This window comes from Streptomyces sp. NBC_00344, assembly GCF_036088315.1.
In the GTDB taxonomy this organism is placed as follows: domain Bacteria; phylum Actinomycetota; class Actinomycetes; order Streptomycetales; family Streptomycetaceae; genus Streptomyces.
In genome coordinates this window covers 4,352,844-4,463,941 of record NZ_CP107996.1, presented here as the reverse complement: position 1 = coordinate 4,463,941, position 111,098 = coordinate 4,352,844, and the positions used below count along the sequence as shown (strand labels likewise).

Annotated in this window: 112 protein-coding genes, 4 tRNA genes and 1 riboswitch (2 of these 117 cut by a window edge); of the genes, 58 read left to right on the top strand and 58 right to left on the bottom strand. The window is 69.3% G+C overall.

Annotated features, from left to right (window positions below):
* Together OHS16_RS20190 and OHS16_RS20185 are read left to right on the top strand one after the other, a co-directional pair.
* Positions 1–208: the final stretch of a bifunctional DNA primase/polymerase gene (locus tag OHS16_RS20190; RefSeq protein ID WP_328538617.1), read on the top strand. It extends 458 nt beyond the left edge of the window; only the last 208 of its 666 coding nucleotides appear in the window; the start codon falls outside the window, past its left edge; the stop codon is at positions 206–208.
* Positions 199–272 (top strand) — tRNA-Lys (locus OHS16_RS20185). Before OHS16_RS20190 ends, OHS16_RS20185 begins: the two co-directional genes overlap by 10 nt.
* A gap of 66 nt (positions 273–338) precedes the next feature.
* Here OHS16_RS20185 and OHS16_RS20180 read toward each other — a convergent pair.
* Entirely contained in the window at positions 339–1,589 is a 1,251-nt protein-coding gene (locus OHS16_RS20180) for a M6 family metalloprotease domain-containing protein (RefSeq protein ID WP_443042782.1), read from the bottom strand.
* A 347-nt stretch (positions 1,590–1,936) separates the two neighbouring features.
* Here OHS16_RS20180 and OHS16_RS20175 point away from each other — a divergent pair, with 347 nt between their 5' ends.
* Positions 1,937–3,745, top strand: a complete 1,809-nt coding sequence (locus OHS16_RS20175) for a putative bifunctional diguanylate cyclase/phosphodiesterase (RefSeq protein ID WP_328538615.1) — start codon at positions 1,937–1,939, stop codon at positions 3,743–3,745.
* 109 nt (positions 3,746–3,854) lie between these two features.
* Here OHS16_RS20175 and OHS16_RS20170 read toward each other — a convergent pair whose 3' ends face one another.
* The 5 genes from OHS16_RS20170 to OHS16_RS20150 all read right to left on the bottom strand — a co-directional run bounded on the left by OHS16_RS20170 (position 3,855) and on the right by OHS16_RS20150 (position 9,018).
* Positions 3,855–4,097, bottom strand: a complete 243-nt coding sequence (locus OHS16_RS20170) for a type II toxin-antitoxin system Phd/YefM family antitoxin (protein WP_328538614.1) — start codon at positions 4,095–4,097, stop codon at positions 3,855–3,857.
* Positions 4,098–4,269: 172 nt separating this feature from the next.
* On the bottom strand, positions 4,270–5,994 hold the full coding sequence (locus OHS16_RS20165; protein WP_328538613.1) for a glycosyl hydrolase family 18 protein: 1,725 nt from the start codon (positions 5,992–5,994) through the stop codon (positions 4,270–4,272).
* Between the two features lie 230 nt (positions 5,995–6,224).
* The gene (locus OHS16_RS20160) at positions 6,225–7,289 is read right to left on the bottom strand and encodes an LLM class flavin-dependent oxidoreductase (protein WP_328538612.1); all 1,065 of its coding nucleotides are present in this window, start codon (positions 7,287–7,289) and stop codon (positions 6,225–6,227) included.
* A gap of 200 nt (positions 7,290–7,489) precedes the next feature.
* Positions 7,490–8,209 carry a maleate cis-trans isomerase family protein gene (locus tag OHS16_RS20155; protein WP_328538611.1) on the bottom strand — a complete coding sequence of 240 codons (720 nt, stop codon included), beginning with the start codon at positions 8,207–8,209 and terminating at the stop codon, positions 7,490–7,492.
* Positions 8,206–9,018 (bottom strand): maleate cis-trans isomerase family protein, encoded by an 813-nt coding sequence (locus tag OHS16_RS20150; protein ID WP_328538610.1) that lies wholly within the window; start codon positions 9,016–9,018, stop codon positions 8,206–8,208. Before OHS16_RS20150 ends, OHS16_RS20155 begins: the two co-directional genes overlap by 4 nt.
* A gap of 166 nt (positions 9,019–9,184) precedes the next feature.
* Between OHS16_RS20150 and OHS16_RS20145 the strand changes: the two genes are divergently transcribed.
* Complete coding sequence (locus OHS16_RS20145) at positions 9,185–10,156, top strand: D-2-hydroxyacid dehydrogenase (protein ID WP_328538609.1); 972 nt, start codon at positions 9,185–9,187, stop codon at positions 10,154–10,156.
* A complete protein-coding gene (locus tag OHS16_RS20140; protein WP_328538608.1) occupies positions 10,149–11,552 on the top strand; it encodes an amidase in 1,404 nt (467 codons plus the stop codon). The genes OHS16_RS20145 and OHS16_RS20140 overlap by 8 nt, the downstream gene beginning before the upstream one ends.
* A gap of 124 nt (positions 11,553–11,676) precedes the next feature.
* Here OHS16_RS20140 and OHS16_RS20135 read toward each other — a convergent pair whose 3' ends face one another.
* Positions 11,677–12,177 (bottom strand): DUF3830 family protein, encoded by a 501-nt coding sequence (locus tag OHS16_RS20135; protein ID WP_328538607.1) that lies wholly within the window; start codon positions 12,175–12,177, stop codon positions 11,677–11,679.
* Positions 12,178–12,284: 107 nt separating this feature from the next.
* Here OHS16_RS20135 and ehuB point away from each other — a divergent pair, with 107 nt between their 5' ends.
* The 7 genes from ehuB to OHS16_RS20100 all read left to right on the top strand — a co-directional run bounded on the left by ehuB (position 12,285) and on the right by OHS16_RS20100 (position 18,055).
* Positions 12,285–13,196, top strand: coding sequence for an ectoine/hydroxyectoine ABC transporter substrate-binding protein EhuB (gene ehuB / locus OHS16_RS20130; RefSeq protein WP_443042654.1), 912 nt, complete (start codon positions 12,285–12,287; stop codon positions 13,194–13,196).
* Complete coding sequence (ehuC, locus tag OHS16_RS20125) at positions 13,193–13,864, top strand: ectoine/hydroxyectoine ABC transporter permease subunit EhuC (protein WP_328538605.1); 672 nt, start codon at positions 13,193–13,195, stop codon at positions 13,862–13,864. Before ehuB ends, ehuC begins: the two co-directional genes overlap by 4 nt.
* Positions 13,861–14,514 carry an ectoine/hydroxyectoine ABC transporter permease subunit EhuD gene (ehuD, locus tag OHS16_RS20120; protein WP_328538604.1) on the top strand — a complete coding sequence of 218 codons (654 nt, stop codon included), beginning with the start codon at positions 13,861–13,863 and terminating at the stop codon, positions 14,512–14,514. The genes ehuC and ehuD overlap by 4 nt, the downstream gene beginning before the upstream one ends.
* Positions 14,504–15,289 (top strand): amino acid ABC transporter ATP-binding protein, encoded by a 786-nt coding sequence (locus tag OHS16_RS20115; protein WP_328538603.1) that lies wholly within the window; start codon positions 14,504–14,506, stop codon positions 15,287–15,289. The genes ehuD and OHS16_RS20115 overlap by 11 nt, the downstream gene beginning before the upstream one ends.
* 165 nt (positions 15,290–15,454) lie before the next feature.
* Entirely contained in the window at positions 15,455–16,213 is a 759-nt protein-coding gene (locus OHS16_RS20110; protein ID WP_328538602.1) for an IclR family transcriptional regulator, read from the top strand.
* A 75-nt stretch (positions 16,214–16,288) separates the two neighbouring features.
* A tRNA-Lys gene (locus OHS16_RS20105) sits at positions 16,289–16,362 on the top strand.
* Positions 16,363–16,489: 127 nt separating this feature from the next.
* Positions 16,490–18,055 carry an MFS transporter gene (locus OHS16_RS20100; RefSeq protein ID WP_328538601.1) on the top strand — a complete coding sequence of 522 codons (1,566 nt, stop codon included), beginning with the start codon at positions 16,490–16,492 and terminating at the stop codon, positions 18,053–18,055.
* Here OHS16_RS20100 and OHS16_RS20095 read toward each other — a convergent pair.
* The 3 genes from OHS16_RS20095 to OHS16_RS20085 form a co-directional block, all read right to left on the bottom strand.
* Positions 18,028–18,627, bottom strand: a complete 600-nt coding sequence (locus OHS16_RS20095; protein WP_328538600.1) for a lytic polysaccharide monooxygenase auxiliary activity family 9 protein — start codon at positions 18,625–18,627, stop codon at positions 18,028–18,030. The genes OHS16_RS20100 and OHS16_RS20095 overlap by 28 nt on opposite strands.
* Positions 18,628–18,719: 92 nt before the next feature.
* Positions 18,720–19,928, bottom strand: coding sequence for an SPFH domain-containing protein (locus OHS16_RS20090; protein ID WP_328538599.1), 1,209 nt, complete (start codon positions 19,926–19,928; stop codon positions 18,720–18,722).
* Entirely contained in the window at positions 19,925–21,364 is a 1,440-nt protein-coding gene (locus OHS16_RS20085; RefSeq protein WP_328538598.1) for a peptidoglycan-binding protein, read from the bottom strand. Before OHS16_RS20085 ends, OHS16_RS20090 begins: the two co-directional genes overlap by 4 nt.
* Before the next feature lie 173 nt (positions 21,365–21,537).
* Here OHS16_RS20085 and OHS16_RS20080 point away from each other — a divergent pair.
* Positions 21,538–21,611 (top strand) — tRNA-Lys (locus OHS16_RS20080).
* 711 nt (positions 21,612–22,322) lie between these two features.
* Here OHS16_RS20080 and OHS16_RS20075 read toward each other — a convergent pair.
* The 5 genes from OHS16_RS20075 to OHS16_RS20055 all read right to left on the bottom strand — a co-directional run bounded on the left by OHS16_RS20075 (position 22,323) and on the right by OHS16_RS20055 (position 26,868).
* Positions 22,323–22,997: a class F sortase gene (locus tag OHS16_RS20075; RefSeq protein WP_328538597.1), complete on the bottom strand. Its 675-nt coding sequence runs from the start codon at positions 22,995–22,997 to the stop codon at positions 22,323–22,325.
* A 1-nt stretch (position 22,998) separates the two neighbouring features.
* Positions 22,999–23,526 (bottom strand): hypothetical protein, encoded by a 528-nt coding sequence (locus OHS16_RS20070; RefSeq protein WP_328538596.1) that lies wholly within the window; start codon positions 23,524–23,526, stop codon positions 22,999–23,001.
* Between the two features lie 107 nt (positions 23,527–23,633).
* Entirely contained in the window at positions 23,634–24,413 is a 780-nt protein-coding gene (locus OHS16_RS20065) for an HAD-IIA family hydrolase (RefSeq protein ID WP_328538595.1), read from the bottom strand.
* Positions 24,414–24,584: 171 nt separating this feature from the next.
* Positions 24,585–25,640, bottom strand: a complete 1,056-nt coding sequence (locus tag OHS16_RS20060) for a hypothetical protein (RefSeq protein WP_328538594.1) — start codon at positions 25,638–25,640, stop codon at positions 24,585–24,587.
* Between the two features lie 121 nt (positions 25,641–25,761).
* Positions 25,762–26,868: an ROK family transcriptional regulator gene (locus OHS16_RS20055; protein WP_328540919.1), complete on the bottom strand. Its 1,107-nt coding sequence runs from the start codon at positions 26,866–26,868 to the stop codon at positions 25,762–25,764.
* 143 nt (positions 26,869–27,011) lie between these two features.
* Between OHS16_RS20055 and OHS16_RS20050 the strand changes: the two genes are divergently transcribed.
* Positions 27,012–28,085 carry a Gfo/Idh/MocA family protein gene (locus OHS16_RS20050; RefSeq protein ID WP_328538593.1) on the top strand — a complete coding sequence of 358 codons (1,074 nt, stop codon included), beginning with the start codon at positions 27,012–27,014 and terminating at the stop codon, positions 28,083–28,085.
* Positions 28,082–28,567 (top strand): heme-degrading domain-containing protein, encoded by a 486-nt coding sequence (locus OHS16_RS20045; RefSeq protein WP_328538592.1) that lies wholly within the window; start codon positions 28,082–28,084, stop codon positions 28,565–28,567. Before OHS16_RS20050 ends, OHS16_RS20045 begins: the two co-directional genes overlap by 4 nt.
* Positions 28,568–28,859: 292 nt before the next feature.
* Here OHS16_RS20045 and OHS16_RS20040 read toward each other — a convergent pair whose 3' ends face one another.
* The 4 genes from OHS16_RS20040 to OHS16_RS20025 all read right to left on the bottom strand — a co-directional run bounded on the left by OHS16_RS20040 (position 28,860) and on the right by OHS16_RS20025 (position 31,628).
* Positions 28,860–29,717, bottom strand: coding sequence for a fumarylacetoacetate hydrolase family protein (locus OHS16_RS20040; protein ID WP_328538591.1), 858 nt, complete (start codon positions 29,715–29,717; stop codon positions 28,860–28,862).
* 136 nt (positions 29,718–29,853) lie between these two features.
* Positions 29,854–30,615 (bottom strand): YidC/Oxa1 family membrane protein insertase, encoded by a 762-nt coding sequence (locus OHS16_RS20035; RefSeq protein ID WP_328538590.1) that lies wholly within the window; start codon positions 30,613–30,615, stop codon positions 29,854–29,856.
* A 95-nt stretch (positions 30,616–30,710) separates the two neighbouring features.
* The gene (locus OHS16_RS20030) at positions 30,711–31,025 is read right to left on the bottom strand and encodes a DUF6412 domain-containing protein (RefSeq protein WP_328538589.1); all 315 of its coding nucleotides are present in this window, start codon (positions 31,023–31,025) and stop codon (positions 30,711–30,713) included.
* Between the two features lie 72 nt (positions 31,026–31,097).
* Positions 31,098–31,628 (bottom strand): winged helix-turn-helix transcriptional regulator, encoded by a 531-nt coding sequence (locus OHS16_RS20025; protein ID WP_328538588.1) that lies wholly within the window; start codon positions 31,626–31,628, stop codon positions 31,098–31,100.
* An 84-nt stretch (positions 31,629–31,712) separates the two neighbouring features.
* Here OHS16_RS20025 and OHS16_RS20020 point away from each other — a divergent pair, with 84 nt between their 5' ends.
* Entirely contained in the window at positions 31,713–33,176 is a 1,464-nt protein-coding gene (locus OHS16_RS20020) for an MFS transporter (RefSeq protein WP_328538587.1), read from the top strand.
* Here the strand turns inward: OHS16_RS20020 and OHS16_RS20015 are convergent.
* The gene (locus OHS16_RS20015) at positions 33,145–34,704 is read right to left on the bottom strand and encodes a sodium:solute symporter family protein (protein WP_328538586.1); all 1,560 of its coding nucleotides are present in this window, start codon (positions 34,702–34,704) and stop codon (positions 33,145–33,147) included. The genes OHS16_RS20020 and OHS16_RS20015 overlap by 32 nt on opposite strands.
* Positions 34,701–34,913 carry a DUF3311 domain-containing protein gene (locus OHS16_RS20010; protein WP_328538585.1) on the bottom strand — a complete coding sequence of 71 codons (213 nt, stop codon included), beginning with the start codon at positions 34,911–34,913 and terminating at the stop codon, positions 34,701–34,703. The genes OHS16_RS20015 and OHS16_RS20010 overlap by 4 nt, the downstream gene beginning before the upstream one ends.
* A gap of 165 nt (positions 34,914–35,078) precedes the next feature.
* Between OHS16_RS20010 and OHS16_RS20005 the strand changes: the two genes are divergently transcribed.
* The 5 genes from OHS16_RS20005 to OHS16_RS19985 all read left to right on the top strand — a co-directional run bounded on the left by OHS16_RS20005 (position 35,079) and on the right by OHS16_RS19985 (position 42,644).
* Entirely contained in the window at positions 35,079–36,074 is a 996-nt protein-coding gene (locus OHS16_RS20005; RefSeq protein ID WP_328538584.1) for an SEC-C domain-containing protein, read from the top strand.
* 179 nt (positions 36,075–36,253) lie between these two features.
* Positions 36,254–37,186, top strand: coding sequence for a hypothetical protein (locus OHS16_RS20000; RefSeq protein WP_328538583.1), 933 nt, complete (start codon positions 36,254–36,256; stop codon positions 37,184–37,186).
* A 120-nt stretch (positions 37,187–37,306) separates the two neighbouring features.
* Positions 37,307–37,867 carry a GNAT family N-acetyltransferase gene (locus OHS16_RS19995; protein ID WP_328538582.1) on the top strand — a complete coding sequence of 187 codons (561 nt, stop codon included), beginning with the start codon at positions 37,307–37,309 and terminating at the stop codon, positions 37,865–37,867.
* 221 nt (positions 37,868–38,088) lie between these two features.
* Complete coding sequence (locus OHS16_RS19990) at positions 38,089–39,642, top strand: ATP-binding protein (RefSeq protein ID WP_328538581.1); 1,554 nt, start codon at positions 38,089–38,091, stop codon at positions 39,640–39,642.
* Between the two features lie 89 nt (positions 39,643–39,731).
* The gene (locus tag OHS16_RS19985) at positions 39,732–42,644 is read left to right on the top strand and encodes a Z1 domain-containing protein (protein ID WP_328540918.1); all 2,913 of its coding nucleotides are present in this window, start codon (positions 39,732–39,734) and stop codon (positions 42,642–42,644) included.
* Between the two features lie 171 nt (positions 42,645–42,815).
* Here OHS16_RS19985 and OHS16_RS19980 read toward each other — a convergent pair whose 3' ends face one another.
* Entirely contained in the window at positions 42,816–43,760 is a 945-nt protein-coding gene (locus OHS16_RS19980) for a YDG/SRA domain-containing protein (RefSeq protein ID WP_328538580.1), read from the bottom strand.
* A 242-nt stretch (positions 43,761–44,002) separates the two neighbouring features.
* On the bottom strand, positions 44,003–44,629 hold the full coding sequence (locus OHS16_RS19975) for an ATP-binding protein (RefSeq protein WP_328538579.1): 627 nt from the start codon (positions 44,627–44,629) through the stop codon (positions 44,003–44,005).
* Between the two features lie 201 nt (positions 44,630–44,830).
* On the opposite strand from OHS16_RS19975, the gene OHS16_RS19970 reads away from it, so the two are divergent.
* Together OHS16_RS19970 and OHS16_RS19965 are read left to right on the top strand one after the other, a co-directional pair.
* Complete coding sequence (locus tag OHS16_RS19970) at positions 44,831–45,679, top strand: helix-turn-helix domain-containing protein (RefSeq protein WP_328538578.1); 849 nt, start codon at positions 44,831–44,833, stop codon at positions 45,677–45,679.
* Positions 45,676–45,876: a DUF397 domain-containing protein gene (locus tag OHS16_RS19965; RefSeq protein ID WP_328538577.1), complete on the top strand. Its 201-nt coding sequence runs from the start codon at positions 45,676–45,678 to the stop codon at positions 45,874–45,876. Before OHS16_RS19970 ends, OHS16_RS19965 begins: the two co-directional genes overlap by 4 nt.
* 31 nt (positions 45,877–45,907) lie before the next feature.
* Here OHS16_RS19965 and OHS16_RS19960 read toward each other — a convergent pair whose 3' ends face one another.
* On the bottom strand, positions 45,908–46,681 hold the full coding sequence (locus OHS16_RS19960; RefSeq protein WP_328538576.1) for a polysaccharide deacetylase family protein: 774 nt from the start codon (positions 46,679–46,681) through the stop codon (positions 45,908–45,910).
* A gap of 701 nt (positions 46,682–47,382) precedes the next feature.
* Between OHS16_RS19960 and OHS16_RS19955 the strand changes: the two genes are divergently transcribed.
* Positions 47,383–48,513: a metallophosphoesterase gene (locus OHS16_RS19955; protein ID WP_328540917.1), complete on the top strand. Its 1,131-nt coding sequence runs from the start codon at positions 47,383–47,385 to the stop codon at positions 48,511–48,513.
* A gap of 59 nt (positions 48,514–48,572) precedes the next feature.
* Here the strand turns inward: OHS16_RS19955 and OHS16_RS19950 are convergent, their stop codons facing one another.
* Positions 48,573–49,769, bottom strand: coding sequence for an abortive phage infection protein (locus tag OHS16_RS19950; protein ID WP_328538575.1), 1,197 nt, complete (start codon positions 49,767–49,769; stop codon positions 48,573–48,575).
* Between the two features lie 643 nt (positions 49,770–50,412).
* A complete protein-coding gene (locus OHS16_RS19945) occupies positions 50,413–51,222 on the bottom strand; it encodes a helix-turn-helix domain-containing protein (protein WP_328538574.1) in 810 nt (269 codons plus the stop codon).
* 156 nt (positions 51,223–51,378) lie between these two features.
* Here OHS16_RS19945 and OHS16_RS19940 point away from each other — a divergent pair, with 156 nt between their 5' ends.
* Entirely contained in the window at positions 51,379–52,590 is a 1,212-nt protein-coding gene (locus tag OHS16_RS19940) for an MFS transporter (RefSeq protein WP_328538573.1), read from the top strand.
* Positions 52,591–52,744: 154 nt separating this feature from the next.
* Here the strand turns inward: OHS16_RS19940 and OHS16_RS19935 are convergent, their stop codons facing one another.
* Positions 52,745–53,122 carry an SH3 domain-containing protein gene (locus OHS16_RS19935; RefSeq protein ID WP_328538572.1) on the bottom strand — a complete coding sequence of 126 codons (378 nt, stop codon included), beginning with the start codon at positions 53,120–53,122 and terminating at the stop codon, positions 52,745–52,747.
* Positions 53,123–53,889: 767 nt separating this feature from the next.
* On the opposite strand from OHS16_RS19935, the gene OHS16_RS19930 reads away from it, so the two are divergent.
* A complete protein-coding gene (locus OHS16_RS19930) occupies positions 53,890–54,216 on the top strand; it encodes a helix-turn-helix transcriptional regulator (RefSeq protein WP_328538571.1) in 327 nt (108 codons plus the stop codon).
* A gap of 89 nt (positions 54,217–54,305) precedes the next feature.
* Here OHS16_RS19930 and OHS16_RS19925 read toward each other — a convergent pair whose 3' ends face one another.
* Entirely contained in the window at positions 54,306–54,566 is a 261-nt protein-coding gene (locus OHS16_RS19925; protein ID WP_328538570.1) for a hypothetical protein, read from the bottom strand.
* Positions 54,567–54,896: 330 nt separating this feature from the next.
* Here OHS16_RS19925 and OHS16_RS19920 point away from each other — a divergent pair, with 330 nt between their 5' ends.
* Positions 54,897–56,072: a DUF3238 domain-containing protein gene (locus OHS16_RS19920; RefSeq protein ID WP_328538569.1), complete on the top strand. Its 1,176-nt coding sequence runs from the start codon at positions 54,897–54,899 to the stop codon at positions 56,070–56,072.
* A 251-nt stretch (positions 56,073–56,323) separates the two neighbouring features.
* On the opposite strand, the gene OHS16_RS19915 is transcribed toward OHS16_RS19920, so the two are convergent.
* Positions 56,324–56,803, bottom strand: a complete 480-nt coding sequence (locus tag OHS16_RS19915) for a hypothetical protein (protein WP_328538568.1) — start codon at positions 56,801–56,803, stop codon at positions 56,324–56,326.
* Positions 56,804–56,913: 110 nt separating this feature from the next.
* On the opposite strand from OHS16_RS19915, the gene OHS16_RS19910 reads away from it, so the two are divergent.
* The 4 genes from OHS16_RS19910 (at position 56,914) to allB (ending at position 61,398) form a co-directional block, all read left to right on the top strand.
* Positions 56,914–57,297, top strand: a complete 384-nt coding sequence (locus OHS16_RS19910) for a MerR family transcriptional regulator (protein ID WP_328538567.1) — start codon at positions 56,914–56,916, stop codon at positions 57,295–57,297.
* Positions 57,298–57,747: 450 nt separating this feature from the next.
* Entirely contained in the window at positions 57,748–59,229 is a 1,482-nt protein-coding gene (locus tag OHS16_RS19905; RefSeq protein ID WP_328538566.1) for an NCS1 family nucleobase:cation symporter-1, read from the top strand.
* A gap of 23 nt (positions 59,230–59,252) precedes the next feature.
* Entirely contained in the window at positions 59,253–59,978 is a 726-nt protein-coding gene (locus OHS16_RS19900) for an aspartate/glutamate racemase family protein (RefSeq protein ID WP_328538565.1), read from the top strand.
* Positions 59,979–60,057: 79 nt separating this feature from the next.
* Complete coding sequence (gene allB / locus OHS16_RS19895) at positions 60,058–61,398, top strand: allantoinase AllB (RefSeq protein ID WP_328538564.1); 1,341 nt, start codon at positions 60,058–60,060, stop codon at positions 61,396–61,398.
* Positions 61,399–61,487: 89 nt separating this feature from the next.
* On the opposite strand, the gene OHS16_RS19890 is transcribed toward allB, so the two are convergent.
* Positions 61,488–61,826, bottom strand: a complete 339-nt coding sequence (locus OHS16_RS19890; RefSeq protein ID WP_328538563.1) for a MerR family transcriptional regulator — start codon at positions 61,824–61,826, stop codon at positions 61,488–61,490.
* A gap of 1,135 nt (positions 61,827–62,961) precedes the next feature.
* Here OHS16_RS19890 and OHS16_RS19885 point away from each other — a divergent pair.
* On the top strand, positions 62,962–63,870 hold the full coding sequence (locus OHS16_RS19885; RefSeq protein WP_328538562.1) for a GH25 family lysozyme: 909 nt from the start codon (positions 62,962–62,964) through the stop codon (positions 63,868–63,870).
* A gap of 231 nt (positions 63,871–64,101) precedes the next feature.
* On the opposite strand, the gene OHS16_RS19880 is transcribed toward OHS16_RS19885, so the two are convergent.
* A complete protein-coding gene (locus tag OHS16_RS19880; RefSeq protein ID WP_328538561.1) occupies positions 64,102–64,686 on the bottom strand; it encodes a hypothetical protein in 585 nt (194 codons plus the stop codon).
* Between the two features lie 79 nt (positions 64,687–64,765).
* Positions 64,766–65,785 carry a hypothetical protein gene (locus OHS16_RS19875; protein WP_328538560.1) on the bottom strand — a complete coding sequence of 340 codons (1,020 nt, stop codon included), beginning with the start codon at positions 65,783–65,785 and terminating at the stop codon, positions 64,766–64,768.
* A 774-nt stretch (positions 65,786–66,559) separates the two neighbouring features.
* On the opposite strand from OHS16_RS19875, the gene OHS16_RS19870 reads away from it, so the two are divergent.
* The gene (locus tag OHS16_RS19870) at positions 66,560–66,781 is read left to right on the top strand and encodes a type A2 lantipeptide (RefSeq protein WP_328538559.1); all 222 of its coding nucleotides are present in this window, start codon (positions 66,560–66,562) and stop codon (positions 66,779–66,781) included.
* A 154-nt stretch (positions 66,782–66,935) separates the two neighbouring features.
* Here OHS16_RS19870 and OHS16_RS19865 read toward each other — a convergent pair whose 3' ends face one another.
* Positions 66,936–68,372 (bottom strand): MFS transporter, encoded by a 1,437-nt coding sequence (locus tag OHS16_RS19865; protein WP_328538558.1) that lies wholly within the window; start codon positions 68,370–68,372, stop codon positions 66,936–66,938.
* 182 nt (positions 68,373–68,554) lie between these two features.
* Complete coding sequence (locus OHS16_RS19860; protein ID WP_328538557.1) at positions 68,555–69,430, bottom strand: LysR substrate-binding domain-containing protein; 876 nt, start codon at positions 69,428–69,430, stop codon at positions 68,555–68,557.
* A 156-nt stretch (positions 69,431–69,586) separates the two neighbouring features.
* Here OHS16_RS19860 and kdgD point away from each other — a divergent pair, with 156 nt between their 5' ends.
* Positions 69,587–70,507 carry a 5-dehydro-4-deoxyglucarate dehydratase gene (gene kdgD / locus OHS16_RS19855; protein WP_328538556.1) on the top strand — a complete coding sequence of 307 codons (921 nt, stop codon included), beginning with the start codon at positions 69,587–69,589 and terminating at the stop codon, positions 70,505–70,507.
* Positions 70,508–70,655: 148 nt separating this feature from the next.
* The gene (locus OHS16_RS19850; RefSeq protein ID WP_328538555.1) at positions 70,656–71,852 is read left to right on the top strand and encodes an L-talarate/galactarate dehydratase; all 1,197 of its coding nucleotides are present in this window, start codon (positions 70,656–70,658) and stop codon (positions 71,850–71,852) included.
* Between the two features lie 115 nt (positions 71,853–71,967).
* Here OHS16_RS19850 and OHS16_RS19845 read toward each other — a convergent pair whose 3' ends face one another.
* Complete coding sequence (locus tag OHS16_RS19845) at positions 71,968–72,558, bottom strand: helix-turn-helix domain-containing protein (protein WP_328538554.1); 591 nt, start codon at positions 72,556–72,558, stop codon at positions 71,968–71,970.
* 47 nt (positions 72,559–72,605) lie between these two features.
* On the opposite strand from OHS16_RS19845, the gene OHS16_RS19840 reads away from it, so the two are divergent.
* Both OHS16_RS19840 and OHS16_RS19835 read left to right on the top strand, forming a co-directional pair.
* Positions 72,606–73,484 (top strand): class I SAM-dependent methyltransferase, encoded by an 879-nt coding sequence (locus OHS16_RS19840; RefSeq protein ID WP_328538553.1) that lies wholly within the window; start codon positions 72,606–72,608, stop codon positions 73,482–73,484.
* 104 nt (positions 73,485–73,588) lie between these two features.
* Positions 73,589–73,897: an ArsR/SmtB family transcription factor gene (locus OHS16_RS19835; RefSeq protein ID WP_328538552.1), complete on the top strand. Its 309-nt coding sequence runs from the start codon at positions 73,589–73,591 to the stop codon at positions 73,895–73,897.
* Positions 73,898–73,902: 5 nt separating this feature from the next.
* Here the strand turns inward: OHS16_RS19835 and OHS16_RS19830 are convergent, their stop codons facing one another.
* Positions 73,903–74,853: an SDR family NAD(P)-dependent oxidoreductase gene (locus OHS16_RS19830; protein ID WP_328538551.1), complete on the bottom strand. Its 951-nt coding sequence runs from the start codon at positions 74,851–74,853 to the stop codon at positions 73,903–73,905.
* Between the two features lie 479 nt (positions 74,854–75,332).
* Between OHS16_RS19830 and OHS16_RS19825 the strand changes: the two genes are divergently transcribed.
* From OHS16_RS19825 to OHS16_RS19790, 8 genes are all read left to right on the top strand, one after another.
* Positions 75,333–75,824 (top strand): DUF2975 domain-containing protein, encoded by a 492-nt coding sequence (locus tag OHS16_RS19825; RefSeq protein WP_328538550.1) that lies wholly within the window; start codon positions 75,333–75,335, stop codon positions 75,822–75,824.
* Complete coding sequence (locus tag OHS16_RS19820) at positions 75,824–76,045, top strand: helix-turn-helix domain-containing protein (RefSeq protein ID WP_328538549.1); 222 nt, start codon at positions 75,824–75,826, stop codon at positions 76,043–76,045. Before OHS16_RS19825 ends, OHS16_RS19820 begins: the two co-directional genes overlap by 1 nt.
* A gap of 359 nt (positions 76,046–76,404) precedes the next feature.
* Positions 76,405–76,593, top strand: coding sequence for a hypothetical protein (locus OHS16_RS19815; RefSeq protein WP_328538548.1), 189 nt, complete (start codon positions 76,405–76,407; stop codon positions 76,591–76,593).
* A 12-nt stretch (positions 76,594–76,605) separates the two neighbouring features.
* Entirely contained in the window at positions 76,606–77,340 is a 735-nt protein-coding gene (locus OHS16_RS19810; RefSeq protein ID WP_328538547.1) for a hypothetical protein, read from the top strand.
* Positions 77,337–78,362 (top strand): DUF6895 family protein, encoded by a 1,026-nt coding sequence (locus tag OHS16_RS19805; protein ID WP_328538546.1) that lies wholly within the window; start codon positions 77,337–77,339, stop codon positions 78,360–78,362. The genes OHS16_RS19810 and OHS16_RS19805 overlap by 4 nt, the downstream gene beginning before the upstream one ends.
* Positions 78,359–79,288 carry a DUF6895 family protein gene (locus OHS16_RS19800; RefSeq protein ID WP_328538545.1) on the top strand — a complete coding sequence of 310 codons (930 nt, stop codon included), beginning with the start codon at positions 78,359–78,361 and terminating at the stop codon, positions 79,286–79,288. Before OHS16_RS19805 ends, OHS16_RS19800 begins: the two co-directional genes overlap by 4 nt.
* Complete coding sequence (locus OHS16_RS19795) at positions 79,285–80,313, top strand: serine hydrolase domain-containing protein (protein WP_328538544.1); 1,029 nt, start codon at positions 79,285–79,287, stop codon at positions 80,311–80,313. The genes OHS16_RS19800 and OHS16_RS19795 overlap by 4 nt, the downstream gene beginning before the upstream one ends.
* 66 nt (positions 80,314–80,379) lie before the next feature.
* Positions 80,380–80,925: an NADPH-dependent FMN reductase gene (locus tag OHS16_RS19790; RefSeq protein WP_328538543.1), complete on the top strand. Its 546-nt coding sequence runs from the start codon at positions 80,380–80,382 to the stop codon at positions 80,923–80,925.
* Between the two features lie 79 nt (positions 80,926–81,004).
* On the opposite strand, the gene OHS16_RS19785 is transcribed toward OHS16_RS19790, so the two are convergent.
* Entirely contained in the window at positions 81,005–81,382 is a 378-nt protein-coding gene (locus tag OHS16_RS19785) for an ArsR/SmtB family transcription factor (RefSeq protein WP_328538542.1), read from the bottom strand.
* 136 nt (positions 81,383–81,518) lie between these two features.
* On the opposite strand from OHS16_RS19785, the gene OHS16_RS19780 reads away from it, so the two are divergent.
* From OHS16_RS19780 to OHS16_RS19770, 3 genes are all read left to right on the top strand, one after another.
* Positions 81,519–82,544, top strand: coding sequence for a cation diffusion facilitator family transporter (locus OHS16_RS19780; RefSeq protein ID WP_328538541.1), 1,026 nt, complete (start codon positions 81,519–81,521; stop codon positions 82,542–82,544).
* 298 nt (positions 82,545–82,842) lie between these two features.
* Positions 82,843–83,448, top strand: coding sequence for an RNA polymerase sigma factor (locus tag OHS16_RS19775; protein WP_328538540.1), 606 nt, complete (start codon positions 82,843–82,845; stop codon positions 83,446–83,448).
* Positions 83,445–84,536 carry a CU044_5270 family protein gene (locus tag OHS16_RS19770; RefSeq protein ID WP_328538539.1) on the top strand — a complete coding sequence of 364 codons (1,092 nt, stop codon included), beginning with the start codon at positions 83,445–83,447 and terminating at the stop codon, positions 84,534–84,536. Before OHS16_RS19775 ends, OHS16_RS19770 begins: the two co-directional genes overlap by 4 nt.
* A 151-nt stretch (positions 84,537–84,687) precedes the next feature.
* On the opposite strand, the gene OHS16_RS19765 is transcribed toward OHS16_RS19770, so the two are convergent.
* Positions 84,688–85,467: an SAM-dependent methyltransferase gene (locus OHS16_RS19765; RefSeq protein ID WP_328538538.1), complete on the bottom strand. Its 780-nt coding sequence runs from the start codon at positions 85,465–85,467 to the stop codon at positions 84,688–84,690.
* A gap of 412 nt (positions 85,468–85,879) precedes the next feature.
* On the opposite strand from OHS16_RS19765, the gene OHS16_RS19760 reads away from it, so the two are divergent.
* Entirely contained in the window at positions 85,880–86,188 is a 309-nt protein-coding gene (locus OHS16_RS19760; protein WP_328538537.1) for a hypothetical protein, read from the top strand.
* A 106-nt stretch (positions 86,189–86,294) separates the two neighbouring features.
* Here OHS16_RS19760 and OHS16_RS19755 read toward each other — a convergent pair whose 3' ends face one another.
* Entirely contained in the window at positions 86,295–87,617 is a 1,323-nt protein-coding gene (locus tag OHS16_RS19755) for a DUF445 domain-containing protein (protein WP_328538536.1), read from the bottom strand.
* A gap of 110 nt (positions 87,618–87,727) precedes the next feature.
* Between OHS16_RS19755 and OHS16_RS19750 the strand changes: the two genes are divergently transcribed.
* Positions 87,728–88,954 (top strand): SGNH/GDSL hydrolase family protein, encoded by a 1,227-nt coding sequence (locus tag OHS16_RS19750; protein ID WP_328538535.1) that lies wholly within the window; start codon positions 87,728–87,730, stop codon positions 88,952–88,954.
* 88 nt (positions 88,955–89,042) lie between these two features.
* Here OHS16_RS19750 and OHS16_RS19745 read toward each other — a convergent pair whose 3' ends face one another.
* The 4 genes from OHS16_RS19745 to OHS16_RS19730 form a co-directional block, all read right to left on the bottom strand.
* The gene (locus OHS16_RS19745; RefSeq protein WP_328538534.1) at positions 89,043–89,693 is read right to left on the bottom strand and encodes a DUF1707 SHOCT-like domain-containing protein; all 651 of its coding nucleotides are present in this window, start codon (positions 89,691–89,693) and stop codon (positions 89,043–89,045) included.
* A gap of 9 nt (positions 89,694–89,702) precedes the next feature.
* Positions 89,703–90,668: an ABC transporter ATP-binding protein gene (locus OHS16_RS19740; RefSeq protein ID WP_328538533.1), complete on the bottom strand. Its 966-nt coding sequence runs from the start codon at positions 90,666–90,668 to the stop codon at positions 89,703–89,705.
* Positions 90,669–90,830: 162 nt separating this feature from the next.
* A complete protein-coding gene (locus OHS16_RS19735; protein WP_328538532.1) occupies positions 90,831–91,634 on the bottom strand; it encodes an ABC transporter permease in 804 nt (267 codons plus the stop codon).
* Positions 91,627–92,427, bottom strand: a complete 801-nt coding sequence (locus OHS16_RS19730) for an ABC transporter permease (protein WP_328538531.1) — start codon at positions 92,425–92,427, stop codon at positions 91,627–91,629. The genes OHS16_RS19735 and OHS16_RS19730 overlap by 8 nt, the downstream gene beginning before the upstream one ends.
* 214 nt (positions 92,428–92,641) lie before the next feature.
* Here OHS16_RS19730 and OHS16_RS19725 point away from each other — a divergent pair, with 214 nt between their 5' ends.
* Entirely contained in the window at positions 92,642–94,972 is a 2,331-nt protein-coding gene (locus OHS16_RS19725) for a transglycosylase domain-containing protein (protein ID WP_443042652.1), read from the top strand.
* Positions 94,973–95,058: 86 nt separating this feature from the next.
* Here the strand turns inward: OHS16_RS19725 and OHS16_RS19720 are convergent, their stop codons facing one another.
* The 3 genes from OHS16_RS19720 to OHS16_RS19710 all read right to left on the bottom strand — a co-directional run bounded on the left by OHS16_RS19720 (position 95,059) and on the right by OHS16_RS19710 (position 96,227).
* On the bottom strand, positions 95,059–95,379 hold the full coding sequence (locus OHS16_RS19720; protein ID WP_328538529.1) for a DMT family transporter: 321 nt from the start codon (positions 95,377–95,379) through the stop codon (positions 95,059–95,061).
* A 32-nt stretch (positions 95,380–95,411) separates the two neighbouring features.
* Positions 95,412–95,489, bottom strand: a riboswitch (guanidine-III (ykkC-III) riboswitch).
* Between the two features lie 19 nt (positions 95,490–95,508).
* A complete protein-coding gene (locus OHS16_RS19715) occupies positions 95,509–95,844 on the bottom strand; it encodes a GroES family chaperonin (protein WP_328538528.1) in 336 nt (111 codons plus the stop codon).
* A gap of 44 nt (positions 95,845–95,888) precedes the next feature.
* A complete protein-coding gene (locus OHS16_RS19710) occupies positions 95,889–96,227 on the bottom strand; it encodes a DUF3618 domain-containing protein (protein ID WP_328538527.1) in 339 nt (112 codons plus the stop codon).
* Between the two features lie 138 nt (positions 96,228–96,365).
* On the opposite strand from OHS16_RS19710, the gene bcp reads away from it, so the two are divergent.
* From bcp to OHS16_RS19695, 3 genes are all read left to right on the top strand, one after another.
* Positions 96,366–96,833, top strand: coding sequence for a thioredoxin-dependent thiol peroxidase (gene bcp / locus OHS16_RS19705; RefSeq protein WP_328538526.1), 468 nt, complete (start codon positions 96,366–96,368; stop codon positions 96,831–96,833).
* Between the two features lie 215 nt (positions 96,834–97,048).
* Complete coding sequence (locus tag OHS16_RS19700; protein ID WP_328538525.1) at positions 97,049–98,545, top strand: MFS transporter; 1,497 nt, start codon at positions 97,049–97,051, stop codon at positions 98,543–98,545.
* A 71-nt stretch (positions 98,546–98,616) separates the two neighbouring features.
* Positions 98,617–98,689: transfer RNA gene (locus tag OHS16_RS19695), tRNA-Leu, on the top strand.
* A gap of 41 nt (positions 98,690–98,730) precedes the next feature.
* On the opposite strand, the gene rdgB is transcribed toward OHS16_RS19695, so the two are convergent.
* The 4 genes from rdgB to OHS16_RS19675 all read right to left on the bottom strand — a co-directional run bounded on the left by rdgB (position 98,731) and on the right by OHS16_RS19675 (position 101,041).
* The gene (gene rdgB, locus OHS16_RS19690; protein WP_328538524.1) at positions 98,731–99,333 is read right to left on the bottom strand and encodes an RdgB/HAM1 family non-canonical purine NTP pyrophosphatase; all 603 of its coding nucleotides are present in this window, start codon (positions 99,331–99,333) and stop codon (positions 98,731–98,733) included.
* 58 nt (positions 99,334–99,391) lie between these two features.
* Positions 99,392–99,775 carry a hypothetical protein gene (locus OHS16_RS19685; protein ID WP_328538523.1) on the bottom strand — a complete coding sequence of 128 codons (384 nt, stop codon included), beginning with the start codon at positions 99,773–99,775 and terminating at the stop codon, positions 99,392–99,394.
* Between the two features lie 141 nt (positions 99,776–99,916).
* Positions 99,917–100,642: a ribonuclease PH gene (rph, locus tag OHS16_RS19680; RefSeq protein ID WP_328538522.1), complete on the bottom strand. Its 726-nt coding sequence runs from the start codon at positions 100,640–100,642 to the stop codon at positions 99,917–99,919.
* 129 nt (positions 100,643–100,771) lie between these two features.
* A complete protein-coding gene (locus OHS16_RS19675) occupies positions 100,772–101,041 on the bottom strand; it encodes a PTS glucose/sucrose transporter subunit IIB (RefSeq protein WP_328540916.1) in 270 nt (89 codons plus the stop codon).
* Between the two features lie 181 nt (positions 101,042–101,222).
* Between OHS16_RS19675 and OHS16_RS19670 the strand changes: the two genes are divergently transcribed.
* Together OHS16_RS19670 and OHS16_RS19665 are read left to right on the top strand one after the other, a co-directional pair.
* Positions 101,223–102,485, top strand: a complete 1,263-nt coding sequence (locus OHS16_RS19670; RefSeq protein ID WP_328538521.1) for a PTS transporter subunit EIIC — start codon at positions 101,223–101,225, stop codon at positions 102,483–102,485.
* A 216-nt stretch (positions 102,486–102,701) separates the two neighbouring features.
* Positions 102,702–103,970 carry a PTS transporter subunit EIIC gene (locus OHS16_RS19665; protein WP_328538520.1) on the top strand — a complete coding sequence of 423 codons (1,269 nt, stop codon included), beginning with the start codon at positions 102,702–102,704 and terminating at the stop codon, positions 103,968–103,970.
* 77 nt (positions 103,971–104,047) lie between these two features.
* Here the strand turns inward: OHS16_RS19665 and OHS16_RS19660 are convergent, their stop codons facing one another.
* A complete protein-coding gene (locus OHS16_RS19660) occupies positions 104,048–104,800 on the bottom strand; it encodes an MBL fold metallo-hydrolase (RefSeq protein ID WP_328538519.1) in 753 nt (250 codons plus the stop codon).
* 174 nt (positions 104,801–104,974) lie between these two features.
* Between OHS16_RS19660 and OHS16_RS19655 the strand changes: the two genes are divergently transcribed.
* The gene (locus OHS16_RS19655) at positions 104,975–105,472 is read left to right on the top strand and encodes a type II toxin-antitoxin system PemK/MazF family toxin (RefSeq protein WP_328538518.1); all 498 of its coding nucleotides are present in this window, start codon (positions 104,975–104,977) and stop codon (positions 105,470–105,472) included.
* Between the two features lie 144 nt (positions 105,473–105,616).
* Here OHS16_RS19655 and OHS16_RS19650 read toward each other — a convergent pair whose 3' ends face one another.
* From OHS16_RS19650 to clpS, 7 genes are all read right to left on the bottom strand, one after another.
* Positions 105,617–106,567, bottom strand: a complete 951-nt coding sequence (locus OHS16_RS19650) for a PLP-dependent cysteine synthase family protein (protein ID WP_328538517.1) — start codon at positions 106,565–106,567, stop codon at positions 105,617–105,619.
* 8 nt (positions 106,568–106,575) lie between these two features.
* Positions 106,576–106,854 carry a MoaD/ThiS family protein gene (locus tag OHS16_RS19645; protein WP_328538516.1) on the bottom strand — a complete coding sequence of 93 codons (279 nt, stop codon included), beginning with the start codon at positions 106,852–106,854 and terminating at the stop codon, positions 106,576–106,578.
* Between the two features lie 92 nt (positions 106,855–106,946).
* A complete protein-coding gene (locus OHS16_RS19640) occupies positions 106,947–107,111 on the bottom strand; it encodes a putative leader peptide (protein ID WP_328538515.1) in 165 nt (54 codons plus the stop codon).
* A 70-nt stretch (positions 107,112–107,181) separates the two neighbouring features.
* Positions 107,182–107,598, bottom strand: coding sequence for a M67 family metallopeptidase (locus OHS16_RS19635; protein ID WP_328538514.1), 417 nt, complete (start codon positions 107,596–107,598; stop codon positions 107,182–107,184).
* A gap of 69 nt (positions 107,599–107,667) precedes the next feature.
* The gene (locus tag OHS16_RS19630; protein WP_328538513.1) at positions 107,668–109,095 is read right to left on the bottom strand and encodes an amino acid permease; all 1,428 of its coding nucleotides are present in this window, start codon (positions 109,093–109,095) and stop codon (positions 107,668–107,670) included.
* 355 nt (positions 109,096–109,450) lie between these two features.
* Positions 109,451–110,074: a DUF2017 domain-containing protein gene (locus OHS16_RS19625; protein WP_328538512.1), complete on the bottom strand. Its 624-nt coding sequence runs from the start codon at positions 110,072–110,074 to the stop codon at positions 109,451–109,453.
* Positions 110,074–110,379: an ATP-dependent Clp protease adapter ClpS gene (gene clpS, locus OHS16_RS19620; RefSeq protein ID WP_328538511.1), complete on the bottom strand. Its 306-nt coding sequence runs from the start codon at positions 110,377–110,379 to the stop codon at positions 110,074–110,076. The genes OHS16_RS19625 and clpS overlap by 1 nt, the downstream gene beginning before the upstream one ends.
* A 90-nt stretch (positions 110,380–110,469) precedes the next feature.
* Here clpS and OHS16_RS19615 point away from each other — a divergent pair, with 90 nt between their 5' ends.
* Positions 110,470–111,098: the 5' portion of a nicotinate phosphoribosyltransferase gene (locus tag OHS16_RS19615; RefSeq protein WP_328538510.1), read on the top strand. Its footprint extends 700 nt past the window's final position; only the first 629 of its 1,329 coding nucleotides appear in the window; the start codon lies at positions 110,470–110,472; the stop codon falls past the right edge of the window.

The following is a 111,098-nucleotide window of genomic DNA, read 5'->3' as shown; positions in this document are numbered from 1 at the left end:
ACCGTCGCCGACCAGCCGCGTTCCCCGCCCGGGGGCTCGCTGGCTGGTGGCTCCCGACACCCGGCACCCCTGGCTCCCCGGGCCCGAGGTGGTGCTCTGGGCATGCGTGCGGGCGGCCCGTTCGACCTGCTCACCATCGGTGCGCTTATCGATTTTTCCCCGCGCCGATCAGGATGCTAAGGTCTACGACGTCAGCAGGCGCCGCTAGCTCAGTTGGTTAGAGCAGCTGACTCTTAATCAGCGGGTCCGGGGTTCGAGTCCCTGGCGGCGCACAGACGGAAGAAGCCCCTCGCGCAAGCGGGGGGCTTCTTCGTTCGGCGGGTCCCACGGCGGCCCGGCTACATCCTCGGCGTGACCTCGATCGTCCAGGCTCCCGACGGCGTGCGGTCCGCGACCTCGACCCTCGTGCCGTTGCCCGGCACGGTGAACGTCTCCCCGACCTGAAGCGGCGCGTCGGCCAGCTGCGGGTAGACGGACTGACCCCAGCACGCCTCACTGTGCGGATGGGTGTCGAACACCTTGACCGGGCCACTTCCGGAGGCGGTCTCGCCCCTCACCTCGTAGATCAGCACCCCTTCGGTGCAGCTGGCCCGGTCGTTGCCCGCCGTGCTGCGGGCCTCGATCGCGAGCACGCGGTCCGCGCCGGTCCGTACCACCACCAGCCGGGTTCCCGTCACGTCCGTTCCCTCGGCGGGCATCTCCTCCACCGGGTCCAGGGTGTACATCCGGGGCTCTGTGCCCTGTACGCAGCCGATCTGGCGGCGGTCGAGCCAGCCCAGTTTCCACTTCAGCCAGCCGAACAGATCCGGGGAGAGCCCGAACTGGCTTCCCATGACGTCCCAGTCGCCGACATAGGTGTCCCAGTCGCCCTTGCCGTCCTCGGGGCGGTGATAGAGATCCGGCAGGTCGAAGACGTGCCCGGTCTCGTGTGCCAGCACGTTGTGGTCCGGCGGGTGCTGCTCGAAGCCGGTGACCACCCTTCGGATGGCCGTGCCGTCGGCGTGCAGCGGGCTGTCGAGGTTGACCACCTTGGTGGCATCGGAGTCGACACCCGGCGCATCCGGGTCGGCCAGCAGATAGACGACGTCGTACGTGCTGAAATCCACTTCCGGATCCGCCGCCGCCATCGCGTCCCGCAGATAGGCGCCGCGCTGCGAGGGGTCCCAGTCACGCTGTATGCCGTACGCGGTGGCCGGACGCGGCATCTGGATCCAGCGCCGCAGCGGGTGGGGGCGCAGCGTGAACTTTCCGTACGAGGCCCGCCGGTAGAACTCGGTCGTCGCCGGAAAGTAGTCGGCCGTCAGTTCCTGCGGTGTGGTGCGCGGCGATGAGCCGGGAAAGGACAAGAAGATCATGACCGCGTCGAGCGATCCGACCGGCTTGGTGTACGCGGAGTTCCAGCTGTCGAGACCGAGCGAGTGATGGGCATCGGTACGCGGCAGCACACAGGGTCCCGCGGTCCCCTCGGTGGCGACGGCCGGGCCTGCCACCAGCGAGGTGGCGGCCAGCGCGGTGAATGAGGTGAGCACAGCGGCGGCACGCCTCAGCCGCCGTCTGTCCACTCCCTCGGGTGGCTGCTTCCGCTGCACTTCGACCTCCGGGTTGGGGATGCGGGACACCCCACCCACCCTGTGTCGTTTTGTGCATGTTTGCCCTGTCGAGCTGCCCCAGCCGGGTGATCGGGCCGACACCCCGGCCCTTCACGGAAAGTCACAACCGATCACGTCGAAAAGATCCCGGACCACAGCCGTGCAGAAACGATCACCCTTGGCTGCCGGAGTGATCTCGGGCTGCGGCCAACGCTGGAACGGTCATCACTTCAACCTCTATGATCGGCACACTTTCCAGCGTGGATCGCGCCCTCGGCGTTCTTCCCCCGTCCGGCCTACGGCCGGACCCGTACTTGTCCAAGACGACTGCACTGCGGGAGCCAGCCGTGAGCGGAACCTCCGAAGGGCCGGGACCGGCGCCCGCTTCCGTCCGGCCGCCGGTCACGGAGCGTCAGACAGTCGGCCGGACCGCAGCCGAATTGCACGACTACCGGGCCGCCTTCAACACCGCACGGCTCGCGATGGCCGTCATCGACCGCGAGGGCCTGGTCGTCACGGCCAATGACGCCCTCGCCGGACTGCTGGGCGCCCCACCCGCGGGGCTGACCCGGCGGACCGCTGCCGATCTGGTGGATCTGACCGCGGACGCACGCACCTGGCACGCCTACCGCGAAGTGCTGGGCGGCCGCCGGGCAGGTTTCCGCTGCACCCGAAGGATCAAGCATCCCGACGGGCACTCGCTCTGGGCCGAGGTCAGCGTCACCCCCGTCCCCGACAGTTCCCAGGTGCTGCTCTCGGTCGCCGATGTCAGCGACCGGCGGGAGCTCCAGGCCAAGCTGCGCCATCTGCAGATGCACGACCCGGTGACCCGCCTTCCCAACCGCAGCCTGTTCTTCGAGCGGCTTTCCGCGGCGCTCGATCCGACGGCCCGCACCGTGCCGGGCACCGGCCGGATCGGCCTGTGCTATCTCGACCTCGACGGCTTCAAGGCGGTCAACGACACCCTGGGGCACGGCTTCGGGGACCGGCTGCTGTCGATCGTCGCCGCCCGACTCACCCACTGCGCGGACCGGGCCGGTTACGGGCGCAGCAGCGGCCATCTGGTGGCCAGGCTCGGCGGCGACGAATTCGCCCTGCTGGTCGAGGACTCCACCGGCACCGAACAGCTCGCCGACCTCGCAGGCTCGGTACTCGAAGCGCTCCGGGAACCCTTCGACCTGAGCGGCCACCGGTTGTCCATGTCCGCGTCGATCGGGGTGGTCGAGCGGCTGGTGGCCGGCACCAGCGCGACCGGTCTGATGCAAGCCGCGGACACCACGCTGTACTGGGCGAAGGCGGACGGCAAGGCCCGCTGGACCCTCTTCGACCCGGAGCGCAACGCGCACCGGATGACGCGTCAGGCCCTCTCGTCGACGCTGCGCCCCGCCGTCGAGAGCGGTGAGTTCATGCTGGAGTACCAGCCTCTGGTGGGCATGGCGGACGGAGCGCTCAAAGGCGTGGAGGCCCTGGTGCGCTGGGACCATCCGCAGTTCGGCCGGCTGACCCCGAATCGCTTCATCGGGCTGGCCGAGGAGGACGGTTCGATCGTCCAGCTCGGTGGCTGGGTCCTGCGTACGGCCTGCCGGCAGGCCAGGCAGTGGCAGCTCGACCACCCGGACCGGCCGCCGTTGTTCGTGAGCGTCAATGTCGCCGTCCGGCAGGTGTGGGACTCGGATCTGGTCGCCGAGGTGGCCGGGATCCTCGCCGAGACCGGTCTCGCGCCGGGGCTGCTGCAGCTGGAACTCACCGAGTCGGCGGTGATGGGCTCCGCGGGCCGTCCGCTTCAGGCGCTGCAGGCGCTCAGCGACATGGGGGTGCAGATCGCCATCGACGACTTCGGAACCGGCTACTCGAACCTTGCCTATCTCAGCCGGCTGCCCGTCTCCGTACTCAAGCTGGACGGTTCCTTCGTCCGCGGGTTCCGCTACGACGAGGGGACGCACCCCAATCCCGCCGACGAGATGATCGTCGAGGCACTGGTCCAGCTGGCCCACCGCCTGGGGCTCACCGTCACCGCGGAGTGTGTGGAGACGTCGGGACAGGCCGCCCGGCTGCGCCGGATCGGATGCGACACCGGGCAGGGCTACCTGTACTCCCGGGCGGTGCCGGCCGCGGACATCGGGGCGATGATCGGCCCCGTACCACTGCAGGGCTGAGAAGCGGGCGGCAGAGGCCGCCGCGCGGGGCACGCCGGTCATGACGCCGGCCGCGGTTCACCGCTGGGGCGTCACCGGGCGGGTCCTGAGCGCCTCATCGAGGCGTCGGTCAGAGTATGCCCAGGGAGTCGGCGATGTCGTCCGGCAGCTTGTCGAGGTCCTCGGGGACATGGACCTGTCCCTCCAACGGCTCACGACCGGTGTGCCCGGCCCCGGACGTCAGGGGTACCACCTTGGCCACCGGCTGCCCCGCCCTGCAGATCAGGACCTCGTCGCCGGCCGCCACCTGTTGCAGAATGCGCGACAGATGGGTCTTCGCCTCATGCACGTTGTACTGCCGGGCTGGTTCCACGGCGGCCTCTCGGGGACATCGTCTGCGTGGAGGGATGATCAGTGGAGCAAGCGTAGCGAGGGGGGCCGCGGGCCGCGAGCGTTGCGGGCCATCCGCCACGGGACCGGCGCGCGAAGCCGCCCCACCCGGGAAGGGATGTGGGGCGGCTTCGTCCTGTGGGGGCGCGTACGGGTCAGCAGGCGCCGAGGTCCTGCCAGACTCCCCAGTCGCCCGTGGTGCCGGGCTCCTCGCCCTGGGTCCACCACTTGGCGTTCCAGGTGTGGCCCTTGTACGAGACATGGGTGGAGCCGGTGTACACCGCGGCCCTGTCCCAGGCCGGCGCGGTGCAGCCGGCCGGCGGGGTGGTGGGAGGCGGCGTGGTCGGGGGCGGTGTGGTGGCCGGCGGCGTGGTGGGCGGGGTCGTCGCCGGCGGGGTGGTGGGCGGGGTCGTCGGGGAGGAGCCGACAGCGTCGACGATCTCGTTCAGCAGCGTCGTCCTGTCGTCCAGGCCGAGCAGGGAGTACATCATCGCTCCCGCGAGTCCCCTGCTGTGCGCGTAGTCGGCCCTGGCCTGGATCGCCTTCTGGTCGAGGCCAGTGAAGAACTCGCCGTCCTTGTAGAAGTAGGCGGCCTTCGCCTGGTCGTCCCAGAACGTGGTCGCCGGGTTGTCGACGATCCCGCTGAGCTCCTTGTAGTGCGCGATACCGGGCACCGCGCTGAGCGGGCGCGCCGCGGAGGCCCCGGTGGCTGGCTGTCCCAGGCCGTTCTTCGCACCGGCCGGGACGCCCTTCCAGCCGCGGTAGTAGAACTCGTACCCCAGCGTCAGCTTGCCGGCCGGGAAACCGCCCGCGATGCCGTACTGCGGTGACCCGTCGAGCCAGGCGTCGATGGCGTTGTCGATGGAGTACTTCTGGGTGCCGGGCGCGATGACGTCCGTCGGGTCGTCGGCCCCGGAGTACAGCGGGGACTGATGGTAGGCCGGCCCGTCGGCGTCCCAGGCACCGTGCATGTCGTACGTCATGATGTTGGCGTAGTCGAGGTACGCGCCGATCTTGTCGGTCTCGATGTTCTTGATCTTGTCCTGGCCGGCCGGGAGCGCGGCCGTGAGCAGATACTTCTTGCCGCCGTGCGCGGCGCCGAATGCGTCGAGCTGCTTGCGGAACTCGGCGAGCAGCAGCGTGTAGTTCTGCTTGTCGGCGGCCGAGTAGTGATTGCCGAGGTGGCCGCCGTCCGAGCCCGGGTACTCCCAGTCGATGTCGATCCCGTCGAAGATCCCGGCCGCGGTGCCCGCGCCGCCGTATCCGCCGTCGATCGGGAGGTCGCCCTGGATGTACTGCTTGATGCAGGAGGAGACGAGCTTCTGGCGGCTCGCGTCGGTCTTGGCCGCATCGGAGAAGTACTTGGAGTAACTCCACCCGCCGATCGAGATGTTGATCTTCAGCTTGGGGTACTTCGCCTTCAGTTCCCTGAACTGGTTGAAGACACCCACGATCGGCTGGTTCCAGGTGTCGGCCGTGCCGTCGACACTGTCCGCGGCGCTGAAGGACCGCTGGTAGTCGGCGTACGAATCTCCCGCACCGTCACCGGCGTTGGGGTTCGCGTCGTCGCCCGCCGCCTTGTTGGCCTCGAAGCAGCCGAGGTCGGTCGGGTGGATGTTGCCGAACGAGTAGTTGATGACGTCCAGCTTGCCCGCGATACCCCTGGTGTCCAGCTGCTTGGGGTAGAAGGCGTTGCCGTAGATGCTCCACTGGTCGTAGTACGCGATCTTCACCCCGCCCGTGGACACGGCGGCAGCGATCGGCCGGGCGGCGGACGCGGATGCCTGGCCGCCGGGGCCGAGGCCGGCCAGGGCGGCCAGCGCGCCCGCGGCGAGCGCCGCGGTCGACAGGGCCGCGATCAGGGGTCTACGGGTGCTCACGTGCTGCCTCCGGGAGGGTGAGCGGAACAGGTCGAGAGAAGAGATACGGCCACCGCGTCTACCGCGTCAATGGTCTGAACCAAACGAGGACTAGACCAATCGCCGCAGGAAACCGCTTGTCAGAGCCGGGGTCGGCACCAAGAAACCGCCCGCCACCATGGGTGACGAGCGGTTTAAGGTTCACTTGAACCTGGGAGCGACTGCCCGGCCGGAAGGGACCGGGGACCGCCTCACGGACCGACAGGCAGCCCGTACGCGTCCGCGATGAGCTCGTACGAACGCAAGCGCGCCTCCCCGCCATGCGCGTTGGCGGTGATCATCAACTCGTCGGCGCCGGTGCGCTTCTGGAGGTCGTCGAGGCCCGAACGGACCTCGTCCGCGGTGCCCATGATGATGTTGGCCAGCCAGCCGTCGACGAACTCCCGCTCCAGCGGGCTGAATTCGTACGCCTCCGCCTCCTCGGGCGTCGGTACGAGCCCCGGCCGCCCGGTACGCAGCCGGACCATCGAGAGCGCGCCGGTGAGCACCTGCCTGCGCGCTTCCTTCTCCTCATCGGCGGCCAGCGCACCGACACCGATCAGGGCGTAGGGGGCGTCCAGCACCGCGGAGGGCCGGAAGGACTCCCGGTAGAGGTCGAGGGCCGGAACGGTGTTCTGCGCCGAGAAGTGATGCGCGAAGGCGAACGGCAGCCCCAGTGTGCCGGCCAGCCGGGCGCTGAACCCGGACGACCCGAGCAGCCAGACGGGCGGGCGCCCCGCCGGTCCCTGGACCGGTCCCGGGACCGCGTGAATCCGGGCGTACGGATGGCCGTCGGGAAAGTCGTCGTCCAGGAACTTGGTCAACTCGGCCAGCTGCTGCGGGAATTCGTCGGCCCCTTCATGCAGCCGGTCGCTGCGGCGCAGGGCGGCCGCGGTGGCCCCGTCGGTGCCCGGAGCCCGCCCGAGCCCCAGGTCCACCCGGCCCGGCGCCATCGCCTCCAGCGTCCCGAACTGCTCCGCGATCACCAGTGGGGCGTGATTGGGCAGCATGACACCGCCCGAACCGAGCCTGATCCGGTCGGTGCGGGCGGCGAGATGGGCGAGCAGCACGGCCGGTGACGAGGAGGCGACCCCCGGCATCGAGTGATGCTCGGCCACCCAGTAACGGTGGAACCCACGGCGCTCGGCGAGCCGGGCGATGTCCACCCCGGTGCGGATGGCCTGGGTGGCGGTGCGGCCCTTGCCCACGGTCACCAGATCCAGCACGGAGAGGGGTACGGGGGCGGTTCCGGCCGCCTTGCCTCGGATGATGTCCACCGTGCGGTGCCTTCCTGCTGTTGGCCATGTACGCCCCGGGCAACAGGAGGGGGTCTCCGCTTATTCCCTGCATCATGCAGGCATGCTCCGCCGGGCCCGGGAACCGGCCGGCCGCGCGGCTCGGGAGTGGTCGCGGCTCGGGGGTGGCGCTCGGGGGAACAGAGGTCCGGGGGCGCGCCGCGCCCCCGGACCCCGTGCGCCTACTCCGGCCGGGCGAACAGCTTCCCGAGCTTCTCCGCCCACACCTTCCGCTCGGTCAGCCGCAGGCCCTCCCACACCGACACCTGGTTCGCGGTGAGCACCGGCTTCCCCAGCACCTGCTCCAGCTCCGGCAGATAGGCCGCCGTGTGCAGGGCCGTATCCGGCAGCAGCACCACCTCCGCCGACGGGTGGTCACCGGCGAGGGCCAGCTCCAGGACCTCGTCGCGGCCCCAGGTGCCGACCTCGGCAGCGGTGATGATCCCGCTGCCGCGGGTCGCGGTCACCTCGACACCCGCCGACTTCAGAAAACCGGCGAAATAGGCCGCCACGTCCTCCGGATAGGTCGCGGCGATGGCGACCCTGCTGACACCCAGGTGCTGCAACGCGTGCGCGAAGGCGAAGGACGTGCTGGAAGCCGGCATCCCGGCAGCCCGGGCCAGATTCCTGATCTGCTCCTGGGCTCCTTCCCAGCCGTATACGAAGCTGCCGCTGGTGCAGGCCCAGACCACCGCCTCGGCACCGGCGAGCCTGAGTTCTTCGACGCCGGCCGCGAGACGGTCGGCCTCGCCCATGCGGATCAGCGCATCCACCCGGTGGGCGTCCTCACCGATGTCCGTGTGGACGACGGGCAGTCTCACGTCGGAGGCGAAGAGCTGCTCGATTCGCTCGTAGTCGTCCTCCGCGGAATACCCCGGGTAAAGGAACCCGACCGCTGTCATGTCCAGCCTCCCTGCTCTTCGGGCGGATCTTCTGCCAGTGCGGTGGCGGGTTCCGGCATCGGGTCCGGTGCGGGCATCGAGTCGATCAGCAGCCGCTGGTACGGGCCGACCGCGTGCGCGCCGATCTGCCGCAGCGCCGCCCACATCGTGACCTGGTTCGCCGACAGGACCGGCATCCGCAGTTCGGCTTCGAGCTGCGGGATCACGTCGTACGTCGGGAGGTTGGTACAGCTGATGAAAAGCGCATCGGCCGCACCCACCACCGCCTGCCGGGCCATGTCCACCACATCGCGGTACGGGACTTTCCAGATGTGCCTGGTGAGGCCCAGAAAGGCCCGCCCGGTGACGGTTATCCCCGCTTCGCCGAGATATTCCTCCAGCGAGGACGTCACAGATTCAGTGTAGGGCGTGACCAGGGCGATCCGCCGTGCGCCGATCTCCTGGAACGCGGCCAGCAGAGCGCCCGACGTGGTGAGCGAAGGGATCTCGCCCGCCACCGTCATGGCTTCGCACATCGCGCGCTCACCGGCCAGGCCGCCGACGAAACTTCCGCTGGTGCACGCGTAGGCGACGACCTGCGGCGCCACCGCGCACAGCGCGCGGACCGCCTCGCCGAGGGTTTCGTGCTCACTGACGAGCCGGGCCAGGTCGAGCGAGACTTCGACCGGCACGAAGGGGGTACGCGTGAGATGGAGCGACACGTCGTCCGGGACCCAGCGCCAGAGCTCTCTGTCGAGAGCGAAGTCAAAAGGGGCAACGACACCAACACCGCGTTGTGGTTGTGGCCCGCCGAGAAAGGAGACGTCCATGAAGGGCCCCCGAATGACATGCGCAGACAAGCGTGCGCGAGGCGGCTGATGCTTCTGGTGTCGACGGTAGGGTCACCGAGCGAGCGCGGTCAATCAGTACATCTCAGACGTTGCAATCTGCTTACCCTGGGGACATCAGTACGCTCACGTCCGGAGGGCCGCGCGCATGTCCGAAGCATCTCCTGGAGCCCCTGAGATCACGCTCCTCGTCCTTGACGCCCAACCGCTTCCGCGCCTCGGCAGACTGACCGGGAAGGTGCGGGTCCTGCATGCGGACGAGCGCACGATCGGCGACCGACTCCCGCAGGCCGACGTGCTGTTGGTGTGGGACTTCCTCTCGGACGCGGTACGCAGGAGCTGGCCGGGCGACGGGCCTCGACCCCGCTGGGTGCATACGGCGAGCGCCGGTGTGGATCACCTGATGTGCCCGGAACTCGCGGCGTCGGACACCGTGGTGACCAACGCCCGGGGGATCTTCGACCAGCCGATCGCCGAGTACGTCGCCGGCCTTGTCCTCGCCTTCGCCAAGGATCTGCCCGGCACCCTGGAGCTCCAGCGCCAGCGGCGCTGGCGCCACCGCGAGACCGGGCGCCTCGCCGGTACCCGTGCGGTGGTCGTCGGCTCGGGTCCCATCGGCCGGGCGATCGGCTCCACACTGTCCTCGCTGGGTGTGGACACGGCTCTGGTGGGCCGGACCGCCCGCGGAGACGTGCACGGCCCGGATGAGCTGAACCAGTTGCTCGGCCGGGCCGATTGGGTGATCTGCGCGGCTCCCCTCACCGGGACCACCCGGGGCATGTTCGACGCGCGGGCCTTCGCCGCCATGCGGCCTTCGGCCCACTTCATCAATGTCGGCAGGGGAGCACTCGTCGTCGAGGACGATCTCTCCGACGCGCTGGGCAAACGCCGGCTCGCCGGGGCCGCTCTCGACGTGTTCGAGGAGGAGCCACTGCCTCCGGACAGCCCCCTGTGGGACGTCCCCGGCCTGATCATCTCCCCGCACATGAGCGGGGACACCATCGGCTGGCGCGACGATCTCGGCGAACAGTTCCTGGAGCTGTACGACATCTGGGCCAACGGAAATCCGCTGCCGAACGTGGTCGACAAGAAACGTGGGTACGTCCCCAGCCATGACTGAGCTCTGCGATCTGACCGCCTGCCAACTCCTCGCCGGCTACCGGAGCGGCGACTTCACCCCGGTCGACGCCGCCCGCGCCGTGCTGGACCGGATCGAGGTGGTGCAGCCCGGGGTGAACGCCTTCGTCCGGGTCGGCGCCGAAGAGGCCATGGCGCAGGCGGAGGCGTCCACCCGGCGATGGCGGTCGGGCGGGCCGCAGGGCCTGCTCGACGGGGTGCCGGTCACGGTCAAGGACATCCTGCTGATGCGCGGTGGCCCGACGTACCGCGGCTCGAAGAGCGTGAGCGGCGAAGGAGCCTGGGACGAGGATGCTCCGTCGGTCGCGCGGCTGCGGGAGCACGGTGCGGTCTTCGTCGGCAAGACCACCACACCGGAGTTCGGCTGGAAGGGCGTCACCGACTCGCCGCGCCACGGGGTGACCCGCAATCCGTACGACCTCACCCGGACGTCGGGCGGTTCGAGCGGGGGAAGCGCGGCGGCGGTGGCGCTCGGCGCCGGGCCGCTGAGCCTGGGGACGGACGGCGGGGGCTCGGTGCGCATCCCGGCCTCGTTCTGCGGGATCTTCGCCCTGAAGCCCACCTACGGGCGGGTCCCGCTCTATCCGGCGAGTGCCTTCGGGACGCTGGCCCATGTCGGTCCGATGACCCGGGACGCGGCGGACGCCGCTCTGATGATGGATGTCATCAGCGGCCCGGACCCCCGCGACTGGTCGCAGCTGGCCCGCTCGGCGGTGAGCCACCGTGACGGCCTCGGCGACGGCGTGAAGGGGCTGCGGATCGCCTTCTCCCCCACCCTGGGCGGCCAGGTCGCGGTCCGTCCCGCGGTGGCGGCCGCGGTACGCGACGCGGTGGGCCGGCTGGCGGAGCTCGGCGCCTACATCGAGGAGACGGAGCCGCCCCTCACCGATCCGGTCGCCGCCTTCCACACCCTGTGGTTCAGCGGGGCGGCCCGGGTGGCGGAACATCTCGGCCGCGAGCAGCGGGCGTTGCTCGATCCCGGGCTGCGGGAGATCGTCGAGGAGGGCGAGCGCTACTCGGCACTGGACTATCTGGCCGCCGTCGACGTCCGGATGGATCTGGGCCGCCGGATGGGTCTGTTCCACGAGCACTACGACCTGCTGGTGACGCCCACCATGCCGATCACCGCCTTCGGTGCGGGCGTCGAGTCCCCCCGGGGTTCCGGGCACCGCCGCTGGACGGGGTGGACCCCGTTCACCTACCCCTTCAACATGACCCAGCAGCCCGCGGCGACCGTCCCCTGCGGGACGGACGAGGACGGGCTGCCGATCGGGGTGCAGCTGGTGGCCGCACGGCATGCGGACGCGCTGGTACTACGGGCGGCGCACGCCCTGTACGAAGCGGGGGCGGGAGTGGGGCGGCCCGGTCTGCCGGGGTGACGGCCCCTGGCTGGTGCCCCCGTCAGGGCCGGCTGCGGTGCGGTCCCGAAGGGCCGGATGCGGTGCGGTCCGGACTGCCCGTGCGGCTGCGTCTGCCCGCAGCGGCGTTCCGGACCGCAGCCGGTCACGCCCGGCGGAAGCTCAGCGTCTCGCCCAGGGCGCCCGCGCGCCAGAGGTCCTGGCAGGCCTCGGCCATCCGGTCGAGGCCCTCCACCACCGAGCCCCACACGATCCCGGGCACCCATCCGGTGTCCCCGTTGATCAGCAGGTTGTTCCGCTCGTAGAACAGCGCCAGGTCGACCACGGTCGCCCGCCCCTGGATGTCCGCCCCGGCCTCGTAGCCGTACGAGTCCGTGCCGAGCACGGTCTCGGAGAAGGTGAAGTAGCAGAGGTCCCCGGGGATCGGCGTGACCGTCGGGTTCTCGAGCGGGGGTTCGGCCGGGGCGAAGCCCGGCATCAGGGCATAGATCTCGTTGCGGGCGTATTTCGCGTGATACACGTCCCCGCCCAGGGGCAGCGCGTCCCACACCGCGGCGCAGGTCACCGGCGCCTTGTCGTCGAGGAGCTTCGCGGTGCAGCTCACACCGCGCTTGTCGAGGGAAAGTTCCACGAATCGTTCGCTCATCCCTCCATGGTTTCCCCCACAGGCCCCTCCGGGTCAAGGCCGCCTCCCTGCGCGATGGGCTGAAATTGCCCCGCATACCTCGCTGGAAGCCGGGTAGCCGCGCGCCCATGGCTCCACCACCAGGGAACGACTCAGAAAGCACGACAAGACGGACCATTCTTCCCGTAAGGCGACGTTCGCTGTTGCTCGGCATGGCGGGACTGGGCACCGTGGGCGCGCTCGGGGCGACCGGTTGCAGCCGGATTCCGACCGGGGACACGCTCGCCAGACTGACGTCGCAGGGCACGGTGCGGCTCGGCATAGCGGGCGAGGTGCCGTACGGCTACGTCGACAAGAACGGCGACTTCACCGGCGAGGCGGTCGAACTCGCCAGGATCATCTTCAAGCGGCTCGGCATCGCCCACGTGCAGCCTGTCGCCACCGACTTCGGCTCCCTCATACCCGGGCTGAACTCCCAGCAGTTCGACGTCGTCTCGGCCGGGATGTACATCAACCACGACCGCTGCGAGCAGGTCATCTTCGCCGATCCCGAGTACCAGATGCTGGACGCCTTCATCGTCCGCAAGGGCAATCCGAAGAACCTCCACAACTACCAGGACTGTGTGAAGGCCAAGGCGAAGTTCGCCACCGGGTCCGCGTACGCCGAGATCGCCTACGCCGTGGACGCCGGTTACAAGGAGAAGGACATCGTCATTCTCCAGGACCAGGTGGCGGGGCTGAACGCCGTGGAGACCGGTCGCGTCGATGTCTTCGCCGGCACCGCGCTGACCGTCCGCGAGGTGGTGAAGAAGAGCCACCGGGCCGAGGCCACCGAGGCCTTCGCCACCACCGTCGACGGCAAGAAGAAGATCGACGGTGGCGGTTTCACCTTCCGCCGCACCGACACCTCGCTCCGTGACGCCTTCAACGTCGAGATCCACAAGATGAAGAAGAGCGGCGAACTGTTCCGGGTGCTCCACCGGTTCGGGTTCACCAAGGACGAGATGACCACACTGACGGCCAAGGAGCTGTGCGCATGACGCCGGGACTGTGGCAGCACTGGGTACTCCCAGGCATCTGGATAACCGTCCAGCTCACCGTGTACAGCGCCGTGCTGGCGGCCGTCGTGGCCTTCGGCATCGGCACCGCCCGTACGCACCACTCGCGCGTCGTGCGCTTCCTGGCCGGCTTCTACACCGAGGTCTTCCGCGGCACGTCCGCCCTGGTCCTGATGTTCTGGATCTTCTTCGTGCTGCCGAACCTGTTCGGCTGGGCCCTGGTCCCGATGTGGGCGGCCGTGCTCGCGCTGGGCCTGTCCTACGGTGCCTACGGCGCGGAGATCGTCCGCGGCGGCCTCCAGGCGGTGTCGCCCGCCCAGCGCGAGGCCGGCATCGCACTCAACTTCACCCCCTGGCAGCGACTGCGGCTGATCCTGCTGCCGCAGGCCGTACCGGAGATGATGCCGCCCTTCTCCAACCTGCTGGTCGAACTGCTCAAGGGCACCGCACTGGTCTCGCTGCTCGGTGTCGGGGATGTGTCGTTCGCCGCCTATCTGGTGCGGCTCGCCACCCAGGAGAGTTCCCAGATCTACTCCATCATCCTGGTCATCTACTTCGTCATCGCTTTCGTACTCACCCGCGGAATGCGGGCGCTGGAGCGTAAGACCCGGGCCAACCTCGGCCTCACGGCCACCGGAGGTGCCCGATGAACACGTGGGACTGGTCCGCTGTCTCGGACTTCATGCCGTACTTCTGGGACGGCCTGCTCGTCACCCTGCGGATCCTCGTGCTCGGCTCGGTGCTCTCCTTCGCGCTGGGCCTGGTCTGGGCGCTGGGGTACCGGACGACGACGCGCTTCGTGCGGTGGCCGGTGAACTTCATCACCGAGTTCATCCGCAACACCCCGCTGCTGGTGCAGCTGTTCTTCCTCTACTTCGTGCTTCCCGACTGGGGCATCCAGTTCTCCGCCATCACCACCGGCACCGTGGCGATCGGGCTGCACTACTCGACGTACACCGCCCAGGTGTACCGGGCCGGCATCGACGCCGTACCGGTCGGGCAGTGGGAGGCGGCCACCGCGCTGTCCCTGCCCGTCGGCCGTACCTGGACGGCGGTGATCCTGCCGCAGGCGGTCCGCCGCGTCCTGCCGGCCCTCGGCAACTACGTCATCGCCATGCTGAAGGACACCCCGCTGGTCGTCGCGATCAGCGTGCTCGATCTGCTCGGTGAGGCCCGCCAGCAGGGCGGACTGACCTTCCACAGCAACGAGACGATCACCGTCGTCGGTATCGCCTTCATCGTCATCGCCTATCCGGCATCTCTTCTTGTACGAGCCCTGGAGCGCCGCCTTGTCCGCTGACGCGATCCCCGCGAACCCCGAGACCCCTGTCACCGCAAGTGAGCTGATCCGCTTCGAGAACGTCACCAAGCGGTTCGGCGACAACACCGTCCTGGACAATCTGTGCTTCTCGGTGCAGCCGGGCAAGCACGTCACTCTGATCGGGCCCTCGGGGTCCGGCAAGACGACCATTCTCAGACTTCTGATGACCCTGCTCAAGCCCGACGAAGGCCTGATCACGGTCAACGGCGACAAGCTCTTCCCCTCCGATGGCGAGAAGCAGCTGCGCGAGGTCCGAAAGAACATCGGCATGGTCTTCCAGCAGTTCAACCTCTTCCCGAACATGTCGGTCCAGCGGAACATCACCGAGGCGCCGGTCCGGGTCCTGGGGATGTCCAAGGACGAGGCCGCCGAGCGTGCCAAGGGACTGCTCGACCTGGTGGGACTCGGGGACCGGGCGGACGCCAAGCCGAGTCAGCTCTCCGGCGGCCAGCAGCAGCGGGTGGCCATCGCGCGCGCGCTGGCGATGCGTCCGCAGGTCCTGCTGCTGGATGAAGTCACCTCCGCTCTCGACCCCGAGCTGGTCGCCGGTGTGCTCGATGTGCTGCGTGACATCGCGCGGTCCACCGACATCACCATGCTGTGCGTCACCCATGAGATGAATTTCGCCAGGGACATCTCCGACGACGTGCTGATGTTCGACTCGGGGAAGGTCATCGAGTCCGGCTCTCCGGAGAAAATCTTCAGCGAACCGGAGCACGAACGCACGCGCGAATTCCTCAGCGCGGTGCTCTGACCTCCGACTCCCGGATCAAATCGTGACTCCGGCATATGCCATGGTGGCGCGCTCCAGCGTAGTGGTGCGGTGCGCGCCACCCGGCTCCCCAACAGCCGCCCCATGGGCGGCTCCTGGCCGTTATCGTGGTGTACGAGCAAGCGGCCACTACCTGTAGGGGGAACCGTGGCGCTGAAGCCCGAGCCGACTGCGCCGTTCCATTCGGTGCAGTACGCACTGCGCGTGCTGGAGTCCGTCGCCGGGTGCGGAGGCGGTGTCACCGACACCGAGATCGCGCGCGACACCGGCCTCCCCACGGCCCATCTCTCCTCGCTGCTGCTGATGCTGCGCCGCGAGGGATATGTCGAGCAGATCGGTGACGGGGCCTATGTGATCGGCGACTCGCTCGTCGTCCTCGGCTCCGGCGCCCCCCGGAAGGCGGCGCTCGAGGCCAGGCTCCAGGACACCCTGAGCCGGCTGCGGGACTCGGTGGGGGCCGCCGTCTACATCAGCCGGTACATCGACGGCGAGGTCAGGATCACCCAGGTCGCCGACGGCCCGCTCACACCGGCCGTCCGGGAGTGGGTCGACTTCCGTTCGTCGGCCCATGCCAGCGCGGTGGGCAAGTGCCTGCTGACCCAGCTCGATCAGAACGGCCGTCGCGACCACCTCTCCCGCCACCGGATCGCCCGGCTCACCTCCAGGACCATCACCAACGAGCGGGTCCTCTTCTCCCGGCTGGACTCCCAGCCGGCCACGGTCCCGATGCTCGACCTCCAGGAGTACGCGGTCGGCACGGTCTGCGCCGCGGTGCCGATCACCGCGGGCTCCGCCGTCGGCTGTCTGGCGCTCTCCCTCCCGATCGAACACGCCCACCGGCTGCGCTCGGCGGCGGAGGCCCTGAACCGGCAGGCCGCGCCGCTCGCGCTCTCACTGACCCTCTGAACCTGGCCCGGAGGGCGGCTCCCGGATCCGGTTTGGAGCACCCCTTCGGACCAGGTATTCTTTCCGAGTCAGCACGCGCCGCTAGCTCAGTTGGTTAGAGCAGCTGACTCTTAATCAGCGGGTCCGGGGTTCGAGTCCCTGGCGGCGCACAGACGGAAGAAGCCCCTCGCGGAAGCGGGGGGCTTCTTCGTGTGCCCGGACGCCGGCACAGATGCCATACAACCGTTTTACACAAACGTACTAGACAAGCGTTTATGACGCTCGTACAGTTCTGCCATGACGAACTCGCCGAGTACGACAGCGCGCGCAGGCCGCAGGGAGTGGACCGCATTCGTCGTCCTTCTCCTGCCGCTCCTCCTGGTCTCGATGGACGTCTCCGTCCTCTTCTTCGCGATCCCGTCCATCAGCAGGGAACTCCACCCGAGCAGCACCCAGCAGCTGTGGATCTTCGACATCTACGCCTTCGCACTCGCCGGGCTGCTCATCACCATGGGTTCCCTGGGCGACCGGATCGGCCGCCGCAAGCTGCTGCTTTTCGGGGCCGCGGCCTTCGGCCTCGCATCGGTCGGGGCGGCGTACGCGCAGAGCGCCGGGATGCTGATCGCCGCGCGGGCGCTGCTGGGCATCGGCGGGGCGACGCTGATGCCTTCGACGATGGCGCTGATCCGCAACATGTTCACCGACGAGAAGCAGCGCACCAAGGCGATCGGCATCTGGTCGGGCGCCATGGCGGGCGGGATCGCGCTGGGCTCGGTGATGAGCGGCATCATGCTGGAGCACTTCTGGTGGGGCTCGGTCTTCCTGATCAATGTGCCCGCGATGCTTCTGCTGCTGGTCCTGGTGCCCGCGCTCGTACCGGAGTTCAAGGACCCCGACCCGGGCAGGTTCGACCTGCTGAGCGTGCCGCTGTCGATGGGCGCCGTTCTTCCGGTCGTCTACGGCCTCAAGGAGATCGCCGCGCACGGCTTCAGCGTCCCGATGGTGCTGTGCATCGCAGCCGGTGCGGTGGTCGGCCTGCTCTTCGTACGCCGCCAGCTCCGCCGCACCGACGCGATGATCAGCCGGGAACTCTTCCGGGGCCGGGGGTTCGGCGCCGGCATCGGGCTCAACGCGCTGGCCGCGTTCGCCATGATGGGCTCGGCCTACTTCACCACGCAGTATCTGCAGTCGGTGCTGGGCATGAGCACGATGAGGGCTGCACTCTGGTCGATGGCACCGTCCATCGCCGTGGGCATCGCCGCACCGGCCGCATCCGCGGTCGCCCAGAAGGTCGAGCGGTCGTATGTCGTCGCCGCCGGGTTCCTGATCGCCGCGAGCGGGTTCGTGCTGCTCGGCGTCACGGGGACGGACTCGCTGTGGATGCTGCTGGCCGGGGCGGCCGTCAGCAGCTGCGGCATCGTGACGGTGATGGCGCTTGTCGCCGATATGGCGCTGGCATCGGCGCCGGCGGCGAAGGCAGGATCGGCCGCGTCACTCCTGGAGACAGGACAGGAGTTCGGCGGGGCGCTGGGGATGGCGGTCCTCGGGTCGATCGGTGCGGCGGTGTACCGCCAGAACATGCCCGCATCCGCGCCGCCCGCGGCGCGCGAGACGCTGGGCCGGGCCACCGCGAGCGGGGACCCGGAACTGGTACGAGTGGCCCGGGAGGCGTTCGTGCAGGGGATGCACGGGGCGTCGGCCGGCGGGGCGGTGCTGCTGGTGCTGGGGGCCGTGCTCACCGTGGTGCTGCTCCGCCGGCGGGCCGCCGCTGCCGCACCGGCTCTGCTTCGAGCCCGTCCGGCAGCGGCGGCCGGCCGCACAGCGCCGCTCGACGATCAGAAGCTCACGTCCGAGCACGCATAGAACGCGTTGCCGGTGTCGGCGATGTTCCACACCGCGAGAATCACGTGGTGCCCGGTCTTCTGAGTGGGGATGGTGCCCTGCTGGGACACCGTTCCGGGGGGCTGCTGCCCGCCGTAGGGCACCGTCATGAAGGGCTGCGGCTCAAGGTCCGCCCGGGTGAGCGGCCTTGAGTCGTCCCAGCCGTTCTTGGTGATGAAGTACTCGAAGTCGGTCGTGGCGTGTCTCGCGGTGAACTGCCAGCGGAACGTGTACCCCTGACCGCCGGTGAGCCGTGTGGTGGGCCAGTTGCCGCCACCGGGGGCCTTGGCCCCGTCGAGCTGCGCGAAGTTGCTGTGGCCTGCCGAGCAGATCGAGCCGTCGGCGGGCCCGGCGCCGGGAAAGCCCTTGGGGCCCTCGACGCTCTGGGGTTCGTACTGGATGGCACCGCAGTTGGTGACGGTTGTGTTGGCGCAGAGTTTCTGGCGGCTGATGGGCTGGTCGGTGTACCCGTGACTGCTGGCGCTGCCGGTCGCGAGCAGGGAGACGCCCGCGACGGCAAGGCCGACCACGGCCGCGCTGAGTTTCTTACGCATGCTGCACTCCTCTGAACTTGGGGGAGTTCGGTGTGCCGAGCTGCGGTCTAGACCAAGTCCCAGAGTATGGATGGCAGTTGAGCGTGTCCATATCAAATGCACTTCGAGTAGAAGGCGATCGTCAGATCCTTGACGAGTGCGTTGCGCCCTTCGGTGTCGAGGTCGACGAGCCCCCGCGCGGTCAGCCGTGAAACGGTGTCCTCCACCGCGTCCACCACCGACGTCAGCACGCTGTCCCGGTGCGCGGCGTCGAGCGCCTCGATCCTCCGCCGCTGCACCGCACCTGCGGCCTCGTTCGTGTAGTCGATCCGGACCGGCTGCGCGGAGAACACCTCGATGCCCGCGGGGGCGGCCTCCGCCCTCAGTACCCGGGTGAGTGCTTCGCCGACCGTCTCCGCGTCCCGGAGCGACGGAGCATCCTGCTGAACGGCATCGGCCGGCAGCTGCGAGAACACCCGCACCACCGCGGCCTCCACCTGCTCGCCCAGATACACCTCGTGATCCGCCACGCCGTGCGATGCCTTCGCGGTGTCCCTGATCCGCCACACCACGAGCACCACCGCTCGCAGCGCGGTGCCATTCGCGTCCATGACCCGCATCGGCTCGCTGCGCCAGTGCCTCAGCCGTACGTCGACCGGGCGGCGCAGCAGCAGCGGGCTGGTCCACAGCAGGCCCGTCCGGCGCACGCTGCCGCGGTAGTCACCGGAGCGGGACAGCACCCAGGCCTGTCCGGCCCGGCCGCGGCCGAGCCCCAGGAAGGCGAACATCGCCAGCATCGCCAGGGCGGTAAGCGCCACCTCGGTCGCGGGGCCGATCCCTTCGAACGGATACGGGTGGAGCCCCAGCGCGAGAGCCAGCCGGTCCGGGATCAGGCCCGCCCGCCAGAAGAGCAGACCGAGCCCGGTGAGTGAGGTGGCTCCACCGAGCAGGGCGACCGCCCCGGGCAGCGAGATGCCGGGCCGTTCGGACAGCCGGGGATCGGCGGTCGGCGACGGCCGGTCGGAAAGCCCGAGCGGTACCGCCTTTCGGGGCTGCTGGGTCCTGCCGCCCGGCGAGCCGGCCACCGTGCCGAGGGCCGCGGCACCGGCCGGAAGAACGGCATCCTCCAAGGCGTCCGCTCCGCGGGCGGCCCGCGACACCGCCTCCGCGCCGTCCTCACGGAACAGCAGATGCACCGGGATCTCGATGGTGGTCTCGTTCCCGATGACCGCTGCCCTGCGGACCGGCAGCTGGTCCGCCGTGAGATCTCCCGGCGGAACCGCCGCCGCGGCCGCCGCCGGCACCGCTGTCGTATCCGTCATGCGAACAGTCGCCTCCACGTCTCAGGGCCCGGCATCCCGTCGGCCCTGACACCGGTCCAGCCCTGAGCGCGCTGGAATGCCTGGACGTTGCGCCGGACCGCCTCGTTCCACCGCTTGTCCGAGCCGATGGCGCCCGAGCCGTACCCCTTCTTCTGAAGCTGCTTCCTGAGCTGTTCCACGGAAGCGTCCAGGTGTCCCGACAAGAAGCCATTCGCTGCGGTATCCGCACGGACGGATGACGCACTCCCGCCGGTCCGCACGGCGGGGATGTTCTTGCCGGTGCCCGTCACCAGCAGCCTCCAGGTGACGGGGCCGGGCAGGCCGTCGGCCTTGGCACCGGTCCAGCCCTGGGCGCGCTGGAACGCCTGGGTGGCGAGCCGGTCGGCCTCGCCCCAGCTCGGACCCGGACCCTGTGCGTAGAAACGGCCGCCGCCCCGTGCCACCAGCATCTTCCCGAGCCGGGTGACATACGCGTTCTTCGCGCCCTTGCCGAAGTACTTCGCCCCGGGGTAGGCCGTGGACGATGCGGAGCCGCCGCTGCCGGTGGCCAGCCCGCGGTAGCGGTAGGCCACATAGCGGCTCGAATGGTTCCAGTAGCGGAACGGGGTGGAGCGGGCGCGGGCGTGCGGCGGGGTCTCCTCGTACGCCTTGTAGTAGGTGTGCGCGCTGTTCACCCAGCCGCCGAAGATGGTGACATGGGAGCCCTTGGTGGGGTTCGCGGGATTGTGGAACAACAGGATGTCCCCGCGCCGGATCTCGGACTTGGAGATCCGGACGCCGTACTGCGCAAGGCTCCCCGTCCACTCGCTGTGCCTGAGACCCCAGGCCATGGAGACATAGCCCGAGCAGTCCTGCCGGTACCCGTCCGCCCAGTGCCTGCTCGTGCTGTACGGGACGCCGGCCGCGATCCAGAGCTTGGCTCGGCTGATGATCGCGGACCTGGTGGTGGCGGGCAGGGACAGCGCGGGCGCCAGGGCGGTGCCCTGTTTGACCGACTGGGTCTCTGCCAAGTCGGCCGGCTGCTCCGTAACACCCGGGTCCCCCTCCGTGGCCCCCGCCTCCAGGTCGCCCGAGATCTCCGCCTCCGTGGCCCCCGCCCCGGTCGCCGACGGGTCGGCCTGCGCCGGCGGGTCGACCGGCGCCGGCAGCGTCGAAGCAGGCGGGTCGACCGGCGCCGGCAGCGTCGAAGCAGGTGGGTCGACCGGGGCCGGCAGCGTCGACGGAGCAGGCGGAATGGGGTCCGCGGCCGCGGCCGCTCCCCCGCCGAGCACTATTCCGGCAGCCGTGGCGAGGACGACCGCCCGGCGGGCGTGCGCCCCCAGGTGGCCGCCGTCCCGAGGCTGCGGGGAACGCGGCCCCGGGCTGCGCAGCTCGGCGCAGCCCGCGCAGCCGCAGTTGCTCGCAGGTTCGTACTCCTCGAAGACCGGAAGCGTCATCCGTGTGCCCTTCGCGTTGCTGAAGTTCTGCCGGCTATCTGCACGGTCGCCAGTTTTGCAACTGTCGGAGCAAATCGCATTTTGACGGATCAAAAGGGAGGAATACGAACATATGAACCGTCGGGCGTTCCTGAGCACCTCCGGCCGTCCGGTAAAGTTCTCCGGGTCAGCAGGCGCCGCTAGCTCAGTTGGTTAGAGCAGCTGACTCTTAATCAGCGGGTCCGGGGTTCGAGTCCCTGGCGGCGCACAGACGCAGGAAGCCCCTCATCCGACGGTGAGGGGCTTTCCTCGTAGCGCCCGCACCCTCGTGGGCCTCACCCCTCGTCCCACGGCGGGGCTTCGCCACGCGGGCGCCGGGGCCCGCGGCGGCCGTCCGGCACTCCCGTTCACGCCGGTCCCCGGGACTCCGCGCCACCACTGTTCCGCCGGGGGACGGTGACCGCGGCCAGCTCCGGGTGCCGCCCGGGGGATCGGGGCCTCCCCCGGGTGTCACTCGCCAGGTGCCCGACTCGCCTATGCCTTCAGGGAGTTGGGCGCAAACCGGGACAGCCGACTGCCGGGCGGCGTTGTGGAGCGGGCCATCACGGGAACCTCACGGTCCGATTTCCGATGCCGCACACGATGAACCCTGGGCCGGGCCCCGGTCGCCGCTCTACAGTGGATCCGCAGTGGAATCGCGGTCGCAGCCCCTGTCCGCGAACAGTGCCCCCGGTCTCCATGACCTCCCGCGCAGGTGCCGGGCTCCTCCCGCGGTCCGTGCGCCCGCGGTCGAGGACCCGCCGGGCCGACGGCTCTCCGGGGGCCGGGCGGTCGGTCCGGCACGGTCGGGGTGCAGCCCGGTATGCGTACGGCTCGTCCGGCCGCGGTGGACGCCGGGTCCGGTGCCGGATCGCATGTCGGGAAGGCCTCGCCGCATCACGGTTCGGCCGGGATGGGATCTCCGGATCGGCTCCCGCGGTCACCTCTCGGCAACGCGCGTCAGATACGCGGAGACGACCACGTTCGCCGTGTAGGTCCCTGCCTTGCGGTCGTAGGCCCCACCGCAGGTGATCAGCCGCAGCTCGGCCCGGCCCTTCTCCCGCGGCCCGTAGACCTTCCGCGGATCGAAGCGGTCGCGCGGGAAGACACGGACGTCGTCGATGGTGAACTCGGCGCGCGAACCGTCCACACCCTCCACTCCGACCTTCTGGCCCGGGCGGACCGCGCTCAGCCCGTAGAAGACCGCCGGCCTGTCCCTCGTGTCGACATGGCCGACGAGCAGAGCGGCGCCCTTCGCACCGGGCCGGGTGCCGCGGCCGAACCAGCCGACCTCGCCGGGCTCGTCGAACGACGGCGGATCGACGGCGCCGTCGTCGTCGAGTCCGCGGGGGACGACAGGGGCACTGACCCCCACGGCCGGGATCTCCACACGGTGAGGTTCCGCGCCCTTGACCGGGTGGGCGGCCGGCGGCAGCGGCACCCCGAACGAGCGGCCGACCGCGGCCACATCACCGGTCTTCGGCCCCGGACCGCCTCCGGGCCCATCGGCTATCCGGCGTCCCCACAGCCACAGCCCGAGCAGCAGAACCGCCCAGGCCACACCGGTCAGCAGCCGCCCGCCGCCCCGGCTGCGGGCGGGACTCCCGGGGGACATGTCACCCAACGTCGCGACGGCGCCGGATGCTCCGCGCGGCCACCGTCAGCGCGGCGGTCCCGGCGAGGACCAGCCCCACGACGGCGTTCCTCGTCTCCGTGCCGCCCTGGGCGGCGACCAGCGCCGCCGTAGCACCGCCGCCCGCGTGGACGGGTGCGGTGGGTGTGGGCAGTGGCATGCCGACACGCTGCTGGACGACGCTGAGCATGCCCGTCGCCATCCGGCCCCGGCACCTGACGGCGACGGCGTAGTTCTTGGCCGGGACATCCGACCGGATCCGCGCCTGGCCGAACATGGCGCCCTTCTCGGTCGAGGCCGCGAAGGCGACGTGGGCGGTGAACGCTTCCGAGGCGCCGACGACCCGCCTTCCGTCGCAGTGCACCCTGAGGTCCACCACCTCGCCGGGGGCGATCACGGACGGGCTGACTGTGACCATCCCCGGCGCATCTCCGGCCATCGCCGCGGTCGCGGGGAACAGGGTCGCCGCGGCCGCCGAGACGGCACAGAGAGTTACAGATATCAAACGCATGGTGAACCTCCTGGTACTCCGAAGGTTCACCCATCCCGGCGGGTGCCGCATCCCGGGAGCCCCGCGGACACGTCCGAACGGGCCCCGCGACGGTCGGACGCGTTCGGTCAGATGCGTTCCACCAGATCGGCGATCGACTTGACCACCGTGGACGGCCGGAACGGATACCGGTCGATGGTCTCCGGCTGGGTGACCCCGGTCAGTACCAGGAAGGTCTCCATGCCGGCCTCGAGACCGGCCAGGACATCGGTGTCCATCCGGTCGCCGATCATGGCACTGGTCTCGGAGTGCGCACCGATGGCGTTGAGCCCTGCCCGCATCATCAGCGGGTTCGGCTTGCCGACGAAGTAGGGCTCCTTGCCGGTGGCCTTGGTGATCAGCGCGGCCACCGAACCGGTGGCGGGCAGCGGCCCCTCGGCGCTGGGGCCCGTCTCGTCCGGGTTGGTGCAGATGAAGCGGGCGCCGTCGTTGATCAGGCGGATCGCCTTGGTGAGCGCCTCGAAACTGTAGGTACGGGTCTCGCCGAGCACCACGTAGTCGGGGGCGGAGTCGGTGAGCACATAGCCGACATCGTGCAGCGCCGTCGTCAGCCCGGCCTCGCCGATCGCGTACGCCGTGCCGCCGGGCCGCTGGTCGTCCAGGAACTGGGCGGTGGCCAGCGCCGATGTCCAGATGTTCTCGACCGGCACGTCGAGGCCCATCCGGGACAACCGTGCGTGCAGGTCCCGGGCGGTGTAGATGGAGTTGTTGGTCAGCACCAGGAACGGCAGTCCCGACTCCTGGAGCCGCTTGATGAAGGCATCGGCGCCGGGGATGGGGGTGCCCTCATGGATGAGGACACCGTCCATGTCGGTGAGCCAGGATTCGATGGGCTTGCGCTCTGCCATGGGTGCGGACTCCTGCCGTACGCGGCGTGTGTGAAGAGAGGTGCCTGTGGAAGCCGGTCGCACCACTCTGTGCCCCCCGACACGCCCAGCCTAATCAAGATGCGCGGATCTTGACCCGCCCCATCGGCGACGGCATCGCAACGGCCCACCGGCCGCCCTGCTCCCCGTTCTTCAGCGGTTCGTGTACCGGCTGCGCCTGATCCGCGGCCGGCGCGACCCCACGACCAGAGCCGCGCCCAGCATCACGCAGGCACAGGCGATGCCGGCCAGCAGGCGCAGATGGTGGTGGCTGTGGCGGCCGGTTCCCGCCAGTTCGGCAGGCGGCAGTGCGGTCTGACCCGCTTGCGCCCAGCCGGGGAGCGGCTCGTCGGGACGGGCGGTCGCGGCGGGAAGGCTCCTGCCGGGAGCGGTCCCGCCCGGGGTAGCCGTGCCGGGGCCCGTCCGGTGCGCGCCGGTCCCGCCGGGCGTGGGCTCGGCTTGCGCGGTCCCACCCGGCACCGTCTCGTCAGGAACCGTCTCGTCCGGCCTGGTCCGGCCGGGAACCGTCGCACCCGGGACGGCGGTCGGCTCGCCGGTGACAGAGAAGCGGTAGCCGCCGGACTCGCCGACCCAGTCACCGTCGTCACCGTGCCGCCGCACGATGGCGGCGTTGGTGGTGATGTCGTTGCCCGCGGTGTCAGGGGTGAAGGCGAGACGGACATCGACCGAGACCGTTCGGCCCGCCGGAATGACGAAGCCGTCGAAGTCGTTGCCGAAGGGCCCGATGTGCTCGTCCCGGTCGGTGCTGGTGAAGGGCACCTGGCGCCAGCGGTGCGCTGTGGTGTCCCGGAATGCCAGCCGGATCTGACCGTTCTTCAGAGTCCGGTCTCTGTCCACGATGCCGACGACCGGGTGGATGTGGCGGCAGGCTCCGGTGGTGGTGTTCTTCATCTCGATCGACCAGGTCCGGTAGCCGTCGCCGGGCGCGTAGCTGGTGGGCCCGCCATGGATACGGGTGACCACCGGGAAGTCCGACCCGCTGCGGCCGCCCGCGCACACGTCCCTGCCCGCTTGGGCCCCGGCCTGCGCGTCGCCGGCACAGCCCTCCCCCGCGGGCTGCCGCATACTGACCGACGCGCAGTCGTCGTGGACCGGCGCGCGGTGCGCCGAGACGCCGGGCGCGGCACCGATGACCAGCGCGGGAGCGAGGGCAGCCGCGGCGACACCGGCGGTGAGGGCACTGCGCATGGGAGGCCTTTGCTGATCGCGGACATCCGGGCTCCACACCGAACCGCACAACGGTGTCCTGCCTGGCGCGCCACATCGGCATACGGCCGAATGCCCCGGGCTTCGCTGCCCGATCAGCCCATCATCGGCCGTTCCGATGAACAGGGAACGCGGGCCCGGCGCCCCGTCCGATGTGCCCGAAGACCGGCGCGAGCACCAGCTGCGCGGCGCCCTCGGCAACCAGCCCGCCACCGGCAGCCGCCACCTCGACGGCCGCTCCGCCGCCCTCCTGCCGGGCCCACTCCTCCAGTACGGCGCGCACTCCCTGGACGAAACGGTCCCGGTCGGCATCGACGGTACGGCCGCCCAGCAGCACCCGGTCGATGTCGAGCAGCCCCACCAGGTTGGCGGCCCCGACACCCAGGAACCCGGCGGCCGCCGCCGTGTCGCCACGCTCCATGGCGGCCAGACAGAACGCTTCGACACACCCCCGCCTGCCGCAGCCGCACAGCGGCCCGTCCAGCTGGATCGTCTGATGCCCGAACTCACCGGCGCCGGTCCGCGCACCTCGGTACAGGGCGCCGCCGAGAACCAGCCCCGCCCCCAGTCCTGTGCCCAGATGCAGATAGGCGAACGAGTCGCCCGCCCCGGCCAGCGCAAGACCCAGTGCGGCCGCGTTGGTGTCCTTGTCGAGCACCACGGGAAGCCCCAGCCGGGCCGCGAGCGCATCACGCAGCGGATAGCCGTTCCACTGCGGGAATCCGGTGACCCGGTGCAGTACGCCCGCCTCGTGGTCGAGCGGCCCCGGGGCCGCCACACCCACTCCGAGCACCGGGCCGGGGGTGCGTCCTGGGGTGGCGCAGAGCAGCGCCTCGATCGTCCCGGCCGCTGCCTCGACGACTCCGTCGGCGCCGGCCCCGAAGTCCAGCCCGGCACTCCGCCGGGCGACCGTCGCCCCCGCCAGGTCCACCAGCATCGCGCTCATCCGGTCCCGGTCCAGATGCAGCCCCACCGCATAGGCCGCCGCCGGCACCAGCCTCAGCACGGTCCGGGGTTTGCCGCCCGTGGAAGCCCGTCTGCCGGCCTCCGTCGCCAGGCCGTCGGCGCGCAGCCGGGCGGTGATCTTACTGACGGCCTGGGGTGTGAGTCCGGTCCCCTCCGCCAGTTCGAGCCGGCTGATGCCGCCCTCGCCGGCCGTACGCAGCAGTTCGAGCACCACCGCGGCGTTGTGGCTGCGCAGGGCCGGCAGATTCGCCCCGCCCCCGTTCGCCGCGCCCCCGGGCCCCGGGCCCGCCCCGGCCGGCGCTCCCGCCCGTTCCCCTGAATCCGTGTCCACACCCCCATTGTCGTTGATACTTGCACTTTGGCAACAGCGTTGCTTAAGTGGGGCCCATGACTGCAACCCCGCAACGCGTAGGACTCGTCGGCTACGGCCTCGCGGGCTCCGTCTTCCACGCGCCGCTGATCGCCGCCACCGAAGGCCTGGTGCTCGACACCGTCGTCACGTCGGACGAGGAGCGGCAGGAGCAGGCCCGCGCCGAATTCCCCGACGTGCGTTTCGCGGACACCCCGGACGCGCTCCGGGAGCGCGCGGGCGAGCTGGATCTGATCGTCATCGCGTCGCCGAACAAGACGCACGTCCCGATCGCCACCGCTGCGCTGAAGGCCGGGCTCTCGGTGGTGGTGGACAAGCCGATCGCGGGCACCGCCGCCGAGGCGCGGGAGCTCGCCGCACTCGCGGCCGGACGCGGACTGCTGCTCTCGGTGTTCCAGAACCGCCGCTGGGACAACGACTTCCTGACGCTGCGAAAGCTGATCGCCGACGGCGAGCTCGGCGACGTCACGCGCTTCGAGTCCCGGTTCGAGCGCTGGCGCCCCCAGCCCAAGGGCGGCTGGCGCGAGTCCGGCGACCCCTCGGAGATCGGTGGGCTGCTCTACGACCTGGGCAGCCATCTCGTGGACCAGGCGCTGGTCCTCTTCGGCCCTGCGGCATCGGTGTACGCCGAGTCGGACGTACGCCGTCCCGGCGCCAAGGCCGATGACGACACCTTCATCGCGATCACCCATGTGAACGGCGTCCGCTCCCATCTGTACGCATCCGCCACCGCCGCCCAGCTCGGCCCCCGCTTCCGGGCACTCGGCTCGGCGGCCGGCTACGTGAAGTACGGCCTGGATCCCCAGGAAGCCGCGCTCCGCGACGGCAAGCGCCCGTCCGGCGCGGCCGGCTGGGGCGAGGAGCCGGAGTCGCAGTGGGGGCACCTGGGATCGGGCGAGTCCGCGCTGACCGGTGGCGGCACACCCGTACCGACCCTGCCCGGCGACTATCCGGCCTTCTACGCCGCGGTGTCGCAGGCCCTCCGCACCGGTGGAAGGCCGCCGGTCACCGCCGACGAAGCGGCGGCGGCACTGGACGTGCTGGAGGCCGCGCGACGCTCCGCCCGCGAGGGAATCACGGTGCGGCTGTGAGCACTCCCCAGCCATCGGCTCCCGGCATCGGCGAACTGGAGGAGCAGGAAAGGCGTCTGACCCTGCGCCGGTTCACCTACGAGGACGCCTGGACCCTCGGGTCCCTGCTGACCGAACTGGCCAGGGAGCGCGGAGCCCCGGTGGCCATCGACATCCGGCGGGGCGCACAGCAGCTGTTCCACTGCGCGCTGCCCGGGTCGAGCGCGGACAACGACGCCTGGATCGACCGCAAGCGCAGAGTCGTGGAGCGCTACGCCGAGAGCTCCTTCCTGGTCGGGTCCCGCTTCCGCGCCAAGGGCAGGACCTTCGAGGACTCCTCCCGGCTTGATCACGACCTCTATGCCGCGCACGGCGGCTCGTTCCCGGTCCGGGTCGCGGGCGCGGGAGTCATCGGCACCATCACCGTCTCGGGTCTGCCGCAGGCCGATGACCATGCCCTGGTGGTGGAGGCGCTGGAGCGCTTCATGTCCACCGCGGGCTGAGCACCTCGCGGCGGATCCGGCCGCGGTCATGGCTGCGGCCACGGGCGAGCTCGTCGGCCGGCCCCCGCAGAGCAGCCGCCTTCGGGCGCGCCTACTGGTGGGCGGTGGTCCTGCCGGCTCCGGCGGCCTCCACCGCCCTGCGCCTGCGGGGCAGGAACCGGGCCTCCCCGGCGGCCCGCGCAGCCCGGGCCGGGGCCCCGCCGTTCCCCCGCGGGAGAACGGCGGCGCCCGACACCACCTGACGGCTGACGGGATCGGCGGCACCGGCCGGGAACGGCACAGCCTTACGGGGTCAGGCCTGCTTCAGCTCCTGCCGCTGCCGCCCGAGCCCCTCGATCTCGAGCTCCACCACATCCCCGGCCCGCAGATAGGGCTTGGGCTCCGGCTGCCCCATGGCCACACCTGCGGGGGTGCCGGTGTTGATGACATCGCCCGGGTAGAGCGTCATGAAGTGGCTGAGGTAACGGACCACTTCGCCGACCGGGAAGATCTGGTCCGCGGTGCTGCCGTTCTGCTTCAGCTCTCCGTTCACCCACAGCTTCAGCGGGAGGGACTGCGGGTCAGGCACCTCGTCGGACGTCACGAGCCACGGGCCGAGCGGGTTGAACGTCTCGCAGTTCTTGCCCTTGTCCCACTGGCCGCCGCGCTCGATCTGGAAGGCCCGCTCCGAGACGTCGTGGGCCACCGTGTACCCGGCAACATGTCCGAGCGCTTCGCCGGCCGAGTCCAGACAGCGGGCGGTGCGCCCGATGACGACGGCGAGTTCGACCTCCCAGTCGGTCTTCTCGCTGCCCCGCGGCACCAGCACCGTGTCCTCGGGGCCAACCACCGTGTCGGGTGCCTTCATGAAGAGGATCGGCTCGGACGGAATCGCCGCGCCGGTCTCGACGGCGTGGTCGTGGTAGTTCAGCCCGATGCAAACGATCTTGCCGATCCGGGCCAGCGGCGGCCCGGTCCTGAGCCCCTCCGCTTCGATCACGGGCAGCTCACCCGCGGCAGCCGCTGCGCGCACCCGGGCGAGCGCGGCATCGTCGGCGAGCAGCGCACCGTCGATGTCGGTGACGAGGCCCGACAGGTCACGCAGGGTCCCGCTCTCGTCGAGCAGGGCGGGGCGCTCGGCCCCGGCGGTTCCGACACGAAGCAGCTTCATGATCAGTCTCCCAACGATTTCGACCGGCCCGACCGATGGGGTGCGGCCACCGGGGGGATTGGCCGATCCTCCAAGTTCGAGGTGCACTCCGCAAGACCCCGTTCACAACCTGGACCGCATCCCCGGCCTGCGGCCGTTACATCGGGGCCGCCATCGCAGCTCCCGCCGGCACGGTGTCCCGGTACAGGACGGCCCGCTCGACGGCGGTCCAGGTGGTGCTGGTGACCACGTACAGAGCCGCGGCGAGCGGCACGTACCCGACGGTGAGGAGCGTCGCGAAGGACATCAGCGGCATCACCTTGGTCATCGTGCTCATCGCACCGGCGCCGGGCCCATCGGGCAGCGGGTTCGGCGACGCGGCCATCATCCGCTTCGTGCGTCCGTAGTTGAACGTGGCGACGGCCGCGACGATCGCGAAGAGCACCAGATAGACGACGCCCTGTTCGCCCAGGAGACCGCCCTGCCCCAGCGCGTCCTTGAACCGGCCGCCGAGCGGGCTGCCGAGCAGGGTGTGGCCGAGCAGGGTGTTGGTGTCCGAGCCGATCCGCGGGCTGGAGAAGAGGTGGTAGAGCAGAAAGAAGGCGGGCATCTGGAGCAGGCTGGGCAGGCAGCCGCCGAGCGGGGAGATCTTCTCCTCCGCGTGCAGCTCCATGATCGCCTGCTGCATCTTCTTCGGGTCCTTCGCGTGCTTCTTGCGCAGCTCGGCGACGCGCGGTGCGAGCTTGGTGCGGGCCTTCTGGCCACGGGCGGTGGCCCGCGAGAGAGGGTGCACGGCAAGCCGTACACAGGCGGTGAAGAGAATGATCGCGGCGGCGGTTGCCGAACCGTGGAACAGCGGCTGGAGCAGGTCGGCGATATGCGCGACCAGGGCGGCGAAAACGCTGAAGATCGATGACACGGGGAACCCTCCGAGGGGTCTCGTCGCAGGCCGGACAGGCAGGGATGTCGGCGTGACGGACCACGGAAAGTGCAGGCGTAAAGGGAGCGAACGCCCTACGCGGCCGTCGGGAGGAGACGGCCGGGTGCTCGGGGCCGGGGCCGGCCGGAAGCGTCGGGATCGCGTTGCGGGAGGAATGCGGTACGCCGCTCGCGGTCGCGGATCGCGGTACGGATGCGGGTGCGCGGCACCGCGGGCACGCGGCGGGACACGACCAGCGCACAGGCGGCCAGCGCGGAGCCGACCGCGGCCGTGGCGGCGAGCGCGACGGCTGAGGAGAGCAGGCTGCCCTCGGCGAGCAGCACCTCGGCGACGAGGAAGAGCAGCAGTGCGGCCGCCGGGCGGGACAGGCGCGTCAGACGTCCGGCCATGATCCCTCCCTCTCCCGATCGATTCCGGCCGTCCCCGCTGTGCGGCGGGCCCGGCTTACGTACCTTCAGCCGTTATACACGACTCGCTTCGATCGGCTCCAGCAGTCGCCTGGGCGTGAGCAGCGCGCGGCTGACCGGATTGCCGGGCTCCGGGTCGAGACCTGTGCCCGGCCGCATCTCCACGTCCTGCGGCGGCACGGAGACGGCGCAGACCGGGCACTGGCCGAACGAGCCGAGCTCGGTACCGCAGGGCGTGTGATGGAAGGTCCGCATCGGCGGGGTGCCGGAGACATGGTCGCGGCCCCAGAGGGCGAGCGAGTAGACCGTCGGCCAGAGCGCCAGGCCGCGCTCGGTCAGTACGTACTCCTCACGCGGCGGTGATTCCTGGTAGCGGCGCTTCTCCAGGACGCCGGCGTCGGCGAGCGCCTGGAGGCGGGTGGCGAGCACGGCCCGCGGGATGCCCAGGTGGACCAGGAAGTCGTTGTAGCGGCGCACGCCGTAGAAGGCGTCACGGACGACAAGCAGCGTCCAGCGTTCACCGACGACCTCGAGTGAGCGGGCGATCGTGCAGTGCTGCGATGCGTAGTCCTTGCCCAGTGCCATGGAGCCATCCTACCGAAAGGTTCAATGAACGAACTTACCATGATAGCGTTAGTTCAATCACCGAACTCACGCAGGCGAGGCATCATGGCTCAGCAGCCCGACGTACGAGAGATCCCGCCTCTTCGCGAGGCCCCGGCCGTTCACGGGACGGCGGCGGACACCCGCCCGGCCACGGCGCGCTCCGACGACCGGTCCCTGATCCACGACCATCCGGCCCCACCGGGCAGCAGGGCACCGAACGCGGGTCGCACCCTCGCCGTGACCAGCGCCGTCACCGCCGTCGCGCTGATGAACTACACGGCCCCGATGCTCACCATTCCCGGCCTGACCGCGTCCTTCGCCACCCCGGTGTCCGCCCAGGCCTGGCTGATCAACGGCACCCCGCTGGGCCTCGCCGCACTCCTGCTGGTGGCCGGCAGCCTCGCGGACGACTACGGCCGGCGCCGGATCTTCCTCCTCGGCACCCTCGCACTCGCGATCACCATCGCGCTGGGCGCCGCCGCCCCGACGACTCTGACGTTCACCCTCGCCCGCGCCGCGCAGGGCGCCGCGACCGCGGCGATCCTGGCGAGCAGCCTCGGTCTGCTGGTGCACGCCTTCCCCGCGGGGCCCGCCCGGATCAGAGCGACCGGCATATGGGGAGCATTCGTCAGCGCCGGTATCGCGCTCGGCCCGCTGCTCGCCGGCTGGCTGACGGCGTACGGCTGGCGGCTGATCTATGTGGTGCTCGCCGCCGCCACCCTGGCCGCCGGCGCCTTCGGCGTGCGCGCCCTCGGTGAATCCCGTGCGCCGCGCGGCGGCCGTCCCGACCTGGCGGGTGCGATCGCGCTCGGCCTCGCCCTGACCGCGCTGATCAGTGCGCTGACCCTGGGCCGGGACGGCTGGCTGCGGACACCCGTCGGACTGCTGCTGCTCGCCGCGGTGATCCTCGGCGCGGTGTTCGTCGCCGTGGAGCGACGCTCCAGCACGCCGATGATCGATCTGCGGCTTCTGCGCCGCCCGGACTTCCTGGCCGCATCGGCCGGCGGCCTGTTCACCGGCCTCGCCGTGATCGGCCTGTTCAGCTATCTCCCCGCGCTGCTCCAGCAGGCACTCGGCACCTCGCCGATGACCGCCGCCTGGCTGTTCGTGCTGTGGTCCGGGACCGGCTTCCTCGTCGCCCTGCAGTCCAGGCGTCTGGCCGGCCGGGTGCAGCCGCGCCATCAGCTGGCGCTCGGCTTCGTCCTGCATGCGGCGGGCGTGCTGTCCATGCTGGGCGCGGTGGACGCGGGCGCGCTGTGGCGGCTGCTGCCCGGCCTGTTCATCGCGGGGATCGGCAGCGGTCTGCTGAACGCGGCACTGCCTCGCGTCGCCGTCGAGTCCGTGCCGCCGGAGCGGGCCGCGATGGGTTCGGGCGCCAACAACACGGCCCGCTACATCGGTTCGTCCGCTGGTGTGGCCCTGATCATCGCGGTGGCCCCAGTGGGCCACAACGCACCGCTGCTGGTCTCGGTCGCGCTGACCGCGGTCGGCGCGCTCAGCGTCCTGGTCCTCCGCTCCCGCCGCTGACCGGGGCCGGGCCGCCACCGAGCGGGCCATCGCCGCTCGCGTCATCGCCGAGCGGATCGTCGCTGATCGGGTCGTGCGCCAGCACCTCGGCGTCCGTACGCGGGTCACGGTCGCCCGGCCCCGCGTACGTCACGGCGAGCGCGACCAGCAGATTGGCGGCCAGCGCCAAGATCCCGGCGTTCATGCCCCACACCGGATCGCGATCGGTGAAGACCAGCCCGCACACCACACCCACCCCGACGACCAGCCCGCTGCCCGCCCCGGCCAGGGTCAGCCGTCGCCAGAGCAGTCCGAGCAGCAGCATCGGCAGCAGCTGCGCCATCCCCTCGTACGAGATCAGCGAGAGCCGTACCAACGTGTTGGGTGCGGTGTAGGTCAGCAGCAGCGCCAGCGCCCCCGCGACGACCACCACCACCTGCGACGCACCCTTCTGACGCTCCTGCCACCTGGGCACCAGCGACAGCACGCTTCTCCCCCACATCGTCCCGATGACCAGCATGAAAATGGCCATCGGGACGATCGAGGAAAGCGCCGCCGCCACCCCGATCACGCCGACAGCCCAGGCGGGCAGCGAGTCCACGACCAGCTTGAAGAGCGCCAGGTTGGAGTCGGCGCCGGTCAGCCCGGGGACCACGAACAGCGCGGCGAGCCCGAGGAACATCGGCACGAAGAGCAGCAGGTTGTAGGCGGGCAGCCAGACCGCGTTCTTCCTCAGCACATCGGCGTTACGCGCCCCGAGGTACCCGGCGACGGTGGTCGGGAAGATCACCACCGTCAGTGAGTTGAGCAGGGACGTCGTGACGTACCAGCCCTGGCCGAGACCGCTGCCGCCGTGGCCGGGGAAGGTCAGCCAGTCGCCCTTCTCCCTCACCACCCGGTGCAGGAAGTCCCCGTACCCGTCGAAGTAGTGCAGCGGGACGTAGGCCGCGAGGAAGGCCAGCGTCCCGATCACCAGCGCGTCCTTGAGCACGGACACCCAGGCGCTCCCCTTCAGCCCGCTGATCACCACGAACCCGGTGGTCACCGCGAAGGCGGCGAAATAGGCCCAGTTGAGGCTGATCGCCCCGTACGAGATCGTCGAGACGACCACGCCCATGCCGGTGATCTGCAACTGGATGTAGGGCAGCAGAAAGACGGTGGCGAGCACCGCGACCACGGCACCGAGCCAGGGCCTGCCGTACCGGTGGGCGATCATGTCGGTGATCCCGACCAGGCCGTGGCGGCGGGCGTAGGACCAGAGCGTCGGGCCGACGACGTAGCCGACCGCGTAGCCGCAGGACATGTAGGCGACCACATAGAGCACAGGGGCCCCGTAGTTGTAGCCCCAGCCGGCGGCGCCGAGGTAGCTGAAGCTGGTGTAGCCCTCGCCGGCCATCAGTACCCAGATGAAGACGGACCCGAGGCTGCGCCCGCCGACCGACCACTCGGCGAGCCCGCCGGTCCGGCCGCCCCGCACGGCGAAGAGGCCGAGGAGCACCGTCCCGGCCATGAACACCCCGAAGATCGAGGTGGCGACGGCCGCGTTCACCCGCGCTCACCCCGCCGGGCAGCACGCAGGTCCGCACACCGGGTGAGCCAGACCGCGAAGGGCGTCACGATGGTGGCCCCGATCAGCCAGACAATGAGGAAGGGCAGCCCGAACAGCACCGGCCGCACACGATTGACGAATGGCAGGGCCCCGAGGAACAGCACGAAGGGCACCAGCAGCAGCAACAACTGAGGACGACGTCTGAGCACGTCAGCGACCTTAGGGGGTATCCGCGCCGCACCGCCGCCCCACCCCTCGCGAGATCGGCCGTACCCGTTATCGGGGTGCGCCCGCCGAGGTGGCGCCCGGGGGCCGGGTACGGATCGGGTCCCGCCCCTGACCGGACACCAGTCCACCGCAGTACGGTGTGATCCATGCGCCCCGACACTCCTGCCGACCACACAGCCGAAGCCGAGCGCCTGCTGCGCACCGCCGCGCAGTACCCGGAGGACCAGGAACCGCTGCTGCTCCAGGCCGCGGCCCATCTGGAACTGGCCGGCGACCGCGTCGGCGCCACCTCCCTCTACGACCAGCTGCTGGCCGTCCCCGCCGTCAACCTCCCCCTGGTGAAGGCCCTGCAGGCCGCCAACCTCTGGGAGTACGGCCACGAGGCGGAAGCCCGCGCGATCATCGACGGCGTCCGCGCCTCCTCCCCGCAGGACCCGGCCCCCTGGGCCATCGTGGCGGAGACCCTGGAAGCCCATGACGAACTCGACGCGGCCCACGAGACCTTCACCACAGCCCTGACCCTGTTGGTCGACCCGTCCGACGAGGTCCCCTACGCCGCGCTGGCCCTGCTCACCGGCCGCCACCGGGTCAGCCGCCTCAAGGGCAACACACACGACGAGTGGGACGCCCTCGCCGACAGCCTGCACACCGGAGACATCGGCCTCGACGAGCTCCACGACCCGAAGCGCCTGTGGGCGCTCGGCTCCAACGACCCGGCCGTCCTCAGGGCTGAAATCGCCCGGCTCCAGGCCGAGTTGGGCAGCTACCGGGCGGCTCTCTCCCGCCCGTTCCCGGTCGCGGTACTGCACTGGCCGGCCGCCGAGCTCACCGAGCTCCTCGCCGCCTACCCGTCCCTCACCGCCGAGTACCCCTCGCACCCGGCACATCTGGTCAAGATCGAAACCTCGCTGCGCGAACTCGCCGCGGGCGGCACGACAAACCTGGGCATCGTGACCGGGAGTATCCCCTCCTACGAGGCCTTCGCCGCATCGGAATACACCTCCCCCACCGATCTCGACCTGCTCCCCCAGTACGCCACGACCCTGGCGGCCAGGGGCCGGGCGGTGTCCTGGCCACCGGGCCGCAACGCGACCTGCTGGTGCGGGTCGGGCGTCACCTACCGGGGGTGCCACGGGGCGTAGCGCTGACGGCGGTCGGCGGGACCCTTTCGCCGCAGCCTGCCTCAGCCGGCCTCCGCGCCCGCGGGACTTCGCAGCCGCCCGCCATCCGGCGGACCCGGTGCACCCGTGCGGAGGGCGTTCGGGCCCGACAGCACCCGACACTCCGGTGAGCCGTAAATCGTGTGCTTAACGTGCCGGGCATGAGTCGCACCAGTCTTGTCTCTGTGACCGCCTGTGCCATGTGCCCGGCCGCCGCTCCCACCGAGCGCGACAGGGCAATGGCCGTCGGTGGGGCCGCCGCCGGGCAGGGCTACCACGTCGTGCTGCACACACCCGGCGCGTTCACGGCACCCGTGGACTACCACCCGACCGTGCTCCTGACCGGAGCGGATGGCGGCTACGGCGCGTGGTACCCGGCCGGGAGCCTGGCTCCGGGCGGGGCCGGAGAGTTCGGGGACGGCCACTCGGTGTGCACGCCCGATGGCAGCGGCAGGACGATGCCCGATCAGCGCCACCTCGTCCCCGGTTCGCGGTCGCCCATCACATTCGCCGAAGGGCACTCCGACGGGCTGCCGCTGACCGGCAGGGGCCCGGACGGTGCCGAGCTGACGGACATCGCCGGACTGGACTTCGACACCCCGCCAACGCCGGCGAGACCACGCGTCGCGGGCGACGATCCGGCCGTCAGGAACTACGCCTACACCTGGCACGTCCCCGAATACGTCCGGATCTCGGGCGAGCGGTGCTCGCACCGGCCATGGAACCCCGCCGGGACCGGCCTCGCCACGGCCGTCCGTGATGTGCTGGAATCCGCCACCCTCGCACCCGGCTCACACCTCAAGGACCTCGGCTCGTCGGCCGTCGGGCAACCGGTCGTCGTACGGCAGTTCACGCCCGGGCCGCCGTCCCGAAGCGCGGCGTCGGTACACAACGCGGGAGCCGGTCGCCGGTTGCCGACACCCGCAGCCGCATCCGCATCCGCATCCGCATCCGCATCCGCCGAGCCCACACCCGAGCCCCGTCAGGCGCTCACCGGGACGGGTTTCTCGGTCGCTCGGTACGCGGCAGGTGGCGCGCTGCTGCTGGTGGCGATCGTCGGGGTGCTGGCTCACCGCCGACGGGCGCAGCACTGAGCCGGAACGCCGCAGAGGGCCGAGTGCCGGCCGTGCCGAGCAGGCCCCGGCCCCGCCGGTGAGAGAACCCCTCCGCATTGCGCCGGTACCGACCGGTCCCCGAGGATGGGAAGGGTGACGATGTACGCGATACCCCTGGGCGACGACGGCGCCGAACTCCGGCCGCTCGAACCGTGGCAGGCCGCGGAGTTCCTGGCGCACGTGGACCGGGGACGGGAGTTCATCGGGCAGCACAACGCACTGCCCGACGTCGTCACGGACCTGGCGTCGAGCCGGGCGTTCCTCCAGGCCTACGCGGAGAGGGCCGCTGCCGACACCGGGCGGCTGCACGGTATCTGGGCGGACAGCACGCTGGTCGGGGCGGTCATTTTCCGGGTCATGGACATCGGGCAGGGAAATGCCGAGGCCGGCTGCTGGCTCGAACCGGCGGCGGCCGGCAGGGGCCTGGTGACCCGGGCCGTGCGCGTCCTCATCGACTGGGCCGTCGAGGAACGGGGCATCCACCGCGTCGACTGGTGGGTCTCAGCGGAGAACGAGCCCAGCATCGCCGTGGCCAGACGGCTCGGGATGACGAAGGACGGCGTGCTGCGGGAGAGCTACCGCTACCGGGGAAAGCGGCACGACGAGGAAGTCTGGTCGGTACGCGCCCCGGAGTGGCGGAAGGCCAGGCAGGCGTCCTGAGCCGGGAGCGGCCTCGCGGGCGGCGGAGAACCGGGCCTGAAGTGCCCGCAGAAACAAGCCTGTTCGCCAGTCGTGGAACGTCAGCAGGTCACGCCGGGCGAATATGGTGCAGCATGCAGCCTTCACGTGACCATTGCAGTATCTTCACATTCAACAAAGACTGATCCGACTGGCCGACCCTCCCCCACGCAGGCCCAGTCCCGGTGTGCGTGAGGAATCACATGCCCTATGAGCCCGGTGCCGGTTGGCAGTACGACGTACCGACCAGCGGCAGCACTCACCTGCCCCCCGATGCCGGATACGGAAGGGCGCTCACCAACCAGGGCTACGGATTCGAGACGGCAGTAGCCGACCTGGTGGACAACTCGATCGACGCGGGAGCCGACGAGATCGTCGTGCACTTCCTGCGCGACGCCGATCGCATCCTCACCCTGCTCATCGTCGACAACGGCACCGGCATGGACGAGGCCGGGCTGAACGCAGCAATGACGGTCGGCCGGTTGCGCGAGTACGGCGAAGGCGCACTCGGTATGTACGGCACCGGCCTGAAGTCCGCTTCCCTCTCGCACGCCGAGTCCCTCACCGTCGTCAGCCGCACCAGGCGCAGCCGGGCGGCGGGCCGCCGTCTCACCGCTGAAGGCGTCGCCGACGGTTTCCGTTGCGATACCGTCGAACCGGCCTACGCCCAGGACCTCATCGACCGCTACGACGGCATCATCGAGTGGCACGGCACGGTGGTCCGGTGGGACCGGGTGCGGGCCTTCGAGACAGTGGCACGCGGGCAGAGCGAGCAGTATCTGTCGAAGGCGATCTCCCGGCTCGAGACCCACCTCGGTCTCTGCCTCCACCGGTTCCTGGCACGCGGGCTGAAGCTGGACATCGCCGTCTGGGACGTGGGTACGCAGGCGGAAGGACCGGGTGAGGAGGTCGACCACATCTCGGTCGAACCGCTGGACCCCTTCGGCTACACGGTGCCGGGCAGGGCCGGGTACCCACGCGTCTTCACCGCCCCCGTGGAGGGTGCCGGAGATGTCCGGCTCACGGCTCACATCTGGTCGGCGAAGTCCAAGCACGCCGGCTTCCGCCAGATCGGCGCGCTGAACGAACGGCAGGGCTTCTACTTCTACCGGAACGACCGCCTCGTTCAGGCGGGCGGCTGGAACGACCTGCGCAGCCCCGAGGGCCACCTCAACCTGGCGCGGATAGCGGTGGACCTGCCCGCCGCCCCGAACAGCGTGTTCAGCCTGGACGTCAAGAAGGAGGGCGTCACCGTCACACCGGCATTCACGCTCGGCGTGGACAAGGCCGTCGACACCTCAGGGGCGCCCTTCCAGGCCTACCTCTCCGACGCGCAGACCACCTACCGCGACGGCTCGAAGCGGGCGGAGACCGTACGCAAGCCGGTGACCGCTCCCGGCAAGGGCCTGGACCCGAGGATCAGGCGGACGATCAAGGAGGAGCTGCCGGAGAAGCCGGGCGAGGAGCCCATCGCGTTCACCTGGACCCCGTTCAGGGAGGACCGCTTCTTCGACCTCGACCGCGAGAACAACGTCGTCCTGCTCAACAGCGAGTTCCGCGACGACTTCAACGACGGCCGGCGCGGCGGCGCCAACGACGCGCCCGTCACCAAGACACTCCTCTACCTCCTTCTCGAGGACTGCTTCGGCCTCGGCCGCTGGGAGAAGCCGCGCCAGGACCGCGTCGACTACTGGAACACGATCCTGCTGGCGTCGGTACGCGCACAGCGCGAACGCCGCAACCGCGGCATGTCCTGACCCGCCATTCCCCGTCCCGCCTGCTCTTCGAGGACACTCCCGTGACCGATGACATCCTGCTGAGGATCCACAACTCCGCGCTGACCGGCATGCAGGACAGCCCACGCCACTTCGCCACGTGGGCGGCGCTCGCCGCCGACGAGGACCACCCCGGCGCCGACCTCACCGAGGAGACGTTCCGGGCCCGCATCGCGAACGGCGACGAGCGGCTGACCGCGCTCTGGAGCCGCACCCTCACGGCCTGGGACTTCGCCGACGCACCCCCGTGGGCCCCGGACGTCAGGCCCCGGACAGGGGAACGCCGGACGACGGTGTACGACCGGCTGCGTCTCGGCCCGGACGTACGCAAGGCACTGGACGCGGCGGTCCCGGTGAGCCGGGTGCCGGGCGCCACTGTCATCGCCCGCGAGTTCACCGCCTGGTACACCCCGGAACGGATGGCCGCGCGCTCCTTCTACTGGACGTCGTACGAGCACAAGCTCCGCGCCAAGGGCTGGTCGGACGCCGCGATCGCGAGCCTGGACGAGGCGAGCCGCGCCGTCGTCGAGCGCCTCACCGACCCGGAGCAGCCGGCCGTACGCCAGGCGAAGGGCCTGGTCGTCGGCTACGTACAGTCCGGCAAGACCGCCAACTTCACGGGTGTCGCGGCCAAGGCCATCGACGCGGGCTACCGCCTGGTCATCGTCCTCGGCGGCACGCTCAACCTGCTGCGCGCGCAGACCCAGCGCCGTCTGGACATGGAGCTGATCGGCCAGGAGAACATCCTGCGCGGCGCGGACCCCGGCGACACGGACACCCTGATCGGCGTGGACTACGTCGACGAGGACGCCGACTGGCCCGACTTCGTGAGCCACGGAGGCCGGCCTTCCACACTCGGCGCCTTCGACATCGAACGGCTGACGACCCGCGACAACGACTACAAGAGCCTGGCGCAGGGCATCCGCGCCCTGGAGTTCGAGAAGCGCGAGCCGACCCTCCCGCTCAACGACCCGCGCAACCTGCACCACGCGGCGGCGCGGGTGATGGTCGTGAAGAAGAACAAGTCGGTCCTCACCAAGCTGGTCAAGGACTTGAAGCAGATCCACGGACTCCTCGGCGAACTCCCCGTCCTGATCATCGACGACGAGTCCGACCAGGCATCGGTGAACACCTCGAACCCCAAACGCTGGGAGCAGGGCCGCACCGACCGCACGGCCATCAACTCGCTGATCTCCCAGCTCCTCGAGCTGCTCCCGCGCGCCCAGTACGCCGGTTACACCGCGACCCCGTTCGCGAACGTCTTCATCGACCCGAGCGACGCGCAGGACATCTTCCCCACCGACTTCCTGATCTCACTCCCGCGTCCGGCGGGCTACATGGGGGTCCAGGACTTCCACGACCTCGACTCACCGCTCGAGCCGGGCGAGCGTACGTACGCGAACTCCCACGAGCTGGCCCACGTACGCGGCATCCACGACGAGGCGGACGACCGCCTCCAGGAGGCCATGGACGCCTTCGTCCTGTCGGGCGCGCTGAAGCTCTACCGAGCGGACCACGGCATCTCCGGGGAACCCTTCCGCCACCACACCATGCTGGTCCACGAGTCGGTCAGGACCAACGACCACGCGGAACTGGCCCTGCGCATCAACTCGATGTGGCACGAGGCCGGTTACGCCTCCCTGGCCGGCCGAAAACGCCTCGCGGACCTGTTCGCGGACGACTTCTCGCCGGTGTGCCGGGCCCGTGCGGAGGGCCTGCCCACGCCGTCGTCGTACGAGGAACTGTCGCCGTACATCAGTCACGCCCGCCAGCTGATCGGCAAGGGCGGCCGGCCCGTCATCGTCGTCAACGGCGATTCCGACCGCTACTTCGAACAACTCGACCTGGACTTCGACCGCACCCCGCACGTCTGGAAGATCCTGGTCGGTGGCACGAAGCTCTCCCGAGGCTTCACGGTCGAGGGCCTGACCATCACCTACTACCGCCGCACCACCCAGCAGGCCGACACCCTCATGCAGATGGGCCGCTGGTTCGGTTTCCGCCCCGGCTACCGCGACCTGGTGCGCCTCTACATCGGACGCGCGGAGACATACGGCCGCGGACAGACAGCAGACCTGTACGAGGCCTTCGAGGCCATCTGCCGCGACGAGGAGGAGTTCCGGAACCAGCTCGCCCGTTACGCAGAACTGATCGATGGAAAGCCACAGTTGATCCCGGCCCAGGTGCCGCCACTGGTCTCGCAGCACCTGCCGTGGCTGCGGCCCGCGGCACGGAACAAGATGTACAACGCGGAGCTGGTGGAGATCCGGTCGCCGGGCCACATCATCGAGCCCACCGCACACCCGAACTCGCCTGCCGACCTGCGTCACAACACGATGCTTTGGTGCCCCCTGCTCGATGACCTTCGGCCGGAGCGCACGGAATTCGTATATCACCACACATCGAACGCACGCACCTACCGCCTGTCGGCACTCACCAAGACCATGAGTCACACCGAACTCATGGGTGTTCTCAGAAACCTCAAGTGGTGGAACCCGACGGCCTTCGCCCCGCACTTGGCGTACCTAGAGGACGTGGCCCGCAAGCCACATCTGATCGAAGACTGGCTACTCATCGTTCCGCAGCACACCTCAACCACTCGCGCTCTCACCGCCGAGATCGCCGGTAGGCAGCCTCTCGCGCTGTCCCATCGCCAGCGTCGCCGCGTCGAGATCTTCGGAAACATCAGCGACCCGAAGCACCGAGCCACGGCGTTGCGCATCGCGGGTTCGTTGCCGAGGACCGAGGACCCGGTCACCGAGCAGCATGTACGGCCTCGCCGGGGCAGCGTCCTGCTCTACCCGGTCATCGAAGAGGACCCTTCGACGGCCATCGTCAACGGATCGGTAGACCCCGGCAAGGTGGCCATGCTCTTCTCTCTCGTCCCGCCTGCGGCCGCTCATACGGACGACCGCGGAGTCGTCCGCTTCCGGGCGATCGACTCTCGACGCCACGCCCCCATCATTGACGCCAGCCTCGGCTGATCGTCCGTCGATTTGGCGCGCACAACTGCCTGTCAGCCCCTCATGGCACGACTACAGCAGTGGTCGAAGCTCCGAGGGGCTGGTGACGCTGAGTAGGCCCGGGCTGCCGTCTGGACGTATTCGGCTATCGCGGCGGATTATGGGTTTCGTTCGATCATGCAATCGAAACGACTAAATCCCTCCGCCGTCGACGCCCCACATACGTCGATGGGCTCTGAGAAATCGCCGCCGTATCTCATGCCCTTCAACTGTCCTGAGCAGAGTCGGCTGCCTAGCGGCAGGTTCCACGTAACGGTCGATCACGTGCAGGTCATCTGTTATGTAGATCGCTCCTCGATCAAACCTGACGTGACAATTCGGACATAAACAGAGGACATTGCTATCGATGTCCGGCCCTTTCCCGTGCGCCCCGAGCGCTTGTATATGAGCACCCTCTGCATAACTCGCGCCATCCACCCCGACGAGCAGAGCAAGCCGGCAGACCTGGCACCTGTGCGCATGCAGCTTCTTTACTCGTTGAGCTACAGCCGTGTCCCGAACAACGCGCATCACGGTGCTTGCCCTCCGCGGCGCTTCCCCATCGACTACCTGGTGCAACTGCATTTCCAGAGAAGTAAGTTCTTGCATGGACTCGTTACATCTACGCAGCGCAATTTTGCATATTCGAAACCCTGAGTGGCCCACTCCATCTGAACAACTCTCGATTTCGTAGAGTCCGTCGTACCTGTACCCAGCCGTTGGCGATAGGTACGACTCCCCCTTGTACCCGCGCAGTACGCGCAGGAAGTACTTGCGCTCAAAGCTCCTCTTCACCGCCTCGTTGTCCTCATATGTCCAGGACTGGTCAGCCTCCTGACGCTCCGTCTCGGCGTTGCGTCCGCCCGCTCCGGTATAGAGGACGAAGTCCCAGGTGTCGTGATCATCCTCGTAGCCCTTGTTGAGGACGATCGCATCGGCCACCCGCTGATCGTCCTCGTCCAATCCCCAAGAGATCCCCCGCTGCTGCTCCTTGGTAAGCCCAGCCTTCTTCGCTTGCATCCGGGAGGCGAATTCAGTTCCCGGAAGAATCCCGCGATGACCGATGACAGCCCTGTACGCATGCTTGTTCGCAGCCATGGAGACATACTGGCGTCTCGCCGATCAACTACCGTCGCGCTTGGCACATCCCGGTGACCGGTGGCCAAAACAAACCCATGACTGTCTGAAAGCCCTCTCCCTAGTGGTCGCAGGCACGACATCTACCAAGTCGGATCACTCACCGGCTGGTGCACGAAGAGAAGCCAGACCACTTCGCTCAGAAGGTCCCGTCTGCTCCAACCTTCCAGCCGCACCAGATCAGTTCGATAGGCGCCGTCGACTCATACTGAGCCTTCCAGCTCCGCATCGAAGTGCACCTGGGCCCGGTCCAGCACCTCTTCCGGATCGCAGCCGTGAGCGCGTAGCCAGTGCAGGACGTCGGCGATCAGGTCAATCGCCGCCTCCTCCGCACGGGCGACGACGAGCTTGCTCCCACTTCGCGACAACGGATGCTTCCCCGCGTCATACAACGACAAGTAGCCCTCCGTCCGCGTGACCTGTGGTCCGCCCACATGTCCGTCGGCGGCCGTAAGGGCCGTCGCCAGCTCGCACCACACCACCTTGTGATCCTCACGGAGAATCACGCCCCACTTGTCGACAATGGCATCGACGAGAGCCATCCCCCTCCCCGACTCGGCTTCCCACTCCGGCCTGAGCAACGTCGGCAACGCGCGGCTGTCCGGATCCCGGATTTCTAGGCGTACGTACGTGTCACGCATGGAGACAGTGAGAGTCGTAGGGGTCTCAGGGCCCACGTGGGTGATGACGTTCGCCACGAGTTCGCTGACGCAGATCTGAGCTTCGTCGACCAAGTGCGGCAATCCCCACAGCGTCATGTGCAGCCGCAGCATCCGGCGGAGCCCCGCAACTTCCTGTGCATCTGCCAAGAACGGCAGCTCCCAGGCCATCCGGGGCACACAACCTTCGTTATCCCTCGTCATGGGCGTCCGCCTCCTGTTTAGCGCCTACGCACAGTTGCCTCTTGTGCGAGGGTGGCAGCGAGACATCCCGTTATGCAATTTGCAGGAAAGGATTCCCCCTAACGAGTGATTGGCGAAATGCAGACCTTCCGATGGGATGGAACCTCCGCTACCAAGCACGGAGTTCACATGACTGGATCACCCACCGCACGGCGTCGGCGACTCGCGATCGAGCTCAAGAAGTTGCGCGACGAGAGCACTCTGACCTGCAATCAGGTTGGTGAGAAGCTTGATTGGAGCGGCTCCAAGGTCAACCGCATGGAGACGGGGCTGGGTCGCGTACAGCCATCTGACGTTGATGCGCTCTGCCGGCTGTACGGCACAACCGAGGAGATGCGTGACCTCCTCAAATCACTCGCCAAGGACTCGAAGACGAAGGGTTGGTGGCACGCACACGGCGATGCCGTACCCGGGTGGTTCTCCGTGTATGTCGGGCTGGAGCAGGCTGCCGTCGACCTGCGGACCTACCAGGGGGAATTCGTGCCCGGCCTACTGCAGACGTCGGAGTACGCGGCAGAGCTCTGTCGTGCGTCTGCCGATCAAACCTCGGACGAGATCCAACGCCTCGTCGATGTGCGCATGCGGCGTCAGGAGCTGCTGCGCGACGTCACCCCGCCCGGGCTATGGGCGGTCGTCCACCAAAGCGCTCTCATGCATGTCATCGGCGATCGGCAGGTGATGGCCGCACAGCTCGAACGTATGCTGGAGCTGGCAAAGTTGAGGAATGTGACCATGCAGGTGCTGCCGTTCGACGCCGGCGCCTACCCGGCCACGGGCCCGTTCACAATTCTCGGCTTCCCCGAGCAGGAGGACCCTGACATGGTGTATCGAGAAGGACTGACTGACTCGGTTTATCTCGAACTTCCGGCGGACGTGAACCTCTACACAACGGCATTCGACCACCTCCGGGCCCTCGCGCTCAGCCCGCAGCGATCCGTCGCACTCATCCGCAGAACCATGGAGGAGCACACCAGATGATCTCGCAGTCCCCCGGCCCTCAATGGCGGAAGAGTAGCTACAGCAACGGCACTGGTGGCGAGTGTCTTGAAGTTGCCGAGCTCCCCTCTCACATCGGGCTGCGCGACTCCAAGGACGTCTCGGGGCCAAGCCTTGCCGTACCGAAGGCCGTGTGGGCAGCATTCGTTTCAGCTGTGCAAAGTATCGAGGTCAGCTGACCAGCCCCGGACGCCCTTCGCGATCCGGGGCTCAGCGCACCGGGAAGCCGAAGGAGTAGCCCTGCTCCTTGAGCCGGGGGAGGAGGCGGCGCAGGGCCTCGACGGTCTGGGATCGGTCACCGCCCGCGTCGTGGAAGAGCAGGGTTGGTCCGTTGGGAAGCTCGTTCTCGACGGTGGCGACGATGGTGTCCGTACCCGGACGCTCGAAGTCCTTGCTGTCCACGTTCCAGCCCAGCGGGCGCATGCCCCGGGATGCGGCGAGCTTGCGGCTGTAAGGGGTGAAGGCGCCGCCGGGCGCCCGGTAGTACATCGGCCGTACGCCCCCGGACGCCTTGGTGATCATGCGTTCGGCGTCGAGTATCTGCTGCGACTGGTACGTCTGGGACTTCTTGTCCATGGCGGTGTCGTGCGACACCGTGTGGTCGCACAACCGGTGCCCGGCCGCGACCACCTCCTGCACGAGGTCCGGGTGGGCCCGCGCCTGCGGCCCCACCATGCAGAACGTGGCCTTCACCCCGTACTCCCTCAGCAGGTCGAGCACGTGAGGGGTCCACACGGGGTCGGGTCCGTCATCGATGGTGATATTGACGCCGCGCGTCCCCGCCTCCGAGGCGTGCGCGATCGTCACCGCGACCGGCTTGACGTCACTGCCAGGCGTGGCCGGCGCGGTCGCCTCAGGTGGCGAGTCGCCCGCGAAACCGGGCTGCGCGGTCCACACCGAGACGCCGGCGGCAAGCATCGTCACCCCGAGCCCCGCCCCCAGCACCTTGCCGTACCAGCCCCGCCCGCTGCCGTGCCGTGCCATGTCCGCCCCTTGTTTCGCAGTCCCTCGCCGATCCAGGTCATCTTGCGACCACTTGGCATGACGAGGTCCGGGAGCCGAGGGATGCGTCCGTTACCGACCACGGACAATTCCGGGGGAGTTCGCGGACAACTCTCCGCGAGCAGCGGCCGGAACCGTGCCGGTCGGCCGATCCCACCTCCCCGGCACCGGCGCGCACCCGCCGCAGCGGCCCGCAGTGACGGGCAGATGATCAACGTCATCAGAACGGCAGCCCGGACGAGGCCGCCTTCGAGTACGCGTGCTGCACGGAGAACGCTTCGACCGGGTGGGCGGGAAGAACTCCGACGCAGCGCGGGAAACGATTCACCTGCCCACATGCATCTGATGGTCGGGCATTTCGGGCCGTATCGGTTGGTGCACACAGACATGCACGCCGACAGTGCGTCAGGCCGATACCGACCAGAGTGCCCAAGAACGTCAAGGAAACCGGTCACCCACCTCGTTCAGGTGGCGGTCCCGCATGCCGGATGATGGGAATCGGCCGGACCGCGGATGTGAGGGGCAGTGCAGTGACAGACAACGGATCTCACGGGGCGGAGCCGGTCGCACCGTCGGCCCGCGGCGGAGGACCGGACACCGTCGCGCTCGGGCCCTCGTCCGAGGCCGGCGTATCGGCCGGTGCCGGGTCGTCGCCGGCCCCGAAGGGCGGAGGCGCAGTTCGGATCCTGCGCCGGGTCGTCATACTCGTCGTCGTACTCATTTCCCTGTTCTTCCTGCCCTGGTGGACGCTGTTCTCCTCCCATACCGACTGGCCGTTCCCGGTGGTCCTGGTCGGCACGGTCCTCTTCGCCGCCGCTTTGCTCGCCTTTCCGGTGCTGATGGTCATGGGGCACGGGCGCAGGCGCTCGGACCGGGCGGCACGCATCGCCGACACCACCCTCGGGGTGGTCTGGGTGCTGTTCGCCTGGTCGGCGCTGAGCGGCCTGCTGCGGATCGTCCTGATCGCGTCCGGCGTCGGAGACCCGGATCGGTCCAGGATCGTGGCCGTTCTCGTCGCGACGGTCGGGGCCGGACTGCTGGCCTGGGGGCACCACGAGGCCATGCGCCTGCCCCGGGTCGTGCGGCTGGACGTCACCGTCCCGCGGCTCGGCCGGGGCCTGGACGGGACGCGGGTCGTCGTGCTGGCCGACACCCACTACGGACCGATCGACCGGGCCGGATGGTCGGCACGGGTCGCCGACGCGGTCAACGACCTGGACGCCGACGTCGTCTGCCACGCGGGCGACATCGCCGACGGCACCCCGGACCAGCGCCGGGGGCAGGCCGCGCCGCTCGGGACGATGCGGTCGCGACTGGCGAAGGTGTATGTCACCGGGAACCACGAGTACTCCAGCGAAGCCCAGGGTTGGCTCGACCTCATGGAGGAGCTGGGGTGGGATCCGCTGCACAACCGCCACGTCGTGGTCGAACGGGGCGGCGACAGCCTCGTGCTCGCGGGTGTGGATGACGTGACCGCGGCGTCCTCCGGGCTGACCGGACACCGGGCGAACCTGGTCGGCGCGCTGGCGGGGGCGGACCCGGACCTGCCGGTCCTGCTCGTCGCGCACCAGCCCAAGTACGTCCAGCAGGCCGCGAGCGCCGGCATCGACCTGCAGATCTCCGGGCACACCCACGGCGGGCAGATCTGGCCGTTCCACTACCTCGTCCGGATCGACCAGCCGGTGGTGCACGGCCTCAGCCGGCACGGAGAGCGGACCCAGCTCTACACAAGCCGGGGCTCCGGCTTCTGGGGCCCTCCCTTCCGGATCTTCGCGCCCAGCGAGATCACGCTGCTCACCCTGCGGTCGGCGTAGCGCCCTTACGGTGACGCCCGGCAGCGCGGGTGGTGGGCGCGTGGCTCAAGGCGTCGCGGTCACCCTCCACTGACGCCCCGGCCGCCGCCACTCGCCGTCGGCTCCGCGCACGCATACGCGCCGGCCAGTGCATGGAAGGACTGCTTGGGCTCCCAGTGCCAGCGGGCCGTCGGTTCCTCGGGCTTGACCCACAGCGCCTTGACGATGCTGTAGCTCGCCATGTCGAGGTCGTACCGCGGGTTGGTGCGGTGCGGCGCGTCGGAGGTGACGAACTGGTACGCCAGCGCGGCATAGAGGTTCATCGACTCGAAGACGTCCAGGACACCGGTCAGGTACGACGCCTGGGCCCGCTCGCTGCGGACTCGATGGCCGGCGATCTCCGGCGGCTGTTTGGTGTAGTCGACGATGTCCCAGCCCATCCCGCCGTCCTGGGCAGCACCCTTGTACGTACAAGCGCCGAACTCGGAGACGACGACCGGCTTGCCCCAGCGCTGGTAGGGCCGAAGTTCGCGGATGTGTCCCGCGCGGTCCGGGTGGTCGGCGTAGTAGTTGACGCTGACGATGTCGAAGAGGCTCCAGTCGACCTCGTCGTCCTGTGCGGCGCCGTAGGTCAGCGGGCCGTTGAAGACGGACCTGCCGGTCGAGGCAGCGCGCGCGATGAACGACGCGAGGCGGCGGGACATCTTCTCGGGGTCGAAGTTGCCCTCCGTCAGGTTCTTGATGCGTTCCACCGCGTCCGCGCCGGGCACGATGCCCGGGACGAACAGCACGAACTCGCACCCGACGCTCAGATGCACACGGGCGCCCTGGCGCCGCAGCTGCTCGGCGTGCCTGCCCGTCTCGGCCAGGTGGTCGAGGATCTCGGCCTGCGGACGGTCGGCCAGCCGAGGCTGCAGCCAGACGTGCAGCCCGCGCTCGGCCGCCTCCGTGGCGGTGACCTCGAGCCGGTCGACTCCGTCTCCGAACACCGAGACCGAGTTGGCGTGCAGAGCGTGCCGGATGGCCAGCATGTCCGCGCGCATCCGGTGGGCGTGCCACCCCGTGTCAGGGGTCTCCCCGTCCGTGACCTCGTAGCCCACGCCCCGGTAGGTCAGTCCTCCGCGGCGGCCTGACGCACGGTTCGCGTCGGTTGGGCGGCCCCCGGTGGAGGCCTGCGCCATGGCGCCGCCCCCGGGCAGCGCCCCGCCGGCGACCGCGACACCGACCGCTGCGGCCCCGGCCAGAAAGCTCTTCCTTCCGATCCCCGTACTCCGCACAGTGACTCTCCCTACGTCCGGGGGTCGCCCCGGAAACTTTCTGACAGCGCGTGGCCGCCGGCTCACGGCCACTCCTGACGCTCTCTCAGCCTGGGGGAGACCGGCTCTCGGTGGTGTCATACGGAGGGATACGAGGGCTCGACGGAGGGATGATTCCGGGCGGTCGCGAGGCGACCTGAGATGGAGGGGAGGTCGTCACTTCGGTCGCAGGTGAGCCCGGAGGGCGCCCGTCTCCGCCCTCCCCTTCGGGAGGGAACTTTGCTGGTCGGGGCCAGATGCAGCCGCGCGCAGAACAGCGCCGGACCTCACCTCCGTGCGTCCGGCGCTGTTCGGTTGTCATGCGGTCCCGGGCCCCCGCGAGTTCACGTCGTCCGCCGTGCAGCAGCCGTTCGGGCGGGAGCCGCCGTCGACCGCCCGGTGGCGGGGGTTCAACTCGGTGTGACGTGACCCGGAGGGACACATCCGTACGCGCCCCGGGCAATGAGGGCACAGGCGGCAGCGGTCAGCCCAGCCGCCGTCAGTGCCCACCAGGCGGCTTCCGGGCAGGTCGGACCAGGCGAGTGGCGGCCCGGCAGCAGTGTCCCGCACGCGGTCGGGCCGCCACGGCCGCGTGCCCCGATGCCTGAGCGGAGGCGGCTCCAGCTCATGGGACGAGCTTTCCCAGCGCCTCCTCCGTCCCCCGGTCGTCAGGGACATAGGCGAGGAGATGGTGGCCGGGCACGTCCACGGCGGCGAGCTTGGTGTACCGAAGCCGCAGGTCCCCGGCCACCGGATGGGTGAAACGGCGTACGGAGGGGTGGAAGGCCGCTGTCTCCCGTTGGCCGTACCAGCGGGCCGCGTCGGGGTCGGCAAGAAGCTCCGCGGTGATCTCGGCGTACCGGTCGTCCTCGGGGTTACGGGCCGCCTTGGCCCGGAACTGGCCGAGCAGGCTCCGCGCCTCGGGCTCCCAGCTGGCCAGCAGCGTACGTGACGGCGGCCAGCGGAAGACCAGCCACAGCAGGTTGCGCTGCTTGGGCGCGAGGCGTGCGAGGTCGGTGAGCAGTGCCGTGTATCCCGCGTTCCAGGCCAGCAGGTCCCAGTGCGGGTCGAGCACCACGGCCGGGTTCGGCGTGAGTGCCTCCACCAGCGACAGCAGATTGCGCGACACCCATCCCGGCGGCTGCTCGGTCGGCGGCACGTGCTCCGTGAACGACAGCACATGCGCGGTTTCGTCCGCGTTCAGTCGCAGAGCCCGAGCCACGGACCGCAGCACCTGTTCCGACGTACGGACCCTTCCCTGCTCCAGCCACGCGTACCAGGAACTGCTGACCCCGGCCAGCTCGGCGATCTCCTCGCGCCGCAGCCCCGGGGTACGGCGGCGTGCCGAGCCAGGCAGCCCCACGGCGGAGGGCGCCAGCCGCTCACGGCGGGAGCGCAGAAACGCGCCGAGTTCATCGCGCGGGCCGCTGTTCATGCCCCGCTCCTCCCTGCGCCGACGTACTCCTGGGCCTGCACACCGTGCCCAGGGTGTGAGCAAGGGTAATCGGCTACGGGATCACACCGGCCGGCCGCGGTGATGGGCTTGACCCACCGGTCCGACAGCACCGACAGACACGACACAAGGAGACTCATGGACACCGCCGGCCCGTCCCGCACCACATCGGCACCTCCATCGGCCACCACCGGCCCGGCTGCCTCACCGATACACGCCACGTCGCTGCGCCTGCTGCGCACCGCCGGCTTCGTCAGCAACTTCGACCGCTTCTGCATCACTCCGATGTTGCTGCTCATCGGCGTTCAGCTCGGCACCCCGCTGCCCACGGTGATACTCGCCGCCAGCGGCTACTTCCTCGCGTACGGCCTGACGCAGCCGGTCTGGGGTCTGGCGAGCGATCGCCTCGGCCGGGTGCGGGTCATGCGGATCTCGCTGGCCGGAGCCGCCGTCGCCGCATTCTGCTCAGTGATCGCACCCACCGCGACAGTGCTGATCGTGGCGCGCGTGGCGGCCGGAGCGTTCTTCGCCGCATCCATCGCCGCCTCCCTCACCTATGTCGGGGACACCGTGCCCGCCGACGTCCGCCAGCGCCCTCTCAGCGAGCTGATGACCGCGTTCGCGCTGGGTACCGCCGTGGCCACCGTCATCGCGGGGGCGCTGGCGCACTACGTCAGCTGGCGGCTGGTCTTCGCGCTGCCCGGCGTGATCGCCGTCCACCTGGTCTTCGCCCTGCGCCGGCTGCCGGAGCCGCCGCGGGCGGCGCCCGGTGCACTGCTCACCCCGTTCAAGGTCGTCTTGAGCTCCCGCTGGCAGTGGTACGTCATGGCCGTCGCGATGCTCGAAGGCGCTGTCCTCCTGGGCTTCCTGACCTACATCGCGCCGGCCCTCGAGTCCCAGGGTGCTTCGGCGACGCTGGCCGGTGCCGTGTCCGCGCTGTACGGGGTGGGCTCGATGGCCGCGGCGCAGATGGTGAAGCGGCTGGTCGGGCGCTGGACACCCGCGCAGTTGATCGTGGCCGGCGGGGCGCAGATGGCGGTGGCGTTCAGCTTCGCCGCGACCAGCCGGTCAGTGCCCGCGCTGGTGGGATGCGCTCTCCTCCTCGGTGGCGGCTGGTCGTTCATGCACTCCACGATCCAGTCCTGGGCCACCGCCCTGGTCCCGGAGGCCCGAGCCACCGGCGTCGCGATGTTCGGCCTGGCCCTCTACGTCGGCAGCGCCCTGGCCAGCGCCTTCGCCGCCGGCCCTGCCGAGCATCACGCCTACCGGGGCATCTTCCTGACGGCTGCACTCCTCACCCTCCCGCTGACTGTCGCCGCCGCGGTGGGGCGGGCCCGCTGCCGGGTCTGAGCGCCCGCCCCGCGCCCCGGCGGGGTTGATGGCCGCCTGCGTGGCGAAGCGCCCGACCGGGCACGCGGATGCGGTCCGCCGCCCACCCGAACGGGGGCCCGCCGCGACTGCGGCGGGCCCCCGGCCGTCATGTGGTGCTCACCACGCGAGCCGTTCAGCAGACGGGCGGGTTCGGCGACTGGTTGGCCACCAGGACGTTGTCCGGCCAGTACACCCAACCGGTGACCCCGGTGGCCTGGTTGGTGATGTACCACCAGGGGTTCGCCTTGCAGTGGACGGTGATCGGCTGCCCGTTCTGTCCCTGCCCCAGGATCGTGTTGCCGGTCGACGGTCCGGTGCGGATGTTCACGCCGCTTGCGGTGAAGTACCCGTAGGCCTCCCCGGCCGCCGCCGCGGTGGTCTTCGCGGATGCGGTGGGGACTTCCTGGGCCTGGGCGGCGCCCGCTGTCATCCCGACGAGCCCGAGCGTCGCCATCATCGCCAGGCCGACGGCCGCCGCCCGCGTCTTCGTAGTAGTCCTGCGCTGCGTCATGTCTCTCTCCAAGCCTCGTGGTCATCGAGGTGGTCCGCAGATGCGGCCCCGTGTGCCGCCCGCTTCCCGCCGGGCGACGACTGGAGCGTTTCAGGCGTGCACGGCCAGGGGGAACAGCAGTTACGGAGCGGTGACGAGCCTGCATTGCCGCGATGAAGTGGCGTGAGCGGCTGGTGTGGACCTCATGGATGCCCTGCAACGGAGGATCTTCTCGTAGCCGAGTGTTTCCGCGTGAACCGGGACACATGGCTCTGCCGCCGCGGGGTCTCGACGGCGAGCCGCGAACAGGGAGCCCGTTGTCCTGTGAGCCCCCGCCCTGCCGTACGTCGGCGCATGCGTACCCGAACTGCTGCGCCATGGAGGTGAGTCGGGCGAGCCGTTCGCGGACGCCATGACGCTGGTGACCTGAAAAGGCTCGACGCTCGCCATCTGACGCACCATCTTCCGCGCATGCCGCTCGCTCACTGGCGCCCCACGGGTCACTCGCATGCCACGCACCGTCCCACACCGGTATGCCCACGAAAGCGTGCCGGCTTCCGTTCGGCTTCACCGGCCATCAAGTAGGCCCCGCGGCAACTCCTGTGAGGGGCCGTCATACCTCCGGCCAACCGGCAGGCCTCCGGTCTCTGCCCTGCGGGCAGTGGCTCGCACGGTACGACGCAAACGCAAATGCCTCTGTCGGCGGCAGGGGCTAGGTTGGCAGTGATTACCGCCGCACTCGGGGCACGGGGCTCTGCTGAGAAAGGCGGGATCAGAGGGGACCAGCCATGAAGACGCCTACGTGCGCCTACCGCCGCACGGGGAACGATCCGATCCAGGGAATCGACAGTGTGCATCGGCTGACGGGCCGGGAGAGGGAAGTACTCCTCCTGCTGGGGACGGGGCTGGGCAACCGTCAGCTCGCACGGGAGCTACGGATCGCGGAGCGGACCGTGAAGGCCCACATCGCGCGGATCGTGGAGAAGCTGGGACAGCAGACGCGGCTGCAGGCCGCGGTGCTGGCCGTCCTCGCCCATGACGTCCTGTGCGTGGACGCGGACTGTGCCCACCGGCAGAGGCCGCCGCTGTCAGAGATCGTGGAAGCGGCCGCCTGATACAACAACCGCGGCTCTCGTGGCGCCCCGGGGAGTGCTGACCTCACACCCCGGGGGGCCGGCCGCTCGACAGGGACCGCGGGACTACGTCATGCGCCGAAGGCGCCGAGGATCACGACAGCGGAGAGCACCCCGACGGAGCCGCCGATCAGACCGATGAGGGACTGCCCTCGGCGCAGCTTGTTGGTGAGGCCAAGAATCCCGAAGGTGACGGCCAGAAGGCCGACGAGGAGAGGGATGGCGATCCCGACGAATTCGATGAGCGCCGCAGCGGCAGTGGAGATGATGCCGAGAGCCAGCGCGACGGGCCCGTAGGCGGAGGCGGCGGTATCAGCGGAGCCGTTAGCCATGCTGTAATCCTCGGTCTTCGGAATCGGAGTGGGCGTGCGGAGGGTCAGGTAATCGTGCGCACTCCATGATGGCACCGTTCGCGAGGGCTCCGGCGCGGAAAGGTGTCCGCCGGGCCGTAGAGGACGCTGTGAGTGACGTCACCCCGCCCCCCCGAAAGGTGCCGAAAAGTACATTGCGCGCCTCTTCGGAAAGGTCGCCGTCCGGTCGTGCCCGCTGCTCCCACGCCTGCTGACGCGCGGATGACAAGTGTCCAAAGGGCCAATATCGCAGGCGGCGAGGCGTGCATAGAGTCGGTGACTCAATAGACCGCGCACACCAGGGGGAATTTCATGACGATGGCTCGTTCCGCTGCCAAGGCGAGTTCCTTGGCCGTCCTTCCGCTCGCACTCCTGGCGGCCGGATTTCCGGCATCAGCCAACGCCGGGAGCGATCCCACTCCACGTCCCAGCGGATTCTCCATATCCGCGCTGGACTCCCAGAGCCTGACCGACGTGACCGGTGTCAGCGCACAGAGCACCGAGGGCAAGGCTCTGAAGGCCCAGGGATTCAGCGTCATGCGGACGGCATCGGGCGAGACGGCAGTCCTGGACCGCTCCATGGCCGATGAGGGGATCGTCGCCGCTGCGGGTCGATCCTTCGTGGACATTTCGTGGAAGGGCTACGCCAAGAACGCCAGGTACGTCGTCACCCGGGACGAAAAGACTGTCGCCACTCTCGCCCCGGGTGCGAATGCCTTCCACGACACCTCCGTCACCCCAGGCAGCGACTACCAGTACATCGTCACACCCGTACTGCCGAAGGGCGGAGACTCCTCCAAGGCCCGCAAGTTCGGCATGAAGGTCTCGGTCCCCTCCGCCACCCCCGGGAAGACGTCCCTCACCGCGATGCGGGAGCAGGCCGTGTCACGGGCCGAAGCCGCTACGGTCGCCAAAACGACCACCCTGACCTGGGTCGCCTTCATTCCGCAGAAGCGCATCGACGCCCCGCCGGCCGGCTGTGACTATGGGAGGGGCTACCAGTTCGCCGGCGACGGCCACTCCGATTTCAACTGGAAGTCGTCGCAGTACCGCACCTCCCTGAATGCCGTCATCACGTGGGGATCGAAATCGGTCGCGGGTTACAAGGACGTCCGTGCGAGTCACGTCTACAAGAAGAGCACCGGCAAGCTGGTCTCCACCAAGACCGCGTCGTCGAAGAACATGGTCGCCAAGAAAATGGGGTCCGGAAGCAATTCCGTGGACGTTCGGATGGTGATGCACGCCTCCAACCCGTTCTGTCACGTCGGCGCTATCGACGGTGCCTTGCAGATGCACCTGACGAAGAGCGGTAACTGGTCCATTCATTCCGGGACGCACCGGCTGATGCCAGACCACTACATCTACATCTACGACGGCGGCAAGGTAACCAGCGTCTACAAGCGCAAGTACGCAAGTGCCGCGTGTCTGATCGGCTCTGCTGCCTGCCCGGTTGCCGACCTCACCGGTTACTACGGCACGTTCTCATAGCCGGAAGCGCCCGGTGCACGGCTGATGCGTTCTCGAGCGCGATGAGCTGACCGTGCGCGAAAGCGCGCCCAGGCCGGTTCGCCCGGCCCGGGAGGTGAGACGCGGCCCCTGGTGATCAAGAGGGCGGAAGCCTTTGGTCACGAGGGGCCGCGTTCGCAGGTTCTGGGCCGCCCCTCGGCAGCAGGCCCGCTGGCAGCAGGCCTGTCACTCCGTCAGAGGGGACTGACAACGGTGGATTCCAAGCCCCCGTGCTACACCGGGTCATGAGAGAGCCGGCGCCCATCGGCCGGGCTTTCCTGGCCGTCCGCCTGGCCGGTGTGCCCGCTCCGCCACCACGGCAGGAGCTGGACGACTCCGAATGCCACCTCGACGCCGAAGAACAGCCACAGCAGTCGCGTCACGCCGTGGGCGAGTGCATACGCCTGCCACACCGCGAACAGGGTGCGGGCGATGCCGTCGAAGAACCCATGCACCGGCAGCGGCCTGACGATACGCAGCACGGCCCAGACGACCACGACCGAACCCATCAGATTCGCGTACAGGGTCTGCATCGGGTCGAGTTCGGGCAGCACGCCCAACCCCCATGCGCGACCCAGTGATGACAGCGCGTCGTGCATCAGGGCATACGTCCACGGCGTCGCGAATCCCGCGGTGACGACGAGGTCGTACCAGGCACTCAGGCGTACGACACACGGATAGAAGGGAGTTGAGGGCGTCGATAGACGGATCACGACGAGGCTCCTGCCGGTTCGGGTGGTCTCAGGCGGTCCCGGGACAGCGAGGCCTCACGGTAAACAGTGGAGTACGGTCCAAGGTCAAGCCCGGCGATCGACGGAGAGTCATGCGTATCGGAGAGCTGGCCGCACAGACCGGCATGACCAGGGACACCATCCGGTTCTACGAGAAGGTCGGCCTGGTCGAAGGCCGACGACTGGCCAACGGATACCGTGACTTCCCGCCGGAGACGGTGGCCTGGCTGCTCTATGTACGCACCGCCCAGACACTCGGTTTCTCACTGGCGGAGATCGCGCGGCACGGCGAGGAACTACACGAAGCGCCGGACTCGGCGGAGGCGCTGTCCTCGCTGTTCGAGGAGAAGATCCAGGCCATCGACGGGCGCATGGCCGAACTCGCCACCCTGCGGACCGAGCTCGTCGCACGCGTCGGCACCGGATGCCCGTTGCGGGCGACCGGCCGGCCCGCGATCACCGGGCTGAGCGGATAACGGCGAGTACGCGTCGGGCCCGCAGACGTCGAGGGCGCCTTTCAGGGGGTGATCCGCCCGCCACGTCCGCAGCGGCGGTGGCGAGACACGCCCTGCTGCCCTTCTGGGCTGATCCATGTCAGCTCCACCGCTCATGAAGCCTTTCGCGCACTTCGCCGCTCCGCCCATGGACCTGGACACAGGCCGCGGCCCGCGCCACGGCGCCACATCGCACAGCTCGCCCATCACCGCAGGTCCGGCCCGGATGCGAGTGCCTGGCGCGTGGCCCGCACACGGCCTCCGAGGGTTTGTTCGGACCAACTGGAGGCAATGCGTCCGCTTGCCGAAGTCATCGGCGCCGGACCCTTGACGGTGGAGTTGGCGAAAACTACGTTTTGCTCAACGGAATTTCACTTCCATTATGTGGAAACCTCCGAACGCTTCCCCCCACCGCCCTCCCCGGAGCCCCATATGACTGTCGTGGATGACCGATCGTCCGTGGAACCCAGCGGCGCCGCCAGTTCCGGTCTGTACACGTACGATCTCGCCCCGACGAAGAGAGAAGGGCGCCGCTGGGGCGCCTACAACGTCTTCACGCTCTGGGCCAACGATGTGCACAGCCTCGGGAACTACGCCTTCGCCATCGGGCTCTTCGCCCTCGGGCTGAACGTGTGGGGCATCCTGGCCGCCTTCGCGCTCGCTTCCGTCCTGCTCTTCCTCCTGCTGACGCTCTCCGGATTCATGGGGCACAAGACGGGCGTCCCCTTCCCCGTCATGAGCCGCATCGCCTTCGGGGTAAGAGGGGCGAAGATACCGGCCGTCGTGCGAGGGGCCGTCGCCATAGCCTGGTTCGGCATCCAGACCTACCTCGCTTCTTCGGTACTGAGCACCCTTCTTGTGACGATGTTCCCCGGCCTGCACGCCATGGACACGAACGCGCTGCTCGGCCAGTCGACGCTCGGCTGGATCACCTTCCTGGCCCTCTGGGCCCTCCAGGTCCTCATCGTGAGTTACGGCATGCAGATGATCCGGCGGTACACGGCCCTCGCTGCGCCCACCACCCTGATCACCATGAGCGCCCTCGCGGTCTGGATGTTCGTGCGCGCGGACGGCTCCATCTCCCTGTCCATCGACGATCCGCTCACCGGCGGCGCGATGTGGCTCCAGATATTGAAGGGAGCCGCGCTGTGGGTGGTGATCTACGGGACGTTCGTACTGAACTTCTGCGACTTCACCCGGTCCGCCAAGAGCAGAGGTTCCATCGTCCGCGGAAACGTGATCGGCATCCCGGTGAACATGCTGTTCTTCGCCGTCATCGTGGCGGTCCTCAGTGGTGCGCAGTTCAAACTCGACGGCCAGGTCATCACCAGCCCCACGGACATCGTGCGGACCGTTCCGAACATGTTCCTGCTGGCAATCGCCTCGCTGGCCCTCATCGTCCTGACGGTCGCGGTGAACCTGATGGCCAACTTCGTGGCACCGATCTACGCCCTGGTCAGCCTCTTCCCCAAGCGGCTGAACTTCCGCAGGGCCGGCCTGGTGAGCGCGATCGCGGGTCTGGTGATCCTGCCCTGGAACCTCTACAACAGCCCGGTTGTCGTCAACTACTTCCTCGGTGGGCTGGGCGCGCTGCTCGGACCGCTCTTCGGCGTGATCATGGCGGACTACTGGCTGCTGCGGAAGTCGCGTGTGAACGTGCCCGACCTCTACACCGAGGGCGCGCAGGGCGAGTACCACTACCGCCGCGGCTTCAACCCCCGGGCTGTCTGGGCCTTCGTCCCCAGTGCCGCGATCGCCGTCGTGGTCGCCCTGGTGCCCGTGTTCGGCGAGGTGGCCGGATTCTCCTGGTTCATCGGCGCCATTCTCGCCGCGGTGCTGTACGCGGTCATCGCCGACCGCACGGTGCAGATCCGGGACCTGGACGGCGAGGCCATTGCCGTAGCCGCCGAATGAACCCGCCCAGCGGAAGGCCGACCATGCGCATCCTTGTTGTGAACGTCAACACCACACAGTCCATCACCGACTCCATCGGCGAACAGGCGGCCGGGGCGGCGTCACCCGGTACCGAGATCGTTCCGCTGACCCCGTCCTTCGGTGCGGAGTCCGTCGAGGGCAACTACGAGAGCTACCTCGCCGCCATCGCCGTCATGGAGGCCGTGCGCGCCTACCCGGAGCCGTTCGACGCCGTGATCCAGGCCGGATACGGCGAACACGGCCGGGAGGGACTGCAGGAACTGCTCGACGTTCCGGTCGTCGACATCACCGAGGCGGCCGCGAGCACGGCGCAGTTCCTCGGCCGCAGCTACTCCGTCGTCACGAGTCTCGACCGCACCGTCCCGCTGATCGAGGAGCGCCTCCACTCCGCCGGTCTGAGCACCAGGTGTGCTTCCGTGCGCGCCAGCGGGCTCGCCGTACTCGACCTGGAGCGGGACGAGAAGGCCGCCGTGGACGCCATCGTCGAACAGGCCGCACGTGCGGTGGAGGAGGACCGCGCCGAGGTGATCTGCCTCGGCTGCGGGGGCATGTCCGGCCTCACGGAACGCGTCATCGAACGCACCGGGGTTCCCGTCGTCGACGGGGTGAGCGCCGCGGTGACGATCGCCGAGTCCCTCGTCCGTCTCGGCCTGCGCACCTCCAAGGTGCGCACCTACGCGCCGCCTCGGCCCAAGCGGATCGTCAACTGGCCTCCACAGGCGTGCTGACGCGGAGCCCGCCGGGGCCCGGCGGGCCCGTGGCGGGGGCGACAAGCAGCCAGAAACAGCACCAGAGGAGAGGCATCCGTTGCCCGACGTACAGCTCATACTGCGCTCCACGCGCGTCATCACCCCCGAGGGCACGCGCCCCGCATCCGTCACCGTCGCCGACGGCCGGATCGTGGACGTGCTGCCGCACGACACCGTGGTGCCGGCAGCGGCGCGGCTCGAGGACGTCGGCGACGACGCCGTGCTGCCCGGCCTCGTCGACTCCCATGTCCATGTGAACGACCCCGGGCGCAGCGAGTGGGAGGGCTTCTGGACAGCCACCCGGGCGGCGGCCGCCGGTGGCATCACCACCCTCATCGACATGCCGCTCAACTCGCTGCCGCCCACCACCACCGCCGGCAACCTGCGCGTCAAGCAGGAGGTCGCCCGCCCCAAGGCACACGTCGACACCGGCTTCTGGGGCGGCGCCGTCCCCGGCAACGTGAGCAGTCTGCGACTGTTGCACGAGGCGGGGGTCTTCGGTTTCAAGTGCTTTCTCTCGCCCTCGGGAGTCGAGGAGTTCCCGGAGGTCGACCCGGCCCAACTGGCCGCCGCCGTATCCGAGATCGCCACCTTCGACGGGCTGCTGATCGTGCACGCGGAGGACCCGGGCCACCTGGCCGCCGCCCCGCAGGAGGGAGGCCCCGCCTACGCGGGATTCCTGGCCTCCCGCCCCCGTGCGGCCGAGAACGACGCCATCGCCCTCCTGATCAAGACAGCCCGTGAGTACGACGCGCGCGTGCACGTACTGCACCTGTCATCGAGCGACGCCCTGCCGCTCATCGCCGCCGCCAAACGTGAGGGCGTCCGCATCACCGCCGAGACCTGCCCGCATTTCCTCACCCTCACCGCGGAGGAAGTACCGGACGGCGCAACCGAGTTCAAGTGCTGCCCGCCCATCCGTGAGCGGGCGAACCAGGACGCCCTCTGGCAGGGCCTGGCCGACGGCACCCTCGACTGCGTGGTATCCGACCACTCGCCCTGCACCCCTGACCTCAAGACCCCCGATTTCGGGACGGCCTGGGGCGGCATCTCCTCCCTCCAGCTCGGCCTTCCCGCTATGTGGACCGCCGCCCGCGAGCGAGGCCACACCCTGGAGGACGTCGTCCGCTGGATGTCGGCGGGCCCGGCCCGGTTGGCAGGCCTGGCCGGAAAGGGCGCCATCGCACCGGGCCGCGACGCCGACTTCGCGGTGTTCGCCCCCGAGCAGACCTTCACCGTCGACCCGGCGCGGCTCCACCACCGCAATCGGATCACCGCCTATGCCGGCAAGACCTTGCACGGCGTCGTCCGCGCTACCTGGCTGCGCGGTGAGCGGATCGCCGAGGACGGGCGTATCACCACGCGGACCGGACGGCTGATCGAGCGGAACAGCACCTGACCCCGGTGTTGCCCGGGACGCCTTGCGCCCCGGGCAGTATGTGCGGGCGGCAGCCGCGAACGTCTGGGACGGTGCAGGTCTCAGCCGCCTCAGGCCGCGGCCGTCGGGTCCGCCGCTTCGTCGGCGCGGCGGTGTTCGGCGTTGATGCGCTGTGCTTCTTCGAGCTGGTCCTCGAGGATGACGATGCGGCAGGCGGCCTCGATGGGGGTCCCGTGGTCGACGAGTTCCCGGGCGCGGGCGGCGATGCGCAGCTGGTAGCGGGAGTAGCGGCGATGCCCGCCGTCGGAGCGGAGCGGGGTGATGAGGCGGGCTTCACCGATGGCGCGGAGGAAGCCAGGGGTGGTGCCGATCATCTCGGCAGCCCGGCCCATGGTGTAGGCGGGGTAGTCGTCGTCGTCGAGACGGCCATACGAGTCGTCTGCTGTCACTTGCACCTCTCTGTGGGACGCGTTGAGGGGCCCGGGCGCACTCTGGCACCCGGGCCCCGAAGGAACTGCTACACCATCTGCCGGCCCTGGTACTGCGCCGGCCTTCTATGTCCGCATACCCACCCGGGAGAGGGCGGGAAATGCTGGGATCGCGGTTGCTTGACCGGAGACCACCTCACTATCGATGTCCTGCGGTACCCGGGCTCAAGATTTCCGCCCGGGCGATCCTGATGGCGCTCGGCTCCTCCGTTCTTCCCTCGGTGATCAACTGTTTACCAAAGCGGGTACTGCGTACTGCTGGTGATGCGAACTGCTCTGTGGCCTGTGACAGCGCCACTCTTCGGCAGCCAGCCCCGTCGCCCATCCTGCGTCCGCTCCGGCTTGGAACCCCACTACCGAACCTCCCGGTGCGCGCGCCCGCAGCCGACGCCTTCACCGAGGTGCTGCTCACTGACTTCACTGCTGGATCTCGCGAACTGCACTTACGCACTTTCACCGCGTCCACCGCGGTCCTGCTCACGGCGGCCCCTGATCACCGCGGGCCACCCGGTCCGGTCGTCAGTCCCGTCGCCGTCCTGCACAACCCTGGCTTCGAAACTCCACCACCGCACCGTCCTGCACACTGCAACTGCGCACTGCTCCCCGGTAGTTCATCTCTGCCGGGCTCTGCTGTCTCTCTGAGCTACGAGAGAAACCATAACCACACCGCTGCCCGATGTCTACTTCGGTCAGCATAGATTTCCGCGTGTTCGACGATGAGGTAATCGGCCTCGAACAGCGAGTGAGGGACGGCGGGAGCGAGACCGTCCGCGGCGGGTCGCAGGCCGGGGCACAAGCGCCGAGGCAGGACCCGGCGGGCGTCCGGCATGTCGGAGCGGGGCCGCCCGCGCCGGAATCGCCGTCGCACGCGTCGGCACACCCGCCCAGGCTGTGGGCCGCCGGGCTGCGCCGGCGGGGGGCCGACGGCCGACACCCCGGGGCCCCGCCGCTCCTGGTTTCCTCTTTCAGAGTTGCAGGAATTTCTTTCAAATTTCCTTGCTTCGCAGCTGGTTGAAGCGTTCAGAGGAGTAGGCCAATAGTGCTTCGGAGGCACCCTTCCGCCGCGTTCGTCTACGCGCGTACATTCACGCCTGCCATGGCCACGTCAAGCTCCACCACCGCCCCTGGAGGACATGTGAACGCCACCGCACACAGCACCCGGAAGAGATACCTCCGCCGTTCCCTCGCCGCATCCGTGGCAGTCGCCGGCGCAGCGATAGGCCTGATGAGCCCCGCTGTGGCGATACCCGCCGCAGCCACCGCACCGACGGCGGGCGCGAGCGCTTTAGCTCACGACCCCGAGATGGACTGGATGGGTTCGACCATCGCCGCGCACGAGGGCAGCGCCGCCAGGACCCAGGTGATCACGCCCGGCGTCACCCAGACTCCGGGCATGGACGTCAGCCACTACCAGGGCACCATCAACTGGGCGTCCGCGTACTCCAACGGCGCCAGGTTCGCCTATATGAAGGCCACCGAGGGCACCACCTTCCGTGACGCGACCTTCTCGGCGAACTACACCGGTTCGTACAACGCCGGCCTCATCCGCGGCGCTTACCACTTCGCCACCCCGAACAGCTCGACCGGCGCCGCGCAGGCCGACTACTTCGTCGCACACGGCGGCGGCTGGTCCAAGGACGGCAAGACCCTGCCTCCGATGCTGGACATCGAGTACGGCTCCACCTCCACCTGCTGGGGTCTGAGTCAGGCCTCGATGCGCAGCTGGATCACCTCCTTCGTCAACGAGGTGCACGCCAAGACCACCCGCTGGCCCACCATCTACACCACCACCAACTGGTGGACCACCTGCACCGGCAACAGCAGCGCCTACGGGGCCAACGACCCGCTGTTCATCGCCCGGTACTCCACAAGCGTCGGCGCCCTGCCGGCCGGCTGGGGCTTCTACACCTTCTGGCAGTACGCCGACTCCGGCACCTTCCCCGGGGACCAGGACCGGTTCAACGGTGCCCTGAGCGGCTTGGTCAACCTGGCCAACAACACCTGACATCCGCTCCGGCCCGGCCGGCCCACCGCGCACCGCGGAGGCCGGCAGGCGCCGGCCGCGGGCCGGAACGGGTGCCGACCAGTGGCCGGCGATCGATGAGCGTGTCAACGGCTGCGGCGGGAGCGAGCCCCGGGGCGCGGCCGCCGACGCCGCTCATCGGGGCCGGCCCCCGCGCTCCGCCTGCTGGGGAGCGTTCTTGATGCGCCGCCCTGAAGGCCACCGCGCACTTCGCTACTTCGCCTGGTGGGCGAGCTCCTCGGTCATGCCGCTCACCTGGTGCCCGGTCAGTGCCGTGTGCTGGTCGACACCGAACGTGATCACCAGGGCGATGTCGCCCGCGCCGTCGGCGGGGAGGCCGATCGTGGCGACGTTGCCGCTCGGGGTGAGGACGGGCGTGCCGAGGCCGGCCTTGGTCAACTTGTTCAGGTATGCCTTGAGCTCGCTGGTGTCCATTGCGGCATCCGCACTGATCTGCGGTGCCATCAAGCCGACGGCGCGTCCGTGCTCAACAGCGGCGGACTCGATGGACACCGGTTCCCCTGCCAGCCGGTAGTCGCATTCGAGGGCGACGCCCTTGAACGTCGAGATCGGTGCGTCCTTGTCAGCGTTCTCGTCGAGTTCGGCGTTGACCCGGCCCGACGTGGCGGTACCGGTCACGCCGGCCTTGGCTGCCGCCTTGTTCAGGTCGTAGTGGACCGGGCAGCCCGAGGCATGGTCGGCTGCGCCGCGGGCCTTGTCCCGCAGCCCCGACACCGACAACCTCGTCCGCTCCGCCACCGCCGCGAACGCGGCGGCCCAGGACGGCGGACCGGACACGGGCGGTCACCACTGCCACTGCGGGGCAGGCCGGCACCTGGGGCGGAAGCGGAAGGAAGGCGGCAACCGGCGCCCGCACTCAGCCGGTTCCGCCGGCTCCGAGCACCCCGGGCACCCCTGCCACCCCTGGCGCCGCGTTGAGCGTGGCGAAGCGCTCGCGCCACGGTGTGTATCCGGCGGGTGGCGAGGCCGGACCGTGCGGTGTCGGCTGTGTGCCAGTGCGGCGGCAGGGCGGGCATTGTGTCTCGTCCGCCACGGGCCGGAAGGCGTGCTCATCACCCGGCCCCCGGCAGATGACAAGTCCGGCGGCGGCCGGAGGCGGCAACGGCGCAGCGGACTGCGCCGGGTCGTCCGGGAGCTTCTGCACGAGGCGGTGACGCAGGAAGCCCACCGCTGAGCGCACGCCGTCGTGCGGAAGTTCGGCGATCAGGGCCCGCCGCAGGTCGGCGGGCGTGACACCGCGCATCAGCCAGGTGGCCGCGTCGGCCGCCAGAGCGCGGGCCTCGCGCACTCCGAGGTGCAGTTCGCGGCGGGAGTGCCGCAGGGACAGCAACACGCGTTCGGCTTCGGCCAGTTCCGGAGCAGGCGGCTGGGCAGGCCGGCGTACAGGGCCCCTGGCCGGGACCGCGTCGGCCGCGCGGGCTTCGGAGGGTGGGTGGGGAGTGGTCTTCCCACAGTGGTCTTCTACCGGTTCATAGCCGCCGACCACCCGGCTCTCCGGTTCACCGACCATCGGAATCGGGGCACTCGGTGGCGGCCCGGCGAACGGCAGGTCCTCCCGCAGACCGGATGCCTGCTCATCCGTCAGGGGGAGATTCGCGACGAGTTGCTCAGTGACCCATCGCCCACGCCCGCCCTGGGTACGCCACTCGTGCACGTAGCCGTGCGCCACCAGCTGTTCCTTGGCCTTCTGGTAGGCGCGGCCCTTGATCCCGAGTTTCTGGGCGAGTTGGCTGAGCGGCTTGCCCGCCGTCTCTTCGGGGAGGCCCTGTGTATAGAGGAGCAGAATCTTCGCGTCGCTGTTCAGACGCGGATGGCGGACGACATCGTGCGATGCCTTCGTATAGCGCCCGGACGGCGCGATAACATGCCGAAGCATTCTCGGTGGGTCTCTTCCACTGGTGATGAAGGCCCTCGGTTGGTGTTACAGCACCGCCGGGGGCCGCTCCGTGTACGTACGCACGCGGAGCGTGACGATGCGGTCACCGTATCGCACGGAAATCATCCGCCACCACACAAACGGGACTTCTGGCGCTGCCGGGCCACGCGCCGACTGCGGAGACAGGGTGTGGGGACAGGGTCCGGGGACGGGCGCGGAGACCAAGTGCGGGGCAGGGTCCGGGTGCAGGGTGCTCCGCCCGGCCGATCTCGCCATCCGTTCACGGACCGGCGACAGTTCGCCTGTCACCGCCGGCCCCCGGACCCGGCACATCAGCGATGGAATCCGGACAGGCACCCCCACCAGCACCGGCGCCCTCGCCAACCTGCGCATTCCCCACGCACAAAGGTCACTCTCCGCTTGCAGGATCCCGCCCGGCGGGGCGCACGCCGCATCGGAGGCCGATTTGTCCTGCGGGTGACGCCCACGCGGCACAGGCACAGGTAACGGCATGCGGAACCACGTGAAGGAGTTGTCACCGCGCGGCCGGTAAACGCACTCGCCGGCATGCATGGATACGGCGACGTCCACCGACATGACGGACAGGTCGGGGTGGTCCCGCGCACCGCTGCCGTGGTTGGATCTCGCGTCAATCGGAAGTTGCACATCCGCTTCCGGATTTCAGGCGACCTTGAACCGTTCGAACCGCCTTGTCACCGGGCCGGCCGAGATGTTCAGGATCAACACGCAGCGACGAAAGGCAGGACCCCAGTCATGCGCAAGGCCTTCACCCCCGTGAACGAGACCCGCGAGATCGCCGACAGCGACCTGGACAACGTGTCCGGCGGAATTCTCGAAGCCGGAAACCTGCTCTCGGGCGCCACCTCCGCCCTGCCCGTGCTGCCTGCCCTGTCGGGCGCGGTCGGCGGTGACCTGGGTGCACAGATCGGCCCGGTCGCTGCCCAGGCAGGGTTCTCCGGTGGCACCGGCGTGTGACGCAGGAGCATTCCAAGGGTGTCGCACCCTGTATTGATCTCTCCGCCGGTTCGTTGGAATTCCGGCAGAGGTCCGCGGGCCCCGGAACTCCCGTTCTGGGGCCCGCGTTTGTCTTCGGCGCGCTCTGAGGCAGAGGGCCCAGGCACCGGGTTCCTCAGGCGGCGGGCTGAGGAGCCCGGATTCCGGCGTCGGTGCCGGCATCGGAGTCGATGTCGGCGAGTTCCAGCCGTCCGATGTCGCGGACGATGAAGACATAGCTGACGACGGCCATGGCGGCGCAGACACCGACGAAGACGAGCGCGAGGTCGAACGAACCGGTGGCGTCGATGAGGTAACCGATGACGATGGGGGTGACGATGCCCGCCACAGCTCCGAAGGCATTGAACACACCTCCCGCGAGACCGGCTATCTCCTTGGGCGAGATATCGGCCATCACGGCCCAGCCGAGGGCACCGAGGCCCTTGCCGAAGAACGAGAGGGCCATGATGCCCACGACCAGCCAGGAAGCACTGACGTAGTTGCAGAGCAGGATGGTGGTCGAGAGCAGCAGTCCGACAACGATGGGGGTCTTGCGGGCGGCGGTCAGGGTCATGCCGCGGCGGTTGAGCCAGTCGGAGACGAAGCCTCCGAGTACTCCCCCGGCGAAGCCGCAGAGGGCGGGCAGCGAGGCGACGATGCCCGCTTCGAGGATGGACATGCCTCGTTCCTGGACCAGATAGACCGGAAACCAGGTCAGGAAGAACCAGGTGATGGTGTTGATGAAGTACTGCCCGACGAAGACACCGAGCATGGTGCGGTGCTTGAGCATCTTCCGCACATAGCGCAGGTTGGTGCCCACACCGGTCATCTCGGCCACCGGCGAACCCCCCTGCCCCAGCGTGCCGTCACCGTCCGCGGTCACGTCCATGTCGACGAGGGCCCCGCCGTCCGCGATGTGGTCGAGTTCCGCCTTCGTCATACGCGGGTGCTCTCGCGGCGGGTAGATCACCTTGGTCCAGATCAGGGCGAGGACGACGCCGAGACCACCGATGACCGTGAAGACGTGCTGCCAGCCCATGGAGACGACGAGCCAGCCCATGAGCGGCGAGAAGGCGACGGTGGCGAAGTACTGCGCCGAGTTGAACAGCGCGGCCGCGGTCCCGCGTTCCCTGGTGGGGAACCAGGCAGCGACGATGCGGGAGTTACCGGGGAAGGACGGCGCTTCGGCCGCGCCGACCGCGAAGCGGAGGACGAAGAGCAGGACGATTGCCGCTCCGGAGAAGAAGCCTATGGCGCCCTGGAGCATGGTGAGTACGGACCACAGGAAGATACCCGCGCCGTACACCTTCTTCGAGCCGAACCGGTCCAGCATCCAGCCGCCGGGTATCTGCGCCACGAGATACGACCAGGAGAAGGCGGAGAAGAGGAGGCCGAGCTGCCCCGAGCTGACGCCGAGGTCCTTCTGCATCGAGTCGCCCGCGATGGAAAGGGTCGAGCGGTCCGCGAAGTTGATCGTGGTGACCACGAACAGCATGGCAAGGATCCAGTACCGCAGACGGGCCGGCCTGGCCCCGGTGACAACCGGTTCGTCCTGCCGCTTGCTAGCAGTCATGGCGGTCGAGCTCCTCGGCTTTGAGGGAAGGGACGCGTGCGGCGGTGTGGTCCGCGCCGCGGAGGGGGGTGTCTGGAACCTGACCGTAGGGTGGCGTTCGATTCACGTCCATGTTGAATTTCGTATCGACTAATACCTTTCATGGATCAATAGACGTCGGGGGATCCGCTTCCACGCCGTTCTCACATGTGGTCGAGCAGCACACGCAGCGTCGGGTTGTCGTTGTTCTTCCGCCAGGCCAGGGCCAGTTCGACCGGAGCGGGAACGGTGAGGCCGACCTCCCTGAAGGTGACGCCCGCGTAGCGCAGCAGCGCCGCGGACTCGGGCACCAGGGCGACACCCCAGCCGCCGGCCACCAGGGCGAGGATGCTGTGCACCTGGCTGAGGTACTGGGCGAACACCGGCGCGATGCGGGCCGCCCGGAAGATGCTGATCAGCAGTTCGTGGAAGTAACGCGCCTCGACCGGCGAATACATGAGCACGTCCTGGCCGTCGAAGGCGGTGACGGGCAGCGGCCCCCGCTCCGAAGCGAGCGGATGGCCGGAGGGAAGCGCGGCGAGAAGGTGCTCCTGGGCCGCCTGACGGGAGGACAGGTCGCGCGGGGTGACCGGTGGACGCACCAGGCCGAGGTCGAGGCTCGACTCCGACAGCGCCTCCAGCTGGTCGCGGGTGACCATTTCGCGGAGCACGATCTCGACCCCCGGCATGACCGCGCGGGCGGTGTCCAGGAGGGTGCCGAGCAGCGAGTGGGCACTGGTCGCGGTGAATCCGACGGTGAGACTTCCGGCCTGGCCCGCCGACATCTGCCGCACGGACAGTACGGCCGACTCGCTCTGGTGCAGGATGCGGCGGGCCTCGTTGAGGAACGCCCGGCCGGCCGGGGTCAGGCGCACCGAACGGTTGGTGCGGTCGAAGAGCGAGACCTGAAGATCGGCCTCGAGCAGCTGGATCTGACGGCTGAGCGGCGGCTGCGTCATCCGGAGCCGTACGGCCGCACGGCCGAAGTGGAGCTCCTCGGCAACCGCCACGAAGTTCGTCAGTTGTGCAAGAGTAAACATTGATGCTCTCCGGGTATCAGTAGATGCTGTTTTTGTGTTGGACTTGTATCGGCGGCGATCCTAGCCTCGGAGTACGCACACCGAAACGGTGGAGAAGTGGGCACGATGGCCGCTTCCGCGCGCGACCGAGTCCTTACGCCGAGGAGTCCCGAGGCCATGCCGCAGCTTTCACCCGACGAGACCGCGCGGAAGATGGGCACCGGCCTGCTGTCCTTCCCGGTCACCCACTTCCGGGACGACTTCTCCTTCGACGAGGCCGCCTACCGGGACAACATCGCCTGGCTCGGCGAGTTCTCCCCGGCAGGCCTGTTCGCGGCCGGCGGGACCGGCGAGTTCTTCTCCCTGACCTCCGACGAGGTCGAGCGGGTCGTCGCCGCGGCGGTTCAGGAGACGCCCGACGGCATCCCGGTGATCGCACCGGCCGGATACGGCACGGCCACCGCAGTCGATCTCGCCCGGCGGGCCGAACGGGCGGGCGCCCACGGCATCCTGCTGCTGCCCCCCTACCTGACCGAGGCGTCCCAGGAGGGACTGGCCGCACACGTCAAGGCGGTCTGCGCGTCGACCGGCCTGGGAGTCACCATCTACAGCCGCGCCAACGCCGTCTACGACGAGACGACGGTCGCCGAGCTCGCGGACAGCTGCCCCAACCTGGTCGGGTTCAAGGACGGGGTGGGAGACCTCGAACTGATGACCCGCATCTACGCACGCCTGGGCGACCGGCTCACCTACATCGGCGGTCTGCCCACCGCCGAGATGTTCGCCCTGCCCTACCTGGAGATGGGTGTCAGCACCTACTCCTCGGCGATCTTCAACTTCGCCCCGCGCTTCGCTCTCGACTTCTACGACGCCGTACGCGCCCACGACAGCGCAGAGGTCTACCGGCGCCTCAACGACTTCGTCCTGCCGCTCTGTGCGATCCGGCGGCGCCGCGAGGGGTATGCGGTCAGCATCATCAAAGCCGGCATGCGAGCCATCGGCCGCCCCGCGGGCCCGGTCCGTACGCCCCTCACCGACCTCGACGCCACCGAGACGGCCGAACTGGCCGATCTCATCAAGAAGACGGTCCGCCCATGACAGCCGTGCGGCCGGCCGCACCGGGCGGCGGCCGCGCCGTCGAAGGCCGGACGTTCATCGGCCGGACCTGCGTCTGCCGGCCCGCCCGACAGCATCGCACCGGCACCCCGCTTCCCACCGACCCCACTCACAGCCAGGGATGAGAGCCGTGATCACGCACGAAACACCGGAGAACCGTCAAGTCGCCGTACCGGCAGCCTTCCAGGCGGGTGAGGCGACGCTCGACAGGATCGCTCACATCAAGCTCTCCTCCGTCACCCTGCCGCTTGCCACGCCCATCAGCGATGCCAAGGTGCTGACCGGCCGGCAGAAGCCGATGACCGAGGTGGCGTTCCTCTTCGCCGAAATCACCACCGAGAACGGCCACGAGGGGATCGGCTTCAGCTACTCCAAGCGGGCCGGAGGGCCGGGCCAGTTCGCCCACGCCCAGGAGATCGCACCCGTTCTCATCGGTGAGGACCCCAGCGATATCGGCAAGCTGTGGACCAAACTGGTCTGGGACGGCGCATCGGTGGGCCGCAGCGGCCTCTCCACCCAGGCGATAGCCGCCTTCGACATCGCCCTGTGGGATCTCAAGGCCAAGCGCGCGGGCCTGCCGCTGGCCAAGCTGCTCGGCGCCCACCGCGATTCGGTTCGCTGCTACAACACCTCGGGCGGGTTCCTGCACACGCCGACGGACCAGGTCCTCGACAACGCCACCGCATCCCTGGCCAGCGGCATCGGCGGTATCAAGATCAAGGTCGGTCACCCCGACCGCAAGGAGGACCTGCGCAGGCTGACAATCGTGCGCGAGCACCTCGGCGACGACGTGCCTCTGATGGTCGACGCCAACCAGCAGTGGGACCGGCCCACCGCCCGGCGCATGGGCCGCGCCTTCGAGGACTTCGGCCTGGTGTGGATCGAGGAGCCTCTCGACGCCTACGACGCCGAAGGCCACGCCGCGCTGGCCACCTCCCTGGACACCCCCATCGCGACCGGCGAGATGCTTTCCAGCGTCGCCGAGCACTACGAGCTCATCCGGCGGGGCGCCGTCGACATCATCCAGCCCGACGCTCCCCGCATCGGTGGCATCACCCAGTTCCTCAAGCTCGCCGCACTCGCCGAGCACCACCACCTCCAGCTCGCCCCGCACTTCGCGATGGAGATCCATCTCCACCTCGCCGCCGCGTATCCGCACGAGCCGTGGGTCGAACACTTCGACTGGCTCGAACCGCTCTTCAACGAGCGCCTCGAAACCCGCGACGGCCGTATGCACGTCTCCGCTCGCCCCGGCCTCGGCATCACCCTCACGGAAGAGGCACGCGCCTGGACCCGGCAGTCGTACGAAACCGGCGCCCGAGGCTGACCTCCGGCGGGGCCCCTTCGACTGCCTGCCCCGGGCGCCCCGTTCCGCGGCAGACAGCTGCTGTTCCCGGCCGGGCACGGGCGAAGTCGTCGAAGGTGGGCTCCCGGCGCCGGGGTCACTGCTGTGGGGCGCCGTCCCGGGTGTGCAGGTGGGCGCGCTCCCCGTCCTGGTCGAAGATGGTGAGGATCTCCACGGGCCCGTCCTGCGCGCCGATGGAGTGCGGAACCATGGTCGAGAACTCGGCCGCTTCACCGGTCGGCACCAGGATGGTGCGCTCACCCAGTTGCAGGCAGGCCGTACCGGACAGCACGGTGAACCACTCGCGTCCGGGATGCACCCTCAACTCGCCTGCTCCGGTGGGGCGTTCGGGTGTGATGCGCATCTTCGCCACGCTCACACCGTGCAGGGAACGCTCCCGGGACAGCAGCCAGGTGGTCAGCCCCCGGGTGTGTTCGGGCTGCGGCCGGATCACCACGTCCTCGTCATCGGCCGACTCGACGAGCTGGTCGAGTGTGGTGTCGAGCGCCCGGGCGATGGGGACCAGCTGATCGAGGGCGATCCTGCGGTGCCCGGTCTCGATACGGCTCAAGGTGGAGGGGCTGAGGTGGCAGCGGGCCGCGAGGGCGTCCAGCGACCACCCCCTGGCCAGTCGCAGACCGCGGATGCGTCGGCGGATCACACCGTCCAGGACATCTTCTTGCTTCATACGCAAGAGTGTATGCCGCAGAGGCAGGACGCGTTTAGCGTGAAGGCATGACACAGCACTCTCATGACCAGCGGCACCACGACCACCGGCAGCAGGAGCACCGGCACGGCAGTGGCGACGTGGAGCACGACGACATGGGGCTGGCGGATCTGCTGGACCTGGACGCCGACGTGCTCGGCCCGTACCTGGACCAGGTGACCGACTGGGTCGGGCAGCACGCTCCGGAAGCCCCGCGGACGGTCGCCGACGTCGGTGCGGGAACGGGCACCGGAAGCCTGGCGCTCGCGCGGCGTTTCGGGACCGCCGACGTGGTCGCGATCGACAGGTCGGACGTGATGCTCGAACGCCTCCGCGTCACGGCGCGTGCGCGGGGGCTGGGTGACCGGCTGCGCGGTGTGCGCGCCGATCTGGACACCGGATGGCCCGCCATCGGCACGGTCGACGTGGCATGGGCCGCCTCGTCCCTGCATCACGTCGCCGACCCGGACCGAGTGCTGAGAGACATCCACGGCGCACTTGATTCCGGCGGCCTGCTGGCGGTCATCGAGATGGACGCCCTGCCGCGCTTCCTGCCCGACGACATCGGTCTCGGCAGGCCCGGGCTGGAAGCGCGCTGCCACGAGGCGATGGAAGCGGCGGACTGGAACGCGCACCCGGACTGGCGCCCGCACCTGGAGCGTGCCGGTTTCGGCATCGCCGGGCAGCGCACCTTCTCCATCGGCACGACCCCCGCGCCGGCGGGCACCGGGCGGTACGCGCACGCATGGCTGAGCCGCGTCCGCACCGCGCTGGACGACCGGCTGGCGGCCGATGACCTCAGCACCCTCGACCGGCTCCTGGCGGACGAGGGCCCCGACGCGCTCCTGAACCGCCACGACCTGACCGTGCGGGGCAGCAGGACCGTATGGGCAGCCCGCCGCCCCTGAGCCGCCGCGTTCGAGCCGTCCGACCTCTGCGACCTCGGTTGGGCGAACCCGGGCCGGCGGCGCGATCCACGGGGAACTTTGACACGTGTCGTACTGTGGGCGGCATGGGACGTACGCAGCCGCACCCAGAGGTGTCGCAGGTCGGCCTCCAGTCCGTGCTGGAGGCCATGGTCGATCCGGTACGCCGCAGCATCGTCACTCAGCTGGACGCGGCCGGCGAAGACCTGACCTGCGGAAGTTTCGACATCCCGGTCAGCAAGTCCACCGCCACCCACCACTTCAAGGTGCTGCGCGAGGCAGGGCTGATCAGGCAGTACTACGTCGGCACTTCCCGCATGAACGCCCTCCGCCGTGGCGAGATGGACGAGACGTTCCCCGGCCTTCTCGACGCCCTCACCACGCGCGAGGCCTGACTCGGCTACCCGGGGATGGCACCGGGGTCGACGCCGGTCAGGTCGCAGCTTGCGTCCCACAACCGCGCCGCGACGGAGGTGTCGGCGAGGTGGTGCCACACCGGTTCACGCCGGGGCTCGCCACGCAGGCCGAAGACACGCGGTCCCCACAGTTGGCCCCCGCGCACGGCCGGGTCGAGCACAGCCCGGACCGCGGGCCATGCGCCGGCGTGCTTGCCCTGGACGAGGAGGGCTGCGGGTGCCGCGCTCAGCCGTGCGCCGGTAGTTCGCACATGGACCGGTGGCCGTGACGGGGTGAGGGAGTCCAGCGCGCCGCCGGGATGGACCACCACGCTCGCCACCGTGCTGCCGGCGGCGCGCAGGCGGCGGTCGAGTTCGACGCCGAAGTACATCTGCGCCAGCTTGGAGCGTCCGTAGGTGCGCTTGGGCCGGTAATCCTTCCGGGACTGCAGGTCGCCCAGGTCGAGCCGCTCGGACTTCGCCGCAAAGCTGCCCATGGTCACAACGCGGGCCGCCGGCGCAGCCGACAGCAGTGGCATCAGCCACTGGGTCAAGGCGAAGTGCCCCAGGTGGTTCGTGCCGAACATGAGCTCGTGACCGTCCCCGGTCTCCTTGCGCGGCACGTCGTCAAGCGCGACGCCGGCGTTGTGGACCACCGCGTCAAGGCGTTCCACCTCCAGTGATTCCAGCGCTGTTCCGAGCGACGAGAGGTCGGCGAGGTCCAGCCGTACGGCTCGCACCCGCGCGCCGGGGACACGCGCGCGGATCGAGGCCGTGGCACCCTCGGCCTTGGCGGGATTTCGGCTGCCGAGTACGACGGTGGCGCCGGTTGCCGACAACTGCTCCGCGACGAAGTAGCCGATGCCGGCGTTGCCGCCGGTGACCAGGAAGACACTGCCACTGGCACCGGGCAGCCGTTGGACATTCCAGGGCGGGGTGGAGGATGCGGACGACATGGCGATGGGACTCCCTTGCTGGTGAAGACGACTGCGGCTGCTCCCTCGGCAACCCGGCATCCACGGTTCCAGCGGCCACCGACACATCGCCTACGGATCACCGACAGTCCCGCCTGACGTCCGATGTCCCACCGGCACGGTGCAGACCCGTCGCCACACCGTGCCGGCGTACGTCCTGAACTCGCGGCACAGACGGGCTGGTCATGGGTGGCCCAACTGCCGCACGCCCCAGCCGACATCGACGTCGTGGCCGCCGCTTGTTCAGGGGCGCAGAACCGCTCTCCCCCGGCGTCGCCTGCCCTTCCGGACCTGCGGCCCCATCCCAGGAGGCCCGTGGCGGACCCTGCCGATGCGGAACGGAGCCGTGGGGCGGCGGCGGTCCCGCCACGGCGTGCAACCGCCGCCCACCCTCGTATCAGCCCTTGCTCAGCCTATCGATATTCGATAGATTCCCATCGCAATTCGATGGAAGGATGGTCATGGGAAAGCTGACAGTGCGTGCGCTGCGCGCCGTGCTCGTGATGGTGCTCGCCGGCACCGTGTTCGTACAGGCAGCGCTGGTGTGGGCATTGGTCAGCGGGAGCGACCCGGAGGACGGGTCGATCCCGCTGACCCCGCTGCGCGTGATCACGATCCTGGGCATGGTGTCGGCCCAGGTCGCTCTGGTCTGCGTATGGCGGCTGGTGGCGATGGTGCGACGCGGAACCGTGTTCTCTCATGCCGCCTTCCGGTACGTGGACGTCGTGATCGGCGCGATCGCGTCGGCTGCCTTCGTGTGGTTCGCGGTCACGGCCGTCAATGCGCCGGGCCAGCGGGACGACCCGGGTGTCACCGTCATCATGGGCGGGGTCGGCGTGGCCATCCTGGGGGTCGCGCTGATCGTGCTCGTGCTGCGGATGCTGCTCGCCCAGGCCGTCGCGCGCGACGTCCAGGCGGCGGAGATGCAGGCCGAGTTGGACGAGGTGATCTGATGCGGATCGCCGTCGACATCGACGTGATGCTGGCCAGGCGGAAGATGTCCGTGGGCGAGCTCGCGGACCGCGTGGGGATCACGCCCGCCAACCTTGCGGTACTCAAGAACGGCCGCGCCAAGGCGGTGCGCTTCACGACGCTCGCCGCGCTCTGCGAGGTGCTCAAGTGCCAGCCGGGCGACCTGCTGCGCTGGGAGGGCGAGGACGCCGCGGGCGGATGACGTGGCCCAGTGAAGTTCTCGACACCCCGCCGTCCGTCCTGGAGCGCCTTGGCGTACGGCCCGCTCCGCAGCCCCCGAAGCGGTGCCGGCCGGCGGAGGCGATGCGACGGCTTCCGGGCGGCATCCACGCGACGACGCCGAAGCCCGGACCGGCTCCGGGCCGTAATGCGGAAGCACAGGCAGGGAGTTGGGCACATGCCCCCCACCGTCCGACGGGATTTCCGTTGAATGCCGCCCCGTAAACCAATATTCAATTGAAGGCTGAATAGCCGTATCGCCGTCTCCTTTTGCGAGGACCCCGCTCTTGCGTTTAGCTGGGACAGCAAGCAACCCAACCCCCCACAGGATGGGACGGCGTCATGTACTTCACTGAACCGCTGACAGACAACGTGGCAACCGACCTTGACGCGGATGTCGAGGCGGCACTCAACCCGTGCGAGGCCGAAGGCGTCTTCCGGGATTCCCGCGAATGCGCGACTCTCGCACTGCTCTCCGGCGGCGGCTCGCTGCTCCTCGCACCTCCGACTCCCCGCCCCAAGAAGTCGTAGGCAGTAACACGGATGGACCAGTCAAGCGCTTCGTCCCGCATTGCGGGTGCGGTGCACGACCTGGCTTCCGAGGTGGTCTTCGCTCTGCAGAGCGGAGACCACCTCTCCACGGTGTGCGGCGCCGCCGGAATCGGCGAGGACGACAGAACGGGAATTGCGGCAGTAAGAGTAATCGGAGCCGATCTGCTTTTGCCCAGCATTCTTTACGGACGCGATCCGCACCCCGGCGATGTGGCAGTACTCCAGCGTGCGGTCATTGATTTTCCACCCCGGACGGATGCCCCTGCCGCATCCGCCTGGAGCCATTGGGCAATGGAATCATTGCTGCGGAAGCTGGCCCGTGCCGAAGCCGCGGAAACAGCCGAAGGGCTGCGGCATATGGAGAAGTTCGGCCGTACGGGTGAGGAACCCGATATCGCCTGGCTCGAACAGGCCGGCTGGCAGGCGCTCACCCATCAGCTCTCCGTACTCGCCCCGCTCGCCGTACCGGCGGCCTCCTCGGCCGTCAATCGCGCCGCCGGCCGGCGGACGGTCGATGTGGCGCGAGGTTTCGTGCGTGCCGTACGGCGCCGGGACTGGCTCCAGGCGGCCGGGGCCGGGCGGTGGCTCGCCACGCTCGACGGGGTGCCGGACACCCTCGGCCTGGACGCCGGTCTGGACTTCGTCCAGCTCATGGCTGGTCAGGACCCCCGGGTGGCGCTGCATCTGCGCGCAGCCAGACTGATCAGGTCTGGATCGCTGCGGTGACGCCCGGCCGGGGCCCGGGAACGCTCTCGGCCGTCGATGTGGTGCACGGCGTGGCGACCGCCGCCCTGGACTGGGTGTGCGACAACCGCACCGGCTTCGTGCTCCCCGATGACGTGCTGGAGCCGCACACGGACGTCAACCGCACCCTGAAACCACTAGGCGAGCTGGCCCAGTTGTGCACCACGGTGCGCCACAGCACCCACCCGGACGACCGCCTTCACACCGTCGCCGGCTCGCTCGTAAGGTTCGCCTGGGAGCAGACCGGCGAAGGCGAGCTGCTGCTGGACCTGGTGCGGGCCGAACCCTTCGCCACGTACCCGTTCGAGATCTACGCGGCGTTCGCCGGGGACGGCCTGCGCCACCCGGGTTTCGAACGCCTCGCTGCGGTCGTGGCCGCCACCCGCGGCTGGGCGCACACCGAGCAGCAGGCCAATCGGCAGCTGGGGTTGCTCAATTCCGAGCGGCGGATCGGTCTTCCGCCGCACACGGACACGGAGTCCGTCCTGCGCCGGACCTGGCTGGGCGCACTGCCCGAGCCCTGGGCCTTCGAGCGCGCGTCCGGATACTCCCTGACGCATGTGGTGTTCCATGTGACCGACTGGGGCAAAGCGCCGCACCGCATGCCGCAGGACGTCGCCGGTTATCTCGCCGCGTGGCTGCCGGCCTGGATCGACGGCTGCCTCGAGAACGGGCAGTGGGACCTGGGGGGCGAACTGCTCGCCGTCGGGGCCTGTCTGCCCGGCCCGCCGGCGTTCTCGACGGTGGAGACCTGCTGGCCCGTGATCGCCGCCGTGCAGGACGGCACCGGGGCCGTCCCCGAGGCCGGGCCGCCGCTCGTGCCGGGGCGGGGAGATCCGCAGGACCGGCCCGCCGAACCGCCCCGTGACTTCCTCAACTGCTACCACTCGACGCTGGTGACGGCCTTCGCGGCCGCCCTGACCCTCGCCAGGACCGCCCGCCCGGACCTCGCGCCCGTCACGCGACCTGACCTGGTCGGCCACCGGGACGGAGGCCCCGTATGACGCGCATCCAGGAGATCCACGGCGTCGGTTCACGCGCTCTGGAGTGGCTGTACGGCCACCGGGACGGCTTCCGCCTGGAGGAGCACCCCGATCCCGACACCGGCGTGCTGGATCGCTTCAAGCCTCTCGGCGAGCTGGCGCTGATCGCGAAGGTCATCTTCCGTGAGGGTGTGGCGGGCTCGCAGCAGGCGGCGACGGCGCGGAAGCTGCTGGACCACGCCTGGCACCAGTTGCTCGACTCCGGGGCGAAGCTCACCGAGGGACAGCGCCACGAGCCGCTTTCACCCGTGCCCTGGGAGGTCTACGTACCGTTCAAGGAGCTCGGCTACAGCAGTCCCGACATCGAGTCCGCCGCCCGCCTCAACCACCGGCTGGGCAGCTGGGCGGCGCTCGAGGTGCTGCCCAACCGCCGCCTCGGACTCTCCGCGATGGAGCGCCGGTCCGGCCTCCGGCCCAGCATGCCGCAGGACGAGGCGTTCCACCGCACCTGGCTGGCCCGCAGCCCGGAACCGTGGACCGTGGAAGGCCACATCGGCTACGACATCACCCACACGGTCTTTCATCTGACCGACTGGGGTGAGAACCCCTCAGGTCTGCCCACGGCCGTCGCGGACTATCTGGCCACCTGGCTGCCGGTCTGGCTCGACGACTGGCTCGATCTCCAGCGGTGGGACCTGCTGGGCGAACTGCTCGTCGTCGACGCCTGTCTGCCGGAGCCGACGCTGGACGCGGCTGCCTGGCAGGGCTTCGCCACCGCCCAGCAGCCCGACGGTGCGATGCCGGTAGTAGGGGCCATGCCCGAGGGGGACGACGAATACGTCTTCGATCTCGTCTACCACCCGACCCTGGTGGCCGCTTTCGCCTCGGCGCTAGCCGTCTCCCGCGCCATGACGGACCTGGCCGCTCCGTCCCCCGCGCCGTCGTGAACCCGACGGCAGACCGCCTGGCCGCCGCCGCACAGGCTGTCGACGCGCCCGGCATCGTCATCGCGGTCAGCCGCCGGGGCCATCGCACCCTCCACTGCGGGGGCACGGCTCCGCCCCCGGCCGTCCCCCGCGACCAGCAGCGATACGAGGTCGGCTCGGCGTCGAAGACCTTCACCGGCCTCCTGCTCGCCGAGCTCGTCCGGACGGGCCGGGTGTCCTTGGACGATGTGGCGGCAGGCCACCTGGAACCGGACAGATCCGAAGAGGCAGCCGGGAACAGGGCGACCCTGCGGCATCTGATCACCCACACGGCCGGACTGCCGTCCCTGCCCGCCGACTTCTACCCGCAGGCGCTCCGCCGCTGGACCACCGACCCGTACGGGGGTTACCCGGCCGAACGCGTAATCGCCGCCTTCCTGCGAACCCGGCAGCGCCACCGTCCCGGAACCCGCTGGCACTACTCCAACTTCGGCGCCTCGGTGCTCGGCCACACCCTCGCCGCGGCCACCGGGGCCTCCTGGGAGACCCTGACCGGAAGGCATGTCCTGGCCCCGCTCGGCCTGACCGCCACCCGGCTCCATCCCGATGCCCGGGGGAGCGCCGGCGCAGCTGGTCTCGACGCGCCCGGCCACCGCCCGGACGGCGCCACTCCCGTGCCGGCCCTGGCCATGGGGGGCTTTCAGCCGGCCGGGGCGGTACGCGCGACACCCGGCGACCTCCTCACGTACCTCGAAGCCCATCTGGATCCGTCCGGCTCCGCCCTTGGCGACGCCCTCCGCACGGTCCGCCTGCCCTTGCTGCGCCGGGGGCACGGACACCGCCACACCCATACCCTCACCTGGTTCCAACACCCCTCACCGCAGGGCCCCTTCTACTTCCACGCCGGTGCCACCACCGGCCAGCAGGCGTTCCTCGGCTTCCGGCCCGCCACCCGTACCGCGGTGGCCGCCGTGGTCACCCGTCGCGTCCGCCTCCGCGACACGTTCATCGCGACGGCCTACTCGCTCCTCAGTGAGACCGACTGACGGCGGGCCCGAGGACGCTCCGCCGGCGGGGCGGAATGGCGCGGCCGGATGGCTGGTTGCCCCGGTATGACGACGCCCCGTGTGATCCTGCTGCTGTCCGGAAGCCTGCGGGCCGACTCCTCCAACGAGACCGTGCTGCGCACCGCGCAGGCCATCGCTCCCCCGCAGCTGCGCACCGTGCGCTACGACGGCCTGGCGGCGCTGCCGCACTTCAACCCCGACGACGACACCGACCCGCTGCCCCCGTCCGTCGCCGGTCTGCGCGCGGCGATCGGCGAGGCCGACGCGGTGCTGATCTGCACCCCGGAGTACGCGGGGACGCTGCCGGGTTCCTTCAAGAACCTGCTGGACTGGACAGTCGGCGGCACGGAGATCTGCGACAAGCCCGCAGCCTGGGTGAACGCCGCGGCGCCGGGCCGCGGCCAGGGGGCGGTGGACACCCTGCGCACGGTGCTGGGCTATACCGGCGCCGAGGTCGTGGAGGCGGCCTGCGTACGGGTGCCGGTGGACCGCAGGACCGTCGGCGAGGACGGGGTCATCACCGATCCGGGGGCGCGGGAGCAGCTGCGCGACGTACTGGACCGTCTCGCAGAGTCCGCTCCACCCCGTTGACGCACGGTATGCGTGTGCACTCCGCGTACGGCTCCCCCGGGCCTGCCGGCCACGCCCGGCCGTCCCGGGTGCGGCGAGTTCAGCGCGACGGCGTTGTGGTGGTGGCCGGTGAGTCGCGCAGACCGAGGCGCAGGTGCTCGACGTGGAACAGTGCCTGGTCCAGGAGTTGCGCCACATGGTGGTCGTACAGGGCGTAGACGACGGAGCGGCCGCACCGCTCCCCGGTGACCAGCCCGAGGTTGCGCAGCAGGCGCAACTGGTGGGAGCAGGCGGAGGGTTCCATCCCGACTGTCTCCGCGAGATCGCCGACAGCGCAGGGGCCTTCCCGCAGACGGGCCAGGATCCGCAGCCGGGAGGGTGTCGCCAGGGCCTGGAGGGTGGCGGCGACATCGGCGCTCCCCACGGCGTCGAGACGTTCGCGGGTCGTGGCGCTGCTGCCGTCGGTTTCGTGGCCCATGCCGACTATCCTAACGTTGATACATGAAGACCTGTTCATATGTTCCTGTACGGTGACACCGCTGCCGCACGCGTGGCCACCCGAGCCGCTTCGGTGCGCCACCGTCACCGTCCGCACCCCGGAAGGCGGTTACGCCGTGAACTCCCACCACGACCACGACCACTCCGATGAGACGTCACGCTGGTCGCGGCTGCGCCACCAGGCCGCGCACCTGGTGACCCCGCACCGCCACGAGGCGATGGACACGATCGATCCGGTGCTGGAGACCTCCCGGGAGGGCATGCGCACCCTGTGGCTCTCCCTGGGGGTTCTGGGACTGACCACCCTGGTGCAGGCCGTCGTCGTCGCCCTGTCGGGGTCGGTGGCCCTGCTGGGCGACACGATCCACAACGGCGCCGACGCACTGACCGCGATCCCCCTGGGCATCGCGTTCGTGCTGGGGCGGCGGGCGGCGAACCGCCGCTACACCTACGGCTACGGCCGGGCCGAGGACCTGGCCGGCGTCGCCATTGTGCTGACCATCGCGGCCTCCTCCGTGCTGGCCGCCTGGACGGCCGTCGACCGCTTGCTCAACCCGCGTGACGTCACCCATCTGTGGGCGGTGGCCGCCGCCGCGGGAGCCGGGTTCATCGGCAACGAGTGGGTGGCCCGGTACCGCATCCGTACCGGCCGGAGGATCGGCTCGGCCGCGCTGGTCGCCGACGGGCTGCACGCCCGTACCGACGGCTTCACCTCGCTCGCCGTCCTGCTGGGCGCGGGCGGTGCCGCGACCGGCCGGCAGTACGCGGACCCGGTCATCGGCCTGCTCATCACGCTCGCCATCCTGATGGTGCTGCGGGACGCGGCCCGGGAGGTCTGCCGGCGGCTCATGGACTCCGTCGACCCGGCGCTGGTCGACATCGCGGAAGCCGCGCTGCGCGGCGTGGACGGGGTGCACGGTGTCGGGCAGGTGCGGATGCGGTGGATCGGTCATGCCCTGCGCGCGGAGGCCGACATCGTCGTCGGGCCCGATCTGACCGTGGTGCAGGCCCATGAACTCGCGGTCGCGGCCGAACACGCGCTGATGCACGCCGTACCCCGGCTGACTGCCGCGACCATTCACACCGATCACACCGGCGCCACGGACCCGCACGCGCTCCTCGCCCACCACAGCACGGACTGACGCCGGCGGCATGCTCCCGCTGCCGCCCGGCCCACGTGACCCCGCCTGCCGGCAGCCGGCGCGCGGCCGTCGGCGAACGGGCCGAAGCATATGATCAGGCCGGGGTTTTCGGCCTCCACGTGTCCGACGGGCGCCTGGTGGCGGGCCAGGAGCTGGATCCGGACAACTCGCAGTACTGCCTGTTCGGAGATTGGGCGCAGTCCGGCCATGACCGCACACCCGTGTGACGCAGGACACGGGAACTGCGCGCGCCGCCCGGAGCGTAACTGGTGTGAGGCAAACAGAGCAGGAGGACCCCGTGCGCGCGCGCATCCGGGCGGGGGACCGCCAGGCGTTCGCCGCGATGTACGAGGAGTACGCGCGGACCGTCTACAACCACGCCCTGCGGCTGACCGGTGACTGGTCGGCCGCTGAAGAGGTGATGTCCGAGACCTTCCTGGCCGCCTGGCGAACCCGGGCGACGGTGGAGCCGGACGGCGGATCGCTCAGACCGTGGCTGCTGGGTATCGCCACGCACAAGGCGCACAACGTCAACCGCGGCCTGCGCCGGCGGCTCGCCTTTCTGGCCGGCCGCCCGGCGCCGCCGCCGGTGGCGGATTTCGCGGACGAGACAGCCGGGCGGATCGACGACGCACGACGGCTCGCAGCAGTGCACGGCGCACTGAGCCGGCTGCGCCGCCAGGACCGGGAGGTACTCACGCTGTGCGTGTGGTCCGGCCTGGACTACGCGCAGACCGCCGAGGCGCTCGGCGTCCCGGTCGGAACCGTACGTTCGAGGCTGTCGCGCGCTCGGGCCAGACTCGGCCGGCTCAGCGAGGAGAACCAGGAACCGCGGGCCGCCCGCGGAGCGGTAGAGAGTGAGGCCGCGTTCGCGGCCCTGCCCCTGCAGGAGGAAGCCCGATGAACGCCGCCGATCCGTCCCGCCCCGGCTCCGGCCGGGACGAGGCCGAGGAACTGGCCCGGCTGCTGCCGGCCCCGGCCGAGTTCGCCCTGCCGCCGGGACGTCATCTCCACCACAAGGACGCTTTGATGCAGCAGATCGACCACGACCGGAACCAGGCCACCGCCCCCGCCGCCGAACCGCCACGGCGTCGGCTGCTGCTGCGGCCGGCCGTCCTGCTGCCCGCCACGGCACTGGCGCTGGCCGGTGCCCTGATCACCACGTTCTCCGCCGGCGGTCACACCGCACCGCCCGCCGCGGCCGGCCGGGCGGACTCGGAAGCGGTGGTCACACTCAACCGGATCGCCGCCGCCTCCATGAAGACCGACGCCCAGCCGGTGAAGAACAGCCAGTTCGTCTATACGCGGAGGACGGTCATCAACAACGAGGGCACCCTGGAAGGACCGGTGAAGCTCGGTGCCCCGCACAGGAGCGAGGTCTGGCTGTCCCAGGACCCGACCGCGGTCACCAACATCGGCTGGATGCGGGAGACCGGCAAGGGTGTTTCGATGTCCGGCGAGGATGTGCCCATCGAGACCTCGGCCGTGGACGGTTCGAACGACACCGGCGCCCTCCCGCCGGGCATGAGCCGGCCGACATACGCGTGGCTGGCATCGCTGCCCACCAACCCGGACACCCTGCTCACCCTGCTCTACACAAAGACCAAGACGGCCGGTGACGAGAGCAAGGACCAGGCCGTCTTCAGCACTGTCGGCGATCTTCTGAGTCAGACGATCATGCCGCCGGCGAACGCCGCCGCGCTCTACAAGGCCGTCGCGAGCATTCCCGGCGTGACCGAGATCCCCGACGCCCGCGACGCGGTCGGCCGGCACGGCATCGGCATCACCCGCGAGGACGCCCACTCCGCCACCCGCGATGAATGGATCTTCGACAAGCACAGCCTCGTCTACCTCGGCTCGCGCTCCTACATCTCCAAGGACAGGAAGGGCAAGCTCGGCGGCAAGGCCGACACCCTCTACGGCAGCGACGCGGTCATGCAGCATGCGGTGGTCGACCAGCACGGCATGGAACCCGAGCAGAGCGCCGGTTGAACCGCGCCCGGGGCGGCCGGGCCGGCACGGTGCGGCTCCCGGGAACTGCGGCCCGCGTCCCGGGGCCTGCGATCGGCGCCCCGGGGGCTGCTGCCGGTCCCTAGCGGCCACCGGGCTTGGCGGGCCCGCGGGTTGAGGCGCTGAACACCAGCTACGGGATACGGGCGACCGCGACGTAGAGCCCGCTCTCCTCCGGTCGGGGAGCGGGCGAGCCGCGGTACCACTGGGGCGCGGTGACCAGACCGGGCTCGACGACGTCCAGACCGTCGAAGAACCGGCCGAACTCGGCACGGGTCCGCAGGGCGAGCCTGATGCCGCCCTTGCCGTACTCGGCGACACCCTCTTCGCCGCGCTCGGGGTTGACGTCGGACGCGCCCTGGGACAGCACCACGAAACTGCCGGGGCACAGGACGTCCACCAGGGCGCGGACGATGCCCTGCGGGTCCTCCTCGTCGGGCAGGAAGTGGAGCAGACCGAGAAGCGAGAGTGCGACGGGGCGGCCGAAGTCCAGTACCTTGCGCGCCGGTTCGAGGATGGTGCCGGGGTGCCGGACATCCGCGTGGACGTAGTCGGTGACCCCTTCGGGGCGGCTGATCAGCAGGGCTTCCGCATGCCGGAGCACAATCGGGTCGTTGTCGCAGTAGACGACCCTGGACGCCGGATTGATCTCCTGAGCCGTCTGGTGCAGGTTCGGCTCGGTCGGTATGCCGGTGCCTATGTCGAGGAACTGGCCGACACCCTCACCGGCCAGCCAGGCGGTCGCGCGGTTCATGAACGCACGGTTCTGCAGGGCCCCGGTCTTCGCCTCGGCCGGCAGGTGCTCCGCCACCTGCTGGTCCACCGGGTAGTTGTCCTTGCCGCCCAGAAGCCAGTCGTAGACCCGCGCCGAGTGGGGCTTACTGGTGTCGACCTGGGGCCTACCTGACGTCATGCCGGACTCCGTTGCAGAGGGGTGACCGCTCGGACGACGGAGTCTGCCACAGCAACTCCGGTGCGGACCGGCTCTGTTGATCATTGGCCACCGCGGGCCGACCGCACCGCGACGATCAGTTTCCCGGTGTGCGGTGAGGGCGGACAGTTCCTGCCACCCCACCGGTGCGGGGCGGACGGGTACTGGATGTGCAGAAGATCAGGCCACGCCCGCGAGGTAGCCCGAGGGCGGCCCGGCTCGCGCACGGATTACGGCAGCGGCGACGACTCTCGCGCAGAGGCTTCGTGCGACCGGGGCGGCAGAGGATGTCCGCGCGGACGACCGGATGTGCTCGCGGGCCCGGCCGCCGCGACCGGCCCCGGTGTCCGGCCCCGCGTTCGGCGGGCAAGGGCTCACCGTTAGCCTCGGACGTATGCCGAACATCCCCGCAGCAGCCGTAGCAGCCACCGGACTCGTCGGCGGTTACGCCGTCGCCCGCTGGACCAGGAAGCGCCCTCTCGGCGGTGCCGCATTCGCCGCGGCCGGGGCGGTCGCCGCCCGCCAGTGGCAGCAGCAGGCCGGCACCGGGAAGGCCCTCGCTCTCACCGGTGTCTATCTGGCCGCCTTCGGCGGATCGCATCCGCTCGCCAAGCGGATCGGCGCCTGGCCCGCCGTGTTCTCGGTGGCCGGCGCGATGGCCGTCACGGCGACCGTGGTGACGCGCCGCGGGCAGAGCGCGTAACACGCTCGGCGGTGGCGCGAGCCGGCGCCGAGCGGCGGGCGCTGCGGCGCTCCACCGGCGGACACCGGCCTCGCCGGACATGTCCGGCGAGGCGTAGGAGCGCGCGCTACCCGCCCAGCGCCTGCGCCACCGAATAGATCACCAGGCCGGCCAGCGCACCCACCACCGTGCCGTTGATCCTGATGAACTGCAGATCACGGCCGATGTGTGCCTCGATCTTGCGTGAGGTCTGCTCACCGTCCCACCCGGCCACCGTGTCCGAGATCAGCGAAGTGATCTCGTCCCGGTAGGTGGTGACGAGGTACGCTGCCGCGTCCTCCACCCAGCCTTCGAGCTTCCGCTGGAGCCGCCCGTCGGTGGCCAGCCGTGCGCCGAGTGAGAGCAGCGAGGCCCGCGCCCTGAGACGCAGTTCACTCTGTTCGTCCTCCGCCGCCGAGATGAGCATGGCGCGTACCGAGGCCCAGGCCGAGGCGATCACGTCCTGCACCTCCGAGCGGTTCACCAGTTCGGACTTCAGCCGCTCCACCTTCATCCGGGTCTCGGTGTCCGACTGCAGGTCGGAAGCGAAGTCCACCAGGAACCGGTCCAGGGCGCCGCGCGCCGGATGGGCGGGCATGTCGCGCATCTCGGTGACGAAGCGGAGCAGTTCCCTGTAGACGCGATCGCCGATCTTCTTGTCCACGAACCGCGGGGTCCAGCCGGGTGCTCCGCCCTGGACGGCGTCCATCACCGAGTCCGAGTGCAGGGTCAGCCAGTCGTGGGCACGGGAGCAGATCAGGTCGACGACTCGCCGGTGACCGCCGTCCGCGACGATCTTTTCCAGCATTTTGCCCATCCCGGGTGCCACCTCCGCGGCCTCCGCACGGCGGCTGATCGCCTCACCGACCACCGCCTGGACGTCCGAGTCGCGCAGCACGGTCAGGGCGCCGCGCAACGCGGTCGAGAGCTCCTCGGTCACCCGGTCGGCGTGTTCCGGTTCCGCCAGCCAGGCCCCCAGCCTGCCGCCGATACCCAGAGCGCGCAGCCGGGCGCGTACAACATTTTGTGACAGAAAATTTTCCCCTACGAAGGAACCAAGTGACGCTCCGAGCTGATCCTTCTTGTTGGGGATGATGGCCGTATGAGGAATGGGGAGGCCAAGTGGCCGGCGGAAGAGTGCCGTCACGGCGAACCAGTCGGCCATCGCGCCCACCATGCCCGCCTCGGCAGCCGCCGCAACGTATCCGGCCCAGGAACCGGCCCCGGTGTGTTCCGCCCAAGTGGCAAGAGCGAAAATAAGAGAGACCATCAGGAGAAGCCCGGTGGCCGTCGTTTTCATCCGCCGGACGCCACGGCGCTTCTCCTCGTCGGCCGCGCTGTAGGCAATGGAGCCCAGCGGGGCAGCATCCTTGACGCCGTCTGCTCCGGCTTCCCACTCTGTACGTTCCATCAGCTCCGCCTGCTTCGCCCTCTCGCGCACCAGCACCACCCCCGTACGTATTGTCCCTGTCAGAGCTACTCCTGGGACGCACGTCGAGTTCCCGAGGAGAAAGACCGCTCATGACCAGGCACCGTGGATACGCCCTACTGGCCGCTCTCGCGGCAGTGGTGACGTTGGTTTCGGTGGGGATCTTCACCATGGTGAGGACACCGGCCACCAAAGTCTCGGCAGGCACGTCCCAGTCGTCGTCGAGGCTGTCCTCCGGCATTCCCGCCTCCGGCGCCTGGGTGGGCACCTGGTCGGCGGCGCCGGTCGGCCCCGAACCAGGTACCCCGAACGGTCTCCCGGGAACCACCATCCGTAACGTCGTGCACACCAGCATCGGCGGCTCGATGGCCCGGATCACCCTCTCCAACCTCTTCGGCACCCGCCCCCTGCGCATCACCGAGTCATCCGTCGCCTCCGACGGCGCCCTGCGGGAAGTCACCTTCGACGGCCGCAGCTACGTCACCATCCCGGCCGGCGGACAGACCATCAGCGACGCCGTCCGCATCCCGGTCCCCGGCAACGGTGATGTGACGGTCTCCGTCTACTCCCCCACCCCCAGCGGCCCGGTCACCTATCACCCGCACGCCCGCCAGGTCTCGTACCTCACCACCGGCGGCGCCACCGCCGAGAGTCCGTACTGGCGCTATCTCACCGCGCTGGACGTCCACACCCAGCAGGCCCACGGCGCGGTCGTCGCCTTCGGCGACTCGATCACCGACGGCATCACCGCCACCACCGGCGCCAACCACCGCTGGACCGACGGACTCGCCCAGCGGCTCGCGGGCCACTACGGGGTGCTGAACGAGGGCATCAGCGGCAACCGGGTACTCCTCCCGGGCCGTGGGCAGAGCGGGCTGGCCCGCTTCGACCGCGATGTGCTCGGCCGGTCCGGTGCGAAGACCGTGGTCATCGACCTCGGCATCAACGACATCCTGCACTCCGCGAACCAGCCGGACGCCCCCCGGATCATCGACGGTCTGCGGGAGCTGGCCCGGCGGGCGCGGGCCCGCGGGCTGCATGTGGTCGGCTCGACGCTGACGCCCTTCGGCGGCCACTTCGGGGTCACCCCGCAGCTCGAGGCGGCACGCGAACAGGTCAACGCGGCCATCCGGTCGGGCGACGTGTTCGACACCGTCGTCGACTTCGACAAGGCGCTGCGCGACCCGTACGCGCCGCAGCGGCTGCTTCAGCGCTATGACTCCGGGGACCACCTGCACCCCAGCGACGCCGGCTTCGAGGCGATGGCCACGGCGGTCGGCCTGGACTCGCTGAGCAGGTCCGTTCCGGCCCGGGCCTGACGCACCGGCGCGCCGGAGAGCGGCTTACGGTCGGGAGAGCGCCGCGCGGTACGGGCGCGAAGGATGCCGGCGGCGTCCCCGGGGTGTCTCAGCTCAGCTCCTTGCGCCCGGACCTCTTCAGCTCCTTCAGCCGCCGCGTCTCCGCCCTGGTCATCCGCCGGTCGACCCCGATACCGCCGAACAGGGCCAGCCCGGTGACGCGCACCCGGGGCGACCCCGGAGTGCCGGGGCCCGACGCCTTGTCGCCGAAGGCCCCCATGAAGCCGAAGCCGCTGACGTCGCAGTGCAGCTCGGGGGGTACCACCACGGAGATCCCGCCCATGAGCGCGAAGCACCGGATCACCACGTCGCCGCCCTCGAAACGGGCCTCGCGCAGATCGATCTTCCCTCCGCCGAACATCGCGAAAGCGGTGAACCGAGCGGCGACGGTCCAGGCGCCCCTGCGGTTGAAGCCTCCCCACATCGCGAAGGCCCCGCTGGATGTGGCTGGGCCGCCGACACGGGCCGCCCAGCCGTCCCCCGCCTGCGGCGCGGGGGCGGTGGCGGAACGGGCCGGGGCCGGCAGATCGCGTACGAGCGGTTCCAGCTCGCTGTGCGTACGGGCCTTGTACGCGGCGTCCAGCCGGTGTTCGAACTCCGCCATGTCGAGGCGCCCCTCGGCCACGGCCTCCCGCAGGGACTCGGCAATACGCTCGCGTTCGGCATCGGATGCACGCATCTCGGGGAGCTCGTTCGTCATGGGGGCAGCCTATTGAAGGCCACGCTCGGCGTACATCTTTGCGATGACCGCCTCGATGTCCGGCTCCCGCACCGAGAGATCCACCAGCGGATACCCGGCGGCTATCGCGGCGACGACCGGAGCTGCCGACGCGGCAGCGGGGAAGGCGAGCCACTGCCGTGGGCCCTCGACCTTCACCGTACGGGCCAGCGGGGTCTCGATCGCGGGCAGTTCACGCTCCAGGTCGACCACCAGCATCCGCTCGCTCTCCCCCACCTCGTGCAGCCCCGCCAGCGCGCCGTCGTACATCAGCCGGCCGTGGTCGATCACCATCACCCGCCTGCAGAGCTGCTCGATATCGGTCAGATCATGGGTGGTCAGGAGGACCGTGGTGCCCCGCTCGGTGTTCAGGTCCCGCAGGAACCCACGGACCCTGGCCTTGGAGATGACATCGAGACCGATCGTCGGCTCGTCCAGATAGAGCACTTCCGGATCATGCAGCAGAGCCGCCGCGATATCGCCGCGCATCCGCTGCCCCAGCGAGAGCTGGCGCACCGGGACCTCCAACAGGTCCTTGAGATCGAGCAGTTCGACACAGCGGTCCATGTTCTCCCGGAAGCGCGCGTCCGGGATGCGGTACATCCGGTGGGCCAGCCGGTACGAGTCGCGCAGGGGCAGGTCCCACCAGAGGGTGGTGCGCTGGCCGAAGACCACACCGATGCGGTGGGCCAGCCTGGTGCGCTCCCTCGACGGGTCGAGGCCGGCCACCCGCAGGCGGCCGGCACTGGGGGTGAGGATGCCGGTGAGCATCTTGATGGTGGTGGACTTGCCCGCGCCGTTCGGTCCGATGTAGCCGACCATCTCGCCCCGGGCGATGCCGAAGGTGAGACTGTCCACCGCCCGGACCTGCTGCTTCTCCCTGCGCAGCCGGGTGACTCTGCGCCGGACCTCGAAGACCTTCTCGACCGCGTCGAGTGTGATGAAGTCGCTGCTCATCGGACGGTTCCGCTCCCCTGGTGTTCCGTGTTCCGCTGATCCCTGTTCCGGTGTTCCGCTGATCCGTGCTGCCCGCCGTACGCGGTCCGTCCCCGCCGGCCCGTTCCCCGTCCCCCGTCCCCCCGGGGGTGTCGTCCGGATCGTCCCGGGGCCGCGGCACCCCTAGCTCCCCGTGCTCCGGTAGGCCCGCAGGCCCAGCCGCCATGCCGCACCGGCCAGCAGACAGCAGGCCACTGCCACCACGGGACCCAGAAAGGCGGTCCACCGCGGCACATCCAACGGGTAAGGACGCCCCAGCACGTAGAGCGCGGGCAGCCAGTTCACAAAGGCCAGCGGGACCACGAAGGTCACTCCCCGCAACAGGTCCTTCGCGAAGACCGTCGGCGGGTACTCCAGCAGCGTCACCCCGCCGTAGGTGAAGGCGTTCTGCACCTCCGACGCGTCCTGCGCCCAGAACTGGAACGCCGCACCGGCCACGAACACCGCCGAGAAGATCACCGCGCCACTGAGCACCATCACCGGCACCAGGAGGATCTTCACCGGTGTCCAGTCGACGTCGAGGACCCCGATCGCGTAGCCGAGAACCAGCAGGCCCTGGGTGACCCTGCCCAGCCGGCGCAGGGCGAAGCGGTCCGCCGCGATCTGCGCGAGGACCGGGGCCGGGCGGACCAGCAGGGTGTCCAGGGTGCCGTCACGGACCCGGCGGCCGAGACGGTCCATCGAACCCATCACCAGGTCGGAGAATCCGAACGAGGCGGCGGCAGCCCCGTAGAGGAAGGCGATCTCGCCCAGCGAGTAACCACCCAGGCTGTTCACATGCGAGAACATCAGCAGGATCGCGACGAAGTCGAAAGCGGTGGCGGCGAAATTCCCCAGGGCCGTCAGCAGGAACGACGCCCGGTACGCCATCGTCGAGCGTATCCACATCCCGGCGATCAGCCAGTAGGCGCGGAGCCCCTCAGCCACCCTGCACCACCACCCTTCTGGTCGCCGCGGACTGCAGCATCCGCCCGGCGGCGAGCAGGGCGGCGGCCCAGCCGAGCTGGAAGGCGTAGGCGCCCGGCAGAGCCCAGCCGGTGCGCTTGCCGAGCATGATGTCGGCCGGCACCTGGAGCAGCGCGGACCAGGGCAGCGCCCTGGCGACCTCGCCCAGCAGGCCGGGGAAGAGGTTCAGCGGGAGCAGCATCCCGGAGAAGAACGTCCCGGCGAGCCAGGCCATCTGCGTCACCCCCGCGCCGTCGAGGAGCCAGAAGCCGGACAGCGCGACGAGATAACGCATCGCGAAGCTGACGACCATCCCCAGGACGATGGAGAGCAGAACCGCAATCCACACGAACGGGTTGGACGGAAGCGCGAGTTGAAAGGCGAGCGCCCCCATCGCCATCGGCACCACGCCACGCCCCAGGAGCTGAAAACAGGCCCGGCCCAAGTCACCGGCCAGCCACCAGAGTTGCAGGTCGGCTGGCCGGTAGAGATCGATCGCGACATCCCCCGTACGGATACGCTCGATCAGCTCGTCCTCGAAGCCGCCGCCCATCAGCGCCATGGTGGTGAGCAACGCCTGGCCCAGCCATACATAGGTGAGGGCCTGCGCCTGGTCATAGCCTCCGAGCTGCGGGCGCTCGTCCCAGAGCGCGATGTAGGTGTAGGCCATGATGAAGCCGAAGACGGTGTTGGTGAACACACCGGCCACCGTCGCGACCCGGTAGGTCGCGAACCGCCGGAACCCCCCTGCTGCCACGACCGCGTACAGCCGCATACGAGCCCCCTCCCCGTGCCGCTCCCCGGGCGCCGCCGCGCCTTCCCCCCGATACGCCGCCGGGGAGCGGATCCGCGCAGCACCAAAGCGCACGACCTTAGTCCAAGGGGGTCGCACCCCGCGACCGGATAGACCGGGCAGTCCGGGACGGGCGCCACAACAGTGTTTTATGGGTGTACACCGCGAATCGCCCCTTACAACACTCATGACCCGCATGCCGGACGCTGGAGAGACAGTGAGCCACGAGCAGCCAGAGCAGCCCGGCTGGCCTCCCCGAGACCCCACCGCCGGTGGCGCGCCGACACCCGAAGGCACCCCCGGCACACAAGGGGCGCGCGGCAAGCGCCCCCGGCGCACCGGATGGCGGCGCGCCCTGCCGACCTGGCGGATGGTCCTCGGAGCCGTACTGATCGTCCTGCTGCTGCTCATCGGCGGCTTCCTCGCCGGCTACAACCTGGTCGACATTCCCGCGGCCAACAGCGCGGCCACCAAGCAGAGCAATGTCTACCTGTACTCCGACGGCTCCGAACTCGCCCGTGACGGCACGGTCAACCGTGAGAACGTCCAGCTCTCCCAGATTCCCCTCGGCGTCCAGCGCGCCGCGCTCTCCGCCGAGGACCGCGACTTCTACGCGGAGTCCGCAGTCGATCCCAAGGCGATGATCCGCGCGGCCTGGAACACCGTCACCGGCAAGGGCAAGCAGGGCGGTTCGACCATCACCCAGCAGTACGTCAAGAACTACTACCTGGGCCAGGAACAGACCATCAGCCGCAAGATCAACGAGTTCTTCATCTCCATCAAGCTGGACCGCGAGGAGAGCAAGGACGACATCCTCGAGGGTTACCTCAACACCAGCTACTTCGGACGCAACGCCTACGGCATCCAGGCGGCGGCCCAGGCGTACTACGGCAAGAACGTCCAGGACATCGATGTGCCGCAGGGCGCCTACCTCGCCTCCCTGCTCAACGCTCCCAGCGCGTACGACATCGTGGTCCACCCGGAGAACCGGCCCGCAGCCGAGGCCCGCTGGAACTACGTACTCGACGGCATGGTCAAGAAGGGGTGGCTCAGCCGGGCCGAGCGGGCCGCCATGAAGTTCCCGGTGCCCGGCAAGGCCAGGCCCTCGTCCGGGCTCTCCGGGCAGCGCGGCTATGTCATCCAGGCGGTGAAGGACTTTCTCGGCGCCACCAAGGTCGTCGACGAGGACACGCTGGCCACCGGTGGGTACCGCATCACCACCACCCTGCAGCGCAAGAAGCAGGACGCCCTGGTCAACGCGGTCGACGACCAGGTGAACAGCAAACTCAGCAAGAGCCGGGCCGCCGACCGCAATGTCCGGGTCGGGGGTGCGTCGGTGGTCCCGGAAACCGGCAAGGTCGTCGCGATGTACGGCGGCATCGACTACACCAAGCAGTACGTCAACAACGCCACCCGCCGCGACTACCAGGTCGGTTCCACCTTCAAGCCCTACGTCTTCGCCTCGGCCGTGGAGAACGACTCCACCACCCAGGACGGCCGCCCGATCACCCCGAACACGGTCTACGACGGGACCAACCACCGGATGGTGCAGGGCCCCGACGGGCCGACCGGATACTCGCCCGGCAACGAGGACGACACCTCCTACGGCGACATCCCGGTCAGCACCGCCACCGACAAGTCGGTCAACTCCGTCTTCGCACAGATGGCGGAGGACGTAGGCCCCGCCAAGGTCGAGCAGACCGCCATCGACCTCGGCATCCCCAGGAGCACCCCGGACCTCACGCCCACCCCGTCCATCGCGCTCGGCCCCTCCACCGCCAGCGTCCTCGACATGACCGAGGCGTACGCGTCCCTGGCGGGGCACGGCAGGCACGGCACCTACACCCTGGTGGAGGCGATCACCAAGAACGGCCAGAACCTCTCGCTGCCCAAGAACCAGACCGAGCAGGCCATCAGCCGGCAGGCCGCCGACACCACCACATCCATCCTGCAGAGCGTCGTCGAGAACGGCACGGGCAGCGCGGCCCAGTCGTCGGGCCGGCCATCCGCGGGCAAGACGGGCACCGCCGAGGACGACAAGGCGGCCTGGTTCGCCGGCTACACACCCGACCTGGCCACCGTCGTCTCGGTCATGGGCCAGGACCCCACCAGCGCCGTACAGAAGCCGCTCTACGGGGCGCTCGGCCTGCCCCGCATCAACGGCGGCGGGCCCCCCGCGCAGATCTGGGGCCAGTACACGGCAGCCGCCCTGAAGGGTTCCGAAGCCACCCCCTTCGACCTCGATCTCCAGCCGGGAGCGGAACAGGAACCGCCCATCGGACCCGGCGAGTCCTCCGAACCCCCGTCGGACACCGGGTCCTCGGCCCCCTCGTCCGATGAGCCTTCGACGGTTCCGACGCCGGAACCGACCGCCAGCGGGCCGGCCGAGCCGTCCGCACCCCCGGCCGAAACACCCACCGGCGAGAACCCGGATGTCATCGGAGGCCTCACAGGTGGGGGCGGCGACAACGGCGGGGGCGACGGAAACACCAACGGCGGCCTCCGGGGGGAGAACGTCATCCCGTAGCCCACCGCCGGACGGCCGGGTACGGGACCGGACCCTCCGGGGCGCCAGGCTCTCGGTGGGACCGGGCCGGCAGTGGGCCCGGCCCCTCAGTGGCCGGAGGTCACCTTCAGGCCGACCACGGCGACCAGCAGCAGGCAGACGAAGAAGATGCGGGCGGCGGTCGCCGGCTCACCGAGCACCACCATGCCGAGCACCGCCGCACCGGCCGCTCCGATGCCCACCCAGACGCCGTAGGCCGTGCCGATCGGCAGAGTCCTGACGGCCTGCGAGAGCAGCAGCATGGACGCCACGATCCCGGCACCGGTGAAGACGCTGGGCCACAGCCTGGTGAAGCCCTCGGTGTACTTCATCCCGGCCGACCAGGCCACTTCGAGCAGGCCGGCGACAACCAACAGGACCCAGGACACGACGACGAACCTCCGCGAGACGGATCAACAGAAGTGCGTCGTCTTTTCACACAGGGTCGGTGACCACTGCCCGGTACGGCGCGTCTCGTCGGGGTCCATCGAAGGTAGCAAACAACCGCGGACCAAGAACTACAGGTAAAGCCCGGTCGAGTCCTGGGAGACCCGCTCCGATGCCACCGCGTGCAGATCACGCTCCCGCATGAGCACGTACGCCACCCCGCGGACCTCTACCTCGGCCCGGTCCTCCGGGTCGTACAGCACCCGGTCCCCCGGCACCACGGTGCGGACGTTCTGCCCGACCGCCACCACCTCGGCCCAGGCCAGCCGCCTGCCGACCGCGGCGGTCGCCGGAATCAGAATGCCGCCGCCGGAGCGCCGTTCGCCCTCCGGGCTGTCGGATTTGACCAGTACCCGGTCGTGCAGCATCCGGATGGGCAGCTTGTCGTCGTGGGTGTTCTCGCTCACGGAGCAGAACCTACCTGCCCGCGGCGGTGGCGTTCACCGATGGGTCAGCCCCTGCGCCGTTTTGCGGAGACCGCGAGCAGCCCCACCAGGCCCACCGCGACGAGCGCCACCGGAATCACCCGCTCCAGCCGAGGGGCCCCGTCCGGCGAGACGAACTTCGCCCTGACGCCGACTACCGCCCCGTTCACCGCGACGAAGGCACGCCCAGCGGTCTGGTCCACTGCAGCGGCGACCTTGGCCTTCGCGTCGCCCACGATCGTGCTCGGGTGCAGCCGCACCCCGATCTCGTCCAGCGTGTCCGCGAGATCCGCACGCCGGTTCTTGATGTCCGCCTCGATCTGCGCCGGGGTCCTGGCATCCGTGGCGTCCGTGGCATCCGACACTGCGCTGCCTCCGTGGTCGTGTCCGGTAGTCGTTGCTCGACAGTCTGTCAGTTCCGGCGGGAACGCACCCCGCGGCACCCCTATTACGCTCGGCCCCATCCGTTTCTCACACCCGTACGTCCTCCCGAGGAGACCTTGATGAGTGAGCGACTCCAGCCCGGCGACACCGCCCCCGCATTCACCCTGCCCGACGCGGACGGCAATGAGATCTCCCTTGCCGACCACAAGGGCCGCAAGGTCATCGTCTACTTCTATCCCGCCGCGCTTACCCCCGGATGCACCAAGCAGGCCTGCGACTTCACCGACAATCTTCAATTCCTGGCCGGCGCGGGGTACGACGTCATCGGTGTCTCGCCTGACAAGCCGGAGAAGCTCGCGAAATTCCGGGAGAAGGAGTCCCTGAAGGTCACGCTCGTCGGCGATCCGTCCAAGGAGACCCTGGTCGCCTATGGCGCCTTCGGCGAAAAGAAGCTCTACGGCAAAACGGTGAACGGGGTCATCCGCTCCACCGTCGTCGTCGACGAGGAGGGCAAGGTGGAACGCGCCTTCTACAACGTCAAGGCGACCGGCCACGTGGCGAAAATCATCAAGGATCTGGGCCTCTGAGGCACCCGCGGGAGCCTTCGGAGCGGGCCCTCCCCGCCCGCCTTCCAGGGGGCCTCCCGCGGGCCCTTCCCCGGCACCGGGGCCGAGCCGGGCCTCCGGGTACCCGCCGGAGAACACGTGACCAGGGTCCCATTTCCCGGGACCCTGGTTTGCGAACCCAATGGCTGTGCAGAAGTTCTTCTTGGTGTTGTACGACCAGTGAGAGGACCACAGCCATGGAGGATCCCGGCCATCGGACCGTTTCCGATCCGGGTGCGGTGAAGCGCCATCACGCGCTCTTCCGCACGGTAGCCCGCCGGAAGAACCCGAAGCTGCGCCGTACCGACATCACGGTGACGGACGAAGCGGCCATCAAGCGGGCCGTCAAGGCGGCCTCGCTCGGCAACGCCATGGAATGGTTCGACTTCGGCATCTACAGCTACCTGGCGTCCACCATCGGGCATGTCTTCTTCCCTTCGGGGAACGACACGGTCGAGCTGCTCTCCTCGTTTGCCACCTTTGCTGTCGCATTCCTGATCCGCCCGGTCGGCGGCATGGTCTTCGGTCCGATGGGCGACAAGATCGGCCGCAAGAAGGTACTCGCCCTCACCATGATCATGATGGCGATCGGCACCTTCGCCATCGGCATCCTGCCGTCGTACGCATCGGTCGGTTTCTGGTCACCGGCCCTGCTGATCTTCTTCCGGCTGGTGCAGGGCTTCTCCACCGGCGGCGAGTACGGCGGAGCATCGACCTTCATCGCGGAGTACGCCCCTGACAAGCGCCGCGGCTACTTCGGCAGCTTCCTGGAGTTCGGCACGCTGGCCGGCTACGTCGGCGCGGCCGGACTGGTCACGATCATGACCACTTTCCTCGGCTCCAGCGGCATGGACGACTGGGGCTGGCGCGTCCCGTTCCTCGTCGCGGGGCCGCTCGGTCTGGTGGGTCTCTACCTCCGGCTGAAGCTGGACGAGACACCGGCCTTCCTGAAGCTGGAGGGCGAGGGCGTCCGGGCCGGCGACGCGGCGACCGGGGTCGAGACGACGGCCCACGGCGACCTGGGCAAGATCTTCCGGAACTACTGGCCGACGCTGATCCTCTGCATCGCCCTGGTCGGCGCGTACAACATCACCGACTACATGCTGCTGTCGTACATGCCGACGTATCTGTCCGACGAACTCGGCTACAGCGACACCCACGGGCTGCTGATCCTGCTGGGCGTCATGGTCTTCCTGATGCTGATCATCAGCCAGGTCGGCAAGCTCAGCGACCGCTTCGGCCGGAAGCCTCTGCTGATGGCCGGCATGCTCGGCTTCCTCGTGCTGTCGCTGCCCGCCTTCCTGCTCATCAGGGACGGTTCCGTCATCGCGATCACCGTGGGCATGCTGATGCTGGGCCTCTCCCTGATCTGCATGCTCGGCACCATGTCGGCCGCGCTCCCGGCCCTCTTCCCGACACAGGTCCGCTACGGCTCCCTCTCGGTGGGCTACAACCTCTCGGCGTCGCTCTTCGGTGGCACCACACCCTTCGTCATCACCGCCCTGATCAGTCTGGTGGGCACCAACCTGATGCCTGCCTACTACGCCATGGCGGCGGCGCTGGTCGGCGTGATCGCGGTCGCCTGCATGAAGGAGACGGCCAACAAGCCGCTGGACGGCTCCCCGCCGTCGGTGGAGACGAAGGAGGAGGCGGCTGAGCTGGTCCACGCACAGGCTCCGGAACCCAGGTTCTGAAGGCTGCCTGCGCCCACTTGCACCGGGCGCCGCACGCCATCGGGGGGAGCGGGGTAAAGTCACTCCCGCTCGCGCCCGTACGCCACCCGGTGAGCGACGATCTTTAGGTGGTCGTGTATATCGGTTCGAATCCGATCGGGCGCACAGCCATGCGGCCTCCACCTGATGGTGGAGGCCGCATTCCGTCAGCCCAGCATCTCTCGCACCGCCGGCACCAGCGCGCGGAACGCCTGCCCCCGGTGGCTGATCGCGTTCTTCTCGGCCGCGGTGAGTTCCGCGCAGGTGCGGCTCTCGCCGGCCGGCTGAAGGACCGGGTCGTAGCCGAATCCGCCAGTGCCCGCCGGTGCGCGGCGGAGCGTGCCGAGCAGGCGTCCTTCGACCACCCGCTCGGTGCCGTCGGGAAGGGCCAGGGCCGCGGCGCAGGCGAAGTGGGCGCCGCGGTGCGGGGCTTCGATGTCGGAGAGCTGGGCCAGCAGGAGGCCGAGGTTCGCCTCGTCGTCACCGTGCCGGCCTGCCCAGCGGGCGGAGAAGATGCCCGGGGCGCCGTTCAGGACGTCCACACAGAGACCGGAGTCGTCGGCGACCGCGGGCAGACCCGTGGCGCGGGCCATGGCATGCGCCTTGAGCAGGGCGTTCTCGGCGAACGTGATGCCCGTTTCCTTGACGTCGGGGATGTCGGGATACGCGTCCGCGCCGACGAGCTCGTGCGGCAGGCCCGCGTCGGCGAGGATCGAGTGCAGTTCGGTGACTTTCCCGGCGTTGCGGGTGGCGAGGATCAGACGGGTCATGCGTCCAGTATCGGGGGTCCGGTTCCTCCGGCCCGGCAGCGGGGAGCCCCGGGACTTCTCAGGACGTGCAGACCTTGGTCAGTTCGCCGGCCGCGTCCCTGACCGGGCTGATGTCAGGGGTTCTGTCGCCGCTGTCGACGGACTTGCGGACGTTGTCCACCGCCGTGTTGAGGTCGTCGACCGCCTTGCTGACGTCGGTGTCGCCGGTCTTGTCGCCGAGCTTGCCGAGGTTCTTGGCGATGTTGTCGAGCGCCTGGTCCACCTGGCCCGGATCGTTGCCGATGTTCGAGACGGCCTGCTGGAGGTTGTTGACGTTCCCGGCGACGGTGTCGGCGGTCTGGACGCAGTCCACGGCCTTGTTCACGGCGTCGCAGCCGACGGCCCCCGCGAGGGTGACGGCGGTGACGGTGGCGGCCAGCAGAGCGGCGGTACGGCGGCGCATGGATCCCCCCGGATGGTGGCCTGGTACGGCCCCTGGTCTGTCTCGTCGGTGCGGACGGGCGCACGGTTCTGCCCGTGCGCCCGTGCCGGTGATGACGCCGGGGGCGCCGTGATCGGTTGCTTCCCTGCCGGCCCGGTGCCGCTACTTGCCGAGCGCCTCGACCTGAAGGGCGGTGAGGTCGGCGCAGCCGCCGGTGGCCAGGTCGAGCAGCGCGTTGAGCTCCTTGCGGTCGAAGGGCTCCGCCTCGGCGGTGCCCTGGACCTCTACGAAGCGGCCGTCGCCGGTGCAGACGACGTTCATGTCGGTCTCGGCGCGGACGTCCTCCATGTAGCAGAGGTCGAGCAGGGGCGCCCCGTCCACGATCCCGACGCTGACGGCCGAGACGGTGTCGGTCAGGGGCTTGCGGCCGTTCCTGATGAGCTTCTTGCCCTGCGCCCAGGCGACGGCGTCGGCGAGGGCGACGTAGGCGCCGGTGATGGCCGCGGTGCGGGTGCCGCCGTCGGCCTGCAGGACATCGCAGTCCAGGACGATGGTGTTCTCGCCGAGCGCCTTGTAGTCGATGACCGCGCGCAGCGAACGGCCGATGAGACGGGAGATCTCGTGCGTCCGGCCACCGATCTTGCCGCGAACGGATTCCCGGTCGCCGCGGGTGTTGGTGGAACGCGGGAGCATCGAGTACTCGGCAGTGACCCAGCCCTCCCCGCTGCCCTTGCGCCAGCGCGGTACGCCCTCGGTGAAGGAGGCGGTGCAGAAGACCTTGGTGTCGCCGAAGGAGATGAGGACGGAGCCCTCGGCGTGCTTGCTCCAGGCGCGCTCAATGGTGACCGGGCGGAGTTCTTCGGGGGTGCGGCCGTCGATACGAGACATGGGGGCGAGCTTATCGGCCGCGGCAGGGGTGCCGGCCGGGCGCCCGGCGGACATGCGCGAGGGCCCGCTCCGGGACCGAGATGGATCGGAAGTGACCGGAACAGGCCCTGGCAGGGAGAGCTCAGAAGCTCACATCATGTCTTCGATGTCCGCGGCGATCGGGTCGGCGTCGGTGCCGATGACGACCTGGATGGCGGTGCCCATCTTGACGACCCCGTGGGCTCCGGCGGCCTTCAGCGCGGCGTCGTTGACGAGGGAGGCGTCCTTCACCTCGGTACGCAGCCGGGTGATGCAGCCCTCGACCTCTTCGATGTTGTCGAGCCCGCCGAGCCCGGCGACGATCTTCTCAGCCTTTGTGGCCATGTCTGACTCCTGAGTGTCTCTTCGGGGCCCGGAGATCCGGTCCTTTTGATCACGGTAACGCACGTTTGGACCACTTATACGAGCGCGCTACGGGATCGGATCGCAGGATACGAGCACTGGTGACGCGTCCCTGCGGGTCCGCCGCCGCTCTGCGCCGTGAGTGGTCTACACCAGTGTACGGCGACCGCAGAGCAGCCCGATGCCAGGAGGACGCCGAATGAGCTCCAACAGCGCGGCCGTGTCAGGGAACGCGCCGCAGCGGCAGTGGTGGAACGGACTCTTCCAGGGAATGCAGAAGGTCGGCCGGAGCCTCCAGCTGCCGGTCGCCGTACTGCCCGCGGCCGGTCTGCTCGTCAGCCTCGGCAATCTCTTCACCGCGTATCTGCACGGCGCCTTCTGGGACAAGACGGCCAAGGTCTTCACCGCGGGCGGCACCTCGATCCTGGACGGCGCGTTCGGACTTCCGCTGCTCTTCTGCATCGGCGTGGCCATCGGCTTCGCCAAGAAGGCGGACGGCTCGACCGCGCTCGCCGCCGTGGTCGGCTTTCTCGTCTACCACGGGGTGCTGGCCGCCTTTCCGATCGGCGGCTCGGTGAGCAAGGCCCTCCCGGACGGCATGCCGCAGAACCCGGGCGTGCTCGGCGGCATTCTGATCGGGCTGCTGACCGCGGTCATCTGGCAGCGTTACCACCGCACCAAGCTGGTGGACTGGCTGGGCTTCTTCAACGGCCGCCGTCTCGTGCCGATCCAGATGGCGTTCATCGGGGTGATCCTCGGGGTGGCGTTCGGGCTGCTGTGGGAGCCGGTCGGTGACGCGCTGACCTGGTTCGCGAAGCACCTGATCGACCTGGGCGCATGGGGTTCGGCGATCTTCGGTGTCGCCAACCGGCTGCTGATCCCGATCGGGATGCACCAGTTCCTGAACACCTTCTTCTGGTTCCAGGCGGGTGACTTCACGAACTCCGACGGCAAGCTGGTACAGGGCGACCTGACGCGGTTCTTCGCGGGCGACCCGAATGCGGGGCAGTTCATGTCGGGCTTCTTCCCCATCATGATGTTCGGCCTCCCGGCCGCCGCGCTCGCCATCGCCCACTGCGCGCGGCCCGAACAGCGCAAGCAGGTCACCGGGCTGATGATCTCGGTGGCGCTGACCTCGTTCGTCACGGGGGTGACCGAGCCGCTGGAGTTCTCGTTCATGTTCGCGGCGCCGCTGCTGTACGGCCTGCACGCGCTGCTCACCGGCGCATCGATGGGGATCACCTGGGCGCTGGGCGCGCATGTGGGCTTCAGCTTCTCGGCCGGCCTCATCGACTACGTCATCAACTGGCATCTCGACACGAAGCCCTGGCTGGTCATCCCGATCGGGCTGTGTTTCGCGGTGGTGTACTACGTGGTCTTCCGCTTCGTGATCACCAAGTTCAACGTGATGACACCCGGGCGGGAACCCGACCAGGACGTCGAGGACGTCACCAAGGCGTAACCCACAGCGACATCCGCGTCAGCCGAAGACCCCCGGGCCCAGCGCCCCGGGGGTCTTTGGGTATGTTGGCCCGCTATGGCCCACGCCACAGAAAGTGACGGTTCCTTATCCAACCTTCACCGTGCTAAAACTGGTCTACACCACTGAGTGGTGTAGACCACCTGTGCTGCTCGTCCCCCGACGATCCCTGGCAGCACCGGCACATGGAGGAAGTCAATGAGTACGGCCACGGCCACCGCCACCGCGGCGCCCGCAAAGAAGCGGGGCTCCGGCCTGTTCCAGGGCCTGCAGAAAGTCGGACGCAGCCTGCAGCTGCCGATCGCCGTGCTTCCGGCCGCGGGCATCATGGTCCGGCTCGGCGCCGACGATGTGTTCGGCAAGGACGGACTCGGCTGGGGCAAGGTCGCCACCGTCTTCGCCAACGCCGGTGGCGCACTCACCGGCGCGCTGCCGCTCCTGTTCTGCATAGGCGTGGCGATCGGCTACGCGAAGAAGTCGGACGGCTCCACCGCGCTCGCCGCCGTGGTCGGCTTCCTCGTCTACAGCAAGGTGCTCCAGGCCTTTCCGGTCACCGACGCCGTGGTGAACACGACCGCCAACAAGGGTGTCGACGTGGCGGCCACCTTCAACGATCCCGGCGTCCTCGGCGGCATCATCATGGGTCTGCTGTCCGCCGTCCTCTGGCAGAAGTTCCACCGCACCAAGCTGGTCGACTGGCTCGGCTTCTTCAACGGCCGCCGCCTCGTCCCGATCATCATGGCCTTCGTGGGTCTGATCGTCGGCGTCGTCTTCGGCCTGGTGTGGGAGCCCATAGGCAGCGGTATAGCCAGCTTCGGCGAATGGATGACCGGACTCGGCTCCGGTGGCGCAGCGCTCTTCGGTGGCGTGAACCGCGCCCTGATCCCCGTCGGCATGCACCAGTTCGTCAACACGGTGGCCTGGTTCCAGCTCGGCGACTTCACCAACTCCGCCGGTGATGTGGTCCACGGCGACATCACCCGCTTCCTCGCCGGCGACCCGACCGCCGGCATGTTCCAGTCGGGCTTCTTCCCGATCATGATGTTCGGCCTGCCCGCCGCAGCTCTGGCCATGGCTCACACAGCCCGCCCGGAGCGCCGCAAGGCCGTCCTCGGCATGATGATCTCCCTGGCGCTCACCTCGTTCGTCACGGGTGTCACCGAGCCGATCGAGTTCTCGTTCATGTTCATCGCGCCGCTCCTGTACGTGATCCACATACTGCTCACGGCGGCGTCGATGGCCATCACCTGGGGGCTGGGAGTCCACGCCGGCTTCAACTTCTCGGCCGGCCTCATCGACTATCTGCTGAACTGGAACCATGCGACCAAGCCATGGCTGATCATCCCGATCGGCCTGGTCTTCGCGGCGGTCTACTACGTGGTCTTCCGCTTCGCGATCACCAAGTTCAATCTCATGACCCCGGGCCGCGAGCCCGAGGAGGAGATCGAGGACCTCACCAAGGCGTAGTCCTCACGCAGCGCACGAAAAGGCCCACGGAACCGTGTCTGTCGGTTCCGGGGGCCTTCGCGTACACGTACCGGATCTCAGATCTCGTACACCGCGCCCGGCGCTGCCAGCTCCACCGGGCCGTCGTACACCGAGCGGGCGTCCAGCAGATTCCGCTCACCGTCGGTCCACGGCGGGACGTGGGTCAGCACCAGCCGTCCCACCCCGGCACGCGAGGCGTGCGCGCCTGCCTCACGGCCGTTCAGGTGGAGGTCGGGAACATCCTCCTTGCCGTGGGTGAAGGACGCCTCACAGAGGAACAGGTCACTGCCGAGCGCGAGTTCGTGCAGAGGTTCGCAGACGCCGGTGTCCCCGGAGTACGTCAGCGAGGATCCACCGTGCTCGATCCGGATACCGAAGGCCTCGACCGGGTGGCGGACCTTCTCCGTGCGGACCGAGAAGGGCCCGATCTCGAACGATCCCGGCTTCAGTGTGTGGAAGCCGAAGACCTCGCTCATCGACGACGAGGTGGGTGTGTCCGCGTAGGCCGTCGTCAGACGCTCGGCTGCGCCGTCCGGGGCGTACACCGGAATCGCGCCGCAGCGTCCGCCGTCGTGGCGGTAGTAGCGCGCGACGAAATACGCGCACATGTCGATGCAGTGATCCGAGTGCAGGTGGCTGAGGAAGATGGCGTCGAGGTCGTAGAGACCGCAGTAGCGCTGCAGCTCGCCCAGGGCGCCGTTGCCCATGTCGAGGAGCAGCCGGAAGCCGTCGGCCTCTACGAGGTAGCTCGAACAGGCCGATTCCGCGGATGGGAACGACCCCGAGCAGCCGACGACGGTGAGCTTCATGGAGTGGGAACCTCCGAGGACGGGCCGGGCGACGGGGGTCGAGCGGTGTGTTGAGCGTAAGGCGCAAAAGCAGGGGTCGCTCCTCCACAGCGGGCCGTTGTGGGCGAACTCACCTGGGCTGTCACCGGTTCGGGTGGGGTTCGACGGCCGGCGAGCGCCGGTACGGTCACGCGTATGGATATGACGTGGGTACTGGCACTGGCCGCTGTCGTGCTGCTCGCACTCGTCGCGTCGGTCGTCGACGGACGGGCGCGGAGCGGGCGGCGGCCGGGCGGCAGGAAGCGGCCCCCCGGGCGCGGTCCCGTCCGGACGCCGAGCGGTACCCGGGGCAGGTCCCGCGGCACTTCCGGTGGGCCGGGCCGGGCTCCGAAGGCGGGCGAGATCTGGTGGGCGCTGGTGCCGTTCGAGGACGGGCCCGGCGCCAAGGACCGGCCCTGCCTCGTACTGTCCGTACGGGGGGACGCGGCGCTGGTCGCGAAGATCACCAGCAAGCACCACGGGGAACGGCCCGGAGTGATCGCGCTTCCGCCGGGCGTGGTGGGGGGTGCCCGCGGACGGGCCAGCTTCCTGGAGACCGACGAGCTCAGGGACGTACGGGTGGGAGAGTTCCGGCGGCGGGCCGGCGTCGCGGATCCCGGGCTCTGGGCGCAGGTCCGGCATCTGGCGGGGTAGCGGCGCCGCAGGACGGGAACGGCCCGGGGGTGCTCGACGGGGGCGGCCCGGGGGCGCTCGGCCCCCGGAGCCCGTTCGTGAGCCTGTCCCGTAATCCCGTCGTGCACACGCCGGGGACTACGGGACGGGACTACGGGACAGCTCTCAGGCCCAGAGCTGGCCCTGCAGCGTTTCGATCGCCGCCTCTGTCGTCGGTGCCGTGTACACGCCGGTGGACAGGTACTTCCACCCGCCGTCCGCGACGACGAAGACGATGTCGGCTGTCTCTCCGGCCTTGACGGCCTTGCGTCCCACCCCGATCGCCGCGTGCAGCGCCGCGCCGGTCGAGACTCCCGCGAAGATGCCCTCCTGCTGGAGCAGCTCCCGGGTACGGGTGACCGCGTCGGCGCTGCCCACCGAGAACCTCGTGGTCAGGACGGACGCGTCGTAGAGCTCGGGGACGAAGCCCTCGTCGAGATTGCGGAGGCCGTAGACCAGGTCGTCGTAGCGCGGCTCCGCGGCGACGATGTTGATGCCTTCGACGTTCTCGCGCAGAAAGCGGCCTGCGCCCATCAGAGTGCCTGTGGTGCCGAGGCCCGCCACGAAGTGGGTGATGGAGGGCAGGTCGGCAAGGATCTCGGGACCGGTGGTGGCGTAATGCGCACCCGCGTTGTCGGGGTTGCCGTACTGGTAGAGCATCACCCAGTCCGGGTGCTCGGCCGCGAGCTCCTTGGCAACCCGGACGGCCGTATTGGAGCCGCCGGCCGCCGGGGAGGAGATGATCTCCGCCCCCCACATGGTGAGCAGATCGCGCCGCTCCTGCGAGGTGTTCTCCGGCATGACGCAGACGATGCGGTAGCCCTTGAGCCTGGCCGCCATGGCGAGCGAGATGCCGGTGTTGCCCGATGTGGGCTCCAGGATGGTGCAGCCGGGCGTCAACCGGCCGTCCTTCTCGGCCTGTTCAACCATGTGGAGCGCGGGGCGGTCCTTGATCGAACCGGTCGGGTTGCGGTCCTCGAGCTTGGCCCAGATACGCACGTCGTCCGACGGGGACAGCCGCGGAAGCCGTACGAGCGGGGTGTTGCCCACCGCCGCCAGCGGGGAGTCGTATCGCATCAGCGGGCTCAGACCATGCCGCCGGCCACGGCCGGAAGGATCGTGACGCTGTCGCCGTCGGCCAGCTTGGTGGAGATGCCGTCGAGGAAGCGGACGTCCTCGTCGTTGAGGTACACGTTCACGAAACGGCGGAGCTGCTCGCCGTCCACGATGCGCTCCCGGATGCCCTGGTGCCGGGACTCGAGGTCGGTGAGGAGGTCGGCGAGGGTGTCACCGCTGCCCTGCACGGCCTTGGCGCCGTCGGTGTAGGTGCGGAGGATGGTCGGGATGCGGACCTCGATGGCCATGGCTGGGCTCCTGTCGGAAGGATGAGGCGGAGAGCGCGACGGTGGCGCGAAGGTGCGGTCGCGGATGGTGCGGTGGTGCGTGGAGCCGCGGCTCAGACGGCAGCGCGACGCGGACAGATCGCACTGGCGAGGCGGCACAGGTCGATGTGCAGCCGTGCGGCTCCACATCCAAAGGCTCCCAGGAAGAGAGTGGAGGCGGAGCGCAGCATGCCGAGCGGCGGGCCCGGCGTCATTTCGCTCACGTCATGGGAAACCATGGGCTCATCGTATCGATTCCCGGCCGGGGATCCGGGGTGCGATCTCGCTATATGGGATAGATGCGTCCGACTACTGGACGACCTTCACTTCCTCCTCGGTGATCCGGCCGTCGACGATCCGGTACGAGCGGAACTGGAAGGGCCCCGCGTCGTCCGTATCGGCGGTGGAAACCAGCACATAGTGCGCGCCGGGCTCGTTGGCGTAGGTGACGTCGGTGCGTGAGGGGTACGCCTCGGTCGCGGTGTGCGAGTGGTAGACGATCACCGGCTCCTCGTCGCGGTCGTCCATCTCCCGGTAGAGCTTCAGCAGATCCGCCGAGTCGAACTCGTAGAAGGTGGGCGACCTGGCGGCGTTCAGCATCGGGACGAACCGCTCGGGGCTGTCGGTGCCGGCCGGACCGGCGACCACTCCGCACGCTTCGTCGGGGTGGTCGGCGCGGGCGTGCGCCACGATCCGGTCGTGCAGGGCCTGGGTGATGGTCAGCATGCGCATCAGGATAAACAGAGGGGCCCGTCCGTACCGAGGGATGGTACGGACGGGCCCGAATGCTGAGATTTACCGCTTGTTGAAGGCCACACCTTCCGGGTTGCGGGCCTTCAGGACGAAGTACGAGACGCCCATGATCGCAGCCCAGAGCGGCGCACAGTAGAGCGAGACCCGGGTGTCCTTGTCGATGCCCATCATCACGATGACCAGTGCGATGAAGGCGAGCGAGAACCAGCTGCTCCAGGGGGCGCCGGGCGCCTTGAACCCGGACTGCGGGAGCTCGCCGCGATCCGCCTTCGCGCGGTAGCGGATCTGGCAGATGAGGATCACGATCCAGGCCCACATGCCGGAGATGGTCGCGAAGGAGACGACGTAGTTGAACGCGTCACCGGGCCACTGGTAGTTGATCCAGACACCCACCAGCATCAGCGCGGCGGAGACGGTGGTGCCGACGAGCGGGGTGCCGCTCCTCGTCAGCTTAGTGAAGAACTTCGGACCCTGGCCGTTGAGTGCCAGGTCGCGAAGCATCCGGCCGGTGGAGTACATGCCCGAGTTGCAGGAGGACAGGGCCGCGGTCAGCACCACGAAGTTGACGATGGCCGCGCCGATGCCCAGGCCCATCTTCTGGAACGCGGCGACGAAGGGGCTGACGCCGGGCTGGAACTCGTTCCACGGGACGACCGAGAGGATCATGATCAGCGCGCCGACGTAGAAGACGGCGATCCGCCACGGCACCGTGTTGATCGCCTTGGGGAGAACCTTCTTGGGGTCCTTGGACTCTCCGGCGGTCACACCGACCAGTTCGACGGCGAGGAAGGCGAACATCACGATCTGCAGGGTCATCAGGGTGCCGGTGATGCCCTTGGGGAAGAATCCGCCGTTGTCCCAGAGGTGGGCGACGGTCGCGGTGTCACCGGCGTCGGAGAAGCCGAGGGTGAGAATGCCGGCGCAGATGAGGATCATGCCGATGATGGCGGTGACCTTGACCATCGAGAACCAGAACTCCAGCTCACCGAAGAGCTTCACCGAGATCAGGTTCACGCCGTAGAGAATGATCGTGAAGACCAGCGCGGAGAGCCATTGGGGGATGTCCCACCAGTACGTCATATAGGTGGCGGCCGCGGTGACCTCGGTGATGCCGGTGACGACCCAGAAGAGCCAGTAGGTCCATCCCGTGACATAACCGGCGAACGGGCCGATGAACTCACGGGCGTACTCCGAGAAGGAGCCGGAGACCGGGCGGTACATGAGCAGCTCGCCCAGGGCCCGCATGATGAAGAAGATGACCAGGCCCGCAATGGCGTAGGCCAGGATGAGACTGGGGCCGGCCTTGGAAATGGCCTTGCCCGCTCCGAGGAAGAGGCCGGTGCCGATGGCGCCGCCGATGGCGATCATCTGGATCTGACGGGACCCGAGGCCCCGCTGATAACCCTCGCTCGACGTTGCTGTAGCGGCCTCACTGCCGTCGTGATGCTCGTCGACCTGCACTGAGGTCATGGTGTTGCGCCTTTCTCCATGCCGACCCGGCCGTACGCGGCTCAGATCGACTGTGACGATCCTGGAGGGGCAGAGCCCGCGGATGTGGATGGAGTGCTTCCGGCGGTCAGCCGGTCGTAGCGCCCTCGGCGGCGGGGGGTGTCGCCTCCGAGTGGTCGTGAAGATTTATCACGACGGCAACAGTGATCATCCGGCGCGAATGTGACTCACGCCACTGGAAGAACCGGACGAAACGGACTGGACGGAACAAAGCATTCCGCTTGAGTGACAGCATCGTTATCCGGATTTGAGTGTCCGTTGAGCGGACGACCGGGTTACGGACCGGTAGCCGGTGTCCGGTTTCCGCGCGGTGCCGTTACGGCATCAGAGTCTCGACGAGCGTCTCCTGAAGGGCGCCGAGCCAGAGATACGCCATCACCATCGGCTTGCGGGGATCCTCGTCCGGGAGCCGGTACAGCTCGTTGTTCTCGTCCTCGTCGGACACCTCGAGACGGGTGCCGATGGTCAGCCGCAGATCGTTGAGCGCCCCGAGCCAGTGCTGGGAGTCCTCGGGCGAGAGCCGGAGCACCGCGACACCCGACGGCACGCGCTTGCGGCGGCCGGCCTTGCGGGTACTGGGAGTCGCGCCGCCGGGGGCCGGCGCGGCGGCCTCGTCCAGCGTCCTGACGACCGCCAGCGCGTCGTCCCGCTTGCGGGCGCGCAGGTCGTTCTCGGTGAAGCGGCGGAACTCCGAGGAGAAGTCCGGCTCCTTCTCGCCGTAGGCGTCGGGGAAGAGGCGGGCCAGCGCAGGGTCGGACGGCGGCTCGCTGGGGCCCTCCGCGAACAGCGCCGCCAGCGGGTCCTCACCCTCGACGGGTTCGTCCCCCGGGCCCACGAGCTCCAGGAGCTGGACGACGAGCGAGCGCAGGATGGAGATCTCGATCTCGTCCAGCGCGACGGCCGCGCCACCGCCCTTGACCGGTTCGAACTGACCGGCCATCAGTTGCGGTCCTGGGTGAGGGTGGCCCACAGGCCGTATCCGTGCATGGCCTGCACGTCGCGTTCCATCTCCTCGCGACTGCCGCTGGAAACCACGGCCCGGCCCCTCTGGTGCACGTCGAGCATCAGCTTGTGCGCTTTCCCCTTCGCATAACCGAAGTACGCCCGGAAGACGTACTCGACGTAGCTCATCAGGTTGACCGGATCATTGTGGACGAGCGTCACCCATGGCACGTCGGGCTCGGGGACCGCGAAGGTCTCCTCGGCCGATTCGGGACGTTCGATCTCTACGGGGGCGACACTCACCTACCCCATGCTGCCACCCGGGGAGTGGTGGCGCACACACCGGCCCATAGATCTCGTCAGTTTGACGAAATAGGGGGTAGCATCGATCACATGAACACTTCGGACCTTGGCCTGCCGGTACATGTGCCGTCGACAGCGCTCTTCACGGACCAGTACGAGCTCACGATGCTGCAGGCCGCACTCCGGGCCGGCAGCGCCGAACGGCGCTCCGTCTTCGAGGTCTTCACCCGGCGGCTGCCCGAAGGACGGCGCTACGGCGTCGTCGCGGGCACCGGGCGGGTACTCGACGCCGTGGAGAACTTCCGGTTCGACGAGACCCAGCTCGGGTTCCTGGCGGAGCAGAAGATCGTTGACGGGCCGACGGCCGAATGGCTTGCCTCCTACCGCTTCAGCGGGGACATCTGGGGCTATCCGGAGGGCGAGGTGTACTTCCCCGGCTCCCCCGTCCTGCGGGTGGAGGGCTCCTTCGCCGAGTGCGTGCTGCTCGAGACGGTGATCCTCTCGATCCTCAACCACGACTCGGCCATCGCCGCCGCGGCCTCCCGGATGTCGGCGGCCGCCGCCGGACGCCCGCTGATCGAGATGGGCGCCCGGCGCACCCATGAGCTGGCTGCCGTGGCAGCGGCCCGCGCCGCCTATGTCGGCGGGTTCTCGACGACATCCGATCTGGCCGCCGGATTCCGCTACGGAATCCCCACGGTCGGCACCAGCGCCCACGC

Bases quoted from the DNA above. Each gene is read 5' to 3' on its own strand.
- OHS16_RS20030 (WP_328538589.1), bottom strand. From the start codon at position 31,025: ATGGCCGGACGTCTGACGCGCCTGTCCCGCCCGGCGGCCGCACTGCTG.
- kdgD (WP_328538556.1), top strand. From the start codon at position 69,587: ATGCCGCAGCTTTCACCCGACGAGACCGCGCGGAAGATGGGCACCGGC.
- OHS16_RS19940 (WP_328538573.1), top strand. From the start codon at position 51,379: ATGGACACCGCCGGCCCGTCCCGCACCACATCGGCACCTCCATCGGCC.
- ehuC (WP_328538605.1), top strand. From the start codon at position 13,193: ATGACGCCGGGACTGTGGCAGCACTGGGTACTCCCAGGCATCTGGATA.
- ehuD (WP_328538604.1), top strand. From the start codon at position 13,861: ATGAACACGTGGGACTGGTCCGCTGTCTCGGACTTCATGCCGTACTTC.
- OHS16_RS19945 (WP_328538574.1), bottom strand. From the start codon at position 51,222: ATGAACAGCGGCCCGCGCGATGAACTCGGCGCGTTTCTGCGCTCCCGC.
- OHS16_RS19755 (WP_328538536.1), bottom strand. From the start codon at position 87,617: ATGGAACGTACAGAGTGGGAAGCCGGAGCAGACGGCGTCAAGGATGCT.
- OHS16_RS19970 (WP_328538578.1), top strand. From the start codon at position 44,831: ATGACTGGATCACCCACCGCACGGCGTCGGCGACTCGCGATCGAGCTC.
- OHS16_RS20060 (WP_328538594.1), bottom strand. From the start codon at position 25,640: ATGCGCAGTGCCCTCACCGCCGGTGTCGCCGCGGCTGCCCTCGCTCCC.
- OHS16_RS19725 (WP_443042652.1), top strand. From the start codon at position 92,642: ATGCCGGACGCTGGAGAGACAGTGAGCCACGAGCAGCCAGAGCAGCCC.
- OHS16_RS19670 (WP_328538521.1), top strand. From the start codon at position 101,223: ATGAGCTCCAACAGCGCGGCCGTGTCAGGGAACGCGCCGCAGCGGCAG.
- OHS16_RS19930 (WP_328538571.1), top strand. From the start codon at position 53,890: ATGAAGACGCCTACGTGCGCCTACCGCCGCACGGGGAACGATCCGATC.
- OHS16_RS19635 (WP_328538514.1), bottom strand. From the start codon at position 107,598: ATGCTGACCATCACCCAGGCCCTGCACGACCGGATCGTGGCGCACGCC.
- OHS16_RS20135 (WP_328538607.1), bottom strand. From the start codon at position 12,177: ATGAGCGAACGATTCGTGGAACTTTCCCTCGACAAGCGCGGTGTGAGC.
- OHS16_RS19825 (WP_328538550.1), top strand. From the start codon at position 75,333: ATGGGAAAGCTGACAGTGCGTGCGCTGCGCGCCGTGCTCGTGATGGTG.
- OHS16_RS20020 (WP_328538587.1), top strand. From the start codon at position 31,713: ATGGCTCAGCAGCCCGACGTACGAGAGATCCCGCCTCTTCGCGAGGCC.
- OHS16_RS19815 (WP_328538548.1), top strand. From the start codon at position 76,405: ATGTACTTCACTGAACCGCTGACAGACAACGTGGCAACCGACCTTGAC.
- OHS16_RS20090 (WP_328538599.1), bottom strand. From the start codon at position 19,928: ATGACGGATACGACAGCGGTGCCGGCGGCGGCCGCGGCGGCGGTTCCG.
- OHS16_RS20040 (WP_328538591.1), bottom strand. From the start codon at position 29,717: ATGAAGCTGCTTCGTGTCGGAACCGCCGGGGCCGAGCGCCCCGCCCTG.
- OHS16_RS19995 (WP_328538582.1), top strand. From the start codon at position 37,307: ATGTACGCGATACCCCTGGGCGACGACGGCGCCGAACTCCGGCCGCTC.
- OHS16_RS19920 (WP_328538569.1), top strand. From the start codon at position 54,897: ATGACGATGGCTCGTTCCGCTGCCAAGGCGAGTTCCTTGGCCGTCCTT.
- OHS16_RS19985 (WP_328540918.1), top strand. From the start codon at position 39,732: ATGCAGGACAGCCCACGCCACTTCGCCACGTGGGCGGCGCTCGCCGCC.
- OHS16_RS19665 (WP_328538520.1), top strand. From the start codon at position 102,702: ATGAGTACGGCCACGGCCACCGCCACCGCGGCGCCCGCAAAGAAGCGG.
- OHS16_RS19655 (WP_328538518.1), top strand. From the start codon at position 104,975: ATGGATATGACGTGGGTACTGGCACTGGCCGCTGTCGTGCTGCTCGCA.
- OHS16_RS19640 (WP_328538515.1), bottom strand. From the start codon at position 107,111: ATGGTTTCCCATGACGTGAGCGAAATGACGCCGGGCCCGCCGCTCGGC.
- OHS16_RS19750 (WP_328538535.1), top strand. From the start codon at position 87,728: ATGACCAGGCACCGTGGATACGCCCTACTGGCCGCTCTCGCGGCAGTG.
- OHS16_RS19835 (WP_328538552.1), top strand. From the start codon at position 73,589: ATGGGACGTACGCAGCCGCACCCAGAGGTGTCGCAGGTCGGCCTCCAG.
- OHS16_RS20000 (WP_328538583.1), top strand. From the start codon at position 36,254: ATGAGTCGCACCAGTCTTGTCTCTGTGACCGCCTGTGCCATGTGCCCG.
- rdgB (WP_328538524.1), bottom strand. From the start codon at position 99,333: ATGACCCGTCTGATCCTCGCCACCCGCAACGCCGGGAAAGTCACCGAA.
- OHS16_RS19740 (WP_328538533.1), bottom strand. From the start codon at position 90,668: ATGAGCAGCGACTTCATCACACTCGACGCGGTCGAGAAGGTCTTCGAG.
- OHS16_RS19975 (WP_328538579.1), bottom strand. From the start codon at position 44,629: ATGGCCTGGGAGCTGCCGTTCTTGGCAGATGCACAGGAAGTTGCGGGG.
- OHS16_RS19830 (WP_328538551.1), bottom strand. From the start codon at position 74,853: ATGTCGTCCGCATCCTCCACCCCGCCCTGGAATGTCCAACGGCTGCCC.
- bcp (WP_328538526.1), top strand. From the start codon at position 96,366: ATGAGTGAGCGACTCCAGCCCGGCGACACCGCCCCCGCATTCACCCTG.
- OHS16_RS20140 (WP_328538608.1), top strand. From the start codon at position 10,149: ATGACTGAGCTCTGCGATCTGACCGCCTGCCAACTCCTCGCCGGCTAC.
- OHS16_RS19905 (WP_328538566.1), top strand. From the start codon at position 57,748: ATGACTGTCGTGGATGACCGATCGTCCGTGGAACCCAGCGGCGCCGCC.
- OHS16_RS20070 (WP_328538596.1), bottom strand. From the start codon at position 23,526: ATGCGTTTGATATCTGTAACTCTCTGTGCCGTCTCGGCGGCCGCGGCG.
- OHS16_RS19785 (WP_328538542.1), bottom strand. From the start codon at position 81,382: ATGGGCCACGAAACCGACGGCAGCAGCGCCACGACCCGCGAACGTCTC.
- OHS16_RS19965 (WP_328538577.1), top strand. From the start codon at position 45,676: ATGATCTCGCAGTCCCCCGGCCCTCAATGGCGGAAGAGTAGCTACAGC.
- OHS16_RS19660 (WP_328538519.1), bottom strand. From the start codon at position 104,800: ATGAAGCTCACCGTCGTCGGCTGCTCGGGGTCGTTCCCATCCGCGGAA.
- OHS16_RS20085 (WP_328538598.1), bottom strand. From the start codon at position 21,364: ATGACGCTTCCGGTCTTCGAGGAGTACGAACCTGCGAGCAACTGCGGC.
- OHS16_RS19865 (WP_328538558.1), bottom strand. From the start codon at position 68,372: ATGACTGCTAGCAAGCGGCAGGACGAACCGGTTGTCACCGGGGCCAGG.
- OHS16_RS19800 (WP_328538545.1), top strand. From the start codon at position 78,359: ATGACGCGCATCCAGGAGATCCACGGCGTCGGTTCACGCGCTCTGGAG.
- OHS16_RS19870 (WP_328538559.1), top strand. From the start codon at position 66,560: ATGCGCAAGGCCTTCACCCCCGTGAACGAGACCCGCGAGATCGCCGAC.
- OHS16_RS19935 (WP_328538572.1), bottom strand. From the start codon at position 53,122: ATGACGCAGCGCAGGACTACTACGAAGACGCGGGCGGCGGCCGTCGGC.
- OHS16_RS19840 (WP_328538553.1), top strand. From the start codon at position 72,606: ATGACACAGCACTCTCATGACCAGCGGCACCACGACCACCGGCAGCAG.
- OHS16_RS19810 (WP_328538547.1), top strand. From the start codon at position 76,606: ATGGACCAGTCAAGCGCTTCGTCCCGCATTGCGGGTGCGGTGCACGAC.
- OHS16_RS20025 (WP_328538588.1), bottom strand. From the start codon at position 31,628: ATGGCACTGGGCAAGGACTACGCATCGCAGCACTGCACGATCGCCCGC.
- OHS16_RS19745 (WP_328538534.1), bottom strand. From the start codon at position 89,693: ATGACGAACGAGCTCCCCGAGATGCGTGCATCCGATGCCGAACGCGAG.
- OHS16_RS19990 (WP_328538581.1), top strand. From the start codon at position 38,089: ATGCCCTATGAGCCCGGTGCCGGTTGGCAGTACGACGTACCGACCAGC.
- OHS16_RS20005 (WP_328538584.1), top strand. From the start codon at position 35,079: ATGCGCCCCGACACTCCTGCCGACCACACAGCCGAAGCCGAGCGCCTG.
- OHS16_RS20095 (WP_328538600.1), bottom strand. From the start codon at position 18,627: ATGCGTAAGAAACTCAGCGCGGCCGTGGTCGGCCTTGCCGTCGCGGGC.
- OHS16_RS19925 (WP_328538570.1), bottom strand. From the start codon at position 54,566: ATGGCTAACGGCTCCGCTGATACCGCCGCCTCCGCCTACGGGCCCGTC.
- OHS16_RS19910 (WP_328538567.1), top strand. From the start codon at position 56,914: ATGCGTATCGGAGAGCTGGCCGCACAGACCGGCATGACCAGGGACACC.
- OHS16_RS19730 (WP_328538531.1), bottom strand. From the start codon at position 92,427: ATGCGGCTGTACGCGGTCGTGGCAGCAGGGGGGTTCCGGCGGTTCGCG.
- OHS16_RS19770 (WP_328538539.1), top strand. From the start codon at position 83,445: ATGAACGCCGCCGATCCGTCCCGCCCCGGCTCCGGCCGGGACGAGGCC.
- OHS16_RS20100 (WP_328538601.1), top strand. From the start codon at position 16,490: ATGACGAACTCGCCGAGTACGACAGCGCGCGCAGGCCGCAGGGAGTGG.
- OHS16_RS19685 (WP_328538523.1), bottom strand. From the start codon at position 99,775: ATGCGCCGCCGTACCGCCGCTCTGCTGGCCGCCACCGTCACCGCCGTC.
- OHS16_RS19980 (WP_328538580.1), bottom strand. From the start codon at position 43,760: ATGGCTGCGAACAAGCATGCGTACAGGGCTGTCATCGGTCATCGCGGG.
- OHS16_RS19650 (WP_328538517.1), bottom strand. From the start codon at position 106,567: ATGCGATACGACTCCCCGCTGGCGGCGGTGGGCAACACCCCGCTCGTA.
- rph (WP_328538522.1), bottom strand. From the start codon at position 100,642: ATGTCTCGTATCGACGGCCGCACCCCCGAAGAACTCCGCCCGGTCACC.
- OHS16_RS19645 (WP_328538516.1), bottom strand. From the start codon at position 106,854: ATGGCCATCGAGGTCCGCATCCCGACCATCCTCCGCACCTACACCGAC.
- OHS16_RS19960 (WP_328538576.1), bottom strand. From the start codon at position 46,681: ATGGCACGGCACGGCAGCGGGCGGGGCTGGTACGGCAAGGTGCTGGGG.
- OHS16_RS19820 (WP_328538549.1), top strand. From the start codon at position 75,824: ATGCGGATCGCCGTCGACATCGACGTGATGCTGGCCAGGCGGAAGATG.
- ehuB (WP_443042654.1), top strand. From the start codon at position 12,285: ATGGCTCCACCACCAGGGAACGACTCAGAAAGCACGACAAGACGGACC.
- OHS16_RS19630 (WP_328538513.1), bottom strand. From the start codon at position 109,095: ATGACCTCAGTGCAGGTCGACGAGCATCACGACGGCAGTGAGGCCGCT.
- OHS16_RS20145 (WP_328538609.1), top strand. From the start codon at position 9,185: ATGTCCGAAGCATCTCCTGGAGCCCCTGAGATCACGCTCCTCGTCCTT.
- OHS16_RS19845 (WP_328538554.1), bottom strand. From the start codon at position 72,558: ATGAAGCAAGAAGATGTCCTGGACGGTGTGATCCGCCGACGCATCCGC.
- OHS16_RS19765 (WP_328538538.1), bottom strand. From the start codon at position 85,467: ATGACGTCAGGTAGGCCCCAGGTCGACACCAGTAAGCCCCACTCGGCG.
- OHS16_RS20065 (WP_328538595.1), bottom strand. From the start codon at position 24,413: ATGGCAGAGCGCAAGCCCATCGAATCCTGGCTCACCGACATGGACGGT.
- OHS16_RS20150 (WP_328538610.1), bottom strand. From the start codon at position 9,018: ATGGACGTCTCCTTTCTCGGCGGGCCACAACCACAACGCGGTGTTGGT.
- OHS16_RS19700 (WP_328538525.1), top strand. From the start codon at position 97,049: ATGGAGGATCCCGGCCATCGGACCGTTTCCGATCCGGGTGCGGTGAAG.
- OHS16_RS19875 (WP_328538560.1), bottom strand. From the start codon at position 65,785: ATGCTTCGGCATGTTATCGCGCCGTCCGGGCGCTATACGAAGGCATCG.
- OHS16_RS20075 (WP_328538597.1), bottom strand. From the start codon at position 22,997: ATGTCCCCCGGGAGTCCCGCCCGCAGCCGGGGCGGCGGGCGGCTGCTG.
- OHS16_RS20050 (WP_328538593.1), top strand. From the start codon at position 27,012: ATGACTGCAACCCCGCAACGCGTAGGACTCGTCGGCTACGGCCTCGCG.
- OHS16_RS19625 (WP_328538512.1), bottom strand. From the start codon at position 110,074: ATGGCCGGTCAGTTCGAACCGGTCAAGGGCGGTGGCGCGGCCGTCGCG.
- OHS16_RS19760 (WP_328538537.1), top strand. From the start codon at position 85,880: ATGCCGAACATCCCCGCAGCAGCCGTAGCAGCCACCGGACTCGTCGGC.
- OHS16_RS19790 (WP_328538543.1), top strand. From the start codon at position 80,380: ATGACGACGCCCCGTGTGATCCTGCTGCTGTCCGGAAGCCTGCGGGCC.
- OHS16_RS19885 (WP_328538562.1), top strand. From the start codon at position 62,962: ATGGCCACGTCAAGCTCCACCACCGCCCCTGGAGGACATGTGAACGCC.
- OHS16_RS19860 (WP_328538557.1), bottom strand. From the start codon at position 69,430: ATGTTTACTCTTGCACAACTGACGAACTTCGTGGCGGTTGCCGAGGAG.
- OHS16_RS20155 (WP_328538611.1), bottom strand. From the start codon at position 8,209: ATGACAGCGGTCGGGTTCCTTTACCCGGGGTATTCCGCGGAGGACGAC.
- OHS16_RS19900 (WP_328538565.1), top strand. From the start codon at position 59,253: ATGCGCATCCTTGTTGTGAACGTCAACACCACACAGTCCATCACCGAC.